Source organism: Phycisphaeraceae bacterium (genome assembly GCA_020639155.1).
In the GTDB taxonomy this organism is placed as follows: domain Bacteria; phylum Planctomycetota; class Phycisphaerae; order Phycisphaerales; family UBA1924; genus JACKHF01.
Genome location: JACKHF010000001.1, coordinates 922,744 through 1,038,086, shown reverse-complemented (window position 1 = coordinate 1,038,086; position 115,343 = coordinate 922,744). Strand labels below are relative to the sequence as shown.

The 115,343-nt window shown below is 56.1% G+C and carries 98 protein-coding genes (2 of these 98 only partly in view); 44 read left to right on the top strand and 54 right to left on the bottom strand.

Annotation, left to right across the window (positions count from 1 at the left end; translation table 11 throughout):
- From H6815_04475 to H6815_04450, 6 genes are all read left to right on the top strand, one after another.
- Positions 1–240: the 3' end of a hypothetical protein gene (locus H6815_04475; protein MCB9859688.1), read on the top strand. It extends 534 nt beyond the left edge of the window; the window shows 240 of its 774 coding nt (coding positions 535–774); the start codon falls outside the window, past its left edge; its stop codon occupies positions 238–240.
- A gap of 202 nt (positions 241–442) precedes the next feature.
- On the top strand, positions 443–2,185 hold the full coding sequence (locus tag H6815_04470) for a hypothetical protein (protein ID MCB9859687.1): 1,743 nt from the start codon (positions 443–445) through the stop codon (positions 2,183–2,185).
- Positions 2,186–2,216: 31 nt separating this feature from the next.
- Positions 2,217–3,773: a M23 family metallopeptidase gene (locus tag H6815_04465; GenBank protein ID MCB9859686.1), complete on the top strand. Its 1,557-nt coding sequence runs from the start codon at positions 2,217–2,219 to the stop codon at positions 3,771–3,773.
- 163 nt (positions 3,774–3,936) lie between these two features.
- The gene (locus H6815_04460) at positions 3,937–6,729 is read left to right on the top strand and encodes a hypothetical protein (GenBank protein ID MCB9859685.1); all 2,793 of its coding nucleotides are present in this window, start codon (positions 3,937–3,939) and stop codon (positions 6,727–6,729) included.
- A 373-nt stretch (positions 6,730–7,102) separates the two neighbouring features.
- Positions 7,103–9,946 (top strand): hypothetical protein, encoded by a 2,844-nt coding sequence (locus H6815_04455; protein MCB9859684.1) that lies wholly within the window; start codon positions 7,103–7,105, stop codon positions 9,944–9,946.
- Between the two features lie 122 nt (positions 9,947–10,068).
- Positions 10,069–10,524 (top strand): hypothetical protein, encoded by a 456-nt coding sequence (locus H6815_04450; protein MCB9859683.1) that lies wholly within the window; start codon positions 10,069–10,071, stop codon positions 10,522–10,524.
- Here H6815_04450 and H6815_04445 read toward each other — a convergent pair.
- Positions 10,505–10,975, bottom strand: coding sequence for a DinB family protein (locus H6815_04445; protein ID MCB9859682.1), 471 nt, complete (start codon positions 10,973–10,975; stop codon positions 10,505–10,507). The two genes, H6815_04450 and H6815_04445, sit on opposite strands and share 20 nt — an antisense overlap.
- 85 nt (positions 10,976–11,060) lie before the next feature.
- Here H6815_04445 and tadA point away from each other — a divergent pair, with 85 nt between their 5' ends.
- The 5 genes from tadA to H6815_04420 all read left to right on the top strand — a co-directional run bounded on the left by tadA (position 11,061) and on the right by H6815_04420 (position 15,747).
- Complete coding sequence (gene tadA, locus H6815_04440) at positions 11,061–12,749, top strand: Flp pilus assembly complex ATPase component TadA (protein MCB9859681.1); 1,689 nt, start codon at positions 11,061–11,063, stop codon at positions 12,747–12,749.
- Positions 12,750–12,979: 230 nt separating this feature from the next.
- Complete coding sequence (locus H6815_04435; protein ID MCB9859680.1) at positions 12,980–13,273, top strand: hypothetical protein; 294 nt, start codon at positions 12,980–12,982, stop codon at positions 13,271–13,273.
- A 105-nt stretch (positions 13,274–13,378) separates the two neighbouring features.
- Positions 13,379–13,867 carry a DUF3592 domain-containing protein gene (locus tag H6815_04430; GenBank protein MCB9859679.1) on the top strand — a complete coding sequence of 163 codons (489 nt, stop codon included), beginning with the start codon at positions 13,379–13,381 and terminating at the stop codon, positions 13,865–13,867.
- 32 nt (positions 13,868–13,899) lie between these two features.
- On the top strand, positions 13,900–15,297 hold the full coding sequence (locus H6815_04425; GenBank protein ID MCB9859678.1) for a serine/threonine-protein phosphatase: 1,398 nt from the start codon (positions 13,900–13,902) through the stop codon (positions 15,295–15,297).
- 78 nt (positions 15,298–15,375) lie between these two features.
- On the top strand, positions 15,376–15,747 hold the full coding sequence (locus H6815_04420) for a hypothetical protein (protein ID MCB9859677.1): 372 nt from the start codon (positions 15,376–15,378) through the stop codon (positions 15,745–15,747).
- A gap of 8 nt (positions 15,748–15,755) precedes the next feature.
- Here the strand turns inward: H6815_04420 and H6815_04415 are convergent, their stop codons facing one another.
- From H6815_04415 to H6815_04405, 3 genes are all read right to left on the bottom strand, one after another.
- On the bottom strand, positions 15,756–16,394 hold the full coding sequence (locus tag H6815_04415) for a transcriptional regulator (protein MCB9859676.1): 639 nt from the start codon (positions 16,392–16,394) through the stop codon (positions 15,756–15,758).
- Between the two features lie 40 nt (positions 16,395–16,434).
- Positions 16,435–17,292 (bottom strand): DUF4394 domain-containing protein, encoded by an 858-nt coding sequence (locus tag H6815_04410; GenBank protein MCB9859675.1) that lies wholly within the window; start codon positions 17,290–17,292, stop codon positions 16,435–16,437.
- A 351-nt stretch (positions 17,293–17,643) separates the two neighbouring features.
- Entirely contained in the window at positions 17,644–18,378 is a 735-nt protein-coding gene (locus tag H6815_04405) for a hypothetical protein (GenBank protein ID MCB9859674.1), read from the bottom strand.
- 231 nt (positions 18,379–18,609) lie between these two features.
- On the opposite strand from H6815_04405, the gene H6815_04400 reads away from it, so the two are divergent.
- Complete coding sequence (locus H6815_04400) at positions 18,610–19,782, top strand: pentapeptide repeat-containing protein (protein ID MCB9859673.1); 1,173 nt, start codon at positions 18,610–18,612, stop codon at positions 19,780–19,782.
- Between the two features lie 75 nt (positions 19,783–19,857).
- Here the strand turns inward: H6815_04400 and H6815_04395 are convergent, their stop codons facing one another.
- A complete protein-coding gene (locus H6815_04395) occupies positions 19,858–20,487 on the bottom strand; it encodes a GNAT family N-acetyltransferase (GenBank protein MCB9859672.1) in 630 nt (209 codons plus the stop codon).
- Positions 20,488–20,628: 141 nt separating this feature from the next.
- The gene (locus tag H6815_04390) at positions 20,629–21,723 is read right to left on the bottom strand and encodes a hypothetical protein (protein MCB9859671.1); all 1,095 of its coding nucleotides are present in this window, start codon (positions 21,721–21,723) and stop codon (positions 20,629–20,631) included.
- 142 nt (positions 21,724–21,865) lie between these two features.
- Between H6815_04390 and H6815_04385 the strand changes: the two genes are divergently transcribed.
- Positions 21,866–22,696 carry a hypothetical protein gene (locus H6815_04385; GenBank protein MCB9859670.1) on the top strand — a complete coding sequence of 277 codons (831 nt, stop codon included), beginning with the start codon at positions 21,866–21,868 and terminating at the stop codon, positions 22,694–22,696.
- A gap of 54 nt (positions 22,697–22,750) precedes the next feature.
- On the opposite strand, the gene H6815_04380 is transcribed toward H6815_04385, so the two are convergent.
- From H6815_04380 to H6815_04370, 3 genes are all read right to left on the bottom strand, one after another.
- Positions 22,751–23,143 carry a hypothetical protein gene (locus H6815_04380; protein ID MCB9859669.1) on the bottom strand — a complete coding sequence of 131 codons (393 nt, stop codon included), beginning with the start codon at positions 23,141–23,143 and terminating at the stop codon, positions 22,751–22,753.
- Positions 23,144–23,201: 58 nt separating this feature from the next.
- Positions 23,202–23,564, bottom strand: a complete 363-nt coding sequence (locus H6815_04375; protein ID MCB9859668.1) for a DUF2089 family protein — start codon at positions 23,562–23,564, stop codon at positions 23,202–23,204.
- Between the two features lie 759 nt (positions 23,565–24,323).
- Positions 24,324–27,701 (bottom strand): hypothetical protein, encoded by a 3,378-nt coding sequence (locus H6815_04370; protein MCB9859667.1) that lies wholly within the window; start codon positions 27,699–27,701, stop codon positions 24,324–24,326.
- Between the two features lie 201 nt (positions 27,702–27,902).
- On the opposite strand from H6815_04370, the gene H6815_04365 reads away from it, so the two are divergent.
- Both H6815_04365 and H6815_04360 read left to right on the top strand, forming a co-directional pair.
- Positions 27,903–28,478, top strand: a complete 576-nt coding sequence (locus H6815_04365) for a sigma-70 family RNA polymerase sigma factor (protein MCB9859666.1) — start codon at positions 27,903–27,905, stop codon at positions 28,476–28,478.
- A 25-nt stretch (positions 28,479–28,503) separates the two neighbouring features.
- Positions 28,504–31,038, top strand: a complete 2,535-nt coding sequence (locus H6815_04360; protein ID MCB9859665.1) for a serine/threonine protein kinase — start codon at positions 28,504–28,506, stop codon at positions 31,036–31,038.
- A gap of 160 nt (positions 31,039–31,198) precedes the next feature.
- Here H6815_04360 and H6815_04355 read toward each other — a convergent pair whose 3' ends face one another.
- Together H6815_04355 and H6815_04350 are read right to left on the bottom strand one after the other, a co-directional pair.
- Positions 31,199–31,666: an Hsp20/alpha crystallin family protein gene (locus H6815_04355; GenBank protein MCB9859664.1), complete on the bottom strand. Its 468-nt coding sequence runs from the start codon at positions 31,664–31,666 to the stop codon at positions 31,199–31,201.
- A gap of 237 nt (positions 31,667–31,903) precedes the next feature.
- Positions 31,904–32,461: a DUF1572 family protein gene (locus H6815_04350; GenBank protein MCB9859663.1), complete on the bottom strand. Its 558-nt coding sequence runs from the start codon at positions 32,459–32,461 to the stop codon at positions 31,904–31,906.
- Between the two features lie 74 nt (positions 32,462–32,535).
- Between H6815_04350 and H6815_04345 the strand changes: the two genes are divergently transcribed.
- Positions 32,536–33,921 carry a hypothetical protein gene (locus H6815_04345; GenBank protein ID MCB9859662.1) on the top strand — a complete coding sequence of 462 codons (1,386 nt, stop codon included), beginning with the start codon at positions 32,536–32,538 and terminating at the stop codon, positions 33,919–33,921.
- Positions 33,922–33,936: 15 nt separating this feature from the next.
- Here H6815_04345 and H6815_04340 read toward each other — a convergent pair whose 3' ends face one another.
- A complete protein-coding gene (locus H6815_04340) occupies positions 33,937–35,838 on the bottom strand; it encodes a hypothetical protein (protein ID MCB9859661.1) in 1,902 nt (633 codons plus the stop codon).
- 569 nt (positions 35,839–36,407) lie between these two features.
- On the opposite strand from H6815_04340, the gene H6815_04335 reads away from it, so the two are divergent.
- A complete protein-coding gene (locus H6815_04335; GenBank protein ID MCB9859660.1) occupies positions 36,408–37,667 on the top strand; it encodes a hypothetical protein in 1,260 nt (419 codons plus the stop codon).
- 81 nt (positions 37,668–37,748) lie between these two features.
- Positions 37,749–38,789 carry a hypothetical protein gene (locus H6815_04330; GenBank protein ID MCB9859659.1) on the top strand — a complete coding sequence of 347 codons (1,041 nt, stop codon included), beginning with the start codon at positions 37,749–37,751 and terminating at the stop codon, positions 38,787–38,789.
- A gap of 5 nt (positions 38,790–38,794) precedes the next feature.
- Here H6815_04330 and dprA read toward each other — a convergent pair whose 3' ends face one another.
- The gene (dprA, locus tag H6815_04325; GenBank protein ID MCB9859658.1) at positions 38,795–39,955 is read right to left on the bottom strand and encodes a DNA-protecting protein DprA; all 1,161 of its coding nucleotides are present in this window, start codon (positions 39,953–39,955) and stop codon (positions 38,795–38,797) included.
- A gap of 83 nt (positions 39,956–40,038) precedes the next feature.
- On the opposite strand from dprA, the gene H6815_04320 reads away from it, so the two are divergent.
- On the top strand, positions 40,039–41,541 hold the full coding sequence (locus H6815_04320; GenBank protein MCB9859657.1) for a SpoIID/LytB domain-containing protein: 1,503 nt from the start codon (positions 40,039–40,041) through the stop codon (positions 41,539–41,541).
- Between the two features lies 1 nt (position 41,542).
- Here the strand turns inward: H6815_04320 and H6815_04315 are convergent, their stop codons facing one another.
- Positions 41,543–42,262, bottom strand: a complete 720-nt coding sequence (locus tag H6815_04315) for an MBL fold metallo-hydrolase (GenBank protein ID MCB9859656.1) — start codon at positions 42,260–42,262, stop codon at positions 41,543–41,545.
- 72 nt (positions 42,263–42,334) lie between these two features.
- Here H6815_04315 and H6815_04310 point away from each other — a divergent pair, with 72 nt between their 5' ends.
- A complete protein-coding gene (locus H6815_04310; protein ID MCB9859655.1) occupies positions 42,335–43,246 on the top strand; it encodes a hypothetical protein in 912 nt (303 codons plus the stop codon).
- Between the two features lie 93 nt (positions 43,247–43,339).
- Positions 43,340–44,482, top strand: a complete 1,143-nt coding sequence (locus H6815_04305; GenBank protein MCB9859654.1) for an LOG family protein — start codon at positions 43,340–43,342, stop codon at positions 44,480–44,482.
- 2 nt (positions 44,483–44,484) lie between these two features.
- Here H6815_04305 and H6815_04300 read toward each other — a convergent pair whose 3' ends face one another.
- Positions 44,485–46,962, bottom strand: a complete 2,478-nt coding sequence (locus H6815_04300) for a hypothetical protein (protein ID MCB9859653.1) — start codon at positions 46,960–46,962, stop codon at positions 44,485–44,487.
- 174 nt (positions 46,963–47,136) lie between these two features.
- Here H6815_04300 and H6815_04295 point away from each other — a divergent pair, with 174 nt between their 5' ends.
- From H6815_04295 to H6815_04285, 3 genes are all read left to right on the top strand, one after another.
- Positions 47,137–48,060: a hypothetical protein gene (locus H6815_04295; protein MCB9859652.1), complete on the top strand. Its 924-nt coding sequence runs from the start codon at positions 47,137–47,139 to the stop codon at positions 48,058–48,060.
- Between the two features lie 61 nt (positions 48,061–48,121).
- A complete protein-coding gene (locus H6815_04290; GenBank protein ID MCB9859651.1) occupies positions 48,122–48,400 on the top strand; it encodes a hypothetical protein in 279 nt (92 codons plus the stop codon).
- Between the two features lie 102 nt (positions 48,401–48,502).
- A complete protein-coding gene (locus tag H6815_04285) occupies positions 48,503–49,648 on the top strand; it encodes an NAD(P)-binding domain-containing protein (protein ID MCB9859650.1) in 1,146 nt (381 codons plus the stop codon).
- On the opposite strand, the gene H6815_04280 is transcribed toward H6815_04285, so the two are convergent.
- The 6 genes from H6815_04280 to H6815_04255 all read right to left on the bottom strand — a co-directional run bounded on the left by H6815_04280 (position 49,645) and on the right by H6815_04255 (position 56,605).
- A complete protein-coding gene (locus tag H6815_04280; GenBank protein ID MCB9859649.1) occupies positions 49,645–50,406 on the bottom strand; it encodes a guanylyltransferase in 762 nt (253 codons plus the stop codon). The two genes, H6815_04285 and H6815_04280, sit on opposite strands and share 4 nt — an antisense overlap.
- Positions 50,403–50,843, bottom strand: a complete 441-nt coding sequence (locus H6815_04275; protein ID MCB9859648.1) for a kinase — start codon at positions 50,841–50,843, stop codon at positions 50,403–50,405. Before H6815_04275 ends, H6815_04280 begins: the two co-directional genes overlap by 4 nt.
- A 35-nt stretch (positions 50,844–50,878) precedes the next feature.
- The gene (locus H6815_04270; protein MCB9859647.1) at positions 50,879–51,466 is read right to left on the bottom strand and encodes a hypothetical protein; all 588 of its coding nucleotides are present in this window, start codon (positions 51,464–51,466) and stop codon (positions 50,879–50,881) included.
- A gap of 29 nt (positions 51,467–51,495) precedes the next feature.
- On the bottom strand, positions 51,496–52,644 hold the full coding sequence (gene dnaX, locus H6815_04265) for a DNA polymerase III subunit gamma/tau (GenBank protein MCB9859646.1): 1,149 nt from the start codon (positions 52,642–52,644) through the stop codon (positions 51,496–51,498).
- A 122-nt stretch (positions 52,645–52,766) separates the two neighbouring features.
- Positions 52,767–55,439 carry a hypothetical protein gene (locus H6815_04260; GenBank protein MCB9859645.1) on the bottom strand — a complete coding sequence of 891 codons (2,673 nt, stop codon included), beginning with the start codon at positions 55,437–55,439 and terminating at the stop codon, positions 52,767–52,769.
- A 260-nt stretch (positions 55,440–55,699) separates the two neighbouring features.
- A complete protein-coding gene (locus H6815_04255; protein MCB9859644.1) occupies positions 55,700–56,605 on the bottom strand; it encodes a hypothetical protein in 906 nt (301 codons plus the stop codon).
- A gap of 433 nt (positions 56,606–57,038) precedes the next feature.
- On the opposite strand from H6815_04255, the gene H6815_04250 reads away from it, so the two are divergent.
- Complete coding sequence (locus H6815_04250) at positions 57,039–57,956, top strand: metallophosphoesterase (protein ID MCB9859643.1); 918 nt, start codon at positions 57,039–57,041, stop codon at positions 57,954–57,956.
- On the opposite strand, the gene H6815_04245 is transcribed toward H6815_04250, so the two are convergent.
- From H6815_04245 to secG, 6 genes are all read right to left on the bottom strand, one after another.
- A complete protein-coding gene (locus H6815_04245) occupies positions 57,957–58,955 on the bottom strand; it encodes a UDP-3-O-acyl-N-acetylglucosamine deacetylase (protein MCB9859642.1) in 999 nt (332 codons plus the stop codon).
- A 31-nt stretch (positions 58,956–58,986) separates the two neighbouring features.
- Positions 58,987–60,039, bottom strand: coding sequence for a UDP-3-O-(3-hydroxymyristoyl)glucosamine N-acyltransferase (locus H6815_04240; GenBank protein MCB9859641.1), 1,053 nt, complete (start codon positions 60,037–60,039; stop codon positions 58,987–58,989).
- The gene (locus tag H6815_04235; GenBank protein MCB9859640.1) at positions 60,017–60,682 is read right to left on the bottom strand and encodes an OmpH family outer membrane protein; all 666 of its coding nucleotides are present in this window, start codon (positions 60,680–60,682) and stop codon (positions 60,017–60,019) included. The genes H6815_04240 and H6815_04235 overlap by 23 nt, the downstream gene beginning before the upstream one ends.
- Positions 60,683–60,858: 176 nt before the next feature.
- On the bottom strand, positions 60,859–62,085 hold the full coding sequence (locus H6815_04230; protein ID MCB9859639.1) for a hypothetical protein: 1,227 nt from the start codon (positions 62,083–62,085) through the stop codon (positions 60,859–60,861).
- A 632-nt stretch (positions 62,086–62,717) separates the two neighbouring features.
- The gene (locus tag H6815_04225; GenBank protein MCB9859638.1) at positions 62,718–63,623 is read right to left on the bottom strand and encodes a YicC family protein; all 906 of its coding nucleotides are present in this window, start codon (positions 63,621–63,623) and stop codon (positions 62,718–62,720) included.
- Complete coding sequence (gene secG / locus H6815_04220) at positions 63,620–64,297, bottom strand: preprotein translocase subunit SecG (protein ID MCB9859637.1); 678 nt, start codon at positions 64,295–64,297, stop codon at positions 63,620–63,622. Before secG ends, H6815_04225 begins: the two co-directional genes overlap by 4 nt.
- 630 nt (positions 64,298–64,927) lie before the next feature.
- Between secG and H6815_04215 the strand changes: the two genes are divergently transcribed.
- From H6815_04215 to H6815_04205, 3 genes are read left to right on the top strand one after another with little or no spacing between them, the layout of a single operon-like run.
- On the top strand, positions 64,928–66,370 hold the full coding sequence (locus H6815_04215) for a hypothetical protein (GenBank protein ID MCB9859636.1): 1,443 nt from the start codon (positions 64,928–64,930) through the stop codon (positions 66,368–66,370).
- Positions 66,371–66,412: 42 nt separating this feature from the next.
- Entirely contained in the window at positions 66,413–67,480 is a 1,068-nt protein-coding gene (locus tag H6815_04210; GenBank protein ID MCB9859635.1) for a hypothetical protein, read from the top strand.
- A complete protein-coding gene (locus tag H6815_04205) occupies positions 67,464–68,474 on the top strand; it encodes a hypothetical protein (protein ID MCB9859634.1) in 1,011 nt (336 codons plus the stop codon). The genes H6815_04210 and H6815_04205 overlap by 17 nt, the downstream gene beginning before the upstream one ends.
- An 82-nt stretch (positions 68,475–68,556) precedes the next feature.
- Here H6815_04205 and H6815_04200 read toward each other — a convergent pair whose 3' ends face one another.
- Both H6815_04200 and H6815_04195 read right to left on the bottom strand, forming a co-directional pair.
- The gene (locus tag H6815_04200; GenBank protein ID MCB9859633.1) at positions 68,557–71,421 is read right to left on the bottom strand and encodes a zinc-dependent metalloprotease; all 2,865 of its coding nucleotides are present in this window, start codon (positions 71,419–71,421) and stop codon (positions 68,557–68,559) included.
- Positions 71,422–71,774: 353 nt separating this feature from the next.
- Positions 71,775–72,395, bottom strand: coding sequence for a hypothetical protein (locus tag H6815_04195; protein MCB9859632.1), 621 nt, complete (start codon positions 72,393–72,395; stop codon positions 71,775–71,777).
- A 209-nt stretch (positions 72,396–72,604) separates the two neighbouring features.
- Here H6815_04195 and H6815_04190 point away from each other — a divergent pair, with 209 nt between their 5' ends.
- From H6815_04190 to H6815_04180, 3 genes are read left to right on the top strand one after another with little or no spacing between them, the layout of a single operon-like run.
- Complete coding sequence (locus H6815_04190) at positions 72,605–73,216, top strand: hypothetical protein (GenBank protein ID MCB9859631.1); 612 nt, start codon at positions 72,605–72,607, stop codon at positions 73,214–73,216.
- A gap of 3 nt (positions 73,217–73,219) precedes the next feature.
- The gene (locus H6815_04185) at positions 73,220–73,837 is read left to right on the top strand and encodes a hypothetical protein (protein MCB9859630.1); all 618 of its coding nucleotides are present in this window, start codon (positions 73,220–73,222) and stop codon (positions 73,835–73,837) included.
- A gap of 3 nt (positions 73,838–73,840) precedes the next feature.
- The gene (locus H6815_04180) at positions 73,841–74,458 is read left to right on the top strand and encodes a hypothetical protein (GenBank protein ID MCB9859629.1); all 618 of its coding nucleotides are present in this window, start codon (positions 73,841–73,843) and stop codon (positions 74,456–74,458) included.
- A 5-nt stretch (positions 74,459–74,463) separates the two neighbouring features.
- Here H6815_04180 and H6815_04175 read toward each other — a convergent pair whose 3' ends face one another.
- The 5 genes from H6815_04175 to H6815_04155 form a co-directional block, all read right to left on the bottom strand.
- Positions 74,464–75,486: an HD domain-containing protein gene (locus H6815_04175; protein ID MCB9859628.1), complete on the bottom strand. Its 1,023-nt coding sequence runs from the start codon at positions 75,484–75,486 to the stop codon at positions 74,464–74,466.
- 226 nt (positions 75,487–75,712) lie between these two features.
- Positions 75,713–76,783, bottom strand: coding sequence for an extracellular solute-binding protein (locus H6815_04170; GenBank protein ID MCB9859627.1), 1,071 nt, complete (start codon positions 76,781–76,783; stop codon positions 75,713–75,715).
- A 7-nt stretch (positions 76,784–76,790) separates the two neighbouring features.
- On the bottom strand, positions 76,791–78,101 hold the full coding sequence (locus H6815_04165) for a serine hydroxymethyltransferase (GenBank protein ID MCB9859626.1): 1,311 nt from the start codon (positions 78,099–78,101) through the stop codon (positions 76,791–76,793).
- Positions 78,102–78,178: 77 nt separating this feature from the next.
- Positions 78,179–79,189 (bottom strand): hypothetical protein, encoded by a 1,011-nt coding sequence (locus H6815_04160; protein MCB9859625.1) that lies wholly within the window; start codon positions 79,187–79,189, stop codon positions 78,179–78,181.
- A gap of 7 nt (positions 79,190–79,196) precedes the next feature.
- The gene (locus H6815_04155; GenBank protein ID MCB9859624.1) at positions 79,197–79,616 is read right to left on the bottom strand and encodes a VOC family protein; all 420 of its coding nucleotides are present in this window, start codon (positions 79,614–79,616) and stop codon (positions 79,197–79,199) included.
- A 553-nt stretch (positions 79,617–80,169) separates the two neighbouring features.
- Here H6815_04155 and H6815_04150 point away from each other — a divergent pair.
- A complete protein-coding gene (locus H6815_04150) occupies positions 80,170–80,733 on the top strand; it encodes a hypothetical protein (GenBank protein MCB9859623.1) in 564 nt (187 codons plus the stop codon).
- A gap of 2 nt (positions 80,734–80,735) precedes the next feature.
- On the opposite strand, the gene bshB1 is transcribed toward H6815_04150, so the two are convergent.
- From bshB1 to H6815_04120, 6 genes are all read right to left on the bottom strand, one after another.
- Positions 80,736–81,443: a bacillithiol biosynthesis deacetylase BshB1 gene (bshB1, locus tag H6815_04145; protein MCB9859622.1), complete on the bottom strand. Its 708-nt coding sequence runs from the start codon at positions 81,441–81,443 to the stop codon at positions 80,736–80,738.
- 174 nt (positions 81,444–81,617) lie between these two features.
- Positions 81,618–83,228, bottom strand: coding sequence for a DUF839 domain-containing protein (locus tag H6815_04140; protein MCB9859621.1), 1,611 nt, complete (start codon positions 83,226–83,228; stop codon positions 81,618–81,620).
- A 324-nt stretch (positions 83,229–83,552) separates the two neighbouring features.
- Entirely contained in the window at positions 83,553–85,028 is a 1,476-nt protein-coding gene (locus H6815_04135; GenBank protein ID MCB9859620.1) for a choice-of-anchor B family protein, read from the bottom strand.
- Between the two features lie 320 nt (positions 85,029–85,348).
- A complete protein-coding gene (locus tag H6815_04130; GenBank protein ID MCB9859619.1) occupies positions 85,349–85,678 on the bottom strand; it encodes a TfoX/Sxy family protein in 330 nt (109 codons plus the stop codon).
- A 6-nt stretch (positions 85,679–85,684) separates the two neighbouring features.
- The gene (locus H6815_04125; GenBank protein MCB9859618.1) at positions 85,685–86,449 is read right to left on the bottom strand and encodes a hypothetical protein; all 765 of its coding nucleotides are present in this window, start codon (positions 86,447–86,449) and stop codon (positions 85,685–85,687) included.
- An 80-nt stretch (positions 86,450–86,529) separates the two neighbouring features.
- Positions 86,530–87,030 (bottom strand): DinB family protein, encoded by a 501-nt coding sequence (locus H6815_04120; protein ID MCB9859617.1) that lies wholly within the window; start codon positions 87,028–87,030, stop codon positions 86,530–86,532.
- 179 nt (positions 87,031–87,209) lie between these two features.
- Between H6815_04120 and radA the strand changes: the two genes are divergently transcribed.
- From radA to H6815_04100, 4 genes are all read left to right on the top strand, one after another.
- Positions 87,210–88,691, top strand: a complete 1,482-nt coding sequence (radA, locus tag H6815_04115) for a DNA repair protein RadA (protein MCB9859616.1) — start codon at positions 87,210–87,212, stop codon at positions 88,689–88,691.
- A gap of 12 nt (positions 88,692–88,703) precedes the next feature.
- On the top strand, positions 88,704–89,249 hold the full coding sequence (locus H6815_04110) for a hypothetical protein (GenBank protein ID MCB9859615.1): 546 nt from the start codon (positions 88,704–88,706) through the stop codon (positions 89,247–89,249).
- A gap of 213 nt (positions 89,250–89,462) precedes the next feature.
- Positions 89,463–89,918, top strand: a complete 456-nt coding sequence (nrfH, locus tag H6815_04105) for a cytochrome c nitrite reductase small subunit (GenBank protein MCB9859614.1) — start codon at positions 89,463–89,465, stop codon at positions 89,916–89,918.
- Between the two features lie 43 nt (positions 89,919–89,961).
- The gene (locus tag H6815_04100; protein MCB9859613.1) at positions 89,962–91,632 is read left to right on the top strand and encodes an ammonia-forming cytochrome c nitrite reductase subunit c552; all 1,671 of its coding nucleotides are present in this window, start codon (positions 89,962–89,964) and stop codon (positions 91,630–91,632) included.
- Between the two features lie 101 nt (positions 91,633–91,733).
- Here the strand turns inward: H6815_04100 and H6815_04095 are convergent, their stop codons facing one another.
- From H6815_04095 to H6815_04070, 6 genes are all read right to left on the bottom strand, one after another.
- The gene (locus H6815_04095; protein MCB9859612.1) at positions 91,734–92,150 is read right to left on the bottom strand and encodes a response regulator; all 417 of its coding nucleotides are present in this window, start codon (positions 92,148–92,150) and stop codon (positions 91,734–91,736) included.
- 163 nt (positions 92,151–92,313) lie between these two features.
- Positions 92,314–93,456, bottom strand: coding sequence for a lysophospholipid acyltransferase family protein (locus H6815_04090; protein ID MCB9859611.1), 1,143 nt, complete (start codon positions 93,454–93,456; stop codon positions 92,314–92,316).
- A 112-nt stretch (positions 93,457–93,568) separates the two neighbouring features.
- Positions 93,569–95,920, bottom strand: coding sequence for a hypothetical protein (locus H6815_04085; GenBank protein ID MCB9859610.1), 2,352 nt, complete (start codon positions 95,918–95,920; stop codon positions 93,569–93,571).
- Between the two features lie 230 nt (positions 95,921–96,150).
- Positions 96,151–97,113, bottom strand: a complete 963-nt coding sequence (locus tag H6815_04080; protein ID MCB9859609.1) for a mechanosensitive ion channel family protein — start codon at positions 97,111–97,113, stop codon at positions 96,151–96,153.
- 64 nt (positions 97,114–97,177) lie between these two features.
- Complete coding sequence (locus tag H6815_04075) at positions 97,178–97,843, bottom strand: hypothetical protein (protein ID MCB9859608.1); 666 nt, start codon at positions 97,841–97,843, stop codon at positions 97,178–97,180.
- 264 nt (positions 97,844–98,107) lie between these two features.
- Positions 98,108–99,163 (bottom strand): NAD-dependent epimerase/dehydratase family protein, encoded by a 1,056-nt coding sequence (locus H6815_04070; GenBank protein ID MCB9859607.1) that lies wholly within the window; start codon positions 99,161–99,163, stop codon positions 98,108–98,110.
- A 401-nt stretch (positions 99,164–99,564) separates the two neighbouring features.
- On the opposite strand from H6815_04070, the gene H6815_04065 reads away from it, so the two are divergent.
- The gene (locus H6815_04065; GenBank protein MCB9859606.1) at positions 99,565–100,206 is read left to right on the top strand and encodes a carboxymuconolactone decarboxylase family protein; all 642 of its coding nucleotides are present in this window, start codon (positions 99,565–99,567) and stop codon (positions 100,204–100,206) included.
- Between the two features lie 62 nt (positions 100,207–100,268).
- On the opposite strand, the gene H6815_04060 is transcribed toward H6815_04065, so the two are convergent.
- From H6815_04060 to H6815_04045, 4 genes are read right to left on the bottom strand one after another with little or no spacing between them, the layout of a single operon-like run.
- Positions 100,269–101,237 (bottom strand): aminotransferase class IV, encoded by a 969-nt coding sequence (locus H6815_04060; protein ID MCB9859605.1) that lies wholly within the window; start codon positions 101,235–101,237, stop codon positions 100,269–100,271.
- Positions 101,238–101,276: 39 nt separating this feature from the next.
- Positions 101,277–102,233, bottom strand: a complete 957-nt coding sequence (locus H6815_04055; protein MCB9859604.1) for a hypothetical protein — start codon at positions 102,231–102,233, stop codon at positions 101,277–101,279.
- Positions 102,234–102,289: 56 nt separating this feature from the next.
- Positions 102,290–103,381, bottom strand: a complete 1,092-nt coding sequence (locus H6815_04050) for a hypothetical protein (GenBank protein ID MCB9859603.1) — start codon at positions 103,379–103,381, stop codon at positions 102,290–102,292.
- On the bottom strand, positions 103,378–104,346 hold the full coding sequence (locus tag H6815_04045) for a TIGR00159 family protein (protein MCB9859602.1): 969 nt from the start codon (positions 104,344–104,346) through the stop codon (positions 103,378–103,380). Before H6815_04045 ends, H6815_04050 begins: the two co-directional genes overlap by 4 nt.
- Before the next feature lie 148 nt (positions 104,347–104,494).
- Here H6815_04045 and H6815_04040 point away from each other — a divergent pair, with 148 nt between their 5' ends.
- Positions 104,495–105,757: an A/G-specific adenine glycosylase gene (locus tag H6815_04040; protein ID MCB9859601.1), complete on the top strand. Its 1,263-nt coding sequence runs from the start codon at positions 104,495–104,497 to the stop codon at positions 105,755–105,757.
- Here H6815_04040 and H6815_04035 read toward each other — a convergent pair.
- The 4 genes from H6815_04035 to H6815_04020 all read right to left on the bottom strand — a co-directional run bounded on the left by H6815_04035 (position 105,749) and on the right by H6815_04020 (position 108,197).
- Positions 105,749–106,375 carry a hypothetical protein gene (locus H6815_04035; protein ID MCB9859600.1) on the bottom strand — a complete coding sequence of 209 codons (627 nt, stop codon included), beginning with the start codon at positions 106,373–106,375 and terminating at the stop codon, positions 105,749–105,751. The two genes, H6815_04040 and H6815_04035, sit on opposite strands and share 9 nt — an antisense overlap.
- A gap of 128 nt (positions 106,376–106,503) precedes the next feature.
- Positions 106,504–107,040, bottom strand: coding sequence for an NADH-quinone oxidoreductase subunit NuoE (nuoE, locus tag H6815_04030; protein ID MCB9859599.1), 537 nt, complete (start codon positions 107,038–107,040; stop codon positions 106,504–106,506).
- A 38-nt stretch (positions 107,041–107,078) separates the two neighbouring features.
- The gene (locus H6815_04025) at positions 107,079–107,822 is read right to left on the bottom strand and encodes a lamin tail domain-containing protein (GenBank protein MCB9859598.1); all 744 of its coding nucleotides are present in this window, start codon (positions 107,820–107,822) and stop codon (positions 107,079–107,081) included.
- Positions 107,823–107,849: 27 nt separating this feature from the next.
- On the bottom strand, positions 107,850–108,197 hold the full coding sequence (locus H6815_04020; GenBank protein MCB9859597.1) for a hypothetical protein: 348 nt from the start codon (positions 108,195–108,197) through the stop codon (positions 107,850–107,852).
- Between the two features lie 568 nt (positions 108,198–108,765).
- On the opposite strand from H6815_04020, the gene H6815_04015 reads away from it, so the two are divergent.
- The 6 genes from H6815_04015 to H6815_03990 form a co-directional block, all read left to right on the top strand.
- The gene (locus tag H6815_04015) at positions 108,766–109,713 is read left to right on the top strand and encodes a hypothetical protein (GenBank protein MCB9859596.1); all 948 of its coding nucleotides are present in this window, start codon (positions 108,766–108,768) and stop codon (positions 109,711–109,713) included.
- A gap of 218 nt (positions 109,714–109,931) precedes the next feature.
- Positions 109,932–112,361, top strand: a complete 2,430-nt coding sequence (locus H6815_04010; GenBank protein ID MCB9859595.1) for a hypothetical protein — start codon at positions 109,932–109,934, stop codon at positions 112,359–112,361.
- Between the two features lie 254 nt (positions 112,362–112,615).
- Positions 112,616–113,194: a hypothetical protein gene (locus H6815_04005; GenBank protein MCB9859594.1), complete on the top strand. Its 579-nt coding sequence runs from the start codon at positions 112,616–112,618 to the stop codon at positions 113,192–113,194.
- Positions 113,195–113,371: 177 nt separating this feature from the next.
- Positions 113,372–114,082, top strand: coding sequence for a type II secretion system protein (locus H6815_04000; GenBank protein ID MCB9859593.1), 711 nt, complete (start codon positions 113,372–113,374; stop codon positions 114,080–114,082).
- Positions 114,083–114,110: 28 nt separating this feature from the next.
- A complete protein-coding gene (locus H6815_03995) occupies positions 114,111–114,842 on the top strand; it encodes a hypothetical protein (protein ID MCB9859592.1) in 732 nt (243 codons plus the stop codon).
- 27 nt (positions 114,843–114,869) lie between these two features.
- Positions 114,870–115,343: the 5' end (the start) of a VCBS repeat-containing protein gene (locus H6815_03990; GenBank protein ID MCB9859591.1), read on the top strand. The gene runs 1,839 nt beyond the window's last position; only the first 474 of its 2,313 coding nucleotides appear in the window; the start codon lies at positions 114,870–114,872; the stop codon falls past the right edge of the window.

Below are 115,343 nucleotides of genomic sequence, written 5' to 3'. Positions count from 1 at the left end.
CTCCGTGTTGCGGATGTTGCTGGCCCGCTCTCAAGTGGATACTTCGATAACGTTTCACTGGAGTTAACACTGTGCTATCCGGATTGCGATATGGACGGCGAGCTCAGCATCTTCGATTACATCTGCTATGGCAATGCCTACGCGTTGGAATATCAGTATGCTGATTGCGACGGCAACGGCGTATTCACAGTCTTTGATTACATCTGTTTTGGTACCGCATACGCAACCGGGTGTCTGTGACGGTGCTTTGCGTTAGTGCACTCCAGCGAAAAGCCATAAAGAGCATCGAGAAATACACACACTTTCTTTTTACATAGTTAACAGAATCAGCACTAAAGCTACATATCTCGCGTTCAGGTATTCCGTCTTGACAAGGAATGCTGTTTTCGTGTAGTCTCGTTGCTCCAGTTCCATGGTTTTTCGATGTAAAGAGGAGAGCGGCATGACACATATCGGACGCTGGGCAGCTATTCTGGTATTGAGTGGATGGTGCGGGTACGCGACAGCACAGGTTGAGTTTCGGACTGTAACACTCGGCGGAACACTCGCTCCGGGGCTTGGTGGTCTCCTGCATGCGAACTTTGCACAGCCCGCGCTGAATGCAGGCGGGTATGTCGGTTTTTCTGGCGGTGTGAGTGCCAACCCAGACGAATGTCTATGGACCGAAGGTGCTGGAACATATGAACTGCTGGCGCGTGAAGAAGGAGTTGCTCCAGGCACTGGTGGCGCCATGTTCAGCACGTTCTATCTTTCAACACCGGTGTTAAACGATGCTGGCCAAACGGCGTTCCTTCACTCACTCTCTGGCACAGGGGTGACGAGTGCGAACAACTCAACCATCTGGATGCATACGCCCGGTGGGGAACCGGAAGTTGTTGTGCGCGAGGGTGATACAGCACCAGGCACGGGTGGGGATCTCTTTGGTGATTTGAGTTTCCCGAGACTGAACAGCAGCGGAAGTGTGTCTTTCTATGGGCTGCTGACGGGCTCTAGTACGAACGCGAGTGTGTGGTCAAACGCGTCGGGTTCAATGACTCTGCTTGCGCGGAGTGGGAGCGTGATGACTGCGCCAGGTACGGGTGGTGCGACATTTTTTTCACTGACTGAAGCGTCGGTATCGCTCAACGATACAGGAACGACAGTCTTCCATGCCGAACTCGATGGTACAGGGGTCAATGGAGTCAATGACGAAGCAATCTTTTCAAATGCTTCCGGCTCGCTCGATCTGGTTGTTCGTGGAGAGTCGGTTGCGCCGGGCACCGGCGGCGCGATGTTTTTCAACTTTGTAACGTCAGTCGGGCTGGCGCTGAACAACGATAACGACATCGCGTTTCGATGCGGGCTCACCGGCACTGGCGTGACGTCCTCAAACAACTCGGGTATCTGGTCTACCGCGCCTGGCTCACTCTCGCTTGTTGTCAGGGAGGGTGATGTTGCACCGGGCACAGGAGGGGCAACGTTTTCAGGTTTTGGCGTGGTAAAACTCAATGGCACAGGCAATGTAATGTTTACAGGCTTTCTCACGGGTTCGGGCGTGACGAGCGCCAACGATGCGGGTGTGTGGATCGAAACATCTTCGGGCATCGAACTGGTTGTTCGTGAGGGCGATGCTGCGCCAGATGCTGGCGGCGCTACATTTGGCAATGGCTCGGGGTCTTTCTCATTTGATCCGGTGTGGAATGCCGTCGGTCAGGTTGCATTTTTATACCCGGTAACCGGTTCCGGCGTATCAAGCAGCAATGACATGGGCCTGTGGATGACAGACGAGGACGGAGAGATAGTGAAAGTCGTCCGCGAGGGCGATGTGCTTGATGTGAACAGCGACCCTGTTCTCGTGCAGACAGAGACCATTTGGGGCATTCGTTTCTTCTCGGGGTCTGGTGGGCAGGACGGTAGAATTCGCGCTATCAATGACGACGGTGATATCGCCTACCAAACATCATTTGCACCCGGTGATCCAACACTGGTTGATGGAGGTGTCTTCGTTGCAAATGTCCCGCCCCCGGTTGTGAGTGTGTGCTATGCTGACTGCGATGGAAACGGCACGCTGACAATCTTCGACTACATCTGTTTCGGAACAGCTTACGCGGCAGGAAGCGCGTACGCTGATTGCGACGGTAACGGCGTATTCACAATCTTTGATTACATCTGTTTCGGCACCGCATATGCAGCCGGGTGTCCGTAAGTACGTATGACAAACAAAGGGAGAGTGGAAGATGGTAGTGGGAGCATGTGTATCGCTTGCACTGATCGGGACAAGCTTTGTTGCAACGCCGGATGATGTGCGCTGGACAGGACCAATCGGCGGCCCCGTCTATGGGGTTGATACGCACGATAACTGCGTGCCTTCCGAGCTTCGCGACCAACTCGAGACGATGCTTGCAGAATATCACACCGCGCATCCTGCGATCGACGTTCCGGCACTCTACCGGTTCTTCCCGCAGGCGGGCGAAATCTATGGCGACCTCTCAATCACGAACTATGTTGATCTTGACGCTTCTGGGGGAATCCTGGACTATGAGTGCGGCGCGATTTCATACAACGGGCACGCTGGCCATGACGTGATCATCCGATCATGGAGCGAGCAGGACATCGGCGTGCCAATCTTTGCTGTTGCACCCGGGACTGTGCTGTTTGCAAACGATGGCGAGTTTGACAAGAACACCACGTGCAACGGGAACGGTAACTACGTTATTATTGATCACGGGGATGGACGCGAAGGCTGGTACTTCCACATGCAAAATGGATCTGTCGCGGTCTCTCCCGGGCAGATGGTTGTCGAGGGTCAGCAGATCGGCAATACAGCGTCGAGCGGGTGCTCAACATACCCGCACCTGCACTTTGAATCACATCAGGCGGGTATCGCATTTGAGCCGAATGTTGGCTCATGCAACCCAGGTACGAGCGCATGGGTGAACCAGCTTCCGTATCAAACTGAGGCGGGCGTGCTCGACTTCGGTGTGACAGCAACAAATCTCGGCACGGTTGCGTTTCCGCCGGAGCCGTCGCCGCGTGAAGGACAGATTGCACTCTCAACACAGAGCGTGTACTTCTGGGTAATGCTCAACTATCTGCCAGCGCAGTCAACATGGCGCGTGCGTTGGATTGATCCAAACGGTGGTGTGCAGCGTGACAGCGGCACGGTTGCTTTCGGTAATCCGGACCCGTACCCGTTTGCATGGTACTACTGGTGGAACGATCCGATCTTCCAGACACAGTTGCCTGGCGACTGGCGCATCGTGCTCGATATCAACGGGCAGAATGTGATCGATGCGCCCGTGCAAGCAGTGACAACAATCAACCCCGCCTTGAACCGTCCGCCGGAACCAATCAGTGTCTCGTTTGATCCGGCTGTGCCCGAATCGGGCCACGCGATCTACGCGCGCGTGCAAACATCAAACTGGAAGGACGATCTTGACTGGGATGTTGTCCGCTATCACTACGTGTGGAAGGTGAATGGAAGCACGGTGCGCGATGTCATCACCGCCGGCCGGGCAGACGCGATCGCTGCGAACACGTGGAGTGCGGGCGACACGGTCGAGGTGTGCGTAACCCCGAGCGATGGCGCGGCTGCTGGTGGCACCGTGTGTATCTCGTCCGGCGCCTGCTATCCGGACTGTGACGGGTCGGGCAGCCTAAACATCTTTGACTACATCTGCTTCGGCAACGCGTACAGCACAAATGATCCGTATGCCGACTGTGACGGGTCGGGCAGCCTGAACATCTTTGATTACATCTGCTTCGGTAACGCGTACGCCGTTGGATGCCCGTAACTCCTTTGATCGTTGCTTGGATTGAAGATCGCAGTGTGCAATCAAAGTTGGTTACACTGCTTTGGAACTGCAACCTGGCTTTGGTTCGGCGAGAATATATCACGACACGCGGCTCTTGGGCGCGTCTGTGGACGCGCAGGTATGCTGAGAAGGGGAGATGTGAATGGGTAGCTTCCATCGAAATACGGCCAATGGAATAGGTTGCGCTGTAGCAGGGTCTCTGCTCATTGCCACGGTTCCTGCACTTGCACAGAAAGATCTTCGTCCGGTAGAAATATCGATTGCAACCAATCCATCGGATCAATGGACTATCAATGAGATTGCTTGGAACCAAGCGCGCGACGCGTCCGCAGTGCGTTTCTCTCTTGCAGAAACTGGTGTGCTTGATCACGATCTGCAACTGACGCTGTTCCGGAGAAATGTCCTTTCTTCGAACGCGCAGATTGTCATGGGAACAGACCACGGCGACATGCCGATGGACTTCGACACAAACCGTATCGTTCGCTTCAGTGGCCCGATAGAGACGTACCCCGGCTCGTGGGCATCGCTGCTGGCGATAGAAAATGAAGCCATGCTCACCGTCGACCGAGGCCCGGGACACGAGTTGATTCGCGAGCATGTTGTCATAGGAAGCGGCTCATCGTGGGCACACCAGCTCTTCAACCGCGAGCCCGCGAATCCTGCTGGCGAGTTTGATTGCCAGGTTGTGCCGCTTGCTGCAGAGCATGAGACTGTTCGTGAGATAACTATTGGATCGAATCAGACGGATGCACGTGATCCCCGACCGCAGCAGATAATCCATGGTGCCTTGCGTTTTACACAAGCGGTCGATGCCGACAACGAGTTGTTGGAGATTTTCGAGGGCGATGTGCAACTGTGTACCGCGTATATTGTCGCGCTGTACAGCGAAGTGGGTGACTACTTTCTGCGTGATATGCAGCTCTACCTTGATCTGGTGTATATCCGAATCTGGATTGATCCGGATCCGTACGGCGGCGGTTATTCATTTCCACTCAACTTCCCAAACCCGTTTCTCTATGACCGGGTGCAGATGCTCTCTGGCGTCCCCGATGGCGGTGGGGGAGCCGCATCTGTGTCCGGTCGATACTCGTATGTGTATGGCGTGCTGGGGAGCTTTCTGGGAAAGAACAATACACCAAACATTTATGCACAGGATCCTTTTACCTGCGCGCACGAGATCGGCCACAACATGGGCACGCTTCACACGCACGATTACAATCTGGATCGTTGTAACTCCCCGACGATGGTCGCACGCAGGGGAACAATTATGAGCTATTGCACCCAGGCATACTCTGGCACGCTTGCAAACGGGGATTTATGGTTTCATGTTGTGCCGCGCCAGAAAATGAGAGATGCGATTCCAGCGTTTCAGTTTTCCAGCGACTGCAACGGCAACGGTCTCGACGATCTGCTCGATATCAAGGCTGGCACCAGCCTCGACGCGAATCTCAACGACATCCCGGATGAGTGCGAGGACTGCAACGGCAATGGCACCATCGACGAGTTTGATATCGCGCTCGGCACAAGCATGGATGTCAACATGAACATGATTCCAGACGAATGCGAACCCGATTGCAACGGCAATGGGCTTCCCGACGACTTTGATATCGCGATGGGTACAAGCCTTGATGAGTACGGCAATGGCATTCCGGATGAGTGCGAGGTTGACTGCAACGCAAACTCGACTAGTGACTATACCGAGATCCAGCAGGACATGTCACTCGATCTCAATCGAAATGCGGTGCTCGACGCGTGCGAGGATTGCAATCTGAATGGTGTTCCAGACATCATCGACCTGCAGCACTCACGCAACTTCTGGGCAGTCAATCCCGGCGATGGACGGGTGCAGGAGTACTTTGCTGCCACCGGCGTGCTCATGCGCATGTCTGATGACAACGTGCTGGCAAGCCCTGAGGATCTAGTGATTACCGATGATGGTCGCATTCTGGTTGCAAGCGCCGGAGATAATCGCATCGTTGAGTTCGATGCAGAAGCGAATGTTGTGGGTGATCTTGTGCCATCCGGGCTTGGCGGGCTTGCGTATCCATGTGGCATGATTGTGACGGATGACCGTCTGATCGTTGCCAGCCGCGACAACAACGCTGTGATGCACTACAACGTCCACTCGGGCGCATTTCTGGGCGAGCTTGTTGTGCAGGGATCGAATGGTCTGAATCAACCCTACGGTGTTACGATTGCTCCAAACAACGCGCTGCTGGTCACGAGTGTGCCAGACAGAGTGCTGGAGTTCGATGCGACTACAGGGCAGTTCCGTCGTGTTTTGGTCGAACCACCGAACCATGGAAATCTGGGTAATCCGGCGGATATGCTGGTGATTGATGATCAGCGCCTTCTGGTCGTGAACAATATCCTGCCGCTGACCGAGGGGTCGGTCCTGGAGTTTGATGTGCAGACCGGCGAATACGTGCGGGTCTTTAACAGAGGAAACTTTGGTGGCAGGTTCCGTCGGCCCAGGTATTTGGCATTGCGATCAGATGGCGATGTGTATGCACCGTCCACGCTCTTATTAGACAACCATCAACTGCTACCTCATGTGATTCACTTTGATGGTGAGAGTGGTTATCCCCAAAGAGGGTATGTGGCAGGTCATGACGCGCTCATCTATAACCCGACCGGCATCGAGTTCTATCCCGATCTTGCTGGTGTCGACTGCAACGATAATCAGCGCCTGGATGAGTGTGACATTGCACAAGGGTACAGCGCGGATGTAAACTCCAATGGCGTGCCCGACGAGTGCGAAACATTCTGCATCGCGGACTGTGATCACAGTGGGATGCTCAACATCTTTGATTACATCTGCTTCGGCAATGCATACGCATCGGGCGATCCAACTGCCGATTGCGATGGCAATGGGATGCTCAATGTGTTTGACTACATCTGCTTCGGCAACGCATACGCGGCAGGCTGTCCGTAGCTTGTAGACTGGCATGTAGATTTGTCGTCTGTACGGGTTTTGCGGCAATGCGGTGTCGGTAGGAATACGCCCGGTTGCGCTTCTCCGGGCAAACAACCCCCATGATCTGACGGGTTAGTGATCATTTACATGCCTGCCGAACACGCGGTTTCAGATTTCTGAGGGCGACGAAAGGGAAAACCCTCTCGTTTTTACGCGGTCTGTATAGCCATCGATATTGGTCGATGGCTAAAGTCTGCACGCTTGCGCTATCCCTGATACCAGTGATTTTTTCAGACACCAGAGCTGGATTTCGCATGGATCTCGCAGGTACAACGTGCGTGCGGCATTGACGCCGCACGTGGATGAAGAGAAGGTAAAAAGGAGAATCGATATGTTATCGAATCGTATCCGCACGACGGGCGCGATGATCGCGCTCGTTGCGGGCTTGGCGTGTGCCCCCACGGCGATTGGTCAGACCGCACCGATCGCAAGCCATGACGTGGCATTCCACGTCAACTCGGGGCCCATTTTCCTGCCGGGGAACATCACAGACGGCGACACAGCCCAGCTTGCATGGACACAGGAGATTTCTGTGCCGACCGCTTCGTGGCTTCGCCTGAAGTTTGACGAGGCTGTCTTTGGAGATGGCGCATACATGATCATCACGTCCATGAAGGACGGGTATCGCCACATCCTCAACGCGAACACCATTCGCGACTGGGAAAACACCAGCGCGTATATGAACGGTGACACGGTCATCGTCGAGGTGTTCGTTGTTCCGGGTACTGCAGCCAGCAGCATCCGCATGTCTGAGGTCACAGCGGGCGACTTTGTCGATCCGACAGTTGAGACAATCTGCGGCACAACAGACGACCGCACCCCATTGAACGATGGTCGTTGCGCACGTCTGATGCCGATCGGTTGCACAGCATGGCTGATCTCTGCCAACGGCAACGCAAACGAGTTCCTGACAGCTGGCCACTGTTTCCCGCCGACCTCCGGTGCAGTTGTTCAGTTCAACGTGCCGCTGTCAACATCCGGTGGCTCAACAGTCAGCCCACCACCCGAGTTCCAGTTCCCTGTGCAGTCAACCTCGGTGCAGTTCACGCAGACCGGTGATGACGCAGCCCGCTTCTTCACCAGCGCAAACTCAAACACAGGTCTTGCGCCGCGTATCGCAATGAACGGTCGTTCCTATCTGATCGCCAACGCACCCGCAGCGTCAAACCAGACGATGCGCGTTACCGGCTACGGTACTGGCGGCTCGGCTGGCAACACATGGAGCCAGTTCGGCAAGACACACACCGGTCCATACACCGCAAAGTCGGGCACACAGCTTCGCTACCGCGTTGATACAACCGGTGGTAACTCAGGCTCGCCTGTGACGATGTTCCTCGGCTCGCCGCTCTCGCTGGAATACGGCGTCGGCATCCACACCAACGCTGGTTGCGACACCTCAAGCTCCAGCTACAACAACGGCACAGACATCGCGTTCTCAACATTGCAGGGCTGGCTCTCAAGCCCAGCTGGCACACCGATCGCGTATCAGTCTCAGTCCTGCCGCGCAACGCTGTACAACTCAAACAACGGCGGCGCACAGAACGGTGCTGTCTACTTTGATGCGGTTGTTGGCGATGAAGACATCCGCGTCAACTCGATGATGATGAATCTGTCGACGACAACCTCACAGTACACATTCAATGTGTTCATCACCCCGGGTGGATTCGCTGGCAAGGAAAGCAACGCTGCAGCATGGACGCAGATCGCGTCCGGTGGTGGTGTTGTAAACGATGAGAACACAGCAACACCCGCAACACTGTTCGATACGTTTGTGCTTCATGCGAACACAACCTACGGCATGGCGATCGTGCTGAATGGTGCAGAGCACGAGTACACAGACGGTAACGGCACAAACCAGTCCTACTCGTCCACGGGCCTGACACTGAACCTCGGCTCCGCGTCGAACACACCGTTCGGCACCACGATCCAGGACCGCGTGTGGAACGGCACGATCTGCTTCCAGCAGACCGGTACAGCCACGTGCGCAGAGGTCGTCAACTCAACAACCACGGGTATGACCCTCATCGATATGGACAACATTGGGCTCGGCTCGACCAACGCTGCCGAACTCAACGGTGCTGGCACACCATTCAATGGCAGAATCTCTTCGGTCAGTGCGCCGGACAAGCCCGGCGTTGCTGCTGGTATTTATGATACCAACATATCGTTCGGTCGTGGTCTTGCACGTGTGAACGGCACGATGAACATCATCAGCAACAACGGCACCGCTGCGTTCGATGCAACAACGTTCGATATCAGACTCAATGGCCAGGCAACAGAGTTTGGTGTGCGCATCGGCGACTTCACAGGGAGTGTTCGTGTGATCTTCGTTGATGGCAACACACCCGTTGCCACAATTGAAGGCCCAGGCGCGGGCTCATCCCCGACGCTCTTCCGCACGACATGTCCGTTCAATCGTATCCTTGTTGATACAACACTCGCTGGCGGTAACTTTGTTATCACAGAACTCGTGGTGCCGAACAACTGCACCGTGAGCGAGATTGGCAGCATGACGGTTGCAGCATCCGAGATCGACATGGACTCCCTGCCACTCGGCTCGGTCACCATCGCAGCTCTCAACAATGCTGGCGCACCCAATGACGCGATCATCTCCAGCATCTCCATGCCGACCAAGTCGACAGCCGCTGCTGGTGTGTATGACACCAATACATCCTTCGGTCGTGCGCTTGCCCGTGTCAGCGGCGTGCGCAACATCATCTCGAACAACGGCACAGCAGCGTTTGATGCAGTGACATATGACATCACCTTCAACCGCAACGTGACCCAGTTCGGCGCTGAGATCGGCGACTTTAACGGCAACCTGCGCGTCACACTCCGCGACGCCGCAGACAATGTTGTTGGTATTGCCGACTCGACCAGCAACACCAACTCGGGCGCAATCTTCTTCAGATCCTCATGTCCGTTCCGCAGCGCGGAAGTTGACGTAGCAAGCGCGGCTGGCAACTTCGTCATGACCGAGATCTGGACAGAAGCAGCACCAGCAAACTGCTATGCTGACTGCGACCAGAATGGCACGCTCAACATCTTCGACTACATCTGCTTCGGCAACGCATACGCCGCAGGTCAGGCATACGCCGACTGCGACGGCAGCGGCTCGCTGAATATCTTCGATTACATCTGCTTCGGCAACAAGTACGCCGCTGGCTGCCCGTAATCTCTTGATTCTGCTCGCACAAACGTGCGACATGTCAATACAAAGACGCCCCGTTCACACTATGTGGACGGGGCGTTTTCGTTGCGAGAGATTGCCACAGTCTTGCCAGCGAATAATGTGGCATGACCCGTAGCATACAGCAGACAGAATCGGAGGCAACTGGTTCGCACTCGAGGGCTTCTCCCAAGGAAACACTGCTAGCGATTGTGACGTTGGGTCTTGTGTGTGTTTACGCACCTGCCGAGACATGGGTGTCAAGGGGGGCACTTACCAGCCCCGGATATATTGTCGATGTCATTGCCTTTGTGCTGCTTGGGTTCGGCGGTGTGTGGCTGCTGCGGCACAGCCACAGTACCGGGCCAATCTCAGCCGCGTGGGGATATTGTGCCGCCCTTGGATGGCGATCATACTTCCTGCGTGTGCATGCCCGGGTGAACGATCTTCCGATCTATGACAATGAGAACATGCAAATAGAACGCCTCGTTGGGCTCGCAATGGTCGTTGCGTTTGTCATGCTCGGATGGTGCATGGTTATCTCAGTGCTCCATACACGAGCGTTCAGGATGTCTCAGCAGTAAGTCGTTTCAGCAGCGCGATCTGTCCAGCGTGATAGGTGTTGTGCTGGATCGACCCAAGAAAATGCTCAAATGCAGAAGTGTCGTTCTCATAGAGCGGCTCGTGCAGTCGCGACCTATCAAATGACCGAACGAGACCAACCAGTTTCGCGTGACTCTGTTGCAGATTGTTCACCATGGTGTGCCAGTCTTCCGGGGACAGCGCATAACATGCTTGGAAGAATATGTCTTCATCGACCTGTCCTGCCTTGCCCTCCGCACGATCAATCACGAGAGTATTTGTGATATGGAGATGGAGAACGAGTTCTGCAATGTTGTGCGCATCGTTCGCAGGTCTCTTTCCAGCGGTTTCCGCGTCAATGCTCCGAAGCAGTTCCATCACGCCGGGTCCATGCCAGGCGCCGCCGATAAACGATCGATCCAGATGGTCCGCGATGTGGTCGAGCTGGATCATGTTCTGCTCCTGCTTGCTGGGCTGTTGTGCCTGGTTCTGAGTCGCTGCTTCCACGGACTTGGCGTGTTTCGACTACAATAGTTGCATGGGATTAGGCACGCTGCTTGTTGAAAAAGGACTTGTCTCGCTCGACCAACTCGACGCGGCCCGGCTGAGCCAGGTCAGTACCGGCGAGCGTCTCGACCACATCCTTATCCGTGATGGCATCATCGGCAAGGCCGAGATCATCAACGCCGTTGCCGAGCAGTTCCATATGCCCGTTGTCGATCTGTCCACGGTGACCGCAGACCCTGATCTGATTCGAAAAATCCCAGCCAAGATTGTTCATCAGCGACACTGCGCTCCCATCGCGATGAGTGAGTCGGGCATCATCACTATCGCAACCAGCGATCCGTTCGAGATGTCCCAACTCGATGAGTTGCGACTGATCACCGGGCATGCGATCGAGCTTGTGCTTGCGCCCGATGACGACCTGCAACTGTTTATCCGTGAAAACTACGGCGTTGGTTCGGACACACTCGACGCCCTCGCCGCGGAACGCGGGCTTGACATTACTACTTCTACAGAAGCCGATACCGACGAACTAGAGCAGGCGCAGGAAGCATCGGTTGTTCGTCTTGTCAACGACATTCTCGGCGGCGCGTTCGACGCGCGCGCAACAGACGTACACATCGAACCCTACGAGCACGAGCTCACCGTGCGTTATCGCGTTGATGGCGTGTTGCAGCTTGCAAACGTGCCAGCCACGATCTCGCAGTTCAGATCAGCCATTATCTCGCGACTGAAGATCATGGCGAACCTGAACATCGCGGAGAAGCGCAAGCCGCAGGATGGACGCATCACGTTCCGACGTCGAACCGCAGCGCACGGCTTGCAGGAGTTTGACCTGCGTATGTCCGTGATTCCCATGCTCTACGGCGAGGGCGTGGTGCTGCGTATCCTCAACAAGACAGCGGTGCTGATGCGACTGACAGATCTCGGCATGCCGGAAACCATGCTCGAACGATGGAACGAGTTGATCACAAAGCCGCACGGCATTGTCCTCGTCACTGGACCAACCGGCTCTGGTAAGTCGACAACGCTGTACGCATCCCTGAACCAGATCGTGTCCAACGAGGTCAAGGTGATCACAGTCGAGGATCCGGTCGAGTACCACGTCAACGGCGTGAACCAGATCCAGGTAAATACGAAGGTTGGTCTGGACTTTGCAGCCGGTCTTCGTTCCATTCTGCGTCACGATCCGGATGTTGTGATGATCGGCGAAATTCGCGATCTTGAGACCGCAGTGACCGCGGTGCAGGCGTCGCTCACCGGCCACATGGTGTTCTCGACGTTGCACACCAACGATGCGGCTGGCGCGATGACACGACTCCTCGATATGGGTGTCGAGCCGTTCCTTGTGACGTCATCGGTTGAGGGCGTGCTCGCCCAGCGTCTGGTCCGCCGAGTGTGCGAATCCTGCGGCGAATGGCACGAGGTCGAGCGATTCGAGGTGCCCGCGAACATCAAGGTGAAAAAGCACGAAAAGTTCCGCGAGGGTCCGGGATGTCGCGATTGTAACAACACCGGATATCGAGGACGTATTGGTGTGTATGAGTTGATGCGGATGTCCGACGATATCCGTGACATGGTCATGCATCGCACATCGACACCGCAGATTGTGGCAAAGGCGCACGCTGCAGGCGATCTCGCACTGCTGATCGAGGATGGCATGGAGAAAGCGCGTGCCGGCAAAACCACAATCGCGGAGGTCATGCGCGCACTCAAGGCATAATACATACGGAGGGCATGCAGCCATGCAGCGAAACGTGATAACACATATGCTCGCTCTGTGTGCTGGCGCTGGCATCGCCACTGGCGTCTGCCTCTACCTCAAGCCATCTCTTCCATTTGAACGCATCACGGGATCTGACGGAAGTAACTTCTGGAAGACTGCAAACTTCTCGTACTGGAAAGTTCCGGCGGGCGAATATGTTGTTTTTTTTGGATGAAGTGAAAGGGGAGTTGACACAGATCTGCGTCTTTGATCCAAAGCACAACACATCGCTTTCCATCAGATGTAAAGAAACGTGGTCGATCGTGCGTACCGAGTATGTCCCGGGGTCAACAGACAAGATCCACCCAGCGATGTTCAGCCCCGTACTAACGATCATTGATTCCGATGCCGACCTGATTGCAAACGTGCGCGCTCCATTCGATAATAATCATGCCACCTCGAGGGAGTGGTTTGATCCAGAGAGCATAGTGTGGTCAACCACAGCACCAAAGTCCATCCAACAACAGCAAGAAAACCCATAGATCGCGCATCGCTTGCGCGTCACACGTTGCACAGCTGTTGTGTGTGATACGGTCGCTGTCGACTTTGGCACACACGCGCATCGCAGATCGCCGATGCACCATGCGATGAACGCCGCCACACGGAACACGCTTCTCGCCATCGCAGGACTCTGTCCCGCTCTCGGGTTTGGTACGAGCTATATCGCGCAGCGCTCGCACGAATGGGTCGAGACAGAAGGCGTGATCTATGGTGTCATGCAATACGGCCTTTCGGACAAAAAACGCAACAGGCTCGAGTACCTGTACATGTATGAGCACGATGGAGTGACGCGCACAAGCAAGCGATGGAACCCGCTGACAAACGAGGCTGGCGGATGGCCCGGCATGGTCAAGCGATACAACGAGGGCGACACAGTGACTGTCTACATGGATCGGAACGATCCGACCTACACAGTGCTTGAGACGGGCATCGCGCAGGCGGAGTTCTTTTGCACCGCCATCGGCCTGTTTCTTGCGGTTGGGGTGATCTCTGAGGAAATCTATCAGCGCCGCCAGAACAAACGCAGCGTTGAGCACTGCAACGCAACTGAAAATGCGTTCGATATTGCGGCCTGAACGGTGTGCATCTTGCTGAACTACCCTTGCACGTGGCAACAAACGAACCAAAGCCATCCGACGAAGGAAATACCCCGGCGCGGGTGCTGACGCTTGCTGCGTACGTCACGTGGGTTGCAACATGCGCACCCGTGGTGTGGACGTTGATTGCGCATCGAGATCGCATCAACTGGGTCTGGTTTGTCGTGTGGCTGGTTGCGTGGCTCGGCTTTGGCACCTTGGTAAGCACGTACCAGGCTCGAACACGAGTGCGGGTGCCCACTGTAAGCGCGATCGTCTACCTCGCACTCGAATCTGTTTGCGCTCTGGTCGTGCTGATCGCGTGCATGCGCACATCCCACGTTGATTCGGGCATGTCGATCGCTATGAACGCAGCCCTCTTTGTGATTGTTGCGGGATCGTTGCACGGCGTGCTGACGATGCGGCAGGCAGTGGTGTGGTCTATTGTCCAGACGATGGCGATGGTTGTCGCGATGTTCCTGTATGACCTCCGCGATCTTGGTGTGATTTCGGGTGGTATCTTCTTCGGATTTCAGTTGTTCGCGATGATGCTCGGATACATGACCTATCGAGAGCAGCAGGGGCGTCGGATACTCGCGCAAACAATGAAAGAGCTGGAAGAAGCACAGGACGCGCTGCGCACCGAGATCAATGAAGCAGCGGATTACGTGAAGTCCATCCTGCCATCCCCCCTGCACGATGCACACCGGGGATTGCTTATTGACTATGCGTTCCAGGCATCGTCGCAGCTTGGCGGCGACCTGCTCGGGTATCATTTTGTTGACGACGAGCATCTCGCGGTGTATTTGCTTGATGTGCAGGGACATGGTGTTGGTGCGTCGCTGTTGTCTGTCTCTGCACACAACGCGATCGAGCGGAATCTACTCCCCAACTGCGACATGCGCGACCCTGTGTCTGTGCTCACGTCGCTCAATCGCGCATTTCCAGCACGATCCGGCGGAAAGTTCTTCTCGATCGTGTACGCAGTCATCAACACGCAGACAGGTGAGGTGCGGTACGCGAGCGCAGGGCATCCGCCAGCGCTGCTGTACGCTGAAAAAGAAACATCGCCGCTCCAACTCGATTCCACAGGCACACTCATTGGTATCGACAGACGGGCACGATTCACCGAGCGCGTCTGCACCATCGTGCCTGGTGGCAGACTGATCCTGTTCTCTGACGGCGCGTACGAGGTTCGCCTCGCAAACTACCAGATGCTCTCAATCGACGGTCTTGTGCATGTCATTACGGACGAGTGCAGGCTTGAAACGTCCACAAAGCACTACGACGAGCAGCGCACTGCACGGTCGCAGTCACACATTCCGTTGCCGCAGCGCGTCATGCAGCGCATCCAGACGCTCGCGGAGGATGGCCATCTGCTCGATGATTTCTCGCTGGTGCAGATTGCGCGGGCTCATACAGGCGAATAGACAGCATCCATTCTTTCAAAGGAATGTAGAATAAACGAACAGGAACTCCTGAAACACATCGGTGAGCAGTGTGAGACATTGATCCAGTCGCTCGGTGTTGCGTGCGCTGACGATCCGTTCGCGCCTCCGCAAACTGGGGAACCAGCAGCACATGAAGAAACAGCCGATCGAGTCCACGCAGTTGCAACTGTACTCCGTGCAGCGCAGCAGGTTATCCGCGCGGATTGCGAGGCTTTCAGTCTATGGTCGCACGGGCACGGCCCAATCCTCAATGACAGGGCACGCACGCTCAGCATAATGAAGAGCTATCCGCAAGAGAACATAAGACAACCACGTCCCGTGCTGCAGAAACTCGGTTCGCTCGTCGGCATGACAGGGTGTTGCTTTGTGTTCGTCTGCTTCGTCACTGGGCTGGTGGTACTCATTCGCGAGATCCTTCTTGCCCTATGACACTCCATCTAATCTCTGCCCTTCCGCCCCAGCACCTTCGCCAGCGCTGTCACTGCAAACCGTAACCCGCGTCCTCTCGGTCCGGTGATTCCTGAGCGCAGCTTCTCCAGCGTCTCGAAGAATCGAAGCATCTCGTCGAGCCGTTCGTTGTGCGTCGCGATTGTCGCATCATTGCTCGTGCTCGACCTCTGCTTCGTGCCTGTCATGTCGCGAATCTCGTACAGCATCGCGAGCACCGGCTCCACCTCGCGCTGCACGCGCTGATGGATGATCGCATGGAACATCGTCCACACGTCGGATTCGGCGATGTAGTACTCGCGTCGATCGCCCGGCTTGTCGATGCGCGAGATCACACCCCAGTCAAGCAATGCTCGTAACGTCATTGACGCGTTCCCGCGCGAGATCTGCAATCGATCCATCACATCGTCTGTACACATCGCCTGCGCGGTAATGTACAAAAGCGCGTGCACCTCGCCCATCGTTCGTGAAATGCCCCACGCGCTGCCCATGCGGCCCCATGCCTGTACAAACTGGTCCTGTGCCTGTGTGACATCGATCATGTCTCTCGAAGAAGAAGACAACGCCGAGACGCGATCAGGAGTGTCGCGCATCGGCGTGTGGCGTTGTTTCAATGTTCGACGGGCCATGCACACACATCGTAGGTGCGCACATGTATCCGTGTGCGTATCAGCGGGTTCGGTTGCGCCGTGCGAGCACGAGCGTGCCCACACCGATCAGCGCGATCGAGCCCGGTGCAGGAATGACCGCCATCGACGTGATCACCATGCCGCCGCCGATCTCGCCAAGATCTGTTGCAGCGCCGGTTGTCAGATCGATTGTCATCAGATGCGATGCAGCGGACGTTGCACCGAGACCAACAAGGTATGCAATGCCCGATGCGCCGGAGATATCAAACCCACCGGTGGTCGTGATATTGACTCCAAGTGGTCCAACCGTGCCCAGCGTACCTGCGCTGTTTGCTTGTGTGACAAGAGTGTCAAGTCCGGTATCGATCCCGTACAACTGGGTCGAGGTCGCTCCACCAAACGAGTTGGTGTATGCAGAATCAACCACGTTTGGATCAACGCCGAAGTTCGGATCACCAGCGCCGTAGAACAACGACGTTGCCATAGTGCTTGTGCCGTCGTTCGGATTCAGCACCAGGTTCTGGTTCACGTCCGACACAACACGGAGGCGATCGATGGTCGGGTTGAAATCAAACCCGAACGCCGAGCCATTCAAGCCCGGTGAGAAACCGCCCGCACCCACCAGCGACGCAGCGCCGGTCGATGTATTCAACGTGTACAGATTGTTGAATGACCCCAGCGCAAACAGTTCGCCCGTTGACGGACGGAAGTCGATTCCACGAACTGTCTCGTTCGACTGCAACCCGGAGATCGCAAGCCCGGAGAGAATCGCGGTTGGTGCCGACGAGTTCCACGTGACCAGTGTCTGCGTGTTCGTCACACCGTACATCAACTCCTGAGCGCTAGCGTTCCCCGCTGCGATTAGGAGTACTCCAAAGACCATGCCCTGCTTCTTCATCTCTTTCCTTCCCCTCTGGCGTGCATGAAACAACAGCACATGCCTCTCATGGCATCTGGCAACGTCAGTCTCTTAAAGGGCTTAGCCTTACAGCGCGCGTGCAACCATCGCTGGGATGTGGCAGCGCTCCGCTCTCCGGCTTTCAGTATGCATCAGAACCGGAATCCCGGCCACAAATCCGGGCAAAAAAGCCCAATAGAAAGCGGGTTTTATCCAATGTAAACAAGATATCAAACTCTTTTTTCTACTTTATAGAAGCTGAAACAAAGGGCAGCAAGTTAGATATTTGTACGTACCGCCGCGCTGCATTGCGTTTTCTATGGACTCTCGAATGCCGGAGTCAGCGCGATATCAGGCAGCACCCACGACACGTCCGCGCCAGTAGAGCAACATACACAGCCCGATGATGTATAGGCCGAGACTGCCCGCGATCGAGCCGATCAGCTCACGCTGGTACGACAACAACGGCGTTACAGGCGCAGCTGGTGCTGCAGGCGGCACTGTGCTCAGGTTCGGTTGAAGTCGAAACTCTCTTTGGTATAGAAGCTGTAAGAGCGAGTCGGTATTGTTTGTTGTATCACCGCGATACAACGGCATGTTGTCGAGTTCCGCGACATTGGGATCGGCTGGGTCTGGCGTACTTGGAAGATACAACGAGGGAGAGCGTGGATCGAGGAGTGGAAGTAAAGACGCATATGGATTCGCGGTAGCAGGGATTGGTGTAACCGGCGCAGCTGCAGCCTTTGCCTGAAGATCAAGCATTCGGATGTACCCGATGCCCGGCCCCGCGATCGCACACACAATCAGTGTCCACCCGACAACGATCATCCATGCACTGCCGCGCATGCGCACAACACCGCGGGGTGTCACCACACCGCAACGCAGGAAACTCCCGCCGCACTCGGGGCACACCCCAGCGCTGACATCCGAAAGCTCATATCCGCACCCACCGCACGTCGGGGCCCGCTTGATCGATACCGGTGCAAAGAGGCATCGCACAATGAGCGCAGCACCAGCAAGCACAAGGAACAGTGCGCCGGTGATGCCGACGGTCCATGTGGTTGTGTCGCAGAGTGTGAGGTGCATGAGTGCTCCCATCCGGCCTGACGATCCACACAAACTGTCGCCAGCATGGCATTGTATTCATACCGAGCGCACGACACGCCCGCGCCGTGCCAGCAGCACAACCAAGTCAATGACATAGACCAGCGAGGGTTCCCCGATTCTCGTCGCCGTGCCGCGTGCGGAGTAAACGACAGTTGCTTACGCTTTGTATGTTAAACTCAACATATCCTCAATCCATCATATACTGCGCATGTGAGCAAGCCGCCAATACCGCCAAAGAGGCCTGAAGACCATCCAAATGATGAAGGATTTGTTTGGCCGCCTATATTCCCCAGCTACCCCAAAGACAGCCCTGCAAGATCAAATAAAGAAAGCACAGTTGCGTTCAATCACGAAGCAGCAGTTCAGGCTTTTGGTAACGAGTTTATAAAGAACAAGGTTTCTAGCGCTAAGTTCAAAGGCGATGTCTGGATGCTTGCGATGCTGAAGCGGTGTGATGAGTCGGCAAGAAAAACAGATCCACATGGAAAGGATCCACAACGATTTGTGTGGTGGAATGAAAAAGTTGTTGCCAAGGCCAAGAAAGAAAAAATCGTAATTCACCTCGAAGGTCTAGGAGGGAATAACGCGCATTTTTCTCATATTTCATTAAATGGCGCATTATTAACCGGATCAGAGTTAGGAAGATCTGATCTACGAAACAGCAGCATTGCAAGTGCTGATTTAAGATCTGTAGTATTACTTAATGCAGATTTGACAGGAGCTGATTTAAGTCACACTTTTTTACAAAATGTAAATCTGGATTCTGCAAATATTCATGGCACAAGTTTCATCGATTCAGTTGGGCTGTTCGGAAAAGACAGAGCCACAGATAATGGAAATATTAATTTTGCAAACGCTCAGAATGCAATATATTGCAAAGATGGTGACTTTGCTTCGTGGGAAACTCTGCGAATCATTACTGGACTGAGGCTTGTTGGTGCTTCATATCTCTCTGTCGTTGCTATAATTACTTATATCACGCTTGCACGTCAGTACAACGACTTGGTCGCAGCTGCCAGCAACTCCGCCCTCAGGCTGGGTGAGCCGGATAGCGGGATCGCGACTTTGTGGTGCTCAATGCTTTCTAATGTACCCAAGCTGCCGATTCCATGGCACTTCGGATTACAGTTAATAGCTGCGTTCCTCGTTGCAGTATCTGCAACAATTTACGCAAAGTATTGTCCATCAGAAGTCAAAGAAGCCACTGAGGTTCGGTGGACTCGCACGATGGGGCAGCCCTTGTGGGAGTACAGAGCAGCTGCATGGTCAAACCGAAAAGCAAGACACATTTGCTTCTTGTTCTTTGTTGGTGGTGCTAGTTACACACTTGTTTATATAACTCTTCGCGCCATAACCGTGTTGTGGTATGTGTTCGCTGGATAAACTTAAGATGAAGAGAAGTGCGGGAGAAGCTCGCATTGCGCAAAGCAGGTAGTTTGTTCTGTATTGCTTTAGTGTTTATTTTTCGCTTCTTGTCTGCCATTCATCGGCGAGCAACGCAAATCCCAGTGAATTCCGCCATCCAGCGCCGTCGATCCACCGATGCGCTCGTTTGGTTGACTCAAGACGCATCCCGAGCTTGGTCAACACGCGTACTGAAGCTGCGTTGTCCGCTGCACACCATGCCTCGATTCTTCGGAATCCCCAGCCACCCTTGTCCTGCGGCAGGAATCCCCACGTAAGGTGCGCGCGCATTGCTTCGGTGCAAAGCCCCTGGCCATGACGGTCGCCACGGATCCAGTAGCCGAACTCTGCCTGCGCGCTGTCACCACATATAGCATGCCATCCAGTTCCGCCGACGAACTCGCCCGAGACGCGATCAGAAATGACAAGAAAGTACTCAGTGCATAGCGGGTCTACTGCATTGCGCCGGAACCGTTCCAGGTTGTACACACACTGCTGAACTGTTGTGTTGTCTGATTTGGCCCACTCCAGCCATGGAAGCAGCGCATCGCGTTTCGCCTGCACAGCTTCAAACATCGCGGGTGCCAAAGCAGGATCGCAGTACCTGCACACAAGACGCTCCGATGTCCATCCGCTCGGAAGCACATCCGGACGCGTCCAGGGTACAGGTTTCTCTGCATTCATTACCTAGTTCCACAAGAGTTTGCGAAGAGCCAGACCACAAATCAACTGTACTATTGTAGTTCAATCTGGCATGTTCGGATTCGATTCGTCACCGGCATCAGGTAACAGACTCCACAAAGCCAGCGTGATTGCAACATCTGTTTATGCTGCGCGCACCACACGTCCGCGCCATGCGAGCAGCACAACCAGACCAATGACATAGACCAGCGCTGTTCCCCCAAGCGAGCCCAGCCACACCCACTGGTACGATGGCGGCTTTACAGGAGCGATGCCACCAGCGGGAACGCCGCCGCCATATGACGTGCTGCTCTGGTCAACTTGGAGTGCTGGAAACTCGGAGATCGGTGTATTTGATGACCAGCTCGACAGCATCAGGCTGCCATACACGTTGTTTGGATCTTTTCGCGAGCCTTCAAGCACATGCGTGATATCTATTGCAGCTCGCTGCACACGCTCATGCTGTGTGTCGAGCAGAGCCAGCTCCAGCAAACGCGTCGTTGTATCCGTGTCGATATCAAGATCGGTTGCGATTTCTTTCTCGTCAGCATCGAAGAGCGTCGCTTTCCATTCGGTCACATCAACGACGAGCCGGCCTTTCAGTTCTTGGTCGTGTGACACAGATATTGTTATTTCGCCACTTGCAGCAAGACCCCACTCGTCCATCTCGATTGATGAGTCGTATCTCCCTCGAAAACTTGCAAGCGGGTTTTCTGCTTTTTCCTTCTTGCTTTTTCTGTTGTTCCATCCAATCGAATCAGAGAGCGTCCTTTCATATTCAGTTGACGGTTTGAGTACGCAGCTATGCGATGTGAATGTGGTTCCGCCAGTTGCCTGTTGATTCCACATTGCCTGGTACGCTTTCATCTGCGATCGATTCTGAAGCGTGCCAATGAACGCACTCCCCGGCGCAACCATAGAAAGCACAACCAATGTCCACCCGATCATTACCATCCATGCGCTGCCGCGCATGCGCACTGCGCCTTTCGGTGTGACCACGCCACAGCGCAGCAAGTTTCCGCCGCACTCGGGGCACACGCCCGCGCCGAGATCCACTAGCTCGTGACCGCAGCCGCCACACGTTGGCGCGCGTTTGATCGACATCGGTGCGAACAGACAGCGCAGTATGAGTGATACGCCCACAACCATCAGCAGCATCATGCCTGTGATTGTGACAGCCCACACCCACCATGCGCCGTTGGTATTCACGCCACCGCCAAAGGGATTGAAGTTCCACATGCGTTATACCTCGGCACCATCATACCGGAACAATCACGATCAATGGTGGTAAATGTAGAACTTGTAGTGCGTAATTTACTCAGATACTTACACCCGCAAGCGTCGTATCGTACTCAAGCTGTGTCTTTCCTACTATATTTTTATGTCTCTGCACAGATTACTGTTCCTTGCGGTGATTGCGCTTGTCGCCACACTGATGTGCGCTGCAACAGTTATCCTCGGCCCAGTTCTGGCAGCGTATGTAGAAGGGCATACGCCGCCTCGGTTTGTGCCGCCCTATGTCAGTCAACAATCAACGATCGCAACAGTAGAACTCCCCCCGCCCGAACCGTTGCTCAAGTTGCCCGGATGGGCTTCGGGCTTTTCTTTCTCTGAGTTCTTCTATGACTCACCGTACACGATATCGTTTGATGATTACGGCGTATTTGCGCCAAGGGACTGGACATACTACGCGATCGGTTTTCGGCGCTCTCGTGCTCAAGTTCCGATGACAGAAGAGCATGCGCAGCACCATTTCACCAACGACATTCTTTACTTACTCATCGAGGAATCTGGCTGGCCCATCCGGTATGCTGCACGGGTACAACCAGCAAACTTTATCTCGATCGGGCAGTTGGAAAGAAGCGTACTGTATTTTCCACAGAGCTGGAAGCAAGGCATTTGCATCCAGGACCATCTGAACTTTTTGCCGAAAAGCAAACGACAATCTCGCGAACACATTATTGTTATTCCGACACAGTTTTCTACTGGACGGCTTGCAATCAACTGGCTGATCTGGTTCGCTGCTGTGACGATTGTCCTCGTTGTCCCATTCAGACTCCGTCGCGTGATACGCAAACGCAAGGGACGTTGTGTCCTCTGCAAGTACGATATGCGTGGGCTCGATCGCTGCCCGGAATGTGGCGCAGTTCCGACCTCTGCTGCAAAGCTCATTCTCTTTCCAAGGCCCCGAAGACCGTCCGCAGATGCCTGAAACAAAGTACCCCGGTATTGCACTACCGGGGTGAAAGCCAGTTATTCTGGTTCCTTACGCACCAACAGCGCCGCTGCGACGGATCGCTTCAGCATCCATGCGACGCTGCTCCGCGATCGTGTACTGCTTTCGGATGACAAAGATCAGCGGTCCGCACACTCCTGAGAATACAAGGCCAATTATCAGGAGCGGATAATACACATGCCATGGCTGGCCCATACCTATGGCGATGAAGCCCACGAGAAGTGAAAGCACGCCGAGCACAACGAACATGAGCATGCCGCCGAGGACATACCTTCTCCCAATGCCGCGCGGCACGCAAACGCCAGCCGCTGCGCCCAGCAGTCCGCACGCAGAACCGCCGATCCCACCTCCAAGTCCGCCGACGAGTCCGGCTTGCTGATTCGTCCACCATGCTGCTGTTTCAGCGAGTGTGATAAGTGTCATTGTGTGTTCCTTTCAGTTGCGCAGTGTTCCTGCGCGATATATGTGATGAATGTGTGAGTTACCCTGCACTCTGTGCGCGCAGCTGCGCACCCAGGTCGATAATGCGCCGAGCGCTCGATGTGCTCAGCTCGCCCCTTTGCACGAGCCCCGCGACCAGTTCCGCGAGCGGATCGGGCTGCTTCCCGTCGAGCGCGTCGCGCACGCGGGTGATGAGCTGATCGAGACGCGTGCGGATCGTCGGGTAACTGACCGAGTACGACTTTGCAAGGTCCTTGAGTGACCCGGAGCAGAGCACGAACTGGATGATGAAGTCCAGATCCTCCATGCTCAGCCGGGCCAGCGGATGGGCTGCGAGCTGGGCAGGGCTGAGCGCCCCTGATGATCCTGCTCCGCCGAGGGCTGTGGCGTGCCCGTTGGACATATCCAAAGCTGACCTCCTTCTGATGTGTGCGATACGAAAGATTGAACAATAGTGAATTCACATTGAACATTATCGATATTATTTGAGAAAAATCAAGAATGATTTTGATAAATTGAAAAATATGTACTAAACGGAAGCTCGCAACGATACACATGTCCAATAACAACAAATGAAAAACCGCCGGTCTCGGGTCCAGCGGCATCGTTGCGTTGCCTTAACTCAGTAACTGCCTATGTCCACTTTGGCCCAAACGCCCGAGCATTAAGTCTGCCGGGAGGGTGCAGATCAACCGACTCTGGTGTTTTTTCCCGTGGAGGCATTAGGCGACCGATGATTCGGCCCATACTGCACCTCCTTTCTTTGTGCCACGTAACTCCTTTATTGATAAAGCAGTGACTGGTTTTCAAATACCTACCGCACATTCTATGCGGTGCAAATACTCTTTGCTGATGGCGTGGGAGGCGCTAATAAGACCCCGACACACTGCAAGCGAAACTGACATCGTTCCTCGGCCAATAAGAGCTCATCATGTCCAGAGACCGCAGACACTCCCATCGGCGCGATGAGCACAGAGGCTGCCTGTGGGTGTTTTACGCGATCTTCGATGTCTTCATGGAGATCGTGTATCTGCTGTTCTGGTGGTGGTAAGCTCAAATCGCACGCAATCAGGAAACAACAGAGCCCGGATGGCAGTCCCCGGGCTCTGTATTCATGACGTTGGCTACATCAGCTGTGTCGCGTGGCTGTTTTCTGGTGGCCTCACGGACAGCCCGCAGCAAACTTGTTGCCGAAGCAGATGTAATCGAAGATATTCAATGAGCCATTTGAATCGCAGTTTGCATACGGATCACCTGACGAGTACGCGTTGCCAAAGCAGATGTAGTCGAAGATGTTGAGTGTGCCACTTCCATCGCAGTCCGCGTAGCACGCGACAACAGAGACCTTTTCGCCAGTGTACACAACGTGGACAGGACCTGTCGGGCTAATCTGCTCAAGGTTGAGTGTGTCAAATGTTCCCGAGATGCCACCTGCGCCCGAAGTGATCACGTCGTACCGCTCGTTGCCAGCGGGTGTGTATCCATTCTCAAACGAGAACGTGAGTGTGCCATCAACAGCCTTGGAAGAACTGCCCGTGAGCCGGTCGAAGTTTCCACTGGCGGGTGTATCGTTGGCATGCACAATGTAGTTGGTTGTTGGTGCGAAGGTGAGTGACCCAGAGATGCACTGGATCTCGCCCGACCCCGTTGAGGTCTGCCCCGGCGTGATGGTGCCACGTGCAACCCACTTGTGATACACGCGACCGATGCCAGCGAGAGTCTGGTTTGCACCAAGAACACCAGTGACGTTGGCAGGATCAACAGATTCAAGATACGCTGAATCGTTGATTGCCAGATTGTTCACACTGTTCAGACGAACAGTACCTGTGCCGTCGATAGTGCCCATGTCGGCTGTGACGCGGATACGTGTGAAGTTCCCGGGTGCGCCAACAGTATTGACAGCGAGTTCTCCGTTGTTTGTCATTCCTGTCGTTGATACCAGGGAGTTGTTGGTGACCTGCACACCGGAGTTTGGCGTGATGTTTACGCCGTTGAGATTCACCGCACCGTTGGTACCGAAATATTGGCCAGCAATGTTCGAGAGCGTACCGCCGTTGATCGTGCAGCTTTGGAACCCGCCACCGGGTGTTGCAGTGTTCGCGCTAGTCATCAGACCGTTGTTTGTGATGGTGCAATCGCGGATATACCAGAAGCCACCGTTGCTTGATGTGATTGTGGCGTTGTTGGTCTTTGGCTGTTCTATAAGGAACATACCTTTGCTTGCCGGTCCGGATGCATTCGGCGTGTTGTCTGCGTTGATTGTGCCATTGTTCACCAGATTTGTGTACACGCGACCGTACCCGCGAAGTTGCTGATTCGCGCCCAGTGTCATCTGGTTTGCGGCGTTGGTGTAATAGAGATACGCGCTGTCATTATCGCCGTTTCCACTCTGTACACCCTGCAGACGGATTGTTCCCGTGCCGCTCATAGTGATGCTTGCATCTCCCGCGTTCAGGCCAGTGAAGTTGCCAGCTGCGGTTGGTGCGCTAATAAACCAGTCACCATTGTTGACAAGATCTGTGCCAATGTTCACGGTCGAGTTGTTTGCAATCTCGTGCCTGCCATTGACAGTCAGGTTGTTCAGCGTGGATGTGCCAGTGTATCGGAAGAGACCCGTGCCGGATGTGGTAAAGCCGCCGCCGGTCATCGTGACGTCGGCCATGTGTACTGGGCTCGCTGAATCTGTCGAGATGATCTGAGCAGATGGATTACCGGTGACAGTGGTGTTGCGGAACTGGAGGAATCCGCCATTGCTTGCGGTCATCGTACCGTTGTTCGTCTTGGGCTGGTCAATCATGAAGATGCCCTTGCCTGAGACATCTGCGATCACCTCGCCATTGTTCACGAGGTTGGTATAGACACGGCCGTATCCGAGCAGATCCTGATTCGGCCCGAGCGTCATCTGGTTTGTATTTGTGGAGTAGGTGAGATACGCACTGTCGTTGTCGCCGTTGCCGCTTGCCACGCCTTGCAGGCGGATGGAGCCTGTGCCGCTGATAGTGACGTTCGGCGCTGCCGCACTCAAACGTGTGAAGTTACCAGCAGCGGTGGGGGCGCTAATGAACCAGTTTCCGTTGTTCACTAGATTGGTAGCGAGATTCACAAGCGTGTTGTTTGTGATAGAGTGCGTGCCGTTGACCGTCAGATTACTGAGCGTGTCTGTGCCGAAGTACTGAAACTCTCCTGTGCCGGAGGTTGTAAATCCGCCACCCGTCATTGTTGCGTTGACCATCTGCACAGGACTGCTGGCATCTGTGGAGATAATCTGCGCTGTCGGATTACCTGTCACAGTGATGCCACTGAACTGCAAAGTACCGCCGTTGCTCGCGGTCATCGTTCCGTTGTTCGTCTTGGGCTGATCGATCATGTACATTGTTTTGCCAGCAACATCTGCGTTGACCGTTCCGTTGTTGACAAGGTTCGAGTAGACACGGCCATAGCCCCTGATGGAATGGCTTGCGCCATTGGTCAACACATTGCTCGCGCTCCCGGTATATGTCAGATACCCGCTGTCGTTGTTGCCAGTACCGGTTCCCTGCAGACGGATGGTCCCGGTTCCGCTGACGATAGCGTTGGCAGCACTTGTTGCAATGCGCGTGAAGTTGCCAGCTGCGCTGGGATCGCTGACGGTCCACAGCCCGTTGTTGACAACACCGTTTGCCCCAATGTTGACCAGCGAGTTGTTGACGACGTTGTTGAGGTTCGTGAGTGTGACACCATCAAGCAGATCGGTGCCGAGATACTGCACACTCCCGTTGGTGCCCGCGCCGTCAATCGTGCCGCCGGAGACAGTTGCATTGAGAAACTGGACGTGGCTGTCATCGGATGATGCACTCACACCGCCAGACGATTGCGTAAGTGCGATGCCATTGACCTGCAGCACGCCGCCGTTGCTTGCGGTCATCAAGCCGTTGTTCGTCTTCGGCTGCTCGATCATAAACAGCGTTGTGCCTGCGCCAGTGTCCGCATTGACCGTACCGTTATTGATCAATGCCGTGTAGACGCGACCCGAACCAGCAATGGTGTGGGTGCTTGCGTTCGTTAGTGTATTCGTCGCGGCACCTGAATAGTACAGATACGCTGCATCGCTGTTCCCGTTGGTGGGGTGTGCCAGTCGGAGCACTCCAGTACCCATGAGATCGACATTCGCAGCGCCTGCCTCAAAGCCTGTAATGTTGCCTGGAGCGCCAGGACCTGAGATCTGGATTAGACCGTTATTTGTTGTTGTCCCGTTGGCAACGAGCTTTGCGTTGTTGAAGACGCTCAGAACAGCGCTCGGATTGGTGATCTGCAGTGATCCATAGCTACCGCTTCCGTTCTGGAGCGTGGTTGTGTATGTACCGGCAAGTCCCAGTGTCGCAGGTGTTGTGGCACCGGGTACGCCAGCGGTCCAGCGGGCGGTGTCGAGCCAACTCCCATCTATTGCGCTACCCCATGCAGTTTGTGCATGCGATGTGCCTGCGCACGCCGAGACTGCTAGCCCAACGGCGCCGATCAGCAGGGCTGGATGTGCTTTCTTCTTTGATTGGTATTGCGGCATATGACCACGTCTCCCGTTCTTTCTTCTCAGTGCCGACTCCCGGATTCGACATTGAACCACCATGTGGAATGGGCAATGCAGAGGTGTTCTCCCTAAACTAGTGGCACGCCAATGACGATCTGACACAATCGATTCGTCCGGTGTTCATTGGCGGACAAACACTCAAGAGTCACAGGGGCAATAACCTGCATGGCTAGTGACATGACTACGCACATTACACTGCTTCACCGGTTGTCAGCCGGGAGCGATCAGTTGGCGTGGCGCGATTTTTGTGCTCGGTATGAGTTGCTGATCCGTGCAGTCGCGAAGAAACATGGACTGTTTGGACCGGACGCAGACGACGTGTTACAGGACGTACTGATGGCGTTGACCAAAGCGATGCCGGGATTCGAGTATGATCCCACCAAAGGTCGATTCCGCGGCTATCTGCGCACAATCACTCTCCACGCGATTTATGCAAAACTCCGTCAGAGATCAGACCCGACAACGCTAGTAGGTTCCGGAGCGTCGAGTATTCAGGATATCGATACCGATGCTGACGAGATCTGGGAGATGGAATGGCGGCAATACCACATGCGTCAGGCCATGCTCATCGTGCAAGCAGAGTTCGCAGAACGCGATCTGCGTGCCTTTGAGGCCTACGTGCAGAAGGGCAGAACTCCGCAGGAAGTCTCTACCGAGTTTGGTGTCAGCATCGACAGCGTGTATCAGATTAAGACGCGCGTGCTCCGTCGGTTGAGTGCTGTTATTGCTGCTCAGGTTGAGGATGAGGGATAGCAAGCCGTTCGGGGAGAACACCACGATGGGCGATACAAAGTCCGCAAGCTGGTTTGAGTCCGACGACGCGCTTGTTGCAGAGCTCAGACGAACAGTCGATCGCATACCCAGCACTGTGTCCATCTCAGGCTACGACGAGTTCAAAGAGATTGCGCGCGGCGGGCAGGGCGTTGTCTATTCTGCAATCCAGCGGTCTACGCGTCGGCGCGTCGCTGTCAAGGTCATGCTTGATGGCGCGCTCGCTTCAGGAGCTTCGCGCAGAAGATTCGAACGGGAGATCGAACTTGTTGCTGCACTGAAGCATCCCGCAATCGTTGGCGTGTACGACTCGGGCATGACATCAGATGGCCAGTTGTATCTTGTCATGGAGTATGTCGAGGGCCAGACGCTCGATCAGGCGCTCATGCACGCTGTGCCTGATGATGGGAACTCCTCGCCAGCCGCTGTTGCCGACGCGGTACGGATCGTTGCGGATATCGCAGAAGCTGTGCAGTACGCGCATCAGCGCGGTGTGATCCATCGAGATCTCAAACCAAACAACATCCTTGTTGATGCCGAAGGAGGGGCACACATCCTCGACTTCGGGCTTGCCAAAGCTACTGATACAAACATTGCTGAGTCCATCGTTGCAAGACCGACGCTCTCGGTCACAGGCCAGTTCATGGGCTCGCTCCCATGGTCAAGTCCGGAACAGGCCGTGGGTGATCCCGACGCTATCGATAGTCGCACGGATATCTACTCACTTGGCGTGATGCTGTATCAACTGCTGACCGGAAGGTTCCCGTACGATGTGTCAGGTGGTTTAAAGACAACACTCGACCACATTGCATCGTCGGCACCTGTGCCGCCTCGATCGCTCAGAGCCGAGATTAGCGAAGACCTTGCTACCGTGTTGACGCGATCGTTGGCAAAGGAGCGCGAGCGCCGGTACCAGTCCGCAGGCGACCTTGCTGCAGATCTTCGCGCGTATCTTGCTGGCGAGCCGATCGCAGCACGCCGCGACAGCGCGTGGTACACACTGAGCCGAACAGTTCGGAGATATCAGATTGCCGCTTTTGCAGGCGCAGTAGTGGTGCTTGTGTCCACAGGAGCGCTGGTGGTTTCGCTCCGGGCGCTCGATGAAGCAACGGCGCAGCGAAAGAACGCGGAGTTCCAGACAACGGAAGCAACAAAGCAGGCGCAGCGCGCCGGCGCGTTCTCGAAGTTTGTTACCAACATACTCACCGCTGCCAACCCCGGGCTCGACAGCAAAGATCTGAAAGTTATTGACGTGCTCGATGATGCGTCGGAGACAGCCGACCAGACACTTGCGAATCAACCCGAAGCTCGCATGAGCGTGCGCAGCCTGCTCTCAACAGCCTATCGAAATCTTGGAGAGTACGACAAGTCGCTCCACGAAGCAGACCTTGGTATGGACATTCTCAAGGATCTTGGCCCAGCGCCGACCGAGGAAACACTCCGGCTCAAGACCGCCAGAGCAGCGGTGCTCATGGATTTGAACGACATTGATGAAGCGCTTCCGCTGGCGACGCGGACAAGCGAGGAATCAAACACGCTATTCGGTCCTGACAACGAGGTGTCGATCGAAGCCGATGCAACACTCAGCGCTGTCTATGACGTGCTGGAAGACTTTGACAAAGCAGAGTCCACGAAGCGCGATGTGTTTGCGCGCAGCGAGCGCGTTTTCGGCCAAGACAGTCGCGAAGCGCTCACAGCAGCGGGGAATCTTGGGCACACGCTCTACGCTGCCGGAAAGGTTGATGAGGCAATCACACTTATTGAGGATGTGGTAGAACGATCGGAACGTGCGTTCGGTAAGTATGACATCACCACCATGGCGCCAATGTCAACGCTCTCAAATGCCTATGACGACAAAGGCTACTACGACAAGGGCGCTGCGATGAAGAAGGATCTGTGGGAGCGCTTCGCCAAAGCCTATGGGGATGACAACGCAACCACGCTGATCCTTGCGTCGAACTATGCCAACTCGCTGTACACACTCGACAGGTATGAGGAAGGACTCCCGATCGCGCTGAATGCACTCGATGGCATCGGTCGCACACTCGGTGAGGATCATCCCAACTACATCCGTGCGACAACAATGGTCACATCGTTCTATAAGGGGCTTGGCAGACTGGAAGACGCACTCGCGATGGAAACAAAGACGATCAATACCGCTGTACGCACGCTCGGTGCTTCGAGCACACTTGTCGGCTATCTCCGCAACAATGTTTCCACGACATATCGCAAACTCGGACAGTATGACAGAGCGGAAGAGGAGTTGCGCGTCGCGATCGCCGAATGTGCGCCGTCGTTCCCTCCACAGCATTCCATGCACGAAACGTTCCAGTACAACCTTGCGGTGACTATCAAGGACCATGGCAAGAAAGACGAAGCGATCGGGCTGCTCCGTTCCGCAGCCGACGGTTTTTTGGAAAAACTTGGGCCCGATTCTGACTGGACCATCGATGCTTTCAAGGAACTCATCGAGTTACTTGAGTCCGAGGGAAAAAGCGACGAGGCAGCGTCATGGAAAGCCGAGCTGCCGCCATCCGGATAAATGAAGCAGATAATTCAACGACATAAACACGCTACAACACGGCTCTGGTTGTCGCTTTCAATCAAGCAATGCAGGCAGCTTCAGTACTTATGAACACACCCGGAGACCGCAGTCCCCGGGCGTGCTTCTGCGATGCTCGTCTCGATTGTGATGTGCCGTATTACGACTTGATCGCAATGCGCTTGGGCTGAGCCGACGATGCCAGCGGCACTGTCACGCGCAGCACACCATTGACCAGCGTTGCTTCTGCGCCCTCCTCGTTGATCGGTGCGCCGAGATTGATCGAGCGCTCGAACTGCGCGTGCGTACGCTCGATGCGGATCGGTGTTGCGTTCTCGTTCGTCTTGGTTTCTGCGCTGCGCTCGCCTCGGATGGTGAGTGTGCCATCGTCTGCGGTCACCTCAATGTCGTCGATGGTGTAGCCGGGCACCTCAAACTCCGCGATGATCGCGTTTTCCTCGCGCCAGATGCTCATCGCGGGAGCGCGCTCGGTCGCTGCGCTCTCTGAGCCGATGAGCGTGCTCGACTGCCCGAGCATGGTCGCAGCTGCATCGAGCAGTCTGCTGATGTCGGTGGTGTATCGTGTGCTTGCTGTGTCAAACGGTGATGTGCGGAAACGTGTGAGCATGTGATTCCTCCTTCTGTGTGTACTTTCTGTGTGCCTCATGCGCACGCAGACACTTCTGTTGCGCGGCGTGTCATACACGTCGCGCCAACCGCGTGCGGGTTCGTACACAGATTTGCAAAGCTCGTGCCAGTTTCCAGCAGCGAAAGGGACACGCGTTTGCCACGAGATAACGCGACCGGGACGCGCAGCAGCTGATTTTTCTGCGATGCCGGGTGTCAGACTGGCAGGAAAAGAACGCTACTTCATCAACTGATCGTTGAATGTTTGCGATCCGCCGGGCGGTATTGTCAGCCAGTTCCAGCCTGCCGATCCGTGGAGCAGGCGCGCAAGCAGATGGATCTGCCCGACGTGGTACCCGATGTGTTCCATGCTCCGGCATAACGCAGCATGTACCGTGTGCGGCACGGATCTGATCGTGACGATGCGCGACAGATCATCGGGTGAGAGCGAGCCAATAGACGCGAGCGTGATCGCCCACGCGTCATCCCACTTCTGCATGAGAAGCTCGCGATCGTGCGGAGGTTCTGCGAACTCGGTGTCGCGGTTGCGATCGGGCTTCTCGCCGTCGCTGGTCAGAAAATCTGTCCAGCGCGATCGCAGGTTTCCCGAGATATGCTGGATGATGATGGCGATCGAGTTCATGCCGTCCGTGGGTCTGGCAAAGAGATGCTCGTCTGTAATCTGCTCTATGGCGTGCTCGGCCGAGGCCTTCTGGCGCTCGAACAACTGTACAAACATCGCTATGGAGTTGGCTGGAAGAGGCTGGGTATATCGGAGGTTTGGTGCTTTGCCCATATGTGTGTTCCAGTCGTGGCAGGTCAGTACAGAATAGTGTAGGTTGATCAGTTTTCAATCCGAAGAATAACAGCATGAGGTACTTTGCACTTCTCGTTGGTTTGATCAGCGCAATCGCACCTGTGCTTGCACAGGATCTCCCACCGGGCGTCGGGCGTGCTCAGCTCTCTGGAGCATCTGGGGATACTGCTACACCTCCCGGGTTTCTTGTTGTAACAACAATGGAAATGCAAGGCAGTAGGGGGCATCTCATTGCACAAGTGTGGAGTGTGCATACGGCACCATCGCTTGCGATCGTCGAGCGCCTGCATATCACAGATGTAGGCGCAATGCCAGAGTTGCTGACACGATCATTGCCCGGCATGCCGAGGCGCGATCTGCTGATGATGCAGCTGCTTGGCAGCAAGGATGCTCCGGGTTCTTCTGATGTGATCTACACAGTCAACTACCAGACATGGAATGTGTCAACCGTGCTTGCTCGTCGGCGTGTCAAGCCTGTTCTGTCGCAGAACAATGAGATCTACATCTACATAAATGGCACGTATAACTACGAGGATGTTCGTGTCATCGATGAAAACAACATTGTCAGAGCTCCTGAAGGTGTGTTTGAGCCTGTAAAGCAGCTCAGAGACAATCGGCATGTCATCCGTCACACGCAGGGCAAGAAAATCTGGTACGTTGTGCATGATGAGAACACAGGTGTCGTCCGCAGTGTTGCATCATTCCCATTTGATGTTGCTGACAAAACGATTGATCTTGTATTTTCGGATGACATGTCGTGTTACGCAATGACGAACCTGCAAGAACTTGAGATCATAAAACCGTACGACGACTGGCCGTCATTCCATTCAGAGCTTGCATTTGCAACGATCCCCCTGCATCTGTTCCAAACGGAAACCGGCGCGCACGGGAAGGTTGATGCGGGCTTTGTCTACATGAACTACAGCGGCAGGTATTTCACGCCAGCAGAAATTGTGATGGAGGTACGCAACGACGGCACCATGCTGTATGAATCGACCGACAAGCTGGCTCCGGGAGTGCCCGGCGGATTCGGCAAAACCGATGCTTGGGAGTATGATCTGGCGACGGACACGTCGACACGAAAGCCGGAGCTTACTGGCCCGCGCAGCCTGGTGCCTTTGCGACGACAGACTGACCAAGGCAATGCGATGCAACCGGTTGGTGCGAACACATTGTCAAAGAGTGCGGACGGATTCGACCCATATACAGCAGCATTCGATTTTCTCGCAAAGCACGAGATCCAGTTTGCTGTCTCATCCATGGATAATGTGCCTGTGTGCTTTTCGGATGACCGCACGCAGTTTCTCGTTCAGTTGGACGGCTCACATGACAAGCGTGGTTTCTACTTTGGAGACAGAGAAAAGAACACGCTTGCGTTTGTACCAACCCCAGACAACATCACAGCGTGGCATGCTGTGCGGATCATCCCACTCAGATAAGGTGCACTGGCTGCTCTACAGCCCCAGCGCCTGGCGGAGTTCCGGCGAGAGTGCCAGCGCGATAGCAAATGCTGCAGCTGCAACCGAGAAGAACGCAACGAGGAACGCGACCATCGCGGTGAACTGCGCCCGGCGGACGAGCTTGGCGAGCGCGTACTCGCGCTTGTCCTGACGCTTTGCGATCGCTTCCATCGCGGACTGGAGCTTCTCGTTCGAGCCGCGCACGCCGGTGAACGCGGTGTGCAGATCGGTCATCGCATTGGCAACGTGCGAGTGCGTTGTTGCGCTCGATGTGACCGACTGCTCAAGCTCGCGAAGCACGCCCGTCTGCTTTGCCATCGTCTCGGTCTGACGAGCTGTCAGCACGTCGGCCTTGGTGTTGCCCGAGGCGATGGTCTGCTCCATGGTGCGCACAGCGCGAGACATCTCCTCCTGTGCATCGTGCAGCAGGGGCACCGTGCCAAGCATCGCTGGCATTCGCTCAACAATGGAGAGAAGTTTCTCAGAGCTTGCCTGCTGCTGATCGAGCTGCTCGCCAACGCGACGCAACGCACCAAGGATCTCTGTCGCTGTGATCTGAAGCTCGCGCAGTTGCTTCGGATCGATGCCCGCGCCGGTGTTTGTCTTGCGTGCAAGATCGGCAAGGCTGCCCACACCTGCCAGCGAAGCGACGGACCCGACGAAGGATGACTCGTCGTCGTTCTCCTCGATCAATGTCGGGCGTGCGGGCTTAACGGGAGTCTCAGCCTTTTCATCCGAGTCGTCGCGCACAGTGACGCTCGATTCCATGGGATCATGCCTTCCGGGCACAGGGCGTGCAGGTCTGGCCGATGCGTCCTTGGCATCATCATCCGACATGCCGGACTTACTCTGGAATGTGATGTGCGGGTTGTGGATGCGAGGATACCGGGGTGTTGCAGGTTCGCGAACACCACCTTCGGATGAGTAGGCTTCAGAAGCGTTATTCTGATCAGTCTTCGTCGTATCCGTTGTTGGTTTGTTACGATCAGAAAACGGAACAAATCCGATTGAGCCTGCATACCTCGGCTCATCACTGGACGTGGTGTTTGTGCTTGAGTCCTTCGTAGTGTTCTTGCGATCCACAACGCTTCGAAGTTCTTCCAGATGCTTATCGATGTTCTTCTGCACTGTACTGACGATTGGCATCTCGTCTGATGCGGGCGCTGGTTCCCTTAGCGGTTCATTGACCGGTGTATTGGGATCTGATTGCGTTGCTTCAACAGTCGATACCTTCACAGCTTGCTTTGGCTTCGCAGGCGCAACATTCGGTGAAGGCCCAAAGTACAAGCCCTGTGAAGAAGCAGTTGCAGGCTTCGATTCAGGAGGAGTATGGGAAGCATTGTCCTGCTTCGCAATAACCGTTAGAGAGGGTGTCGAGGCAGCCTCGCTCGTATTTTTCTCGGCGTGCGAAGAAGCTGATGGTGCTACCGACTTCTCCTCAATGCGATCGGGTGGCTCATGTGTACGCGATGACTTGAACTCAAACGGTTTCTTCAGCGTGATTTCAGCGCGCTTCGTGTGATTCTCAGTCGCAGTTGATGATTCACGATGGCCATGATCATCAGTTGGCGCATCCATCAGCGCAACCGCGGATGTCGGCTCGACAAGCTTTGAGGCAACCGCTGCGCCAGCCTTGTGTGCAAGTTCAGATGCTGCAAGTGCGTATCCGGGCTCGCCATGCATCGCTGGATCGACGACATCAGCCTCTACGGTTGACAGTGCCGCTGAGGTGCTGTTGCGCGAGACATCATCAAGCAGTGCCTTGAACAGTGGGCTTGCGGTTCTGGTGGTGGCGGGTGAGGCGGTCCGCATCATCGGCTGCTGGCTGTACCGAGGCTTTGACGGCATGGGCACCGCGCGAGAGAACAGCCGGGTCAGACGTGTCAGCAATCGCATTCGAACCGTTCCCTCTTCTCCACCGGATAGCGGGCTCCTCTGATCGAGGGCGAACCACCTACCGGAAAACTCTCCCCCGCCTCACGGTGTGCAGTGCCGAGCGTGTCTGCTCACCATGCAGCTCGTTTGGGGCTCAGATTGTACCCGATTTTGGCGTGTTCAGAGCCAGTTCACGCCTGAAAAACCGCGATACCAACCCAAACCCATAGACTATCTCCCAAGTTCTTGTTTGTGAGCGCAGAACTCGATTTTCCATGCAAGTTTTTGGGTTTCTTTGGGGATGTTCAGACTCCCGGACGTGCGTTCTGGGCAGCCACTGCTCCACCGTTCAAATGAACGAGTTGGTGCGTCCCTGGCCATATCAGGAGGTTTTCTCTGAGATCACGGCATTGCTGCTTCTGCCCGGCACTGGTCCATCTGTGACATCTGGAGCGATTCTGAGGGCAGCAATGGGAGCAGCAGCCTCATTCCGTTCCCCCCGAATACTTGTGGTCGAGTGCCTCAGCGGGCTGGTCGATACGTTCGGCGACTGCGCCGATTGTGTGCAGCCCTGAAAGTGAGGCTGACGTATGCAGACTGGTGTTGGATGCGGATACGGGCGTGCCGCGAGCGTGCTGATGATTCTGTGCGCGTGTGGCAGTGTGGCATCTGCACAAGCGCAGTTTGTTGCGTGCGGCCCCGCGCCAGCAGGCCCCTCAGGTTCGACCAAGCCCATCATCAAGGTTGTTGACAATACTGGCGCGGTCATGGGAGTGCTTGGTAACGGTCCGTTCATCTGGACACAACAGAACGGATTCCAGTTCCTCCCTGTGCTCAACAGCGGATATGGGATTGTGACCGGCACCAGCAGCGATGGTACTGTGACCTATGGCATGAACTGGAATATTGGTGGCTCAGCATATCCGGTTATCTGGTACACAAGAACACAACCGCCGACAGGTGTTCCCGGCTTTCCATCCGGCTGGACGTGTTATGGTACATTCGGCAATGAAGCGGGCACGTTCGTCAACGGGTTGCTGCGCCAGAACTCCTCGCCGAATCCGTACAACACGATCTTTTGGGAAGCCACTGCAGGCACATCGTTTGTTTCCGAATATCCAGTCGGTATGGTGCAGGCGTACGTAGCCGACTTCAATGCACCGGGCACAATGGGAGTGGGCAACTCGTTCGGATCAAATGGACAGCAGGCCGTGCGGTGGACTGCATCGGGCGGGTTCGAGCCGCTCGGCGATGCGCCCGGCGGCACCTTCAACTCGGCACTTATTTCTCTTGATGCCAACGGATGGCGCGCCGCTGGCACAGCAACACCGGAATCAAACAAACCGACCGCGGCCGTGTGGGATCCAAAGGATGGCTGGACTGTCGTGGGATTACTCAATCCAGCCGATTCCGGATCGGATCTCCGCATCGATGATTCGGGGATGGTGGGTGTGGGCCAATCAGGATACGGATCAAACCCGCTTCCGAACGCGATCATGTGGACGGTGCGTGATGGTCTGCTCTCATTCCAGGAGGTGCTGGAACAGGAGTATGGTCTTGATCTTGGTGGCTGGCATCTCACCGGCGCGCAGGCGATCAGCGCAAGCGGTCAATATGTCGCAGGCGAAGGGCGAAACCCGCAGGGCGAGATCCAGTTGTGGTTTGCGTATATCCCCGACTTCTGTTATGCCGACTGCGACTGGAACGGCACGCTGAATATTTTCGATTACATCTGCTTCGGGAACCACTTTACCCAACAGGACATGTACGCCAACTGCAATAGCGACATGCAGATCAATATCTTTGATTACATCTGCTTTGGCAACGCCTACGCGGCTGGCTGCCCGTAAAACAAGCCGAAAAACAGAGCCCACGCGAACGTGTTATACTGATAGCACGTTCGCGGTTTGTTTTCTGGAAAGGAGCATTCGATGTTGCGCGTATCCGGCTTTGTAGTGAGTTGTGCTGTTGCAGTTGGTTGTGCAGGCTTTGCGCCAGTTGGTGCGCAGGCGCAGGAGCTCCCTGGCAGCGTGCTTGAAAAATCAAAGGAGCTTGCCGAAACACCCATGGCAAAGATGGTTGGACGCTGGCGTGGTGAGGGATGGGCGATGGACAGGTCCGGCCAGAAGCAAACCACGGTTGCGCGTGAGCGTGCGCACTGGAACATGGCTGGGACAACGATCATTGTCGAAGGGCTTGGCGTCGCGGGCGAGGGGGATGATCTGGTCGTTGGGCACAACGCGTTCGGTCTGATCGAGATGCAGAGCGGAAAACCGGTGTTCTACGCGCGACGTGTTGGTGAAGAGTTCGAGAAGTTTGAGATACAGATCGACAAGGAGACAGGAAACGTGCAGTGGTGGCGCGGTGAGAACGTCCGCTTCACAGTTACACTCACCGACATGACGTGGAAAGAGATCGGCGAGTACTCGACAGATGGTGGGAAGTCGTGGGTGCAGTTCATGGGCATGGAGCTGCACAAGGTACCGGGCGAAGCCGAACTGAAGGCGCAGAAAGTCGGCAGCGATGCTGACATCAATGCGGATGCAGGCGCAATGCAACTCTACCGCAAAGCGCAGTCGCTGATGAAAGATGGCAAGCGGGAGGATGGATACAAGGTCGCGCAGCAGGCGATGAAGAAGTTTGCAGATGAAAAGAATAATCTCGCGTGGATGCTGCTGGAATCAATCGAAGTCAATGGGAAACGTGTTGATGTCCACTTCAACATGAGTGAGAAGGAACGCACAATGGCTGACGGCATTGTCAAGCCGTTGAGTTTCCGCATCTGGGATGAAGCAACTGGCGATCTGACGGAGATCATTGATTTCGAGTATGGCGTGTTCGAGGGCAAACCGGTCACGGCTGCGCTCGGGCAAACCATCCGTGGAAGTCATCTAAATCTTGGCACGATGCCCGTCGATGCGTCGTACGAGGACATCCGCGCCAAGCTGATGGAAATAGTGAAGAATCGTTAGAGGTGCTATTTTCGTTCAAATCGCGCTCCGTTGCGTGCGATGTGTCCCGTCAGTTCCATCATGGTGAGTGCTGCGCCAACTTCGTGTGCCGTGATATTCGTGCGCTCGACGAGTTGATCCGCTGAGAGGGGCTCTTCGAGTGCTTCAAAGATCGTTTTATGGATTGGATCGGACGGTGCAGCAACGGTCTTTCCTCTGGTGTCTTCGTGCTGGACAAGCGTGGCATCATGCGCACCACGAATGAGCGTGTGCGCGCTCCCCTGAAGTTTTTCAAGGATGTGCGCGGGTTCTGTGACGGCTGCTGCGCCGCCGGACACGATAAGGTTGTTTGTCCCTTCGCTGACCGACGAATCGACCCTGCCCGGAAGCGCGAAGACCTCGCGATGGTGCTCCTCTGCTGCCAGACGTGCGGTGATGAGCGCGCCGGATCGCTTGCCGGCTTCGACGACCAGCGTGCCAAGAGACAATGCGGAGATGATGCGATTGCGTGGCGGGAAGTTCTTCGGTTCGGGGGCGGTATTCATCGGAAGTGCAGAGATGATCGCGCCGTGACCGCTGGCAATCTCATCGAAGAGTTGCTTGTTTTCCGGCGGATAGCAGTGGGAGAGCCCGCAGCCGAGCACAGCGATGGTTCGCCCGCTGGAGGTGAGCGATGCGCGATGGGCGCTGGTGTCGATCCCGCGTGCGCCGCCCGAGACGATCGTCAGCCCGGATCTGCTGAGCATCGTTGCGAATCGCGCAGCCTGCTCTATTCCATAGTGCGTGCATGCGCGAGCACCAACAATAGCAACTGAGACCGAGTCCTCCGGCGTGATGGATCCACGGACATACAGGATGGTCGGGGGGTCGTGGATGGTTGCAAGCAGCGCCGGATAGGCAGGATCACCGATCGGGATGAGTGTGACATTGTGCTTGTTCGCGAGCGCGAGTTCATGCTCGACCCTGGTGTGCGATGTCTCAAACGAGCGTTTGATCCCGGCTGCTTTTTTCTCGCCGATTCCGTGGACGCGCGCAAGAGCGCTTGCCGATGCGCCCATCACAGCATCGGGTGATCCGAAGGTGCTCAGCATCCGCGCGGTCAGCACGGGGCCGAGCCCGTCGGCCAGCGTCAGCGCGAGCAGCTGATGCAGATCATGCGATTGTGCTGTGGCGGGGGAATCCGTCATGAGCATATTCTAACAAAGACCTGACAGTTTGCAAGCTGCTGGGTCAGAGGGGTATCGATCTGTTGAGAGAGGTAGCATTCGGCATGGATGACGTGCGCACGCACAACGAGAATGAAGATCAGCTCCAGGCCAGCCTGTTTGATGGTGGTGTTTCTGCGCCAGAATCGCACATTGAGACAGAGACATCTGCTGCACAGAGCACCATGTCACGGCATCGATCACGTCGTCACAAGAGGGAGCACAATCAGAAGGAAGTCTCCACGCGCACAGCAGCCATCGGTGCGATCGGGATTCTTGCGCTTGGTCTGCTCGTGCCATCGTGCGTTGGGCCATTCCTCACCGGTGGTTCCACCGGAAGCACGACGCTTGCGTCCGGTTCGCTCATGAAGAACCTGCGTGAATCCGTGCGGGCTGAGCCGATGCTGAATGTGCGCATCGCGCGCAACGAGCAAAGGATCGAACTCAAGGGCGCAAACCGGATACTGGTGAGATCAAGCGACGGTGATGTCAACGGTGAGCTGCTGTTTTCTCCCGTGGTTGCCCAGCGGAACGGCAACGGTATTACACTGCGCGATGCGCAGGGCAAGGTGGTCAACTACATCTCGGCGCTGGTCAGCAATGCGGACCCGCGCGTGCCACACGCCAAGCTCACGATCGATATCGGCGATGCGTCGTATCCAGGATCGGTGCTGCTCTCGCCGAACAGCTCGAGTGCTGCTGCTGGTCTTGACGCGATCAACGAGGTCGCGATGGAGCGGTACCTCGTTGGCGTGCTCGCAAAGGAATTGCCGACGTCGTGGGACGAGGAAACGTTGATGGCGCAGGCGATCGCAGCACGGTCGTACGCGCTGCACGAATCGCTCCGAAGACTGGAGCGCGGCGGCTCGGTCGATCTGGAATCTACGGATCTCGATCAGGTGTACGGCGGTGCTGTCGAGATTGCATCGGCCCAGCGCGCTGTCGAGCGAACGCGCGGTATGGTGCTGGTTGACGATGGCGAACTCGTGCGCGCGTACTACTCCAGCACGTGCGGCGGCAGGCCTGCAGCAGCTGCAGATGTCTGGCCAGCCACTGGATCAATGGCTTTCAACAGTCTGCCCGCACTGCAGGGGTCAGATCGCGAGAGCGCATGCGAGGACTCAAAGTTCTATCGCTGGACAATCAAACGCACCCGAAAAGACGTGGAAACACGTCTGCGCGCGTGGGGCAGGCGCAACAAGCACGCGATGATGGACATGGAATCGCTCTCCAGCATCAAGGTGTATCGACGAAGTATCAGTAAGCGCCCCGGGTGGTACGAGATAAAAGACAGCAAGGGGAAAACGTACAAACTACGAGCCGAGGATCTGCGCGTCGCTCTGAACGAGACGGCAAACATCGGTCGGCCTGGCACAAACGATCTCGTGCGATCAGGTGACTTCGAGGTGTTCATCGAGGGGCAGAGTATCACCATCAACGGTCGCGGCTGGGGGCACGGCGTTGGCATGTGCCAGTTCTGTGCGCAGGGCTTTGCAGAGAAGGGCTGGTCGCACGAGAAGATGCTTGAGACGTTCTACCCCGGCGCGCAAATCGGCAAGGTGTACTAGATCAAAACATTTGCCGCGCGTCGTTGAACAGCACGTTGTCTCTGCCGGGGATAATCACGTCCGCGATCTCGACCGCTTCGGCGAAGCTCTCCTTCGCCTGCTCAAGATCGTGGCACGGCGAGATGACCGCACCCTTTGCAAGATGCTCTGTCGTTGCGATCGCGTCACCCGTGATCAGCAGCGTCCTGCGCGACTGCGGGATCAGGAGTCCCGCAAGCCCGGGTGATACACCGGGGAGTGGAAACAGGTCCGCACGCGAGTCCTGATCCTCGATCAGTCGATCGGGCGCGGGTTCGAACCGCTGGAGCACCGCGATGTCCTGCTGCAGCGCGTGCATGATGCCGGACTCGTCATCTTCGTCCGCGCTCCCGGGGCCGGAAGCATCGATCAGTTCACGCAGCTTTGTTGCAAGATGCAATCCGATCTGCTCGCGCTCGTCGTTATGGATCCACCACGTCGCGTGGTCGAAGAGTCTGATCCCGCGTGCGGTGTCCGGAGAGAATCGCGTCAGGAAGACGTGTGTGATCTGGTCGGCTTCGATGCCTGCACGCTCGGGCAGCAGCGCAGCGACCGCAGGCGCGGGAAGCCCGGGATCAACAAGGATTGCGCGACCCTTCGTACGCACAAGTGTTATAGTGGCGTGGCCCGTGCGATCGCCCGCGGGCTCCTTGCGCAATGGATGTGATGCCAAAGCGCCGATGCTGATCACGCGAACGTCCATGCAAGTCCTCCCAATGCTGTCCGGTTGTGTAGCGTAGACCAGACCGCCCGTGCTGCACAGATACACTTTCGCATGATTCGCAGCGTCGTTCTGGTTCTTCTCTCGTGCGTGGTGATGCTGGGATGCTCCCGGCGGCCCCCGGTGCCACCGTCCTCCTCAGCACCCAGAGTAGTGGTGCTCTCACCAGCGCTTGCGATCACGATGCACGATCTCGGCATGGCGCATCTCATCGTGGGCAGGCACGCGTGGGACACCGTGACCGATCCGAGCGTCCCCATCTGCGGCGACCAGTCCGGGCTCGATTACGAGACACTCCTGCGCGTGAACCCGACGCACGTGCTGACGCAGTGGGGGACGCGCGAGCTACCCGCGAGACTCAGCGAGTATGCCCAATCGCGTGATTGGCAACTCAAAGATTTTCGCCTGCTCGAACTCCGCGAGATCAGTCAGTGCGCAGACGACCTTGTTGCGCTCTTTGGGAGTGAGATTGATACTGCACAATGCCGGTTCGATCCGTCGCGATCCATCAGCACACAGATCAACGAACGCTTTGCGCGCATCGAGAGCATTGAGTCCACAGACACAACGCTGCTGCTGGCGTCGATCGAGCCCATTGCAGCATTTGGTCCGGGGTCGTGGCACGCGCAGCTGCTCGAATCGCTCGGTGGCAGATCCGCGATTATTGATGGCAGCGCGTATATCACGCTCGATCTTGAGGATGTCATCCGCCGCTTGCCGCAACAGATCGTGTTGTTTGCGCCCAGATCATCAGACGCGCCACAGGTTGAGCGGTCGATCGAGGACACGCTGGCGATGCTCGGCGCGATGGCAGACCACGACTCAATCCCCGCGATCGCAAGCCGTCGCGTCGCGATCATCGACCATCCGCACGCGCTCACACCCTCGACCGCGATGGTGGATGTCGCCGACGAACTGCGGGCGCTGCTCATCGAGTGGGATGCTGCTCACACGGGCTTGAAGTGACTGTTTTCTGCGATATATGGGTGAAACACGCCGATGGGATGTGTACGCTGGCGTGCGCGCACACATCCACAACAGATTCACACGAAGTACCACATGAACAACGACACCAATCCAAACGAACAGTCCGGCGATCCCATCTCAGGCCCGACCACAGAGCGCGGGTTCGAGAGCTTTGTGTCAGAGCCCGAGCGCGCGCCATCACGCAAGCGATCACGCCGCGAGTCCGAGTTCTCTGATGAGATCAACGATCTGCTCGAGCGCGTCGGCGCAGATACGCAATCGTACGAGGCGAGCCTGGTTCGCGATCTTATTGATTCAGCAATTAAGCTCATCCCCGACGGCAGACACTCGGGCGAGCTCAAGCTCGTCTCCGCAGCGGTCAAGGAGATGCGATACGCCTACCGCGTGTTTGCGCGATACCCGGAGCCGAAGAAGATCACGATCTTCGGCTCGGCGCGCACGCCCGAGGACCATCCGGATTACATTGCAGCGGTCGAGTTCTCGAAGATGATGGCCGACCACGGCTGGATGGTCATCACCGGCGCTGGCGGCGGCATCATGCAGGCTGGTCACGTCGGCCCGGGGCGCGAACAATCGTTCGGTGTGGCGATCCGTTTGCCGTTCGAGACCACCGCCAACCACGTCATCACCGGCGACGACAAGCTCATCCACTTCAGGTATTTCTTCACGCGCAAGCTCATGTTCTTGTCGCAGTCGCAGGCGATCTCGCTCTTCCCCGGCGGGTTCGGCACGATGGACGAGGCCTACGAGGCGCTCACACTCATCCAGACCGGCAAAGCGCCCATCATGCCCGTTGTGCTGCTCGAGGGCGCGGGCAACACCTACTGGGAGAAGTTCGACACGTGGGTGCGCACAGCGCTCCTCGATGGCGGATTCATCAGCAAAGAGGACTTGCATCTCTACCACATCTCGCACTCGGCGCAGGACGCGTGCGACCACATCCAGCGGTTCTACCGCAACTACCACTCATCGCGATACGTCGGCGATCAGCTCGTCATCCGCATCAAGCACAAGCTGTCGCAGCAGGACATCAGCGCGCTGGCCGATGAGTTTGGTGTGCTGATCGAGGAAGGCACCATCACCCAGCAGGACGCGCTCCCGCAGGAGCAGGTGCATCTGGATCTGCCACGATTGGTTTTCACACACACAAAGCACAAGTTCGGCCTGCTCCGTGCGATGATTGATCGGATCAACAGCTTCGATGTGATGGGTTGAGGCTATCTCACGCGAGTTACGCGGACATGAAAGAAAAGATCTGAGTTTCTTCGGTACAACTCATCAATAAATGCGTGAACACGCGGATCGTCAATCTTGTGTTTCTCGAAGAGTCTGAGTGCTGATATCACGATGATGCCACTGACATCGGGCGCAAGCGTCGCTTCGATGATCGGCTCGATAAACTCCGCTGCTGCTTCTGTATCAAGCATTGTCGCTGCTTGTATCGCAGCGATCCGCATCGACGAGCACTCGTGCGACAGCCCCTTTCTGATAACCGAGATCATTTCAGGTGAGCGGTTGTCTATATTGCCAACGCGTTTGAGCGCGAGCGTTGCAACGCGCTGCGGTCCGAACTCGATCGCCTCGCTGAGTCTTGCCAGCTTGCGAGGATCGTCAGTGTGGATGCAGTTGATTGCTGCAACATAGAGGATCAGATCTGATTCGAACTCATACCGTAAATGAGATTTGCTGCCCGGTTCTTCGTACGATGGTGCCGACGACAGCAGCGCATCAGCGAACTGGTTCATGAGTTCGGGTGGAAGCTCGGGCCCTTCCAGATCAGGGAACAGGCCGATGCCCAATGAATCATGCGGGAACACAGCGACCAGTGCCCAGCGTTCGTTCTTTAGTGCATCGAGCACCATCGGCCAGTATGAAGGTGTGTGCTTCAGGTATGTTGCAAGCACCTGCTCGGGAAAGCTTGGACTGAGAGAAAACGTCGTGCAGGTTTCTCCACGAGCAGATGCCTGTTGGCATCGTTCCCACTCGATTGTCATATCAAGGAGCAGTCTGACGGTATCTTCGCTCGGTGCATGGACCTGCTTCAGTGTCTCAAAGATCCTTGTCAGTCTCACGCTGGGTGAGTCGAACGCGGGGCGGTCGTTCACATTGTCCGGATGTGCAGCACGCTTTGCATGGTCTTCCTTTGCTGTCTGCCACAACGCGCGAGCATCGGCGATGAACTGCTCTTGGTCCGGCACTGCTGCAGCATGAGGGAAGTACACAAAGTATTCCCGGCGATCTGCGCCCGTCAGATTCGCTGGGTCGATACCTCGATATTTGTCCCGCATGTGCGCGAGCACTGTGTCGTGATTGATTCGCTTGTGGTACATCTCCTTGAGCAGCGATGAGTTCATTGGTATCGAGCCATCGAACATGAGTGGCAGAACAACTTCGCGCAACGGTGGATTTGCCAACAGCAGGGACTTGTTCTGCATTGCGATGAGCGCAAGGTCTCTGAGCGCGGGGTCGCGGTGCATCTGAAGAAGCGCATCAACAATCTCAGGGTCAGGGTTGGGCACGGCTGGCGGATTCGGCTGATCAAAGTACATCTGGCCAAGCACGCTGGCGCACTTTGTCGCATACTCGGAGTCGTTTGAGCGCATGCCCTCAAAGAGCACAGGAACTGCGTCACGACCGCGCAGACGAAGTGTGTCGGAGATGTAATAGTCATTAATACTGCTTGATTTGAGAGGGCATCTTCTGATCAACATCGGCAGCAGTTCGAGCGAGACAGAGTCTGCTGGAAGGCCACGCACCATCTCGGCCGTGCTGTCCGGACATTCGTCGAGCAACTGCTCAATGAGCGTTACAAGGTCGGCGTGGTTCTCGCTGGGCCACAGCAGGCACCAAAGCAGAAAGACGCGATTGTCGCAGGGCAGCGCCTTGTTGGCAGTGCGTTCGCGCAGCATCGTGTCTACTTCGATGTTGTACATCCCGTTTCTTGCATACGCAGCGAGCGCAACCCGACGTTGTGTATCACTTCCTTCTGAGACGAGTCGAACAATATCTGATTGGTATTGCGCAAACAGCCCTGGAAACAGCTGCTTTGCGCGATCTGAAAACTCGGGAAATGACCAGTCAAAGTAGTCTGTGCCGGGATAGATTCCATCATCGATCAACTCAACGAACAGTGGCACAAAGTCCTCAGGTGGCAGGTTTTGAATACATCCGCGCCAGATGTCGAACTTTGCATTGTCTGTTGTGTTCTCGATAGCCCACCGCGCGAACCCGACATGATCGATGTCCCATTGCTGTGCAACAGCGAAGGCAACATCAAGTGTTGTCGAAAACGAGTCTGTGCTGCACACTGCTTCTTTGATCTGCGGCAGTATGTCTGGCCCGAACGAGGTCAGCACACGTGCGATCAGATCAACGTCGCTGGTCTGTGAGATTCTTAAATCATCTTCGAGAAACGCGAGGAGTGAGCTTGTACACGATGCCCCTACCTGCTCGAGCGCGTCCGCGAGATGGATCTTCACATCCAGTCGATCCGTCTCCTTCCAGGTCTTTAGGAGTTTGGGTACACAATCATCGCAATCAGCCACGATGTCCTGTACGGCTTGGGCTTGCACATCGCGATCAAACGCAAAAAGATTTGCATACGCATCGCTCTGTCCACAGGCGCGGTGTGTCAATAGCGCGATCACGCTCCAGATCAACAATCCCAGCCAGAAGCGTCGATATGTTGATGTCATGTGGAAAACCTTGTGTTGGTGGCTTGCTTTGCATCGTACCTGAAAATGTCCGGGCTTGGGACGTCTGGAATCCCCATGCCATGCGAAAAAATCAGGAACTGACAGCCGTTGATTGTGTCTTTCTAGGGCCAGAGGGTTGATCCGGGCCGAGTCGCTGCGAGCATTTCTGTACTGATGTCCAATCCCGCCACCCAGCCGCCGCTCCAGCGGACCGCGCGAGCACCCGCTCCGGGTGCGGTGGTGGTGTCTGAAGCGGATGCGGACACGTTTCCGATTCGCAAAAGGCACGTTGTCGGCGTCTCGGTCACCGCGTGCCTGCTCATGATCGTTGGGCTCGGGTTTGCCCTCCGCTGGCTTAGCCTTCAGCCGCCGGACTGGTGGCGAAGTGTTGATCCGACAAAGCCAGCCACGATTGACGCTGCCAACCGTCTCCAGAACGCACTGATCACCGAAGCCCATCGTGTGGATCGCCCGATCGACGAGGAAGCAGATATTGTCCAACAGGGTGGATACCAGACGCAGCCGTGGCGGATCGCACTCAATGCAGAACTCGCCAACGCGTGGCTGAGCGTTGAACTGCCCAAATGGCTGGATTCAGAAGCCCATGTTACACTCCCGACTGATGTCAGCGAGATCCAGGCCGAGTTTCGTGGCGGTGTGATCATGCTCGGCGTGAGTCGCGCCAGCGGCCGGAACAAAAAGTTCTACTGGCTCACCCTCCGCCCAGAGCTTGACGAGAATGGCTCGCTATGGATGCGTGCAGAACGCACAGTTGCTGGCCAGCTTCCTGTGCCAAGAAGTATGGTGATCGATGCAGCATTCCGTGCTGCCGAAGCCAACGGCGAGAACCTCAACTCTCCCGCAGCATCGGCAGAGCTTGATCTTGACACCGATATCGACTCGCCCATCACAGTCATCGCGTCAATCCTCGCGGGCAAGCGTCCCATGCTCCACAACGCGGTGGTGCGCCTTGAGGACGGGCGCATGATCAGGCTCCAGAACATCCGCGCAAACAACGGCAAGCTGGAGATCACGTGCATCACTGAGCGCGCATCGAATCGAGTTGCGTCCGAAGAGATCAATATCGACACGCCGTAAGTTGGGGCCGAGCATTCGAAGAATCTGACCACATCTGCGCGCAGTATCATCTGAGTACCTGATGATCTACGTCGCAACTCTCATGCTGTTGTTCGGTCTTGCAGTCGTTGCAGGCAATATCTACGCATTGTGTGTGAATCGGCAACGCCAGCAATCGATATCGTACATCCCATTTCTTGGCTTGTTGCTCGTTGTGCTTGGTGTGGTGATTGGTGCTCCATCCGGACTGCCGCGATGGGCTGTTGTTGTGGTACTGGTTGGGTTATTCTTTGATCCGGGCACAAACCTGTTGTTCCCCTTCGCACTCAGATGTATTGTCGATCGAATCAGACGCAGTTGAGAGAAGCGTCTGTGAACATGCACCGTTATCCAAAGCCGAGAGAATACTATCCCTGGGCCTGCTTTGTCTGACTTCTACAATGCGGCAAACCGCGGAGGATCAATGACGAATGACACAGGCCGCAAGCACGCGCAGGAAATCTCAACAGATGTTGCGATTGTCGGCGCTGGACCGATCGGCATCGAACTCGCAGCTGCGCTGAAGCAACACAGTGTTCCGCACGAGGTCTTTGAAGCGGGCCAGATCGGTGCAACCATGCAATGGTGGGCGCCCGACACACGGTTCTTCTCGGGGCCCGAGCGCATCGCAGTTGCTGGTGTTCCGCTGGTCACACCGGACCAGTCAAAGGCAACGCGCGAGCAGTACCTGTCCTATCTGCGCAGTGTGGTCTCGCAGCACGATCTTCATATCCGCACATATGAGCGTGTTGTCGCGATCGAGCGGCACGATACCACGCACACGCACCGGTTCACACTGCGCACCATCCACTCGTCGCACGGCGTTGGCGGCCCTGCTGAGTTGCTGCACGATGAGGACGCGGTGCATCTGCCACCAAAGACAACGTGCCACGCAAACCACATCGTGCTGGCGATCGGTGATATGCACCTGCCGCACATGTGCAATATCCCAGGCGAGGATCTCCCGCACGTCTCGCATTTTCTCGATGATCCGCATGTCTACTTTGGCAAGCGCGTGCTGATCGTTGGCGGTAAGAACTCCGCGGTCGAAGCAGCTATTCGCCTGTGGCGATGCGGCGCGAAAGTCACGATGAGCTATCGCGGCGCAGCACTCGATGAAAAACGTATCAAGTACTGGTTGTATCCCGAGATCCAGTGGCTGTTTGACAAGCAGCAGATTGCCTGGCATCCCAGCACTGTTCCAGTGCGCATCGACGAACGCATCGTGACACTCGCTGGTGCGCAGACACACAGCACAGAGATTTCGGTGGATGCCGACTTTGTGCTGCTGCTGACGGGGTACAGGCAGAATCCGCATCTGTTCGAGATCGCGGGTGTTGCGCTCGAGGGCGAGGGCAGAGCGCCGTCGCACGATCACACGACGATGCAGACGAACGTGCCGGGGATATACGTCGCAGGCACCGCCAGCGCGGGCACGCAGCTGCGCGGCGTGACATCGTTCATCGAGACAAGCCACGTCCACGTCGATCGCATTGTGGAGCACATTACCGGCGCACACGACCATCACGCGCCAGATGCGCACCACTTCGATGCGCTGCCGGAGAGCTAGTCTGTTGTGAGCAGCGGAGGTATGAACATGCTGAGTTCATCGCCAAACGGAAGCTCGGGTATTTGCATCACACGCCTGCGCAGGGCAGTTGTTTCTTTGCCGGTCTGTGGGTTCTGTCCCTTCTTTTCGTAGTGCTCCCACATCAGTCCCACGCCACGTTTCTGCCACACGGGCAGGTCGTTGAAGTTGGTCCCGCGCTGGAACAACAGCTCATTCTTCTCTGCCACGCTCATACCCATCAGGTGTGATGTTGCACTGCGAACCGACGATCCATCATTGCGGAGCTTCCAGTAGCAATGCGCGTTGAGCGCGTTCCTGTGCGCGTCCTCAGTCCGCCAGCGGAAGTAATCAACCACATCTTTCGTGCAGGGAAGCTGGCATATTCTGCAGTCGAACACACCAACCGAGCTCATACGCATCGAGAATACTGCGCTCGCTTCGCCCGCCAGCACAGAGTTCAGCTTGCGCAGCTTCCGGTTGTATTTAGCATCCTCAGGGTGGAACAGGAGTGATATCTCGTCGCTCTGCGTGTACCCAAAGACAATGCGAAACCCGCACTCCATCAGGTGCTCGGTGGTTGCGGTCATCGCATCGCGAAAACGCACATCAAACGGTGCTTCAAGCTCCAGCGTTTCCTTGGTCAGCTTTGTGAAGCCGCGCCCGTCGAGGCGCGCAACGATGTGGATACCAGGGAGCACGCAATGGTCGTGTGCTGTTTCAAAGAGGCGCATGCGTGTATCAAGATCGTCGAACTTCATCGCTGCCACTCCTCAACACTGAACCCATTTTCCACCATCTTTACATAAAACAGCGTATCGAATCCCTCGTCATATGACGGGAGTTCAAGCTTTGCGTGCGTCGCGAGCACGCCGCGCTGGTCGATTCGATCCTGCTCGTGCCGGGTGTTATTGCGGGCAAGACACTCGCCAATCTGCGACTGGAAGTAGTATCCAGCTACGGGCACACTGGATGCTTTGATGAGCGGGATGTACCGCAGCCTGTCCTCTTTCGTTGGGTTTGTGTTGTCGATGACGAACGGCTGTTGGATATCAAGGCATGTCTCGATCAGCTTCTTCTCGCGATGGCGCGTCCGAAGCATGTCCAGATTCACGCGAATATGTGTTCGAGCGAACCTATCGTGAAAGAACGTCGACTTCCCGCTTGCCTGGATCCCGATGAAGATGACTGCGTGCATGGTTTCCATAGCTGTCGTCTCCATCGTGTTCCCGCTTACTCGCTCGTGTCGTCGTCGTTCTCTTGTTCTTCGGGGATTGGCCCCTGCTCTGAAAACAGTTCCATTGCTCGCTTGATCGCGGGATGGTCGAGCAGTTCCTCGTCCGAAATTTCCTTCGGTTTCTCGGGTTGTTGCTCTTCGATTGTTTGCACTTCGTCGGCGATCGCTTCAAGTGTCAGTTTTCGCGCACTGCCGGTGACCGTGCGCATGATCTGTGCAAGCTCATCGATCGCGTGCTCGGCGTACTCGATCGCGCGCTCGGGAAGTCCGATCTTCGCTGTTTCGTCGTCCATCGACAGCAGACGCGCGCCCGAGAAGAACGCGGACAGTTTCACGCGGTCTGCCATCTCGGCGACCACCATCTCCCAGACCTCGTCCATCGAGGACTCGTTGCACGCTATCCGGTTCTGGTTTGCGATCGCTGCATCGTCCGTCGCGGGCACGGTGCCATCGACGAGGTCATCGCTGATGGGCTTGCGCCGGTTGCCTCGAACGCTTGCACCTGCCGAGGCTTGCGCTGTAACATTCTTCAGATGTTCTGCGAGCGCCTGCGCGCTGGACGGGCTGCTGTGTTGCGGCGACACATCGGAAGACTTCGCTTCGACGGCCGCCGTTACGCTTTTCCCGCGGGGGCGCTCCGTGACATCGGTCTGACGTTCACTTCAGCGCGACCCAGCGCAACCGCTGTTGCGTCGGCAAAGTGCTCGGTCATCGCGAGCCGCACAACACACGCATCAAACAGCGCTCGCGGGCAGCTGCTCGACTTGATCGCGCGCTGCATCGACTCTGTCAAAGCGATCATGTGCGTGAGCCCGGCCACACTGAAGTTGGCAGCAAGCTTCGCCTCGTCCTCGCGTGCGCTATCGGAGATCTCGACCAGCTTCGTGTTGTCGCCGCAAGCGCGGATGACCATCAGATCGCGCACGCGCTCGAGGATCGAGTCGAGCACCTGCTCAAAGCTCGTCCCGCGCGAGAGCATGTCGTTGGCGCGTTCCAGTGCGCCAGCTGCGCTGCCCTCGGCGCACGCCTGAAGCACACCCGTTACCAGTTCCCGTTCCGGCAAGCCGAGCAACTCGTCGAGCATCTGCTGTGTGAGATTCGTCTGCCCCGCAGCCATCACGCGATCGAGCAGGCTCAGCGCGTCACGCATCGACCCGTTGCCGAGCTTTGCAACCGAGTGAACAAGCTCCGGCTCAGCGGTTTTTCCTTCCTGCTCGATCACATTCATCAGGTGGTCGGCAATACTCGCGATCGGGATGTTGCGGAAATCAAATCTTTGGCACCGCGACTGGATAGTCGGCGGCACCTTCTGCGGTTCGGTTGTGCAAAGGATGAACACAACGTGCGCTGGCGGTTCCTCCATGGTCTTCAGCAGCGCGTTGAACGCCTGCGTCGTGAGCATGTGGACCTCGTCGATGATGTAGATCTTCTTGCCACCGCGAAGGGGTGTGTAGATGGAGTTTGCGATCAGATCGCGGGCTTCCTCGACCTTGTTGTTCGATGCGCCGTCGATCTCGATCACGTCGGTGTCAGTGCCACCCATGATCGCAGCGTTGACCTCGTCAGACCCGCCAGCGAGCGCCTTGGCGAAGATGCGAGCGAGCGATGTCTTGCCCACGCCCCGCGTCCCGCAGAAGAGGTAGGCGTGTGCCACGCGGTCCTGATCGATCGCCGCCTGAAGCGTGCGCGCGATCGGCTCCTGGCCGACAAGCTCGGCAAAGTCCCTCGATCGGTATCTGCGTGCAAGAACGGTGTATGCCATGACACCGGAGAATAGGGCACCTGAGGGGCATACGAAACCTGCCAACTGAAAGAGAAACCCGCCCGAAGACATTGTGTCTCCGGGCGGGCAGGTTTCATACATATCACATACTGCGTTATGCTTCAGTCCATGATAACGCCAGCAGCTTCGGCAGCGGCCCGTGATTCATACACCTCGATGCGAAGCTCGCCATCAGTCGGTGCCCACAGATTGTTGTGGTTGGTGGTGTATTCGATCACACCGTCACCGTCGTGATCGAGCCATCCAAGTCCGATCCTGCCTGTCTGCGGCTCGATAAAGACGAGCCTGCCGTTCAGGTGAACGTCTGAAATCGCGTGTCCCCAGATCGGGATGCGCTCGGTCACATAATCAAGTTGCGACCAGCTCCAGTATGTACGCTCGCCGATCAGCCAGACACACGTGAATGTCGCTTTGTACCCGTTATTCTCGAGCTCCTGCTCCATGTCGTCGGCAAAGTCATCGCAGTCGTACGTGTCTTTTTTGTACTCACGATCCTTGATGGGTGGCTGCGTCCCGCCGCCGCCAGCGGTGTTGACATCGTCCTGCAGATTTGCGAGCGTGTTGGGCAGGTTGTTTGGATCCATCTGCTCGCCACTCTTCGGGTTCTTGCCTTTCTTCTTGTTGTTGACCGGCCCGTTCACCTTCACATTGCCAGCAACCCAGCCGTCCTGCAGTTCACAGTCAAAGAATGTCAGTGTCTGGAAGACGTTCAGATTGTTGTACTGGGTGTAGCACCTGAAGAGATCGTTCACAACACTTGAGCCAGCAGGGGTGGATGCGTTCTCGGCAAGATAAAGGTCACTCGCGATGACCGTACCCTGTCCCGTTGTAAGGAATCGCTCAGCAACAACATTCGCACCGATCGTCGTCAGCGCTCCGATCTGTGCATTACCCCAGAAAAACGAGTTCTGACCGATCTGCACGCCATCCTGCACGATGGAAGATTGACCGATGATAGTGTTCGGACGAATCTGCACACCATTTCCAATCTGGCAGTCGCTGTCGACGATTGCACCAGGGTGAAGTGTGGTACCTTGTCCGAGATGAGAGTTCGCGCCGAGCACTGCATCCTGCTGAACCTGTGCGCCCTGTTGCAGCGAAGCAAACGGGCCAATGACTGCATTCGGACCGACAAATGTATTCGGCCCAATGTTCGCGCCACGAGCGATGTGCGCGCTCGGATCAACAATTGCGCTCGGGTCGATCAGTGGTGGCGGGTCCGGCAGACGCGGGGCAATGAAGTCCCAGTCAAAGTGCAGTTGCAGTGGGGCAGATGCAGGAGTTTGTCCCGTCATGAACATGATGCGCGGCCCCGTGTTTGTTTGAGGCCCGAAGTAAATCGGCGATGGAGTTACAATGCTCGGCTGCTCCCATTGTCCCCCGCCCTGCAGGTTGACAACCGGTCCGGGCATCGCAGCCTCACCCGTGCCCTGTACCTGCGTGAAGACAAAGAATGGCTGGATAGGAAGCTGGAAGTCAAAGCCGCCATTTGTCGGTGCGTCGCGATGGAACACCATCGTCCCCGGCTCAAGTGGGATATCTGGATTAAGCGCTACATGTACGTCCCACTGTGTCGGCTGACCGTTGACGTTCACCTGGATGGGCTGACATGATACAAGATTAAGCTCAACGAGTTCGATCTCAACCGGTGTGGCTGAATCAACATCGGGAAGACTCAACTCGTGATTCCTGCGAATGATTGTGTCAGTATTGCCCAGCTCAAATGCGCCGGATGTGCCGATTGGATCACCAACGAAACACAATGGTGGCAAGACGGGGATGGGTTCAGATCCAGGACCAAAGAAGTCCGGCGGAATCGGTGGAAGCTGGATCTGTGCGCCAGCCGTGTGCTGAAGATTTACACCCTGTGGGAAGGTGATCGGACCAGCGCATCCCGCTGCATATGCATTCCCGAAGCAGATGTAATCGAAAATGTTGAATGAACCACTGCCATCGCAATCGGCATAGGCATCTTGTGCGGCGTACGCGTTTCCGAAGCAGATGTAATCAAAGATATTTAATGACCCACTCCGATCGCAGTCAGGGTAGCAATAGAGTGAGTTGAGCGGTTTTACCGTAATTGCAAGCTCGGGCGACGCCTCGGTCGGTGATGCCCATTGTCCGCGATAGGTTGCTGCAACGTCGGGCGAGTTGTCAACAAACACCAGAGAGAAGACGTCGCCATTCTGCAGTGCCTGCACCATCTCGGGGATGAGTTGCATTGCTTCGCTGGCGCCGTTGGGACCACCGCTCTGGTCGTATGTGTCAACATGCCCATTTGCGACTTGTGTGAAGTTGTACTGGCAGATAGGGGATCCGCCATTGCCCACCGGAATCTGCGCGCCCGGATTGAAAAACGGAACTGTGAGAGGTGAGTTTGGAGTTTTGATGTCCGTTGTACCATCCGACGAGAAGTAGATATGCATGCCGCCATCTGCGGTGAACGCCGCGTTGGACTGGGTCAGATTGAGTGTGACACTGTCAACATACCAGTTATTAACTCCATAAAGATCGTTTGCGTAGTACCACAGGTTGGATGCAGCATCAAAGCGAAGCACACCATATCCATAGAAGTTGCCGTTATTCGTTCCTTCGATATTGAAGAACTGATCGCCTCCGATTCCCTGTCTTGGTCCGTTGAGTTGCAGCGTGTATGTTGCCGAGCCCGCATGGGGGTCAACAACCACTGTTCCGTCAAGCTGTTGTGCGTATGACGGTGCACAGAATGCCAAGCCGCACGTGAATACGAGCGTTATTGCAGATATCTGTTTCATTACGTTTCTCCCGGTTCTGTTCTCGCCTGATAGCGTGCCGCACCGGTTCGCACGTGAGGGTGCACGAACCACGGCACGCCCTGTACGATAAAATCTAACCGATTTCCAGAACTGGGGTGTAAAGAAACAAAGAAATGTAAATGTAACGAGGATGGCGCAGCAGAAAAACGAGGATTCCAAGCATCCCACAGGAACTGATCAATGTTTCCTCAGGCCTCAACGCGAGGGGGAGCAACGAAGTTATCGCACGTTGTAACCGCTCAGCCGACCATTTTCCCGATCAATGCGCCAAGCACAGCAAACACAACCACAACACCGGCACCGATGCCGAGCACGGTTGTCATGCCCAAATCGGTCGCCCACCCGAAGAGATCGGGGAAGCTGCCGAGGGTGGAAGCCATGGCTGCGCCCATCGCACCGACCATCAACATGATCATGCCGAGCGCTGCGCCGCCTGCCAGCCCGGACCACATGGGCTCGACCTTCTCGCCAGCAACCATCATCATTGGAGCGGTGTCTGTGTCGGTGTCTGTGCCGGTGGATTCGAACAACGCAGATGTCGCAACGGCAGCACCAGCTGCAGGTGCAGCAACATCTTCAAATCCGCCGAAGCTGCCACCGAGTTGTGAGTCATCGACCTCGCGTGTCAGATCCAGCATTCCCGAGCCGGATGAACCAGCATCAAGGGATGTAAAACCAAGCGCTGCGGTGTCTGTAATCTGCGTCTGCTCAGCAGCATCCGCGCCGTCATCAATGTCATCAATTTCAAACACACTGATGCCGGACTGATCAGATGGGTTCTCCATACCGAACCCGGAGCCCGAATCACTCGCGAGCGATACAGAACCGGATGCTTCCATCGCATCGTCAACAAGCGAGATACCCTCACTCGAATCAGCAAGTGGGATCTGACTGCCCGATGCGCCATTGTTCGACACACCGTTGAGCATGCCTGAGCCATCGAGTGAGATGCCAGACTCATCAAGACCAAGACCGAGATCTGGTTCATCACCAGCAAAGACGTTGACCTGATCGACCTTGAACATGATCTTGTCGCGGTCCTTGTATGTCGTGAGTTGTCCCGACTCGCCGAGTTTGAGCACTTCATCCTCGGACATGTTCAGCCGGGCTGCGGTCTCCTCGACTGTGTAGAAAATCTTCGCCATGACACACTCCGCGAGTGAAATCTGCCGGGATCAACCGGCAATCACATCTTGAGACGTTACAGCAGCGCGATTGACCGGAACATCCATCTCCGGTTTGACTGTTGCGCGCCGCATTCGGTTCCACACTGACTGTGTTGTGCGGCCTGCGCCTGCAACAGAGCCAGACATTGTCGTTCGATTCACCAGAGGTGACAACACCACAATCAACCATTCACACACCAACCGGGTCTGCCCGGCATCGCATGCCGATAACGCGACCCTGTGAGCAGCAGCTACTGTATGCCCTGCTCGTGATCTATCCTATCACCTGTGCCGTCATATTGCAGCCGAATTGCATCAACATCTGCAGAAACGATGATTCTGCCGATTGTTGTGAACCCGGTTCAACAACCCATCCACGATGACACCGGTGACAAACCGAGGAGATCCATGCGTGCGAGATGTCGTAAGCACCCGCAAGCCCATCCCCCCAGCGCCATCGGGCATATACGGGCTCGCGCACCCCGCGGTTGCACCGAACCTGCACGGTCTGACCATCCTGCATGTTGCGGATCTCCACGTCAGACGCTGGAATGTCCGCAGTTCTGGCTGGAAACGCATCGAGAAAGCGTGCGCATTCCCCGTTGATCTTGTTGTGGTAACGGGTGATCTGATGGATCATCCAAGGGACGAGCATCGAGCAGCCCATCTCCTGTCTCGACTCACTGAAATGTTCAATGTTCGTTTGGGCACCTTCGGCATCTTCGGAAATCATGACACATCCCGTGGACGAGAGGTCCTTCGTCGAGTGCCGGGCATCCGCTGGTTGGGGTGTGACGAGCCGGGGGGATGTGCTGTAGGTATCTCAGTTCAGGCCGGGATCATTGAGCCTGGTCAGGACGCCACACCCGATCTCATTTTGGGCGGCGATCACTATCCAGCCGATGTGCTGGCAGTAAAACTGGCTGTTGACAGACTCGAATCGAAGCTTAACTCGGCGCAAGCCAGCATCTCGATACCCACAGCGCATCAGAGACCGATGCGGGTGCTGCTCGCCCATTACCCGACACGTGTGTTTGCAGCCTCCTCACTCGGGTTTGATCTTGTCCTCGCGGGTCACACGCACGGCGGGCAGATCAGACCATTGCCCGGCATGGTTGCGCACGCGTCGTGCGATATTCCAAACCAGTACGCGACCGGCATCATCAGAGTCAGCGAAACACTCTGCGCGATCACGCGCGGGATCGGAGAGGGGCATCTGCCAGTTCGCTTCCTCTGCCCCAGGCAGCTCCCGATCTACTCACTCTCGCAGGGCTGGATGCGTGCACAGTCATCCCACACGCACACGATCGAGCAGATCGGGTACTGGTAGTCATTTGCGTTGTTCGGCTACAGCAATCGCCATCGCGTGATTGGCAGCATGTCCGGTCCTTGAAGCTGCGATGTGCCCGAGGATCGGAGCACCTGCCAGCGCGAGATCACCGATCAGGTCGAGCAGCTTGTGTAGTGCGCATTCCTGCGGGTGCCGGTATGTGGTATCGATCGGACCATCGCCATCGATCACCAGCATGTCCCGAGTAGTGAGATGCTTGAAGAACCCGGCGCGCTGCATCTGGTCGGCTTCAGCTTTCAGGCAGAATGTACGCGCGGGTGCAACCAGCGACGCATATCCGTCCCGTCCCGTCGCAACGACTGCCGTATCAGACTCGATCGAGTCCGCATCATCGTTAACCCACGAACACACACCATTGCGGATAGGCGACGACGCACCATAATCGAGCGAATAGGTCAAGCTGTACGTATTGCTCGGCTGAACTTCGATGCGTGTGTCGTTGCGCTCGATAACGACCGGTTCGCGAACGACAATCGGCTGGATCTCATCATCAAGTGTTTGGGTGCCCGACTGATGGATCAGTGCTGCAAATGCCAGCGAAGACCCGTCCAGAATCGGCACCTCGGGGCCATCAACTTCGATCAACGCGTCCGTGATGCCCATGCCGACAAGCGCACTGAGAATATGCTCCACAGTGCCAACTGTTGCAATAGGTTGCTCGGCTGAGTCGTGCCCGGACACGCGCAGATCAAGGCTCGTGCAGCGTGGAGGCATCTCGCGAAATGCCGGATGGATCGGAGTCCTTGATATCACGTCGGGGCCTGCAACGCACCACGGTGCTGCGCCTGTGTCAGTGCGTCGGAAGACGAACCGATACCCTGTGCAACTCCGCACGAACATCGCACCATCCCCGCAGGTCGCTTCGATTGCCGGGTTGGTGAATGGAGAAAGACGCAGTGTTGCAGGAGCGCCTGTAAAGAGACCAACGCCCGAAACTTCAACAGCGTGCTTCAGCGTTGTGCGGGAAGGCGAGTGCATGCTTGGTGATGATAGCGGTCGGCCGAATATCTCAGCTCTCGTCCGGCTGACTTCGCTCTTCCAGCAGGCGTTTGAGTGCGGTGATGTTCTCTGTTACAAACCCCAGCGCGACATTCCTGCGGTGGTGCGCCTTTGCGGGATACGCCGGGGCACCAACCCACGTTTCGCCCGCGGGGATATCCGTGATGACGCCAGCTCTTCCGGAAATGGATACGCCATCGCCGATGGTCACATTGTCCTTGATTGATGCACCGCCACCGATTGTGACGTTGCTACCGATTCTGACAGATCCAGCTATCCCCGTTTGCCCGCAAATGATACACCCCTTGCCAATGACCACGTTGTGAGCGATCTGCACAAGGTTGTCGATCTTCGTGCCATCGCCGATGATAGTGGATCCGAACTTTGCACGATCAATGCATGTTCCCGCGCCGATATCGACATAGCTTCCGATGACAACGTTCCCAATGTGCGGAACCTTGACAAGCGCGCCGCGAGCCTTGTCAAAGTGGTAGCCAAATCCATCGGAGCCGACAACAACATGTGCCTGAATGTCACAGTGATCTCCGATGGTACAGCCGGATTCGACAACGACGCCCGGGTGCAACATGGTGTGCGCACCGATATAGACATCCGCACCAATCACGCACCGGGCACCGATGGATGCACTCGAATCAACTGTTGCGCTCGGATGTACACAGGCATCCGGAGCGATGCCTGACGCGACAGCCCTGCTCTCGTGTGCTGTCAGCACCTGGATCACCGCAAGATCCGCATCAGGAACGATCAGAACAGGCTTTGCACACGCGTGCCCGTTGAGCGCGCCATCGCTCACAATGAACGCGCTCGCTTGTGAGATCGCACACTGATCTGCAAACTTCGACGAGCGCAGGAACGACACGTCGCCGGATTGTGCATCCACAAGCCCGGCAATACCCGTGATCACGACATCCTCGGGGCCGTCGAGTGTTGCGTGCAACAACTCGGCCAGCCTCGCGGTTGTCATGGGAAATCGACTCTTCGTTGATTCGCTGGTCAACGTGTGGATCTCCAGCGTGCGATCAGTTGCCAGCGTGGAAAGCATTGTTCATCGCTGTGATGACGCGCTGGGTGATATCAACCGAGTTCTTCGCATAGATGATCTGGCGTGATGTGATCGCGAGGAATGTCTCAGCGGCAGTTCGCGTTCCCCAGCGATCCTCATTATCGAGCTCGTAGTATGTGCGATCATCAAGCATAATAATGTCGTATCCCTCGGCGGCTGCAATCTTCTCGATCTCGACACAAGCCTTCGCATACATCCTTCGGTACATCGCGCCTCGATCTCGGGACTTCAGGCTCTTGAGCACTGTGTCAAGGCTCTGCAGCTTGCCACCGTACTCTGCAATGCGTCGCTGTGTCTCGATCCATTCAACCGACCACGGTGTCTGGAGTTTCACTTCTTCCTCGGCAGCGCGATACGCATCTGCAGCCTTTGCCTGCTCTGTGACCCAGCGCTCCAGTTTCGCGTCGAGTGCTTTTTCGCTTGCCTCTGCCTCATCAAGTGACTCAAACAGGACACTGATATTGACAAGGGCGACCGATGTCGGCGGGGCAAATGTTCTGCGCGATGCGTTCGACTCGCGCGTCATGAACCACATGCCCGCAGCCAGTGCAACAGCGAGCCAAGGAAGGGCGATCCGCATGGATCGGCGCGGTGTGTCAATCGATGATGACGTGGATTTCATTCGTGTAAGCCTCCACATAAGGGTGCGATTCGCACCATCGGGGTTGTTCTGCGTGTGTGATGGGAAACAGTCTGTCCCGCCAGCGTGCCAAGCGTATGCACCGCAGGCGTGACCGCATCATTGATGCGCTGCAACCGACGTTTGGGCTGAAAAACAATGATTTTATAGAAACTGGTTCAGCGGGATGTGGAGAGCCCGAGCTGCTTTTCAAGATTTGCTTTGCGCTCCAACTGGCGGTTGAGATCACGTTCAAGCCTTCGTTTCTGAGCCTCTGTTTCGGCCTGCTGAGCCTTTGTCTGTTTCTGATCGCCGAGAGCGGTATTGCACAACTCGATTTTCCTCTCAAGAAGCTGGATCGATTTGTCAACTGCTCTGTATTCAGCCTCTCTCGCCTGTCGCTGATCGCGGTATCTGCTCCCATCAATAGCACCGCTCTCACCTCCAGCCATCAGACCTAGATTGATCTGGGCCACGTCGTTTGCCGTATCCGCATCCGCAAGTCGCTGGGTCGTGGGCTGACTGACTGGATTCGAGTTGAGCGGATCAAGATCGGGCGCATATTCCTGCGGCACAACGGGCTCAGTCTGTTCGGCGCTGGTGAGTCTTGCAAGCCGCAATGCCCATCCGAGTTCAAAGATTGGATCTAGTATTTCTGTAGCCTGATTCAGATCTGTGTAAGACCCGAGTGTCAGGCTTGTTTCTATCGACTTGCCATCGCGAATCACTTCAACATCGCATGATTCGCCGGGCAGGTGCGAGCAGATAACAGCCTGCACATCTTCGCGCGTTGTCACAGCAACGTTTGCTAACTTGACAAACGTATCGCCAGCACGAAGCACGCGCTCGGAATCAAACCCGCCAATCGTTCTTGAAACAGCAGGGCGCCCATTCACTGGCATGAACTGGATTCCCATGGCAGCACGCGGCGAGATCCTGAACTCGTGTTTGAGCAGCACATGCGCACGATTGCGGGACTCCACGTTTCCCCGAACCTCGCGCAGATGTTCAATGAGCATGGCGCGTGCAACGGCACACTGGCGCCGCTGCTCCTCGGTGCCAAAGGGGCGAAGTATGCTCGACAGTTCTGTCTGCGCATCGTCGCGGATAATCCACTTTGGATTTCCCAACTCCCTGCACAAGTGCGCAATGAGTTCGTTGGTGACAGCTTGTTCCGCATGGTCTGCATCCGGATCGCCCGGGCGCTTCCCGTCGCTGCTCGCATTCTGCTGGAACTGATTGTTCGTTTGGGCTGTGCTGCGGTGCGATACATCCCGATCGGTTGCATTGACCTGCGCGATGGCTGTTGACGTCCAAAGCCCCGCACACATTACAAGCACAACCGTGCTGGTTGCTCTGCTGAGACCGACAGCTCGAAGAGAGGATGTGATGGGCGAGGCGGACATGACTGACAGGATTCTACACGATACCGCATCGGCACGAGACACTGATACCCGGCAGGATACACGTTCGGCATCCGTAGCACGGCTTGATGAGATGGTAACGAGTGAGACCGGGGTCTTGTTCCCGAAAGAAGGATCCGAAGCAGCGCCGCAAATGCGTGTCAGCACAGGGCTTTGCAGCCAGAGGTGCAATCTTGCAAAAAGGCCGGGATCGCTGATTCAGCGACCGCGAGGCCTGGCTGGGTACACCAAACCTGCGGGCACGCCATGGGCCCACAACTTTGACATAGATCACACGACGCAGGAGGCAACCCACCGCGTGATCCCCAGTCGTGGCGCGGTTTCCCGCGCTACTGGTCCCTCTCTCTCTTCCTGCCGCCAGTGTACCCGAGGTTCGCTTCGGCGCGAAGACCCATTCTGTCTACAGCCCGCGTTTTTGCAAGTTTCTGGTTTGTCAGAGGTTACACGGACGCAAAGGTCCAAAAAGAACGTGTGTTGCCACGCACGGATGTGTTTTCCACATGATGTGAAAAACAGCGCGCTCAATCAGTTTCGTGTGTTTCCACGTGCAGGATTTGGAGACGCAGATCAATGACGGAAACTGCTGGGTTCGTGTACTTCCTTCCCACGCCACGCTACTCGATGTTCTGCACCATCTCCTTGATGCGATCGATCGCGCCCTTGATCTCGACAACCGCGTGGGCGAGCGCAGCATCGGGCGACTTTGACCCAATCGTGTTCGCTTCGCGAAGCATCTCCTGGCTGAGGAAGTCGAGCGTTCTGCCCACCGGCTTTGCGCCGTTGTCTTTCAGGAGGGTTTCGAAATGGTCAAGATGCGTTGACAGGCGCGATATCTCCTCGTTGATGTCAACACGCTCTGCATAGCTTGCGACCTCTCGCACGATGTCAGCGGGTTCAGCGCCCTTCACGCCAGCACGTTCCAGCAGCTTCTCGATGCGTGCCATCAGGCGCGTTTCAAACTCAAGTGTCGCGTTGGGGGCGCTGGCTTTGATGGTTTCAAGATTTGTGCGGACCACGTTGATCTGGGACAGCAGTTCGTTCGCCATTGCACTGCCCTCGCGGGCGCGCATCTCGATCATTGCATCAATCGCCTTCTCAAGGGCCTGCTTCGAAGCATCGCGCAGCGCGTCGGGTATGACACCCTCGGCGTCCGGTGGCACAAGTACGCCCGGCAAACGAAGCATCCCGCTCATGTCCATCGATGTTTGCCCCATCGTGTTGTCGGGATACTGCCTCATCACAGTGTGCAAATGATCGATGTATCGCTTCAGCGCGGCTTCATTGACCATGTGCGCAGCATCCGCTGCAAGTGCGCTGCACATTGCTCGCACAGTCAGCGTGCCACGACTGATACGTGCGCGGATTACCTGCTCAAGCTCGGGTTCTGCGCTTGCAAGGTCCTCGGGCAATCTCAGGTTAATCTTCAAAAACTTGGAGTTGACCGAGCGAATCTCGATCGTGACGTGCGCGCCCTCGTTGTCCACGCTGGCTGCGCCGAACCCGGTCATCGACTGGATCATAAGCGCAGGTCTCCGCCACCAGTTGACCCGCCAGCGGGCGGCTCGGTCGGGGTATTTGACGGAGGAACTGCAGGATCAGGCTGCGGCTGTGTTGGAGGGAGAGTTGCCGGAAGTGTCGTGGGGTCTGTCGCTGGATCTGTCGTTGGTGTGTTGGGGTCGTTGGTTGGTGCTTCGGGATTCCCTGTAGGTGTTGATGTTGGCTGCTCGCCCTGCTGCTCCGTAGGCTGCTGTTCAGGTGGTTGTTCCGCTGGGTTGCCAGCGTTCTCGCTAGGTGTGTTTGGATCAGTGGATCCGGTGGTATCTTCTGTTGTAGGTGGTTGTCCAAGATCGAGATCAAGCGGTGCGCTGTTCTCAGGATTTGTTGGGTCTTGCGCTGTCTGCTGCGTTTGCGGCGTGTCATCCGCCATACCGATATTCAGCACGCCTGCGAATGTCAGGAACAACGCAAACATGATGACAGTGGCCCATGTGAGCGCATCGCCGGTTTTTGCACCAAACGCGGTCTGCCCGGATCCGCCGCCGCCGCCGAACGCACCTGAAAGACCGCCCCCGGACGGGCGCTGGATGAGCACCGTCATAATGAGCAGCAGGCAGATGGCTACCAGCAGGGCGATAAGCCCGCCAACCATCCAGGTTGGGAAAACAGCCAGACTCAGCGCAGTACATTGCGTCACGATAGACATGGAATCAACATCTCCCAGAGCCACGTGCGGCTCGGCTTTGCGGTCAGGATGACACGGTGGAACGCAAAGTTTAGGCTTTGGGGGTTGGAAGTTCGCGATTTCAACGCGGGATCCGCTTCAGGTTAACCTGAATGAAAAGCCGTATCGCGCTGCCTGCCGGTTCCTTGTGCAGGAAACACACAAAGAGCGGATAGATTGTCGGATAAAGTGGAAGATCTGTTTGTGCCTTCCACTGTTTTTTCACACCCCCATTACTGTGGCTTTGTCGTTGCTTCACCATGTCTGAAAGAGCCCAAAAACCCTCTAGTGTGGTCGATTTCAACGAAGTTATTGCCATTTTTCCACATTGTGAACAAATGTCTTTATATTTTTTCCACAACTTATTCACTTGATGACAAAACTCCGTGGAATCGTTCTGTCCCAGCTGTCTTTGCCTCTTGTTGTCATTCTTGGGGCCTATTGAGAAGTGGATGGAATACCGGGATCGGGCGAATCGCTCACTTCGGGTATGATGGTATCTGCACTGTACGACCGAGAACAAAGTGGTTTGTGTTTCGACCGGCTTGCCCGTTGCGCAAGCCGATGCATGAAGAATACTGCCAGTCAATGAAGGGGTGCTCAATGGGCACGTGGAAACATCTCTGGTGGGTTCGTGTGTGTGCAGGAGTTATTGCATGCTGTGGGGGAGCCTCGCCCGTTGCTGCTCAGGTCAGTCATGCATCGGCGTGGGCCGTGTGGTACCAGCACCTGCAGAACATACCGAATGTGAAGGAGGGCTCGAATCAGCCTGAAGTTCAACCTTCCCAACCCGAGCAGCCAATCCCTACCAGCCCCGTTCCTGACAACCCAACCGATGCTCAGCCTGAACAGCAATCCCCTAGCGCACAACTCGAAGTAACTATAGCGCCAAAGCCTGCGCTGCCTGATGGCTACCCCGATCTTGAGGGTGTGTACGAGCGCATGCTCAAGGCTGCTGAAACACATCCCGAGATATGCAGATACGTCGATCTGACAGAGCGTCTGGGCACCCCTGCAACACACGAGGGGCGTCATCTCTTTGCTGTGAAGATTTCTGACAACCCATCCGTGAGCGAGAACGAGCCAGCTGTCCTGATCGTTGCGAACCATCACGCGCGCGAGCTTCCCGCTGTGATGAGCGCGCTCGAAGCGATCGATCAGCTTACAAGCTTTTACAACGCTGATCCTTCGATTACAAACATTGTCAACAATCATGAGATATGGATTGCGCCGATGTGGAATCCGGATGGGTATCACTACGCATGCACAGAGGATCGGATGTGGCGAAAGAATCGGCGCGACAACGGCGACGGCACATTCGGCGTTGATTTGAATCGCAACTATCCGTTCGGCTGGGGTGAGGCGTGCGCAGGTTCGAATCGCGCCAAGTCCGAGACGTATGTTGGTCCAAGCGCAGCAAGCGAACCCGAAACGCAAACCATGCTCGCGTTCGCAGAAGCTGAGTGCTTTGCAAAGGTTGCGGACCTGCACGCGTTCGCTGGTGAGGTGCGGTTCGGGTATGGATGCTGGGCGTTCCCGTTGAAGGATTTTTATCAGCGGGAGGCGATCAGGCTGAGCGAGAACTCCGGCATGGAGGGACGCCATCGCACGTCGTGTTGTCTCGCAGGAAACATCCATTACCACATGAGCCACAACGGGTCGTACGCGGCACTCTGGGAAATTGGACGATCGTTCAATCCACCATTTCCTGAAGCGGTTGGGAATGCCAAGAGCGTGTTTCCCGGACTGCTGACGATGCTGCATCGTCCGATCTCAATCTCAGGCCGCGTGTACGACGCGGTGACACTCAACCCGATCAACGCGACGATTGCATTGCCGAATGCTGGATACGAGCATGGCGAGACAGCCCGTTCCGGTGGGCAGTACGGCAGATATCACATGGTGCTCCCGCCTGGCGAGCACGTGCTCGACTTTGCTGCTGAAGGGTACGAATCCGCGTCTATCGCGATCAGCGTCACCGAGACCAGTTCTCAGATCTACGACATGGTGCTGTTGCCGGTCACGCAGAGCGCTGGGCAACAGTGAAAAACCAGGCGACTGGTTATCCGAATATCATGTTGAATACTGATGCAAGCCTCTATTGATACGACGACGTGGTTCAATCATGCCAACGAAATGCCAAGGCATGGCTTTAGGCGGGCGAAGGCAGTGACATTCCGAGCTGAGCCGGCGTGGCACGGGATTTTTATTCCTACCTGGCCACAAAGCGATTTCGGAAACGTAGACAACAACGAAGCAACCGGTTCGGTGCTTGTGCCATGGCTGATGCTGGGACTTCATCCATCGGTGGGCGGTTACATTGTGGTGTCGCAGGATGGGATTCGGGGGCAACAGGATGACAAGCTCGTTGTGCTGCAGGTCGATGAAGCGTATCAAGGCATCGCGCGCCAGTTGCACAGGCGTGCGCATCGCAACGCAATCCGCGATGGCACGCTCCTTCTGGTTGATGCGTTCAGGCGGGATCAGGAATGTGACGTACGAAATACCCGACTCGTGTTCTGGTTGTTTGTGTTCTTCGGTGCTCTATGGTGCGTGCTTGGAGCAACAGCATTTACACCATACATTGTTCTGGTACTTGGGTGGTACCCGGCACTGCTTATCCTCACAGTGTTTGCAAAGGCGCGTTCGGTCGGAAGTAGTGATGCGCTGCCCGTGTTATACACATCAGATGGCATCGCACTTTCGAGCGGCGAGACATTCCTCTGGAGCGCGGTGAGATTGTCAGTGGACAATGCAAGGCTTCCGAGAGTTTGTGATGGGAGGCGCGATCGAATTCACGGCACCATGCGGTCGTTTATTGTGCCCATCGCACTGGAGCACCACGGACTTCGCAAACGCCGGACGACTCAGTGGCAGGCAACGCGTATGTGGGTGTTGTGTGGACTCGGAATCTTTGTTGGCGTGCCCAGCGTGCTCGCTGCAGCGTATCTGATTTCGATGAATCCGAGGTTCCAGCACATGCCGTGGCATATTGTCGCGCGCGCACTATTCGTATTTGTGTGCTTTATGCTGGGGCTTGGAACATTGATCCAGGTTTCGGTATGGAGCGAGCGCTGGACGCGTGATGTTTTGCGATGGCAGCGCATGCACGCATCGCGACTTGATCGATCATCGAATGATGAGAAAGCGGTGTGATGTGATTCAGGGTGTGCCAACCGGATGGTTTGAGGCAGGCGAAGACGATCGATCCCAGCTATGGGAACGGCCGATCGTTCGGCTTCCATCTGTCCCCACATGGCGAGGACTGCGAATAACAAGCTGGCATGCAAGGCTTGGTGACGAATCGCGTGAGCTTCGAATACCGTGGTTGATGCTTGCGGTGCGTACAGACATAACAAGTTATCTGGTGCTGTCGAACGAAGGAGTGGTGGCGGTGTGCGATGGCGCGGTCATCGTATGTGAGCTTGAGAAATCGCGATATCGTCATTTGAGCCTGAAACTCCATGCCAGAGCACACATCAACGCTATGCGCAACGGGACATTGAATCTTCTAGATCACCCGGTTGTGCAGCGGCCTCCGCACGGTGGTTTAATTGTGATATCCACAATGGTAGGGTTAGTGGTTGCTGGACTCTGCATCGCTAACCATACATGGTGGAGAGCACTGCTGGTACTCGTTACGTTTAGTGTATTTGGTGCAGCGCTGGAGTTTCTCGATGTGAAAGTTACTCGGCGCAAGCTGCAACAGCCACCCTCACCGTCTCGATACACTTCAAATGGTCTCGTTACACCTGATGGGCGCGTGCTGCCATGGAAGGGGCCGAAAGTTCGGAATCAGGGTCAGTCGAGAGCCGGGTTGATCCCGGTGCTGCAGGATGCGGTTGATACGGCAGCAACAGCAAAGCGGAAACAACACGACAAAGCATTTCTCTATCTGATATCTCTGAGCTTCTCAATCTGCGCCGGTATTCTGTATGGCGCGCTATATGGCTTGGAGTTGCGATATCCGAGTGAGTATGTTGCGCCCCCAGAGCTTACCGACGAGTTGATGCCGATAGCGCTTGGAGGCAGTGTTCTGACTTCTTCTCTGTTCACCGCATACTTCCATCATCAACGGTGGTCTCGAAACTTCAGGCGCTGGTGGCGCAGACGGCGCAGTGCAAAGCAGGCTGAAGCAGTTCGTCGGTGAGAAGACAACCGATCGCGCACGAAAAAGCCCAGGGATCACATCCCCGGGCTTTGGTGCTACACATCAGATGCGTGTGTCTGCGTTACTTCGCTTCGCCTTCGGGCGATGTCGCGGGCACGTAGGGCACCGGCACCTCGATGATCTTCACCTCAACAGGCTGGGCCTGTTGCTGAGGCTGATCACCAAAGAAGAAGTACGGGAGACTGCCGCCGCCGGACTGGTTGTAGACGTACTCGGCGTTCTTGACCTGCTCAATGCGGGTCTTTGTCTCGTGCAGGTGAGCGCTGGTGTACGAATCGAGATTCTTGCCGTGCTTGTCGAGCATTGCTGCCACGCGATCGTGGATGTTGGACAGTTCGACCATCGCAAGATTGGAGACGGGCTTGCCAGCAGAGCCGGGCATGCCGTTCGGGCCCGTGAGATCAATCAGACGATCGGTCAGCTCGCGCTGCAGGTTGCGGCGGAGCGATGAGATCATCGGATTGCGATCGGAGACCTTTGACCGTGGTGACTGGTCAAGTTCTGACCAGACCTCGCCACTGACAGTTGAGAACAACTCGGGAACAGTCAGCGCGTCCTGATCGCTCGGCGTGAAGAACTCATTGTCGTACACGCGACGGATCGTGGTTGGGTTCATAAGCTGTGTCAGTGTAGACGCCTGAACGGCTGCAACACGATCGTGGATCGGCCACGCAGAGTCCTGCAACGCGCTGTTGTCGTCCCACCACTTCTCAACGGTCATGTGCTGGAGCAGATCCGGTGTGATCGCATACGCGTCATCGCGGAATGTGTGCTCCATGACAAACTTGAGTGCTGCGCGCTGGATGTCGGGATCGACAACAGTGATCGGTGTGCGACCGCCATTGTCACCCTTCTTGTCGCGATTCACGAATGCACCGCCAACCCAGCTTGCCATCAGGCTCGACGCGCGTGCCTGCATGTTCAGCGTGATCTGATAGCCGCGACGTGCGCGTGTCCACGGCTCGCCATCCTTCACAAAGTCAGACAGCAGCTTCTCACGCATGAGTTCGGCGTGCTTGATCTGCGATCTGGCAAAGTCGAGCGGATCTGCTGTGAAGTCGTATCGACGAGCAAGCGGATCCGGACCGGATGTATCCTCGTCGGTTGCGAACTGCAGCTCAGGCTCATTCGAGCGCTTGAGCAGTTCTTCGAGCGATTTCTCATCCGATGTGTAGCCGTATTCGATTGCCCACATGTCGTACGGGCCGATGTCGATCATGGCATAATCGCCCTGGATCGCGGTGTCATCAACATTGAAGTTTGTCGGCAGATAGTCCATGACAGATGCTGCCATCGCCTTCTTGCCCTTGACAGCATCGGAGTTGATCTCATCGAGCGAGTAGAGCGCCGATGCCTTGAAGTTGTGGCGCAGACCGAGTGTGTGTCCGACTTCGTGTGCGATAAGATCGGCGAGCAGTGGGCCGAGGAAGTCTTCCGGCATGCCGTCGATCTTCTCGACTTCGCCTTCCTTGTCATCGTTGATCAGTCCGAGCTCTTCGGTCATGCGAGCGATCGACATATCAAAGGCTTTGCCAACTGCTGCCTGGCAGAACCCTGATGGTGTTGAACCACGATCAAGCACGCCGCCGTTGAGCTTTGCCGAAAGCTCCGTGTCAATAGCTGTTGCAATTGCGTGACCGCCATAAGGTAACACGCCACGACGCGCACGCTCCGCAAGCATCAGCTCCTGCTGATCTGTCGAAGCCATACGGTAACGCGGATCCCACTGTGGGTTCTTGTCGAGCCACGTTAATGTCTCGGGCGAGAACCCTTCCATCATGATCTTCGGCATGATGTCTGAGAACTCAAACTCCCATGCGCGCACCCAGCCGTCAGAGACGACCACGTCAGCATCAAGAATCTCACCGGTGTATGGGTTGGCGCGCGACGGACCAATCGCAAGACCGGTCTCGTTCGTTACCCAGCGCACAAAGTTGTACCGACGATCTTCCGGATCGATGTCCATGTACGCGCCGGTCAGCTTGTCCTGCTGGCGAACCTCGATCGCGTTGAGGATACCCACATTCTCGAATGCCTTGTTCCAGTACTCAAGACCCTCGCGCACAAACCGGCGATAGCGCACCGGCACTGTGTGGTCGATGTAGTACACGATGGGTTCCTTCGGTGGCGACATCTTCAGGTTCTTGTCGCGCTTCTCAAGATTCCAGCGGTTGATGTAGCGCACGTGCAGCTTCTGTGAGTCGAGCTCGCCAAGGTCGCGATAGTCTGTTGTGAAGAACCCCACGCGCGAGTCAGCAACGCGCGGCTTGTATCCCGGTGTGCCCTTGAGCAGGCTCAGCGAGTAATGGAATGTCTTGAAGAGTCCGCCCTGCACGGGGAGCGTGACAGCAATCTCGGTGTTCTCCGGGAAGCTCTTTGCCTTGGAGACCGTTGCAAGACGCGAGTTCGCGCCGCCAGCAGAGCCGCCGAAGAATGTTGTGATGCGACCAACGAGCAACTCATCAAGGTCGATCACCGGCTGCCCGTTCGGACCCATGCACTCGATCGGCACATCGAGAATGACGCGATCGGTGTAGATCAGATCGACCGCGTCCTGGCTCTCGGTGTCGCCACTGGTGCGCGTTGCAAAGTTCGGCTGAATCAGTGCGAGACGCTTGTCAAAGCGTTTCCACTGCACAACAAAGTCGGCGCCCTGCAGTCCGGCAAACTCCTCGCCCGCCGCGACAGTCATCGCAAAGAAGTGTTTCTGGCCGGACCATCCGCGCGGGAGTTCTGCCAGCATCTGCCCGTCCTTTTCGCGCACCCACACGGTGTAGAACGAGTTGTCGTCGCGCGTCGAGATCACCTTCTCGAAGTCCTTCGCGACATCCTTAAAGTCGGGGAAATCCTTCTTCGGCTGAGCGAGCGCGGGCACAGCGAGCCCGGCAAGCGCGATCAGCGAAACCATCCGGTGTGTGTACTTCATATCTTCATGGTCTCCTGCACGAAAAGTCGAACGGCCACATCCTACAGCCTCTTCAATGTCGGGGAAAAAAGCCCGAACATCTCCCAATCCAGGTCCCTCGTTGGCCGGGGATGTGCTCAGCCCGAGGGGATGCGCTTGAGTGATCCGGTCCACACGATGGGCCGGTATTGCACATACTGCTTCGGTTCGATGGGTGTTCCATCACCAGTCTCAGTCTACCACAGAATGTAGGCGCATGGGTGATTCGCCGTTTACCGCTGATCACGCAGGATCTGAAGGATCGGGTGCGATGGCTAGGCCGGGCAGATTCAGCCGATTTCAAGGGCTGTTCGCATGCTGCCAGCGTAGATCTATCAACTGATTGCAGGCTCCCTGCGCCTTCGAAGACTCCATGAGCAGGTGCAGAATGAGATCAAAGCAACTGGGGACGGTGAAGGAACAACGTGGATTGTCGAGCTCAGTTCAATCGGAGTCAGAGGTGCGCTTGCAAAGCCAAGGTTGTACCCCGATCCAAGATACGCAGCCATCTGCGATGTCAGCGTGTGCAATAAAACATCGCGTTCAGTAAAATCTGACGTTGTCCATGTACACGTGAGTATGTGTATCGGATTGTCGGTCAATGCATGGTAAAACAGGGGGAATGGTGATGGCGTGTTCCACTGGATTGCGTTGACAGCCAAAGACGAACCCGACGTACTCTGGGAAGCGCCCCAGCTCTCGTCCTGCATCATCCCGTAATCGACAAAGGTAAACGCTCCGTCGCTGGCAGTGAGATCGAAGTAGCTCAGGGCGAGCGCATACCCCGCGCTGCGCTCGACGTGCAATCGAAGAGTAACAACTGGTTCAGATGGAGTAACAGCACCACCACTTCCATACTTGATATCTGCAACATATGTTCCAGTGCCGATCGGCTGTGCAGCAACAGTTGAAATGCAAAGAGCAGTTGGAAAGAGTGCTATGAGTACATTGCGCATGGTCCAGCTTTTGCTTGCAGCTGAACAGAGATCGAGAGAGCAGTTGCTGCATTGCATTATGGAAGAAGATGTGTGTCGAGCAAATGCCATGCGAGTTTGGGTTCCGCGCAGGTTCATGGCTCTTCCTCCCGTTTTTTTTTCTGGCACAATCGCCATACCAGTGTATAGTAATCAATGGACACCCACGTTGCATTGCGGAGGAATAGAGAATGAAGTTAGGTGTTCTACCTAGTGCGGTCGCAGTGCTTCTATCGCAGTCTGCGCTTGCTGATCTGCAATCTCCGGAGATGGGCGGATTCACAGTCGAAGTGATCGGCGGGGACGTCTCAGCACACAATCCTGAAGTCACTGTGCGCATCTCAGCATATTTTCCGCCCAACTACTTTGCTCTCTTTTACACTGACTTTGATCTTCTCAGTTCGGATCCCAATGCGGTATTCTCGAATATCGTATTGCCTGAGCCGATTGGGCCACCCAATCTGTGCAACATATTCGAGCCAGGCACGCCCACGAGCGGAGGCGTGATTGGTGCGAGTCTTTTTCAAATTAATGTGGGTTGCACAGCGAATCCAATGAATCCGATCCCTATCTGGGAAGCGACGTGGTCCACGACAGATTTTACCGCGCGCGATGTTCAACTGATAACCGCAAATACAACATACTTTGCTGTGTATACAACTGTTGGCACAATCAGTGGTCCCGACCTTATCCCACTTGGTCTGTTCCAGCACGGTTCGGCTGTGATCCATGTTGTTCCAGCGCCGGGCGCGTGCGTGCTGGCGCTTGGCAGTGTCGTGTGTGTATCGCGCAGGAGACGATGATCGGTGCGCAATACGAGGCTGACAACATGGTGCGCAGTTACACTGCTCGTCTCGCACACGGTGCTTGCTGATCTGCAGTCTCCGGAGATGGGTGGTTGGCAGATTGAGGTAATCGGGGGAAATGTTTCAGTACAAAACCCCGAAGTGACGGTCCGCATCTCGGCACACTTTCCAAGCAACTTCTTTGCTTTCGGGTACGCGAATTTCGACCTTGTTAGTTTGGATCCGGATGGGATTTTCTCGAATATTGAACTCCCATCACCCCTTGCGTCAGGAGTATGCAATCAATTTGTGCCTGGTATGCCTGTTGGCGGGGGAGTCATTGGTGCCAGTGTTTTTCAAATCAACGCCCTTGGTTGTACAGCGAACTGGATGAATCCGATTCCAATTTGGGAAGCAACATGGTCTACGACAGACTTTACAGCCCGCGATATTGTGCTTTCAACTGGTAATACACCGTGGTTTATCGTCTATGACAATGTAGGGACACTCAGTGGTCCTGATCTTGTCACGCTTGGTCTGTTCCAGCACGGTTCGGCTGTGATCCATGTTGTTCCAGCGCCGGGTCTAAGTCTGTGTGCGATTGGTGGTATTGTGTGTGCATCGCGCAGGAGACGATGACCAGTGCGCAGAACGAGGCTGACAACATATTGCGCAGTTGCATTGCTCGCATCGCAGTCAGCGTTTGCAGATCTGCAATCTCCGGAGATGGGCGGATTCACAGTCGAAGTGATCGGCGGGGACGTCTCAGCACACAATCCTGAAGTCACTGTGCGCATCTCGGCGTACTTTCCAACCAACTACTTTGCGTTTGGATGGTCGCAATATGGGTTGAGCAGTTCAGATCCCGATGGAGTACTTTCAAACATCGAGTTGCCCTCTCCAATGGGGCCGCCCGGGATATGTAGTTCGTTCTGGCCCGGCACACTTGCCAACGGGGGCTTTACAGGTGCATCTACGTTTCAGATAAATATTGGCTGCACTGCAAACCCAATGAATGCGATCCCAATCTGGCAGGCAACGTGGTCGACAAATGATTTCACCTCGCGCGATGTTGTGCTTTCCACTACTGATACGCCGTGGTTTATCGTCTACGATAATGTTGGCACTATTGGCGGCCCTGATCTTGTCACGCTTGGTCTGTTCCAGCACGGATCGGCTGTGATCCACGTTGTTCCAGCGCCGGGCGCAAGTCTGTGTGCGATTGGTGGCTTTGTTCTCGTGTCGCGCAGGAGACGATGAGCTCTCTACGCGGCCCGCTTTTTCAAATGACGCTCAACCAGCTTCAGTTCGGTTTCGCTTGGCTGCATGCGCGTGCGGATCTCGTCAAACTCGCGCTCACACGCGATGAATGCTTCGACGATCTTCGGATCGAACTGCTTGCCCGATTCAGCATAGATCATGTCGCGCGTCTGCTCGTGCGAGCACGCGGGTTTGTACACACGCTTTGATGTGAGCGCGTCGTAGAAATCGGCGAGCGCAATGATCCGCGCGGGCAGCGCAATCTCGTCAGCTTTCAGTTGCATGGGATACCCATCGCCGTCCCAGCGCTCGTGGTGCTGGAGCGCGATCTGGACGGACATATCGATCAGCGGGTCGGGCCCCATCTTCTGTCGCACCGCGATGAGTGTGTCTGCGCCGATGTTGGTGTGCAGTTGCATCTGCTCGCGCTCTTCCTGCGTGAGTTTGCCAGGCTTAAGCAACACAGAATCCGGCACGCCGACCTTGCCAATGTCGTGCAATGAGGATGCGAGCTTGAGCTGCTCGATCCACGTTGTTGTGATCTCGGTGTTGTCCTTGCTCAGGTGTTGTGCGATGAGCTCGACATATGCGCTGATACGTTCGAGGTGGGCTCCGGTATCTGAATCGCGATAGTCGGCGAGCTTCGCAAGCCCGAGAATCAGTGCGTGTCTGGACGCGAGCGCTTCACCAACACGCTGCTTTACCTGCTTCTCAAGGATGCGCCCGATCTGGCTCACACTCGCATGGTGCATGCGGGCAATAACAGAAAGCCCGATCGACATCACAGCGAGAAGCACGAAGCCAGCAATCTGAATAGTTCGTTCGATGGAACTCGTGAGCGGCTGCCACGCGATGTGCGTGTGCGCAGTCATGAAACTCGACACCTGCTTGCCGAGAAAATAGAAGAGTGACCCGGAGAACGCGATGATCAGTATCACCTGCAACGCAAGCACAGCAACAATGAATGACTGTCTCGACTGGGCGAGACTCTCAATCACGCGCTTCGATCGCTTGCGGGGCACAGACATACACTTCGTGCATCGGCAGAACGCGCCGTGGTATGCAAACAACACATTGTATTGCAGAGCAAACAAGTGTCTGCGCCATCGGCGTTTATCGCACAGGAGGTGCGCTCGATACAGACGGATACGCACATACGCTGTATGCGGCGATTGTATCGATTGTGCAGGTTCTTCGGGCAGCTTACAGGACCACCGTGCTGGATTAAATACAGGTTCGTGTTGATGGTGGATTTCAGTTCAGCACGCGATCAACGATCTGCATTGCATCGGATTCCGCTGCGGAGATCTCGTTGGGATGGATAAACCATGGTGTGTCAACACGCGATTGCGGATGTGCTGTAAAGAGTTCTTCTGCGAGTGATGCACGGATGGGCACGTTACGCGAGGTCGACTCCATCAGCATCCGCTCGACATCCTCTGAAAGCAGGAAGTTGAGAAGACGGTCTGCTTCATCGGAGTGGGCATCATTGCGGACCTTGGCGACGGTGTTTGCAAGTAACAGCGCGCCGTGCGACGGTGGATCAATCGTGTCGTCGATGGTCTCGTAGATCACACCGACAGGCCAGTCCTGTGTCTGTGCGTTCCAGATATCGTCGGTGTCTGTCAGGCAGAAGTCGATCTCGCCGAGTGCAACTGCGCGGACGGCGCTGGAGTTCCCGTCATAGAGTCGCAATCCGTTCTCGTGCATTGCCGTGAGCCATGATTCGAAGGCTTCGTTGCCCCAGGTGCTGCAGAGCGCTGCCATGTGTGCGCGGGTTGTACCGAACTCCGGCTTTGCCATGCCGACACGTCCTTTGTATTCCGGGTCAGCAAGCTCTGCGAGTGTGGTTGGCAGACTGCTTTCATCAAGGGCTTCGGTGTTGTACGCGATGACGCGTGCTCGCAAGCCAAAGCCGATCCACATGTGGTTCTCGCCAATGCACGATTCGGGCCACGCTGTTCCAGTTGTTGCATCGTCAATGATGGATTGGTCGATCGGCTCGAACACACCTTCGCTGGCAAGCTGCACTGTCCACATTGGCTCCGACGACCACCACACATCTGCGCGCGGCCTGTTCTTCTCGTTGCGAAGGCGGGTCGCAAGTCCGGTCGTCTTTGTTGCCTCGGTGTCGGACGCGAGCTGGACATTGATGCCGGTCTTTTCCTCGAACGCCTGCACGATCGGGCGCAGGATCGGTTCGTCCACACTGGAGTAGAGGACAACCGTTTGTGTTTGTGCGCCCGATTGCTTCTTTGAGCACGAGACATGCACGCATGCGCATGCAATAAGAACAAGAAACAGAGCGGCTTTGTGTGTGTTCATGTTTGTATCAATGCAACGGGAACTCTGCACAGAGCGAGCGAACCTCCTCGCGGACCTTTGCTGTTTCTGTCTCAAGCGCGCTCTCGCCAGAAAGTCCGGCAGACAGCACGCGATCGATCCACGCTGCAATCTGCTGCATCTGCGGTTCCTTGAACCCACGTGTAGTTGTCGCAGGCGATCCGAGGCGCAGGCCGCTGGTCTGCTTTGGCGGACGCGGATCGCTCGGCACGCCGTTCTTGTTCGTGATCATGCCCGCGCGTTCGAGCCAGATTTCTGCGTCAGCACCGGTCAGATCTGCACTCTTTCCTCGGAGATCGACCAGCATGAGGTGGTTGTCCGTTCCGCCGGACGTGATGCGGAACCCATGGCTGATGAGTGCATTTGCAAGCGTCTGCGCGTTCGTGATGACCTGCTTCTGGTATGCTTTGAACTCGGGCTTGAGCGCTTCGCCGAACGCGATTGCCTTTGCTGCGATGATGTGCATGAGCGGCCCGCCCTGCATGCCAGGGAAGACAGCCCGGTTGATTTTTTTTGCTATCTCCTCGTCGTTTGTCAGAATCAGTCCACCTCGCGGTCCGCGGAGTGTCTTGTGCGTTGTTGTTGTGACGACGTGGCAGTGGGGGAATGGTGAGGGGTGCTCACCCGCGGCAACCAGGCCCGCGATGTGCGCGATGTCAGCATGCAGGATTGCGCCACACTCGTCGGCGATCGCGCGGAACTTTGCAAAGTCGATCACACGCGGATACGCCGAGTACCCGCACATCAGCAGCTTCGGCTTGTGTTCCATGCACACAGCGCGAACCGCGTCGTAATCGATGCGCTCAAACTCGGGATGGTTCGGGTCGCTGTGGAGCGGATAGTGGACGGGGTTGAACCACTTGCCGGACATGTTCACCTTCAGGCCGTGCGAGAGATGTCCGCCATCGGAAAGCACGAGGCTTGCAAACGTGTCGCCAGGCGAGAGCAGCGCGAGAAACAATGAGCCGTTGGCCTGCGCGCCGGAGTGCGGCTGGACATTGGCAAACTCGCATCCGAACAACTGCCTGGCACGATCGATGCACACGCGTTCGATCTCGTCGTAGTGCTCACATCCGCCGTAGTACCGTGCGCCCGGGTATCCCTCGCAGTACTTGTTGGTCAGGCACGATCCTGCAGCTGCCTGCACCGCGAGCGATGCGTGGTTCTCCGATGCGATCAGCTCAATGGTTGACTGCTGCCGCTCCGCTTCAATCGCGATGAGATCCGCGATCTGCGCATCGAATGCGCGAAGAAAGCCGGGAACATCAGGTGCTGCAACATGGTCGGTGACACTTGCCATAGGTGCTCCGTGCGGGGTGAGGGGACGGCTGCGCAAGTTGCAGCCGTTGAACCGGATCGTATCACGTGCTGACTCGATTACGAGGGAGCGCTGAAGATGAAGAATACCAGTGCAGGAACCGAAAACGACAGGATTGTGGCACCAGCGAACAGCAGCAGCGTTGGGATGACCACGCGATCAAACCGCAGATAGAACCTCCCGACAGACCACCAGTAGAGCAGCACTGCAGGAACGACGATGATCAGCCCGATTTCGAAGAGTCCGGCACCAAGTTCGCTTTTATCCCACCGATATCTATCGCCCACCATCATGGAGCTGTGGCTGATGCCGAGACGAAACGCCAGCAACAGCTGTGACAGGAGCAGCATCAGTGCCGAGCCGATGACAGTTGCTCGCAGCAGATGGACCAGCCTGATTCGACTGAGCCCGAGCGAATCACTAAACAGAAAGTACATCAGGGGCATTGTCAGCGGTGCAACCACAAATATTGCATAGAGAACAAGCGATGGAAGCCAGACGATAGGGTCGGCGAAATACGTTGTGACTGGAAGCAGATCAAAGAACTCCCCTCGCATTTTTACGTGATAGTGGAACGCGTGTGAAACGGGTTCCTCCCATCCTCCACCTGCCTTTGCAAAGAACGCGGGACTGATCGGGCCGAGGAATGTATAGGGGTTGAGCGCTCGAGCACCCGCTGTTGCCACGATTCCACACATTGCACTGCTAGCAACAAGTGCGAGAACGTGTGCGATAACCAGATAGTGCATCAGCGGCGAAATCCGCACTTCGTGCTCAAGCTTGATTCTGCGCCAGAACCATGTCAACGCGAAGCTATTCAGCAGGGTCCAGATGGATGTAACGAATGTGCGAAGTCCGCCGTTCTCAACGTACCATCTCGGCATCTGACCCAACCGACCCTGCACGATGTCGGCCCAGTCAATATCTAGGCCGCACTCGGAGCAGTTGCCGTGCAATGGACACGCGTTGGTCCATGATGATATCACACCGTGCAGGTCATACCCGCAGCGCGGAGACAGCATGTCTCTCTGCTCTGTCTCGTGCGTGTGCGTTGGTTCGTGTGCCATCATGAAAACGTTACGATGGTTTGATCGGTGTTGAGAACGACCATTCGTGTCCGAATGGGTCCTTCACAATGGAGTATCTGTCACCCCAGAACATATCCGCTGGCGCTAGAACCGTGGTCGCGCCCGCTCTCACTGCCTTTGCATGAGCCGTATCAACATCGCTTACATTCTGATGAAGCCGCATTGGCACCGCTCGGAGCGCGTTCGGGTGTCGTGATACTCCTCCACACATCTCCGGGAAGTCATCGTTGAGAAAAATTACACTGTGTCCGATCTGCATGGACGCGTGCATTAATCGCTTCCCATCTTCTGCTGGCGCTCGGAACAACTCCTTTGCGTCGAACGCTTGGGTATAGAACTCGATCGCAGCTATTGCGCCATCGACAGTCAGATGTGGAATAAGCCCGGTCGATTGAGGCAGGCTGGCCATTGCTGAACTCCTGTGTCTGCTGGATAGATCATAGCGGCATTCCGCAGTATTCACCTGATGAGACATCGCATGTGTATTACAATGGTGCGTTATGGCGGGGAAGTTCCAACAACACAACACATCAGCTGCGGTCTGCCCTCGTTGCAACTACGATCAGTCCGGCGTGATTACGTCGTGGAAGGACGCGTGCCCGTTGCGAGGTCAGTGTTCCGAGTGTGGCCTGGAGCTTGACTGGCAGGCACTGATCACGCGCAGGATCACGCCTATTCCGTGGTGGTCTGTCGAACGCGAAGGGATGAAGTGGCCACTGCGCATCCCGCTGGCGTGGTTCTTTGCGTTGCGTCCGATGCATCTCTGGACCCTGATGCGGATGGAGCATCAGATTCGGCTTACTCGGCTTTGTGTGCTCGTGATCACGACACTTGCATGCCTGCAACTTCCAATGAGTCTGCATCGGGTATGGGCAAGATTCTCACAACCCGCGTTTCGATCGATGTATTCGCCATCGGAACTGAGCACGTTTTCACCAGCCGAGCTCGTGCAAATCGATAAGTTGGATGAACACATCAATAGTCCAAAGGGATATCTTTTAGATATTGTTTGGCCTTGGACTGAAACGCTACATGTGCGAAGCCAAGTATTTTTGCTGGGTTCGATTCATAGGCTCCCATTTGTGGTGCTTGTTCCGGTTGTGTTTCTACTCATCGCACCGGCAGTTCTGTTCATCCTACCGGCTACAAGAAAACGTGCGAAGGTGCGCGCGGGACATGTCGTGCGTGTCTGGGCATGGATTCTTTCGTTGGCCCCTCTTGCCGGACTCGCGTCTGCGATTGGATTTGGTTTGGCGCTCCTTGCAGGTGCCGAGGATGATTGGGAACGTTGGTATTGGGGAGGCTTTGCTGGCACAATCGGGCTCATCCTCCCAATGCTTTTGATGATGATATTCGCTTGGTTTTCTCTCTTTATTGCAAGTGAACGATACTTAAAACTCCAGCGACCACTTGCCGTGAGTGTTGCTCTCAGTGCTGTCGGCTTCTTTGCCAGCATCATGCTATGGAGTTTATGTGCTGCAGAAGAGATACTTGAACTGCTCAATGCATTTGGCTTTGGCGTGTAACCCTACACCAGATTACCCAGACCATTCAGTCCGATCGGTTCTGCCGCGTGAAACGGCTCGCCGTACTCGACACCGATGCGCGATCCCATGAACCGATTGAACGCGCGCACCCATTCCATCACTGCTCTGTTCTTCTCGTTCACAATAAACTGTGAGGCGTAGGCCTCGATGGACTTCATCTTTGCGTCCATCGTTTGCGTTATGTCGACGATCAAACTCGGTTCGCGCACGATGCGCAGATGCGTCGCGTAGTAATGGAACAGCCACTTGGGATAGATCGGGGGTTGATCGTTGTCGCCGGGCATGGAAAGCCCGGTGAGCTTCGCGTCGAACCGCGCATCTTCAACAATGCGCGTGACAGCACGATGATCGGGATGTGCATCCTCAAAGTACGGCACGAGCACAATACTTGCCTGCACCCTGCGCATGATCCCGGCAACCTTGTGCCGGTTTTCGATGGTGTGCTCAACAAACCTGTTCCGCAATCCAAGCTGGATGCGCTCAACAGGATTGCCGGGATGAGACAGCGCCTGGGCTGCTGCGCTCGCTTCCGTTGCGCGTGTTTCAGGATTCCCGAAGGGTGTTGGCTCGCCGTTTGTGATGTCGAGCAGTGTGACCCTGTGCCCCTGCGATGCGAGCAGGGCGACTGTGCCACCCATGCCCAGTTCCTGATCATCGGGATGCGGTCCAACAACAAGGATGTTTGCCATGCGTGACTGTATGTGGCGATGCCGGGACGGGTCTTCTCTGTTGGCTTTGCGAATCGTGAGGACGCTTCCAACGAACAGCGACCCCACGATTGCTCGCGGGGTCGCTGGCAAGGAGCCGCGCACAATGCGCTTGAGAAGTTCAGTCAGGTCACACGCACCCGACCGAGCGAGTCATCAGTTGTTCGGGCAGCCAAGTGCGTACTGGTTGCCAAAGCAGATGTAGTCGAAGATGTTCAGCGTGCCATCGCCTGTGCAATCAGCAAGCGCGTCGTTGTTCGCGTACGCGTTTCCGTATGCGATGTAGTCAAAGATGTTGAGCATGGTGTTCTGATCAAAGTCGCCGTAGCAGAACGCAAACGGGCTCTTCATTGCAACAAGCTGACCACCCTCGACGAGTTCCGGATCAGGATTGCTGGCGTGAACCTGCACGTCAAGCACATACCAGCCGTTACCGAGGATATCGAACATGGGGATGATGCCCGATGCTTCTTCGTTGGTTGTGATGAAGTTCGGTCCCGGCATGCCCGCACCGAGCAGGTTCGGGTCAAAGAACTCGGGCGAGTGTTCCGCGATCTCTGTGAGCGCGTCGCGGTTGAGCGAGTAGTTCCAGATTTTGGCAAGACGATCGCTGCTGCCGGTGTCTTCCTGGATCAGCACGTTGCCGTATGCATCGACGGTGAGATTGTCCATGTCGAAAGGAAGGCCTGTCGCGTCGCCCTCGATGAGTGTGTCAATGGTGCCACCGAGTGTTGGGTCGGTAATGTCATTGAAGGTGAGTTTCCAGAGACGAGTCGGGCGGCCGGAGTTTCCGGTTGATGCCCAGATGAACTCATTGCCATCGAGCGGGTTAAATGCTCCATCCTCCGGTCGTGCGAATCCGGTCACGCCGTTCGCAGTCGATTGTGTCTGCAGGTCGGCACCCGTTGAAGTGAGCACGCTGGTGTATTCGTACAGCGTGAAGGGCGTGCCATTGGGGATGCCGGCAACGGGCTCGTCGGGATAGCCGGTGACCTTGATGCCGTAGAGCTTGCCATTGTTCAGACCAGCTTTGTCAATATCTGTGCCGGTGTTTGTCTTGGTTCCGACATACACAAAGAGCTCACCTGGGAAGGCGTCGTCTGTGCCGATGACCACTGTGGCGTCGCTCTCAGTGGGAGAGGCGATCGAGTTTTCCCAGCTCATGCGACCGAGCCACGCCAGAACGTACGCGTCGCCTGCGTCGGGACCTGTAGCAATGAAACCAACCGCACGACCTTCGGAACCGGTCTCCTCGCCGTTCATGTAGATTCGCTCCTGTGTGCCCATGCCCGTTGCGCTGTTGTAGAACGCGGTGGGGGCTGGGAGATCACCAGAGCAGAATCGTGAGAACGCTGTTGTGCCAGCAACATATGCCCCTGTGTTGACATCGTACTGGTACACGGTGGTGCAGAGATCCTCACCCGAGAGCACCTCGTGTGTTGACGCATCAATTACCCACTTGGAAACGAACGCACCGACTGAGCCGTGCGCCCGCACAACCCCAAGGGTGTCGCCAAGCTCATGGTTCATCAGAAGCGTGTATGTGCCGTTGCCGTTGTCGAACGCTCCGAGGCCGTCAGGAATACCGACCATGCGGTAGTTAGAGCCTGTCGGTGTGTCACCGACAGTCAGAATCGAGACGGTTTCAACGTTGCTGTATGTGCCAGTGATCATGGGGTTGACACTGCTGCTGGGGCCTGTTGTCTGGCCGAATGCCTGGCCTGCGATGGCAAGCATGAGCGCGATACCTGCAATTGACTTCTTCACGTTTCTACTCCTTCCGGGTTCCGTCGACGTGCTGTGCAAACAGAATGCGCAGCGATAGAAAAACCTGAGGAGGCTAGAAACACATCAAGAAAGGTCGTGCAAGCAATGCGCTAAGTGATGCAGATGACGGAGCATGAACAGCATTTCGAGGAAGCAATGCAACGAGCTTGCATAAACTTTGCGCATGGTTTGCAAAGCAAAGACTTGATGTGCAAGACATTAAGACAGTGTTGGTAAAGTGTGAAAATCGAGTGAATACAAAAAACCGCCCCGATTTGTACAATCGGGGCGGCGATTCACAAAGATCTATCGTGAACTTGGGAACTAGTGGAGCGGGCAGCCACCTGCGTAGCTGTTGCCAAAGCAGATGTAGTCGAACACGTTCAGAGATCCGCTTCCATCACAATCGGCGTACGACCCCGAGGCAGCGTAATCGTTGCCAAAGCAGATGTAGTCGAACACATTCAGCGTGCCGTTGCCGTCACAATCGGCATAGCACTCCATGCGAACCATGAACATGCCGCGCTTGATGTCAGAGATGATGATGTTGCCGGACGGGAGATACGGGTACACGCTCCACGCGCCGGAGAAGTCTGGATTGTCGTTCTCCGGGTAGGTATCGAACCAGCCAACGACCGTTGGGCTGAGTGGGTTATCCAGCTTCCAGACACGGATGCCAGAGGTGTAGTTCGCCTGGAACAGGTAGCCGTCACGAACATATTGGTTGTGATCGATCGATGGGAGACCCGAGGTAAAGTCACCCGCGATTGTTGGGTTGTTGATGTCGGAGATATCCACAACGAGTGTGCGGGTCGGGATGCCCTGATACTCCTCGTCGAGTTCGTCGCCAAGGTACAGGTACTGCTTGTCGTCGGAGATCCAGCACTGGTGCGAGTACTCCGGGTCGGTCCAGAATGTCTGACCGATCTGTGTCATATTGGATTTGTCTGTCACGTCGACGATGCGCAAGCCCGTGTTATTCCATCCGTTGCTTGTGCCGCCGCAGGTGAACGCGATCTCCTTGCCCGCGTACGGGCCGGAGTCGTACGACACAACAACAGCGTCATGCACATAGAAACTGTTCCACGAGCCAGCGATGGTTGGGCTTGCTGGATTCGTCGTGACGTCCCACGCGGTCAGGCCGCCGTTGGCAATGTTGCCACCAGTCGTATAGACGTAGCCGGAATCGGTATTTGACACAATGTTGTGCGCAGTATTCATGCCGCCGGTTGTCACGTTCTGCACGAGAGTGACGTTCCCGTTGTCAATGTCCGACAGATCAATAACGTTTAAGCCGTTACCCGTCGAGTCGGCAACACCGTACGCATACGAACCGATGACTTTGATATCGTGCCAGATCGAGCATGTGCTTGCTATGTACTCGATCTGCACCGGATTGAGCGGATCGGTGACCTCAACAAAGCTGAATCCGCACTCGACACCCATGATGGCGTACTCGCGCCCGCTCGGCGAAACATAGCCCCAGCAGTCATTGCCGCGCGTCTGCGTTCCGGGGAACGATGTGAGCGGAATCCAGGAGAGCAGTTCCATGTTCTCAAACTGGAAGTTGCCGCTCTCGGGAGCAGTGCCGCCGGGGATGTACTGCAACGTGCCAGCGGGCACAGCGTCCGTGTCACGATACACGCGCCCTGTGAGTGGTGGCATGTTGACCGGTGCGCCAGCACCGTCGTTGATCTTGCGCACGTCCTCGTCGTGTGCGCCTGCAAACATGGAGATGCCAGCGAGTGTGCCAGCAGTAATGAGCAGCATGCCCGTGCGTGGGCGGATGGTGCGGGCCATGAATCTACCTCCGGTTTTTCAAACGTCATGTGATCATGCCAGCCGATGAGGCCAGCCAGCGCGCGGGATCCAGTGTCCCACAACCTGTAGTCTAATGGAAAAACGCGATTTCACCAACGAGAAACCGCGTGGAAGCGCCATGAAACACGCTCGAACGCTAAGTCTTACAACTTGTCAGACACCACCAAATCCAGCTTTCTTGCACATGATGGTGGTTTATGGGAGCAGGTTGCGAATCAAAGTCAGTTGGCGCAGAGTACAAGAAACCAGATTTCAGAACAGCTGATCGAGCAATGCCTGCTTGCGCGACTGTCCGTAGTTCACTTCTTCGGCAGTGTGCGCACGAACACGACCGCACGGTCGATCCAGTGCTGCAGGTCATCATCGCTCGCGATGCCCTTGGGAAGAACAAAGATCATTGTGGACATCACCTTGCCCGTGTAATCCATCGGCGCGGTGTGGGGCTCCTTCAGCGCTTCCTTTGTCAGGTCCTTTCCAAGCCTGAGCATGAGCTTGTCCTCGACCGCGCCGCAGCACATGTTGCCGTTGACCATGAAGGCGATCCCGCCGAACATCTTTGTTTCGGTAATACCACGTTTGCGCGCAAGTGCGCTGCGTATGCGGCTGTTGAGTTCGTCGGATGGGGGCATGAGAAGTTATTGCTCCAGAAGAGCGATCACATCATGCAGATCGCTGATCATATTTGCGCGCACTTTATCAAACTGTGAACGATCAGATGGGCCATACCCGATTTGCTTCGCTGCCGCATGCTTCTCCCACTTGATCTTCGCATCACCATCAAAGAGGTCCGTTTGATCGATCGCGAGAACCTCAGCAAGAACGAGGTTTCTCTCAGATTTGCTCCATTGATCGGCAGAACTCATGACCAATGTGTTACCTATATCGAGCACGGCTATTGCAACATAGGCTTCAATCATTGACTTACCGCCAACGTGCTGACTGAGACGAACAATCGAAGCTGTACACTCTGATGCTCTTTGTGTATCGCTTGCTTCCATCGCAAGTGAAGCGCTCAACTTGAGTAGCCATGTCAAACGGCGCAGATCGCCAAGGTGGGGCAGGTCTGTGTCCAGCCCATCGCTGTAGTCAATACCCCAGTCGCACGTTGTCAGCTTGGTTGTTTCCACGATACTGACGATGGCAGCCTGCACTTCTTCGCTTTGCAGCAGTTGCAGCATCTCTGGTGAAAGCTCGCCTCGTTCTTTGTCCAGCAGATCGATCATCTCCTGGCTGAGCGAGGCGTGCAACGATCGATATTGATCCACAGCATTTGCTGTGGACGTGCTGCGTTGTGGTGGCGGACCCAAAACGTGTGGTGTTGTACTCTTCTTCTCACATCCAATCAGGCATAGAACGCACGCACTCAGCGTGAGAGCAAGGTATCGAGAGAGCACGCTCATTTGTCTTCCTCGTCTGTAAGCACAAGAGAAGAAAGCCCAGGGATTGCAATCCCTGGGCTTGGAACAGTCACTGCGTTATCTCACATCATGAGCGGCTTGCGACCGGCAGCGCGGCGAGCATCCGCAACCTGCCCGTAGTGCATGAACGGATGCAGCGCGTTGATGTTCAGGCACTTGCCGACTGTGCCGAACCATTCCTTGTACTCGTCGGGGCACGCAGCGGACGGCTTTTCAAGATCGGCTTCGGTGATGCCCTCAAGATACTGCATCGTCAACGCGTGCACTTCGTCAGACTTCTTCATGATCTCGTCGAACGACGGGTACTTGCTTGCGTCAGTTGTTGGTTCCGATCCACCTTCGAACAGATCCTTCCAGTCGGCGAGCGGGTTGTCCTTGCCCAGCATCATGCCCTGGATCATGCTGCCCTCGGAGTATGCGAGATGCCCGAGCACCCACAACGGATGGTTGCCGCCGTTCTTCGTCGGTTGGGTCATCGCGCTGTCCTTCATGTCGGTGATGAGATCAACCGCGAACTTGCGGCACATGGCGGTGTTGTTCTTCAGGATGTCGACTGCGTTCATGCTGGTACCTTTCGTTTCTGTCGGGTGTAATGCTGCCCTGCTCAAGTAAGGGGGATCGTTGGATGACATCTGTCGATCATCCGTCACACAAACATATCCAAACAAAACCAGAAAAACAATCAGCTTTGTGGTACACTCTGACGGCTGGCTACCCCGGATTTCGACCACGGAGACACCGCATGGCAAAGGACCGAACCATCTACGTCTGCTCGGGTTGTGGCGTGACAGCATCGGGTTGGGTCGGCAAATGCTCAGCCTGCGGCGCGTGGGACACCATGGTCGAGAAGACCGAGCGCAAACAAACAGCAGCCAAAGCCCGGCCGCTCGTCGAGATGGGCAGCGCGGTGAAGCCTCGCGCCTTGCAACCAGCCGAGCACGATGGAGTATCCGGAAACATTGGTGGATGGTCGTTGCACGATACGGATACCGCGCCCGAGCCGATCTCCATGACCGATGCGCTGCAGAGTGCACCAACGCACACGCGCATCTCAACAACCATCAACGAACTCGATCGCGTGCTGGGCGATGGCATCGTCGCAGGATCAGCAGTGCTCGTGGGAGGACCGCCCGGTATCGGCAAATCAACATTGTTGCTACAGAGCGCGATGGCGCTTGCGCACGCGGGTCACAAAGTGCTGTATGTGTCGAGTGAGGAATCCGCACAGCAGATCGCCTCGCGCGCTGCTCGACTTGCAACGGGACAGTCTCAGGGCAATGACACGCTGCACATTCTCGCCGATACCGACCTTGCACGCATTGCAGATCGCATTATCGAGCAGCAGCCAGCGCTCGTGATTATCGATTCGATCCAGATGATGTACAGACCGGATGTTGACGCGGGCGCGGGGTCGATCACGCAGGTGCGCAGATGCTGTGCCGATCTTGTGCTGCTCGCGAAGCGCACGGGAAGCGCGGTCATCATGGTGGGGCACGTGACGAAGGAGGGCTCGCTCGCTGGTCCGAAGCTGCTGGAGCATCTCGTTGATACGGTGCTGAGTTTCGAGGGTGATCGTGCGCAGGGGTACAGGCTCGTGCGCGCGGTGAAAAACAGATTCGGTCGTACGGGCGAACTCGGTCTCTTCGAGATGACGGGCACGGGCCTGCGCGAGATGGCAGACGGCGCTGCGCCGTGGCTCGCCGATGATCACTGGGCGCAGTCTCGCGCGGGCGCGGTCATCTGCCCGGCGATCACGGGCGCACGATGCGTGCTGGTCGAGATCCAGGCGCTCACCGCGACGGGGTTCCTCGGTGCTGCAAAGCGCAAAGCATCCGGCATCGATTCGTCGCGCCTCGCGATGTTGATCGCGGTGCTTGAATCACACGCGGAAATGCGCCTTGCGGACCGCGATGTGTTCACGTCGAGTGTGGGGGGGCTGCGTGTGACAGAGCCCGCAGCCGATCTTGCGCTGCTGCTTGCGATCGCGGGCGCAGAACGGAAGCAGGCTGTCCCAGCGCGCTGTGTGGTTGTGGGTGAGGTCGGGCTCGGCGGCGAGGTGAGGCCGGTCGCGCAAGTCAACGAGCGACTGCACGAAGCAGCGCGTCTCGGTGCGCAGGTCGCGATCGTGCCAGCGATGTCAAAGCGCTCAGCTATTGAGAAGATCAAGGGGTTGGAACTAGTGCACGTAAAGGACGTGAACGAAGCGATCGATCAACTCGCATGAGTGGATGATGCAATGTCAAAGTGGAAGCACATCGAAGAATATCTGCTTGATCTTGATGGCTCATTCCGGGATGTCATATTCGAGCATCCAACATGGGAGGGTGTCGATGCCCTTGTGATGTCGTTGCTTCCATCATTCCGGGTACATCGCGCGACTGATACGGAGGGTGGTAGCGTTGATACTGCAAATGTATCGATCGCGCATCACGCAAGGCAAACGGGACATGTGCATCTGGTGCTGGACGAAGGCAACGAGTTCGTGTCACATCTTCAGGTCTTTGTGTCGAATGACAGTGACGCTGCACCGTTTGTTGAGATGTCGTTTCATCCGAATGATGTACTTCCATCAAATAATCTGGGAAACACATTTGTTTCGTGGGTTCTAGGGGTGCAGCGGCTGCTCGGCGCGACACGCTGCCGCGTTGGCTATGAAGGGTTCAAAGAAAAGTTGGACCCACACTTAGGGAGGTACGGTGTATTCTTTGATTCAGATGAGTTAGACCGATGTCGCACTCAGTTCCAGCGATCTGGGTTCGCCCCACCAAGTGAACTTCCATAGTTCAAACAATCTCGACACACAAGTCACGGGCCCCGCCTTGGGAATGTCGCTTACATGTTCTTTGTTCGTTGGAGTTGAAAAAGGACATGTATGTCCTCTATTATCCTGACGACGGGCACACCGTCAACGGGAGGGTCTCCGATGCCTGCCGAAACTCCAGCCTCGAAGCCGACGAGTGCAGAGTCCCAGTCTGTGCTAAAGCCACGAAAACGGATGACCCGTATGGGTTTGCTGGCGATCGCGGTGTCAGTTGCGTGTGGTACGTTTGGCGGTGTGGGCGCGTTCACCTTTGGGTACGGCGAGGGCGCGGCCTATCTCAGCAATAACCCAGCTTCGTGTGCGAACTGCCATGTCATGCAGGCGCATTACGACTCATGGCTGAAGTCGAGCCACGAGAATGTCGCCACGTGCAACGACTGCCATCTCCCGCATCATCCGCTGGGCAAATGGATCACCAAGGCCGACAATGGGTTCTTCCACTCGCTCGCGTTTACCACGGGCGACTTCCACGAACCGATCCAGATTAAGCAGCGCAATCGCACCGTGACGCAGCAAGCCTGCCTGCACTGCCACAGTGAGTATGTCAACCACATGCTCCCGGCTGAGCCCGGCGGCGACATGCTGATGTGCATCCACTGTCATTCGGACGTTGGTCATTCTCAGCGATAGCAGGTCATATCCAGCATATAGATACAAGAAAGTGACAAAGACAATGACACGTACACCTCCAACATCAATCGAACCTAAATCGACACAACACCGCCGTGGTGGTGCGATCGTTCTTCTGCTCGTGTTTGTCATGGCGGTGATCGCTACGCTACTGGTTACGTGGGTGCTTGTGACCATGTTCGGGCACAAGCAGGAAGCGCGCAAACCATTTATGCGCGTCGCCGAAGTTGATGAGATCACCACCGATCCGGAGCCATGGGGACGCAACTGGCCCCACCAGTATGACGGGTACAAAGCGACCGCTGGCCCCAAGTTCTTTGGCGGCTCCAGCGCGATGACTGAGAGCAAACTGGAGAAGCAGCCGTGGCTGAAGCGCCTGTATGCAGGGTACGCTTTCAGCATAGATTACCGAAAAGCGCGCGGGCACGCCTACATGCTCTACGACCAGACAGTCACCGAGCGCGTGACCAAGCGAAGTCAGGCCGGCGCGTGCCTGCACTGCCACACGTCGGGCACGGTCATGTACCGCAAAGCAGGTCTTGAAGCAATGGGGTTGCCAGCCGACGACGAAACACTCGCAGCCGATTTCAACATGGCAGCCGTCATTCGCGGGTTCGAGGAGGTCAGCAAAAAGCCGTACGCAGAGGTGTTGGCAATGGTGCAGGCTGCGCCCGATGGCACTCCAAACAACTCGCAGCCAATAGCAGCAAACGGACAGACCGTAACACATCCCGATATCGGCGGCGCGCATCCCGTGAGTTGCATCGATTGCCATGATCCCGCGTCGATGAAGATCCGCGTGACACGACCGGGGTTTGTGCTCGGGGTAGCTGCGCTTGCCGAGAGCGACGAACCCGTCCCGCATCTGCCGTCGATCGAGAAGTGGCGCAAGACCGATCAGGCAGAGCGATACGACCCCAACACACTTGCCAGCCGTCAGGAGATGCGCTCGTTCGTGTGTGGGCAGTGCCACGTTGAGTACTACTGCGCAAACAAAGACGTGCTGACATTCCCTTGGGGCAAGGGTCTCAAAGCCGAGCAACTCGAAGCATTCTGGGATGAGAAGAAGTTCCCGGATGGGTCGTTCTTTTTCGATTACAAGCACGGCGAGACGGGCGCGCCGGTGTACAAGGTGCAACATCCGGAGTTTGAACTGTGGAGTCAGGGAGTGCATGCGCGCAGCGGCGTGTCGTGTGCCGACTGCCACATGCCATACGAGCGAGAGGGCGCAATGAAGCTCTCCAGCCACAACGTGCAAAGCCCGCTTGCGACGGTAAACAACTCGTGCCAGCAGTGCCACAATGTGAGCGAATCCGAACTCATCGCACGAGTGGAGACTATCCAGGTTCGCACAGCGGACCTGATGGAGCGCGCAGCCGCAGCAATGACGGACATGCTAGATGCGATCATGGAAGCAAAGGCCGCTGGTGCAACCGATCTGGAACTCGCGGATATCTACGTGCTCCAGCGCAAAGCGATGTGGCGACTGGATTACATCAGCTCGGAAAACTCTCGCGGATTCCACGCCGATCAGGAAGCAGCGCGTATTCTTGGCGAATCGATCGATTATTCCCGCCAGGCCCAAGCCGCTGCGATCAGGATGCGTGCGCCAGAACCGCCGAGCATCGAGAATCTTCCGGTGACACCGATTGAGGGTGTGACACGCAATGCGATGGCAGATCCGGGATCGAAACAGCCGGAATCAGGAGACTAATGCTAAAAACCTGCAGACAGTCTAGGTATGTCTGGTTTTGCGTTGAGTGAGATATATATGTCTCATGCAGGAACCCGGGCATCTTGCCCTTGGGTGTTCGTTCACCGTCGCGCGTCGAGCAGTTCCTTGACTGTCTCGATCAGCAGCGTCAGCGGCACAGGTTTCTGCAGGTAGCGATCTACGCCAACGCTCTCAGCATACGTCTGATGACGCTTGCCCTCGTTCGCGGTCACCATAATCACGATCGGCGAGTCCTCGTATCCCTTGATCTGCTCAAGGACAAGGAATCCCGAACGCTTCGGCAGCATCATGTCGAGTACAACAAGATCGGGTTTGTCGTCCAGAATCGTGCGCACAGCTGCATTGCCATCACTCACGATGCGGACCTGCGCCCCCTCGGTCGTGAGTGCCAGACGCATGGAATCGGCGATGTCAATGTCGTCATCGACAACAACAATGCGCGCGCCTGTCAGCAGGCCTTCTGTTGCAGATTCGGTTGATGTTGCCTCGTCATTCATCGTTTCGTCCTTTCAGCGCGCATGGTATCACGCCGGGAGTGGAACATGTTTTCACGCATCGTGCCGATCTCGTGTCAGCGCCAGATTTCTCGCGACGGGCAACTGGGGGCAAGCCCGCGCTGAAGCAGCATATTCTACGCACACATGCCGCGTCTGGATGCACTCAAACAGGGTCCGGGATCGGTTCATCAAACCGTGAACGTCCGGATTGTGCCAGCAGCACGGTGTCCCGATCAGATCTGTCCCTGACAGCTTCAATCATCCCGCTCTCCATCCACGGGAGTTCTTCCAGTTTGGCGCGCAGTGAGTCAGGGAACGGCTTCTGCTTTCGCTCGTGCAATGGTCTGCTCCGCCAGATTCGATGCATCCACAGGTACTGCTCAGGTGCTCTTCGCACCATCGTCTCGACTGCTCTGCGGTATCGCGCGCAGATATAGAACACAGGATCTGAGTGGGTCGTCCAGTCTTCCTTACCAAAGCTGTCAATCGCTTCGAACGCGAACCTGTATGTTGTGTTGTGGTCGCGGCGCAGATGATCGGGCCAGTATTCCTCTATTTCCTTGCTGCTCGTGACACGCCGTGCCATGCCGCACAAGATGCGCGCATTGAACTGGAGCGCGAGCAGCGCGATGGACTTGTACGTGCTGGTGAGCCTGCCGAAGAACGGCACGAACACGCCGCGATCACCACCGTTCTGGTCCGCGACGAACCCCACCGGTGCGCCTTTGCGCACAATGTCCGGCATCAGGTCGACCGCGCCGAACTTGTCTATCAGTGTCAGCCCGTGCTTCTCGCGCGATTTTCGCACCCAGCGATCAAGAGGCTCAAGATCAAGCTTTCGATACAGCGCGTGCATGGGGAACCCGAGCATCGCGACGGTTTGGCCGATGACCTCCCAGTTGCCGACGTGCGCGGTGATGAGGATGACAGGCTCACCCTCGATCAGGTCGCGCAGCTCATTCCGCACATTGCCAACATGCACGCGATGCGTCCAGCCGTCCGGCGTGATCAGGCGCTCACCCAGATTGAGCTCAACCCCCAGCCTGAGCAACTGGTCATAGCTTGAGCGTGCGCAATAGTGGATCTCCTCGTCCGTCCAGTGGGGGAACGCTGTGCGCAAGTTCACGGTTGCCCTCCTGAATCCCCGCGAGTTGATCTTTGCGGTTGCGAACGTGCTCCCGATCTTTCCTGCTGTGGGGATGAGGATGTCGCGTGGTGCAACCATCAGGCTGCCGAGCGCCATGCGCATTGCCCAGAACTGCGCGTGGGCTTTGAGTGAGTCATCGTGCTTGGAGAGCTTGGGCATTCCGTGACATTAGGACGTGGATACGAACCGGTATATTGATGATCGACGGGATTGGCACAAGAAAAAGCCCAGGGATTGCAGTCCCTGGGCGTATGAGTGATCTCATCCATGTTTACAGGCAGCAGTACGCGTTGCCGAAGGCGATGTAGTCGAAAACGTTCAGCACGCCGTTGCCGTCAAAGTCAGCGATCGGATCGCCAGCGTTGTAGAAGTTGCCGAAGGCGATGTAGTCAAAGATATTGAGAACACCGTTGGCATCCAGATCGGCTGGATGGCGCGGGCATCCGCGTACAACAAGTTGCACGTCGTCCACTGCTGCTTCGACGAGTGATCCGGCCCCAAGGTCCCGGGCCTGGAAACGGATCATCATCTGATCGGTCGCCGGCAGGAAATCCTCGATGCGGAACGACTTGAACACCCACGCACCAGCGTTTTCGGTCACATCTTCCAGCAGAATCCAGTTCTGTCCCGAGTCGTTGGAGATCCACACTGGCATGGAATCCTGATTCGGGTTCTGTCCCTGATTGTTTGAATACCAGCGCCAGTACTCAATACGAGGCTCATCGTCGAGAATGTTGAACACGTCCGACGCATCCATGACCGGGCTTGTCAGCGTTGTTGTGCCACCATCAACGTCATACGTTCCAGCGCCGCCTCCGGATCGATGATCGGTCACGTAGCAGTTCACACCCGGCGCTGGTGTGTGATCGTCGCCGGGCTGAGCGGAAGTGGGCTGCGGATCATTCCTGTTCCAGATGCCCGCAGTTGCATCATCGCTTGGGATACCAACAACCCAGCCGGTCTCTGTTTCGAGTGTGTCATCAACTACAACTTCCTGTGCGATCACAACCGCTGTGAACGGGTTGGTCTCGCCATCGGGCGGATACACGAACGATGTGCCACCTGTGTTTTCAGCGCTGAAGTAGTATTCGATCGTCTCGTTGCACGCAGCACCGAGTGTTCCAAGATCTGTCAGCCAGTTGCCCTGACCATCATCTGCGAGCGGCTCGTTTGCAAATGTTGGCTGCCCGGCAGTGCGCCAGTGCAGCGACGGCGACCCTGTATTGAGTGTATCAGCCGATTCAAACACACGGATACCAACATTGGTTATTTCGCCGCTTGAAGCGATCGACGGATATTCACCAGCAGACGAAAGGATCAACGGCGCAGCAATGCGCTCGGCAAGTGCGAGCACGCCCTCAAGGTACTCCTCTCCGGTTGGAATAATCTGGTCTGGTGGAAGCACAAACCCCGGGTTACCGCCGATTGGACGAAGCTCAATCGTCCACGATGCAGCGCCCTGTGTGCCGTACACCCAATCCTTTGAGCCACCCGACACCTGATAGAGCAGGATGGAACTCTGCCCGTGTGTGTAGTTCGTGCCGTGGGTTGCGTCCATCGCGGTTTCGATTGTGTCGCCAAGATCATCGAACAGCGATTCATCAGGGCATGGATCAAACGAGTATCCCCATGGATGCAGAATCCATTGTCCGTACGAGTGAGTGTCGATATGTGCCCGGACTTTAGGGGCAAGCGCTGCGATCGCGTTTGCTGTAGCTGTTGACTCGGGTTCAGAGAACGGCGCAGATCCCCAGTATGTTTCGCTGCATGGATCACCACTGCCGCCACCGGGGAGGCTCCACTCATAATCCCAGTTGCGGTTTGGGTCAACGCCAAAGCAGCCGCCACCATTGTCACGCCGGTTCTTGCGCCACAGGCGCTGGTTTGTCCATGTGTACTCGTAGCCGTCGCCGTTAACAATCGGTACAAAGACAAACTCGACCGAGTTCAGTATTGCGGTGATGCGCGGGTCTGTGCCGTATCCCTCAAGCAGATGCTCCATCGTGAACATGACGGACGCTGGGCTGATCCACTCGCGAGCGTGCTGACATCCATTGATGAAGACGATGGGAAGCTGCCCACTCATGCCCGGCGCAGCAACGCGCACCTGTGTGATGTCTCTGCCCTCAAGTGTTTGCCCAACCACACTGACTGCTGTCAGCGCAGGGTATGTTGCAGAGAGATCTGTGATGCGCTGCTCAACTTCTGCAAGCGTCTTATAGTCGTCGTACCAGCTGCCGCCGTCATTTGCGTTCCACACCTTCCGATTGGCCGCCCATTGCCCAAGCCCGAGGCGCTGGGCTTCTTCGTCGATCGATGTCTGCACGTTCTCAGTCATCACCTGATGATTGATGTTCAGCTGTGTGAATGCATCAAACTCTTCAGGCGAGAACATCAGGTCGATATAGTCGGGCCTGGGTTCGCACGTCCAGATATCGCTCGCGATCGTTGTTGCCTGCATCAACTCCTTCTGCGACGTGGGGAACACACGCACCGCGCGGTAGTTGTCGTACCTGCGATATTCCTGTGCGTTCGCAAAGCCAGCAAGTCCGATGAGTCCAGCGATCGCGCACGAGCGAGCCAGACGGGTGTTCCTTCCGAAGCACAGATGTGGGATGCGCATTGCCTCTTCGCTTTCTCTTTAATTGGGTTCCAGGGTGCAAGGTCCAGACACGACAGGGCCGTCCGATTCGCACCAGAGCGGGCAGATGTTGCCTGAGCGAGCGAGTCAAAGCCGGTTCTCACCAGAATACACGAAAACTGTTGGAATCGCACAGACTTCCATGTGGAAAACATACAGTTCAGTTGGTTATGACACCATGAATACTGAGGGTGGGTTCTTCACCTGTTGTTCTAGGCCATGGCCCCATCCAGATGCACGTCGAGTTGCGGGAACGGGATAGAGATATCCGCTTTATCAAGGCCGTACTTCACTGCGCGGGTGACCGCTTCTTTCACGTTCCAGTATTGCTTCGGCTCGCACCACACGCGCACCTGCCAGTCGACACTTGAGCTGCCCAATCCCATCAGGTACACGGTCGGCTTTGGCGATGCGAGCGCGCCATCGATGCGCTCAACCGCCTTCTCCAGTACAGCGCGTGTGGTATCGATATCCGCGCCGTAATCAACGCCGACATCAACATCTGCGCGCCGCACGCCATGGTGGGTCATATTCTCGATGACAGAACCAAATATCTCGCCGTTGGGCACGATGATTCGGCGCTTGTCCACCGTATCGAGTGTTGTTGTGAAAAGCTCGATCTCATCGACAGTGCCGGTCACACCAGCAACGGTCACAAGATCGCCGACCTTATACGGCCTGAACAGCAGCAGCATGACGCCAGCAGCCGCGTTGCCAAGGCTTCCCTGAAGTGCCATGCCGATTGCAAACCCAAGCGCTGCGATGACAGCCGCAAAGCTCGCCGTCTCGACGCCAAGATATCCAAGCACAGAGACGATTCCAAGGATAAGGATCGACCATCGCGCCATATTCGAGATGAAGCGAGCAAGCGTCTGCTCGACCTTGGCCTTGGTCATTGCTTTCAATGAGCCGCGACGCACCCAGCCACCGACGATCCATGCCGCTGCAAAGATCACGATCGCGATCAGCACCTTCGGGCCGTGCATCGATACAACATTGATAACGTCATCGAAAGACAGGGAAAGAACGGAGTCGATGAAACCGCCGTTGCCAGCAGGGACAGGCTCGCCCTGTGGCTGATCAGGTGTGACCATGGGCGCTTCAGTCTGCAACCCCAGCGCGTTTCTTGTCAAGAGGGAAGAACATACCACAATGTGCATGAATCTCTGGTTCATGCGGCATCATTCGCATTGCAAGCAACGCCGCTCGACGCTCGCATCTAACTGACAACACCCGGTACTACTGGCAGTTGCCCGAGTACGCCTCGAAGAAGCACAGGTAATCAAAGACGTCAAAGCTGCCCGAGAAGTTACAGTCTGCGTATGTATCCATCTGAGCAAACCGTTCACCGTAGCAGATAAAGTCAAACACATTCAGCACGTTGTTCAGATCGCAGTCTGCATAGCACACCTCGGTCAGTGTGATGCTGCCACTGGTGAATGTGGCATCGGGGAAATACTCGGGATACTCCGTTCTGCCCTCTGCAACAAAGACAAGTTTTCCGGTATTGTCTACATCAGTTGAGATATCAACGGATGCGTAGTACCACTGCTTGTTCACGACGCGGTAGTACGTGTACTCAGAGCCACTCACGTTGAAGGACGTGGTCCCTGGTGCGAGCATAAGCTCGCCCGATAGAGCATTGGGTGGAAAGATCTCGTGCATGAACACCGGCCCTTTCAGCACCGGGTTGTCGTACACGCCTTCAATCTCGAACGTATATCGCTTCCCAACAGACGGCAGTGCATAGACACTTGTGCGCGATGTGACACCGGGATACTGCACAACCATGCCAGTCAGGTCGATGGTTAATATTGTGTTGTCAACTTGTGCGCATACTGGCAGTGCAGCAGCGAGCGTGCCGAGACCGGTGCGCAGAAGAAATGCGTTTGTTGTCCTCGTCATTTCCCCAATACTCCGCTTCGTGATCTCCACGCCTTTCGGCGTGTTCCCTCAGATGGTGCATCCGCGCTGATCTGCTTTTCAGCGAGCCTGTCGGATGCTCTCCCGTCTACCAATTGAATCAATTCGGCAGTTTGATTCATCCCTCTGTTTGGAGGGATGGGACATATCCTCTCACTTAGCATATCGCAAAGGCCCGGAATCACAAGAAAAACCCGACACAGGCATGCTGTGTCGGGCTTTGTTTGGTGCAATCGAGCTGTCAGTTTACTGCTTTGCGGCAGCAAGTTCCTTCTCGCGAATATGGGCACCCTTCGGTGCTGCGCCGCGTTGGGGCACTTTCCCGTTGTACTTCTTCATGTGGTCGTCGTAGATCCACTTGTACGTCCGCTCCATCCCGTCGCGCAGGCGGATGGATGGCTCCCATCCGAAGTGGTCCTTGATAAGCGTGTTGTCGGAGTTGCGACCGTTCACGCCCTTGGGAGCATCGAGGTTGTACGAGCGGTTGAGCTTGATGCCAGCAATATCCTCGACGATGTCGACGAGCCCGTTGATAGTGACCAACTCGTTTGAGCCGAGATTCAGCGGCTCGGTGCAATCGCCATGGAGGAACATCTGCACGCCCTTGACGCAGTCGTCGATGTACATGAACGAGCGTGTCTGCTTGCCATCGCCCCAGATCTCGATGTTGTGGTTGCCTGAGAGCTTTGCTTCGAGCACTTTTCTGCACATCGCAGCAGGCGCCTTCTCGCGGCCGCCCTCCCACGTGCCGAATGGGCCATAAACGTTGTGAAAGCGTGCGACGCGCGTGACCATGCCGAAGTCCTCGCGGAAGTGGCGGCACATGCGCTCGGAGAACAACTTCTCCCAGCCGTATCCGTCCTCTGGCATTGCGGGATACGCGTCCTCTTCCTTCAGCGCAACGACGTCCTCGTCTGTCTGCTTGTCGGCGTTGTATACGCACGCCGACGACGAGTAGAAGAAGCGTTCGCATCCGATATCGCGTGCAGCCATCAGCATGTGCGTGTTGATCAGCACGGAGAGCATGCACTCTGCCTTGTGCGTCTCGATGAATCCCATGCCGCCCATATCGGCAGCGAGCTGGTAGATATGGTCGGCACGTGCGCAGGCCTTGTAGCAGTTCGCGAGATCGTTCAGATCCGCAATCATGTTCTCAGCTTCGGGATGGACCTGATACCATTCTGAGAATGGCTTGCGGTCAACCGAACGGACCTGATAGCCCTGCTTGAGAAGATCGCCAACGAGATGTCCGCCGATGAATCCACCACCGCCGGCGACGACTGCGAGTTTGCCCTGGCCCATGCCTGTTCCTTCCTGAAAGTCCGGACAATGTGTCCGCGAGTATGTGAGTCCTGATCTTGCGCTCAAACCAACACTGTTTCCACTGGTTCGATCCGGCGAAACATGAGCATACGGTTGCGAATTGCGGGGTCCAATGTTTTCGGACGATACGCCATCGCAATCCATCAACGCCCGATCCATCGGCTCGATTCCACTTCGCCCCAAGCCCAAACAGACCAAAGTCGGTCGGAAATTCAGCGAAACAGATCTGATCTACGCCCTCAGCTCGGACTTGTTCGATTCGAACATGGCGTGAGACGTCACCGATGAAACAGAATCATCATCGCACGGGTTCGGCTGATCCTTAAGCCCATGCCAATACCACGGGACAGATCATCAAAAAACACAAAGAGAGGTTTATCATGCGTTGCAATCCGTCATCACGCGCTGGCACCATTCGCACCGTTGTACTGACAGCAGTTGTTTCAGCAGGAGTTGCGTCTTCAGCAGCTCTCGCGCTTGCTGGTTCATTCTCGCACGATGAGACAACCTCTCGTGGGTTCCCGATGGTGCAGGGCGAGCGCATCAACGTGTTCAAGGTCATGGGCACGTCTCCTGCGCTTCTGCAGTCGTACAAGGACGTCTCGAAGAATCTGAAGGAGCAGGGCTCGCTGTCGCAGGCTGAGATCAATGTCGTTCTGATGACAGCTGCAGTCGAGAACAAGTGCAAGTACTGCACAGCTGCGCACACCGGCGGCGCGCGTCGAAACGGGGTCGAGGACGAGACAATCCGCGCGATCCAGGAGAGTACCGGGATCGCAGACGAGAAACTGCGCGTGCTGCACGACTTTACACTGCGCGTGTACGAGACGCGTGGTCGTGTTTCAGATGATGAGATCCAGACGTTCCTTGATGCTGGGTACACCCACGGGCAGGCGCTCGATGTTGTCGCGTGCCTTGCAGCAAAGGTGATGACAAACTACGCGAACCAGATGGCGGGCACGCCGGTGGACGAGTTCCTGCAGGCAGAGATCGACAAGATGTCCGCAGCGAAGACGTGGTGAGTACCTGAACTTACGAACCATGAAATGAAAGCCCACGGATTGCAATCTGTGGGCTTTGTTAATTACACGAGCGTACTCCGCATCTTCCGTGTCATCTCTCCCACTCGCCCGTCTCCGATCTGCTTCCCTTCCACTCGCACAACGGGCAGCACCGTCCAGCTCGCGTTTGTCAGGAACACCTCGTCCGCGTCGAGCAGTTCATTGATCGTCAGCATCCGCCGATGCACGGGGATGTTCTCGTCGTGCGCAGCTCCGATGACGTTCGATCGTGTGATGCCGGGCAGCACCGGGCTGGGCACAGTTGCGCCGGATGCGATGCGCCCTTCCTTTGCAGTAGCGATGCTCGCAACAAGCTCTTCATCGCCGCGAGCGATGGGTGTGAAAAGCTCGCCATTTTTCACAATGAAGAGATTGCTCACGCATCCGCCCGCAAGGTGGTTCGTCACCTGGAACACAATGGATTCAGCAGCACCTTGCGCGGCTGCCGACTGCAGTTCGGAGAGCCTCCACCAGTAGTTGAGTGTCTTGTGGCTCTCGTGCGCGTTGAGTGGATTGGCGCGTGTCTTTGCGATTGCAACAGTGACACCGTTCTCGAACATCGCGGCTGGATAGTCTGTTGCTGGTTGGCACGCGATCATGAGTGTCGGCGTGTGATGCGCTTGCGCATCTCCAGCTGCAGCGCGCTGCAGCATGTTCAGATCGCCGCCTGTGATCATCAGGCGGACGCGAGACTTGGGCAGATTCGCCTTTGCGACGGTCTGATGCACCGCTTCTGCGAGCGCTTGCGTGTTGAGATCCTTGGAAAGATTGAGTTCTTCCGCGGACTGCGCAAGTCTTGAAAGATGTGCGTTGAGGTTCGGCACGGTGACATGCGCGCCGTTGGGCTGGTCTGTGTTTCCCTCGCACGTTGCAAGGAATGTCTCGAACAACCCAACGCCGTGCTGAAATCCCGCGTCGAACAGTGATATCTGATTGACCGCGTCTGAGTCGTTGGTGTCGACGAAAGTCCCATTGATAAAAACCGTTGCCATGAGCAGACGATAGTCTCGTCTGGGGAAAGATGTGCTGGTTTACAGGTTTTTCAGCGCCTCGACCGCGTCATCGAGTCTGCAGGTCATGTAGACATCAGCATCGCGCAGGTCGTATCCCAGCGCGTGGAGCCTGCGGATGCGTTCCTCGTCGTCGCGCCCCATGACAAACCCATATTCCGTGGCGCCGTGGAGTCGTGCGCATCGCTGGGCGGTTGCGTGGACGATCTTTGCGTGTTTGGCATCGCACGCGAACAACTGGCCTTCTGCCCAGAGCCCGTTTACAGCGCAGTTGAACGCGCCGACAATCGGGCTGGCAACGCCGAGCGATTCCCTGCGCTCCATTTCGGTGTGCTCGATCGTGTCCTCTTCGCGCACCACGCGGAGCATGGACATATCGATCCACCCGTTTCTGTACTGCTGTGTCAACTCGTCGCGGGTGGGAGGGTTCTTGATGTACGGATCGAGTCTTGCAGCGATGAGGTACGCATCGACAGCTTCGACGGGCGCATCACCGATGAGCCCGGTTGGCACACCAGCTGTGTCGATGCTCCAGATCTGCTGGCGCCAGGCGTCAGTCCATCCGCGATCGCGCATGAACGCACGCTGCGCGGGCCAACTGCTGCGGAACCGCTGAATGAGCACATCGGGTGGATCTTCGCGTGTTGACTCAACAAGCTGCGGGATCATGCGCGCATAGAGCTCTGCTGCAAGATCGTTGTCGTGTGGATCGGTCCACGGATATCCGAACGGCACAGCTGTGCCAAGCCCCTCCCACGCGAAGGGCGGATGCCATCCAATGTAGCCCACAAGCTTACCGTCGAGTTCTGCATAGATGCGTGAGCCGGGTGTTTTCAGCGCGGACTGATGGAGCGAACGGGCATTCCGCAAGCTTGAAGGCCAGCAGCGTGAGAGCGTGTTGGTTGCGCGCTGCCAGAGAGCAAACTGCGCCTGCCAGTCGTCCTTACTCACCTCGGTGCGAAATGTGATGGTGCCCATCGCGTTGTCTCGTGTGTGCTGCTGAACGTTGCTGGCAGGCACAAGTCTACGCACGATCACGATGGGGGCGGTTCGCTGGCATTCGGGGCTGCGCCGTTGGGTTCCTCGCCCTCACCGGAAGCTGGCTCGCGCTTCGTGACGCGTAACCGAACTGTTGGTGTATTCGATTCGATGCGCACACCCTCAATCTGCAGGTTGCCAAAGACGATCGTGCCGTCGATTTCTCCCTCACGCAGATCGTCGTACAGCAGCGGGACGTACGCAAACAGCGAGATGCTGCCCGTTCGCTGCTTAAGTTGCGCGATCGCCTCGGGAGATCCAGTCACGCGTACGTCGGTCAGATAGTTCGCGGAAACAAACTCGACCTTGTATTCGTCGAGCGCATCCGCGGGCACGCCGAGCTGGATCGGCACCTGATTGATAGTTTCTGTGGTTGTTTTTTCCCGCACCTTCACGCCGAGATCAACCGCTGGTGGATCTATCCTTGCAAACCCCTGGGCAACATCCGCAGCAATGCTCGTCGGCGCGATCAGCCGAACACCGTTCAGCACTGCATCGCCGATCGTGTTTGGTATGCGCTCGACAGGTACCTGTGCAGTGATCGTCGGCTCGTCGCCGAGCGTCTTTGCGAGCCGTTGTGGGACGTGGATTGTCACGGTGGGGGGTGTGACATTGACAGTTGCCGAAATTCCCGCAGGAAGCTGCACACGCACGGTTGCCTGCACGGGCACAAGCTCCTCTATGTGCATGCTCAGGCTCGGTGGTTGAACAGAATCGAGTGTGACTCCAGCTCGCTCGAACCGCGGCAACTGGCGCAGTACATCGCGCAGAAGCAGATCGTGCGTTCCAACACTCGCCGGCACACCAATCTCTCCTGGCGTCAACTCAATCGGCGCTGTCAATCGGCTGCGCATCATGTCCAGTGCAGCTGTGGAACCCTGCAGAGACAGAGTGACATCGGTGGATGTCTGCCGATTCGGATCAAGCCAGACGATCTTTGTATGATCAGTCGGAGCGACAACACGTATTGTTACATCCCTGCTGACGCGACGCAGGCTTTCAGATTCGGCATAGACCCAGATGAACAGGGTCACAATTGTCACAATGATGATCGTGCGCACGTGCTGGCGCGCTCTGCCATCGCTCATGCCGCCTCCTCGCCCGTGGTTTTCTGTTCCTGCTTTGGCTCTTCCTTCGCGCTGGTTTCCTTCGTGTTTGTTGGCACCGTTGTTGCAACCTCAGCAGCTTCAAGGATGCGTTCTGTCGCTTCTTCAGCAGCGGTTTTGGCCTTGCCATTGGTTGTAGTTGCAAGGCGCAGCTTCAGTTCCGCGCGAAGCTCCTCGTGATCAAGCGGCCGCGACAGCTTGCCCCGCTCTGCGATGCGAATGTTCCCTGTTTCTTCCGAAACAACAACAACGATCGCATCACACTCCTTTGTGAGCCCGACCGCTGCCCGATGACGAGCGCCAAAGCTAGGGTCCGGCATGTCGCCCGGTTCAGCCATGGGAAGCTGCACGCCAGCAGCTGCAACAACCGTTCCACGAATAATCACTGCGAGATCATGCAGTGCGGTGCCCGGATAAAAGATTGTCTGCAGCAGCGGCGCTGACACTTCCGCACCAATCTTTGTTCCTGTATCCGCAAGCGTGCCGAGTCCCGCCTGGCGCTCAATGGCAATAATGCCGCCAAACTTTGCACGCGAGAGCAGCTTGCACGCCTGCTCAATCGCGTCAATTACACGCGATACCTCGGTTGGTGAGGAGCGGAAGAATGATGCTTCTCCCACCCGGATGAGGGCGCGGCGAAGCTCGGGTTGAAACACGACAACAAGACCGAGCGCAACCAGCGCTGCGAGTTTGTCGTACAGATATGCGATGCGCTGCAGGCTCCGCCCGCCGTCGTCACCACCACCGGAAAGAAGTCGTGCAAGAACCAGCAACACAAGGAAGATAACGAGCATGCCCTTCATTGCGCCGGCTGCACGAGTGCCCTGCACAAAGCGCACCAGCGCGTAGACCAGCACCCAGATCACCAGCAGTTCGAGCGCCACCTCCCAGATCGGATATCCCGTGACCCGATTGAGCAGGTTCTGGATGGGCTGGAGCAACTGCATGCGATCCTCTGGAGGCTGGTGTGGTGGTTCCTGATACGTCAGACAATGCAGAAATGTGCGATCGGAGCGTGCGCAGAGAACGCCAGCGATCGGCTGGCGAATCGTGGCTGCAAGCGATTTTTCCGCATTCTCAGTATAGAGTCGGCCGATGACCCGCCCGGCCGTGAAACGTCCTGCAACTTCGCGATCAGCCCCATCCGCGCCAGCAGCCAGTTCCATCGGGCCGGATCGCAGTGGTGCTACCCGATTCGAACAACGCTCGTCGGTCGATTTTCATTCCATCGCAGACCGACTTTCGGCATGGTTTGCGGAAAATGCCCGGGAGTTGCCATGGCGGAAGCTCCCGCTCGGCTCACCCAGAGACCCGTACGCCTGCCTTGTCTCAGAACTCATGCTCCAGCAGACCCAGGTTTCGCGCGTCATTGATCGGTTCAGCGCGTTCATGGCCCGGTTCCCGACCGCTGATGATCTCGCCCGAGCCGCCGAGGCGGACGTGCTGGCGATGTGGTCGGGGCTCGGGTACTACCGCCGGGCACGCCATCTACACAATCTCGCAAAAGCAGTGGTGGATCGATTCGATAGTGTGACACCCACGGACTTTGATGACCTGCGGTCACTCCCCGGCGTGGGCAGATACACAGCGGGTGCTGTGGCATCAATGTCCTCGGGCCAGCGCGTGGGGGCGGTGGATGCCAATGCCATACGTGTGTTCCTGCGACTACTCGGGAGTGACGCGGATCCGAAGCTGGCACAGACACAGCAGATGCTTGCGGACTATGGCGATGATCTTGCGCGCGCAGCAGATCACGCGGGAATTATCAATGAAGCAGTCATGGAACTCGGCGCAACCGTCTGCACGCCGGCGCGCGGGAAGGGCGCAAGCGCGACCAGTCCATCTCCCAACTGTGCAGCGTGTCCGATCTCCGCGCACTGCGCAGCGTTCGAGGAGAACAAGCAGCGGGAGATCCCGTTGGTTGTTGTTACAGCATCTGCGCGCAAGACAAAGCCGAGAACCGAGAAACGCGAGCTCCATATTGCAGCCGCCATCATCATGGACGCAAAGGGGCGCGTATTGATGCGTCAGCGGGCTGCGGGCGCATCGCACACCACATCCATGTGGGCTGGGATGTACGAGCTACCCGCGGTGGAAACGCTCGATACAAAGCCGAGCAAAGCTGCGCTCGCGAAGGAGCTCGGCATCGCGTCGAATCTGCTTGTGCTGCGAGAAACGATCCAGCACGAGACAACGCACCGCGCGGTCACCGCGCGCGTGTATCAATGCGATCACATACCGAGAGACTGGAAACCGAGTTCCGGTTGGCTCAACCCTGTGTGGGTGAACACGAGGAAACTGGAAACGCTTGGATTGTCGTCGCTGCACCGGAAGATGGCGGAGATGGGGCTAGCGTGAACCTAGTGGGTAGCCTCGTACCCACCACGTTGATCGAAATATCACCCAGCACATGGCTGCAAACAGCAATCCTGCAATGAAGTATCGAATCGCGAAGAAAACGGGCGATGCTGGAGCAAAGTCAGGGTCCATCGTCTCTATATCGACACTCTCCATGATCGAGAAAGGCAGCAACCACATCCCCGCGTGCAGCAGGAGCAATCCCCATCGCTTGTCGTTCGGCTGAAGGAGTTGGCGCGACAATACCACAAGTGCAAAGAACTGTGCACCCAGAAACGACGCGTGGAGCAACCACCTTTGAGCAGTACTTGCCTGAAGGTCGAAACCCGCAAGTCTGTAGAGGAGTGTTGCTGCAAACAACGCAAGAAAGACTGCAAGTATCCAGCGGCTCCAGGGCTTGGTTGATGTGCGGCTGCTTGTCGTGCACGCGGCGGACAAACACGCTGCATATATCAGAACGAGTGCGCCAGAGATCATCGTTGCTGCAACGGGTGATGTATTATTCGACCACAGTATCCAGGCGCAGCCTTGCGCAAACAACGACAGCGTAATCGCACCAATCGCAACAGCCGTCAGCGTGCGAGTTTGTTTCAGGTCAGCATGAAGTTGGTTCGGCATAACCATACTCTACCGGGTATGTTACCGCATTTGCTGTAAACTCTCTCAACACCCTCTGCAATCTCTGCGGTTCAACAAAAAAGCACCAGCAAACTACTGGTGCGTTTATGTTATTTGGATAGATTTGCTCAGTGCCCGCTCTGCTTTGCCTTTGCAACGATCTGCGGGATCTGGTCAGCGGTCACGTTCTCGTAGAGTGTCTCATCGACCAGCATTGATGGTGCGCCGCCGCACGCGCCGATGCACTCGATCTCAATGAGTGTGAACATGTCGTCGTCGGTGGTCTCGCCGACCTCGATGCCCAGATGCTCGCGCACCGCGTTGGTGACCTTTTCGTGGTCGCAGATCTCGCACGCGATCGATCGGCACACCGCGATGATGTGCCTGCCACGGGGTTTGAGCCAGAACTCCTCGTAGAAGCTTGCGCAGTCGAGCACCTGCGATGGTGCGACCTTCAGAAAGCTCGCGATCTCTTCCATCGCCTGGAACGGAATCCACGCGTACTCGTGCTGGACCATCCGCAGCGCGGGGAGTAGCGCAGCGAGCGTTGTCTCGTACCGTGGCAGATAGACATTGGTCAGTTCGTCCCTCATTGCGCTGGTGAGGTAGGGCTCTGACCTGCGCTCGATCTGCATCGTGCCCGAGTTCTTCGTGATCCATGCCATCGATGCGTGACTCCAGTTTGTCTGCGTCCCAACTATTTCTACTTCGCGGGTGCGGGCCACTGCCCGGGCGAGCATGGTAGCCCGTCTCTGTCACCATGGGGCACAAGCGGGCTGTCCCTGTGTTTGCGTTCCACGCTCTGCCGACGGACCGGTTTGATGGTCTCAACGAAGCACGATGCCGGGATGGTCAGACTCTCGATGATGCCCTTGTCGTCGTCCTTCTTCTTCCCAGCGTCTTCCCACGCGATGACGTGGATCATGGTGCCACCGGTGTCCTTCAGCACAACGCAATCGCGTGTGTTGTTGAGTCCAACGTAGTTCGATGTGTTCTGCGAGTTGATGACATATGCATCGCCGAGCGCCTCATTCTTTGCCTTCGGTGCGACTGCAGGATCACCCACCGGCCCGTCCCATTTCTGGTGAAGCCCGTTAAAGATGATGGCTCGCTCACCGGGTTCGAGCGTCAGATCCGGAAGCTTGACGATCCACCCCGCGTCCGATTCCTCGAACTGCGCGTTCCAGTCCGAGATCTCGTACCCCTTCAGTGAAATAGGTTTGTCATGCGGGTTCACGATCTCAACGTACTCATCACCTGTTGCGTCTCGCACACCATCACGATTTGCATCGCCCTCCAGCCCCGTCGGCACTGCAAAGAGCACCTCTGTAATGAGTGGATGCGGGAACTCGATGTTGAGCTTTGTGTGTTGTTGTGCGCACACTATCGGCGTAATAAGCATTGTTGCGCACAATAACGCCTTCACCGTATATGTCTGTCTTCTCACCATCCCGTGCTCCCACACGAATCTGTGTTATTGTTCAACCGGCTCCACCGCCAGTGTTTTTTTCTTCTGCTCTTGTTTCAATGCTTCAAGTGCAAGCTTGAACATCTCCGAAGTACCAGCTTTCGACGGGCGGTCGATCAGCCTGAACTTCTCTTCAGCAAGATCCCGTCGAACGATCCGCCCCTTTGCAGCACGGAGCACCACCATGCCCGTATCGGATCGACCCGGCACATCCATCATGTACTGTCGCTCGACAAAGTGTGGGTCGGTGACCTCGAACACTTCTGCGAATGTTGTATTCTGTTCAACTGTTTGTGCGGGTCTGCGTGCGGTAATGCCAGCCCCTTGGCTGATATCTGTGATGCGCAAACGCACTGGCCAAGGGGATCGATTCGTGATGTCAACGCCAGCGGTGTTCGATCTGCACCCTGTGAGCACAACGAAAACCACTATTGCGCACGCTGCCACTCGAATCGAGTGTGTTTTCCTACGTAACGTATTGCCTTGTTGCACAATAGCTCTCCCAATCCAAAGAGTAGAATGGATATACCGACAGAGCGATTTCCCTACACAAGCCAAACAGGTGTGGCATATCCAGCATGCGGGTTCTCTGGAAGTGCGGGAGGAAGACACTGTGACAGTGTGACTCAAACACACACCGCTCCCTGCGAAACGGGAAGTTGTGTGACAGCCAAAATCGAGTTGAAGAACATCACATAGAGGGAACACATCCCACTGGTTATCAGTATCATTCTGCATACGATCCGCAGCCAGTTGGCTGGCATCGCGTGCTGTCTTAACAAAGTCAGTGCGAAAACGCAGTAGAGGGGATGCGGGCTGAACTCGTGTGGTCAGCAGCCCGGCGTGGCCGAGATCGGCCCATCACACACACCACACGTTCCCCACTCGTCGATGGGCGACAGCCTGTCAGCAGGAGTTTTCAATGATTCCAAAGCCGCCGCCACGCGAACCGTCACTTGGGTTTCTCTACATTCCACCCTACCGCGTGCAGGGGATATCAATTGCTGGCGAAGCGACCAGCGTCATGGTGCCGGAACTGGACATCTGCTTTGATGTTGGCGTGTGTCCTCGGGCCATGCTGGCAACAAAGTACATGGCTATCAGCCACGGTCATATGGACCACATCGGGTCGCTCGCGTATTACTGTTCCCAGCGCAGGTTCCAGGGCATGGGCGATGCCACAATTGTCTGCGACCCGCGCATTGCGCCCGCCATCCGCGGCATGATGAATGGGTTTGTGGATCTCGAACGCCAGAAAACACCGTTCGAGTTGATCGAGCTTGAGCCTGACAAGGGTCAACTCGAGATCAAGAACAACATGTTCCTCCAGTCGTTTGCGACCGACCACAACTGCCCGAGCGTTGGATACTCCATCGTTGAGCACAGATCGAAGCTCAAGCCCGAGTATACGGATCTGCCGCAGGAGAAGCTGACCGAACTGAAGCAGCGTGGTATTGACATCACGCGCGTGCTTCAGATTCCGCTGGTGGCATATATCGGTGACACGCTCCCCGGCCCGCACCTGTTGCGAGATGATGTGCGCAAGGCAAAGATCATCATCACTGAGTGCACATTCTTTGAGAAGGAGCACCGCTCGCGCGCAAAGGCCGGACAGCACATGCATGTGGATGACATTGCGGAATGGCTGCGTGTCTGCGAGTGTGAAGCGATGGTCATATCTCATGTCTCGCGCAGGACGCATCTTGGGTTTGCGCGTGACACGCTAGCGAAACTCGTTGGTCAGCAGTTGGTCGAGAAGGTTCATTTCCTGATGGACAGCCGAACAAATCGTGCCCGCTACGAGAAGCAGGTTGAAAAGGCCGAAGCCGAGGAAAGACAGCGGAACAAGATGGCCGCGGGCGCACGTTGATAGCCCCAATAACCTGTAAAGATATGAATAGAACTGTGCTTTGGTTGCACGAACCTGCTGTTTCAATCCTATAAAGAACGCGCTCAGACACCGGGGATGTCACCCGTGTGTCACTTTGCGGGTTTTGGGTTCCGTTGCGTGGTTGGACGTGGTAACCTGTACTGCGGGACAATCCCGCGCAGGTGATACAAAGGGGATCAACACGGAGGCACCACGTCATGGCACGCATCAGACCATTCTCTCGTCCTGCTCAGCACGCCTCGCGCAAGCTGCGCCTCGGAACCAGCCGATCCGAGTGGACGCCAGCACCGATGTTCATGCAGCGATGGCTCTCGCATCCGTACCTTATCGCTGGCGGTGTGATGGCGTTTTCCCTTGCACTGGGTACGTATCCACGCGCAGCCGAGACAACCGCATCAACCTTCGATCCCGAAAGCCTGCTGCTGGACGCACGCCAGACGATCAACGAATCCCGCGCTGTTTCCAGTGCGCAAACGCGGTTTACTGGTGGTCTCGCTGCAGATTCGATGGCTACACCAGCCGAGTGGATCGCGGATGCCGCCGGGCGTGCGGATAATGCGTTTATGGCAGACAAACCAAAGCAGTCAAAGAAGAAGCAGACAGAAGCAGTTGTCAAACCGGACGCTGAAAGTCCGCTGCCCATCAGGCGCATCACGCTCTATCGGTCTGGTGTCGGCGCGTTCGAACGCCGTGGTACAGTGACAGATGACCAGACGGTTAGCCTGAACTTCCGCACGGACCAGATCAACGACATGCTCAAGTCGATGGTGCTGCTGGATCTTGATGGTGGCTCTGTGCAGAGTGTGCGCTATGGATCTCGCGAACCGCTTGAGCGCAGACTTGCTGCGTTTGGTTTGAATATCTCGGATCAGCCGAGCCTGCCCGAGCTCGCGTCACGGTTGCGTGGCTCGAAGGTGCGTATCAGGCTTTCCACGGGTGACACACTGACGGGAACCGTGTTCGGCAGAGAGAATCGCAAGACAATTACCGGTTCCGACGGCAATACGACTGATATGCCAGCGATCAACCTGCTTGTTGGTACGAGCCTGCGGTCGATTGATGTGAACTCGGTTGCTGAGTTTGAGATTCTTGATGCCGAGCTCCAGCGTGAACTCGAGATGGCGCTTGGCGCAATTGCTGAGCAGCGGTCAGAGAACATGAAGACGGTTGATGTTTCATTTACAGGTAACGGTGATCGACAGGTGATCGCCAGTTACATCCACGAGATGCCGGTGTGGAAGACATCATACCGCCTCGTGCTGCCCGAGATCGGTGCAGCGGGCTCCGATGGTTTAATGCAGGGCTGGGCGATTGTTGAGAACACAACAGACGAGGACTGGACCGATGTCAGACTCGCTCTGGTGTCGGGGCGTCCGGTTGGTTTTGAGATGGATTTATACGAGCCGTTGTACCTTGATCGACCGGAGATCGATGTGCCGGTGCTTGCAGGCGTGATGCCCAAGGTTTTTGATGGTGCGGATCTTGATCGTGCTGCTGAGAAGATGGTTGCAAAAAATTCGATGCGGGAGGAGCGGGCGCGTACAGCAGATGCACGTGCTGGCGCGAGTCTTTCAATGCCAGCGGGGTTGCCGGCCGAGTCTTTTTCACGCAGCAACATCGAACAGGATATGCTCGACAAGCTCAGCCATTCAACATCGGCTGCTGCATCAGGACGGACTGATGGCGAGGTCTTCAAGTTCGAGCTTGATACACCGGTGACCATTGAGCGTCAACGATCGGCCATGATTCCGATTATTGCTGAAGAGATCGAAGCGCGTCGCGTCTCGATCTACTCCGCTGGTGACGATCATCCCATGAAAGGTGTTGAGATCATCAACAGTTCCGGGTTGCAGATCATCCCAGGTCCGATCGCGGTCTATGACGGCTCGACGTATGCGGGCGACGCGCAGATCGGTCATGTGCCCGCCGACGACAAGCGACTGCTTGCATTCGCGGTTGATCTCGATGTTGATGCGCGCACCGAGTACAAATCGGCGCGGATGGTGCGCAAGCTGCGCGTTGTCAAGGGCGTTGTCGAGCAGACAGTTGAGAACACTATCACAACAACATACCGGCTCGACAACAAGGACTCGTCACGCGATCGCACAGTGATCATCGAGCACGCAAAGATGCTCGACTGGGAGCTTGTTGATGCAAAGCCGACCGAAACAACAGCGAACGCGTACAGGTTCGAGGTGGATCTCGGCAAATCAAAGTCGGGAACGATCGATGTGAAGCTCGCCCAGACAGTTGCGTCGTCGTACGCCCTGACAAACTTCAACATCGAACAGCTGCAGACGTATGTGCGTGACGGCAAGGCACCAAAGGAAATCGTTGACGCATTCCGTGAAGCAGGTAGACTGCAGAACACGGTGAATCTTGCCCGCCAGCGGCTTACCGAACTGAACTCCGATCGTGAAACAATCGCAACAGATCAATCGCGTATTCGCCAGAATATGAGCTCGATCGATCGCAATACAGAGTTGTACCGCAGGTACATGACAAAGCTCAACGATCAGGAAACACAGATCGAACGCATCGTCAATGACATTGCCAAAGCGCAGCAGGATATTCAGACAGCAGAGAAAGCACTGCGTGATTATCTTGGCTCGTTGAATATCGGGTAAACACAGTTCGAGGAACGATACAGACCCGGGAATGCTGTTCCCGGGTTTTCTATTGCCCGATGCTGTGCGCACACTGCGTGCCGATCCGATGGTCGGTGCTTGTCCGGCATCATTGTCCGTCTAGCGTGTTGCGGTGCTCGTGCATGTTGCACGGGACAGCATGCTGGGAGGGTGTGATGAGCGGACGAAACATGTGTGTACATAGGTGTCAACGGTTGCTGTTGTGTGTGGTGCTTGCGATTGGAACGGTTCAGATGGGCGGGTGTTCCTCGCTCGCAGGAATGCCGAATGATCCGCAGCAACTGACTCAACAGATCGGACAACGACTTGATGAGCTCGATGCAAAGTACGAACAGACCGAGCATGCGATCATCGCGCGCATCGACCTGATGAACCAGACCGACATTCCGGCTGATGATCCATCACGCCTTGCGATGGAGTCCATGCTCGCTGAAACGCAAACGATGCGATCTGCGCTGGAAACAGCCAGAGCAAAGCTCGTGCAGGTTGCACGAGAAACGGAAGCGATCACGTCGGGAACAGGTCTGGTTTTTGACACGTTCAACAGACTCAGCGTGCTGATTCCCGAACCGATCAGATCGCCCGTTGTTCTTGGTGTGGGGCTGATAGCAGCACTCCTGAGGGCGCGCACCATGCGCAGGGGGCTCGAATCGGTCGCAAAGAGTGTTGACAAGGTCATGGAGGCGGATCCGGAGTTTGCTTCCCGATTTGTGAAGCACGCGGACACGGTGCGGACGATTCAGACGCAGACTGCAAGGAAGGTGATCGACCAGACGCTCGCGACAAAGTTTCAGGCACGCCTGCCGATCTGAGTCCGTGTAAGCAGTGGCGAATCCAAGCGAAACACGAAAAAGCCGAAAAACAGGGCCGATCAGGATTTCCTTATGTCATCCTGATCGGCTTTGGTTTATACTGACGATGTTCTATGCCTGATTGGTTGCTGGCTGAGAATGGGACGACCAGCATGCAACACCACCCGGAGGCGACCGATGTATCGTCGAGCAAGCATCGCATCTCGTGCGTTCACACTCATTGAACTGCTGGTCGTGATTTCCATCATTGCGGTGCTGATCAGTCTGACCCTTCCGGCGCTCGGGAAGGCGCGCGAGACCGCGCGCAGACTCAAGTGCATGGTGAACCAGAAGAGCATTGGGACCGCGTTCCAGTATTACATGGATGAGCAGTCAGGCGGTATGCTTCCTTACATTCTTCCACTCCAGACATCGGTCAGGCAACCCAATGGCTCGCAGAACGACGCATCGATGCTGGAGCTGCTTGAGCAGTATCTTGGTGTTCCTGCGCCAAAGAAGGGTGAAGATGGCCTGTACAAGGTGACAGATCCGTACAAGTGCCCGTCCGATGCTGATGGTCATCCAGCAAACGGTGAGCCGAACTCGGTGTGGGCCACATTCGGCACGAGTTATAACTATGTGCCGGGAGAGCTGATGATGTTCTCCGAGATTGTGTTCAATCTGCGCGATCCGCGCAGGCCAGTGACAAAGGCGATCGAGGAAGCGGGCAGATTCCCGTTGCTGCAGGACTATGCGGACTGGCACCCGGGCAACGCGCACGGGCCTGGTAAGTGCGCGTGTTTCTTCGGTGATATGAGCGCGGACTGGAGCATCGAACCAACCAGTGAACAGGCAGAGAAGATTCTCGCCAACATTGCACGCTTTGGTGGTGTGGGATTCGGCGGATAAGTCAAAGAATCAATGAGGGAGGGTGAGAATGAAGAGTCATGTGAACACGTTGCTCTGTGCTGTGGTTTGTGCCTGCGCTGCGAGCGCAACGGCAGACGTTATCTATGAGACACCGGATCCCTTTGGTGGACCATTCGGGCTGGTTGGTTTCGATGTCTTTGCGCAGCAATCCGTTGCGGTTCGTTTTACGTCAACCGGGGACTATTACTTCACCCGCGCGAGCATGTGGATCATGTCAAACGATTTCGGCGGTGTTTCAAACGCACAGGTTCGCGTGACATTGCGCACCGATGATAACAACGGCACCGTGAGCATCCCGAGCGATGTGATCCTTGATGAGATGTTCTTCAACGTTAGTGCGATTGGCTGGGACCCGGTGCTGGAGTCGGTCGATTCGGTGTCGCATCCAGCACTTGTTGCCAACGCAAACTATTGGCTCGTGCTTGAATGCGACGCTACAAACAGCAACCCGGTCTGGAACTGGGCAGGCATCGGAAGCGGATTTACTTCGAACACGAGTGGCAACCAGACAGTGTGGCAGCCGGGTGGCACGGGCGCAGTCGCTGCAACAATCATTGAGGGAGTTCAGATCTGCTATCCAGACTGTGATGGCAGCGGTTCTCTCAGTATCTTCGATTACATCTGCTTTGGCAATGCGTACGCGAGCCAGAATCCGTACGCCGACTGCGATGGTAGTGGCAGCTTCAATATCTTTGATTACATCTGCTTCGGAAATCAATACGGCAGTGGGTGTCCGTAAGTGTGCTGATGAGAAGCGAGGTGTCTCATGTCAAGGTTTCGAGAGATTGGTGCAACGACGTTCTCGGCTCTTTGCTGCTTTCATGCTGCTGGGCAGTGTATCGAGCCTCTCTTTGGCGCAAGACATATTTCAATCCCGTATCAACCCACATCGGTGACTGCGGCTGATGTAGACAATGATGGCAATGCAGATCTGATTGTCGCGTGCGGTCTTGCGAACCGGCTGCTTGTGCTGCAGGGGCAGGGCGATGGCACGGTCTATGAGTCGGGCAGTTATACGCTTGGCTCTGGTTCGACCGGGCAGGGGCCGCAGGTTGTTATTGCGGTTGATATCAATGACGATGGTCTCGCTGATCTGATCACAGCGAACAGATCAAGTGCCGACATCACAGTACTGAAGAATCTCGGGTTTGGTGTCTTTGATTCTCCGCACACGGTTGCGGTTGGTGGTAGCCCGTGGTCGGTCGAAAGTGGCGATGTCAATAACGACGGGCACGTAGAT

Coding starts and splice junctions, on each gene's coding strand:
- H6815_04470 (MCB9859687.1), top strand. CDS start 443: ATGACACATATCGGACGCTGGGCAGCTATTCTGGTATTGAGTGGATGG.
- H6815_04465 (MCB9859686.1), top strand. CDS start 2,217: ATGGTAGTGGGAGCATGTGTATCGCTTGCACTGATCGGGACAAGCTTT.
- H6815_04460 (MCB9859685.1), top strand. CDS start 3,937: ATGGGTAGCTTCCATCGAAATACGGCCAATGGAATAGGTTGCGCTGTA.
- H6815_04455 (MCB9859684.1), top strand. CDS start 7,103: ATGTTATCGAATCGTATCCGCACGACGGGCGCGATGATCGCGCTCGTT.
- H6815_04450 (MCB9859683.1), top strand. CDS start 10,069: ATGACCCGTAGCATACAGCAGACAGAATCGGAGGCAACTGGTTCGCAC.
- H6815_04445 (MCB9859682.1), bottom strand. CDS start 10,975: ATGATCCAGCTCGACCACATCGCGGACCATCTGGATCGATCGTTTATC.
- tadA (MCB9859681.1), top strand. CDS start 11,061: ATGGGATTAGGCACGCTGCTTGTTGAAAAAGGACTTGTCTCGCTCGAC.
- H6815_04430 (MCB9859679.1), top strand. CDS start 13,379: ATGAACGCCGCCACACGGAACACGCTTCTCGCCATCGCAGGACTCTGT.
- H6815_04415 (MCB9859676.1), bottom strand. CDS start 16,394: ATGGCCCGTCGAACATTGAAACAACGCCACACGCCGATGCGCGACACT.
- H6815_04410 (MCB9859675.1), bottom strand. CDS start 17,292: ATGAAGAAGCAGGGCATGGTCTTTGGAGTACTCCTAATCGCAGCGGGG.
- H6815_04405 (MCB9859674.1), bottom strand. CDS start 18,378: ATGCACCTCACACTCTGCGACACAACCACATGGACCGTCGGCATCACC.
- H6815_04395 (MCB9859672.1), bottom strand. CDS start 20,487: ATGAATGCAGAGAAACCTGTACCCTGGACGCGTCCGGATGTGCTTCCG.
- H6815_04390 (MCB9859671.1), bottom strand. CDS start 21,723: ATGTGGAACTTCAATCCCTTTGGCGGTGGCGTGAATACCAACGGCGCA.
- H6815_04385 (MCB9859670.1), top strand. CDS start 21,866: ATGTCTCTGCACAGATTACTGTTCCTTGCGGTGATTGCGCTTGTCGCC.
- H6815_04380 (MCB9859669.1), bottom strand. CDS start 23,143: ATGACACTTATCACACTCGCTGAAACAGCAGCATGGTGGACGAATCAG.
- H6815_04375 (MCB9859668.1), bottom strand. CDS start 23,564: ATGTCCAACGGGCACGCCACAGCCCTCGGCGGAGCAGGATCATCAGGG.
- H6815_04370 (MCB9859667.1), bottom strand. CDS start 27,701: ATGCCGCAATACCAATCAAAGAAGAAAGCACATCCAGCCCTGCTGATC.
- H6815_04365 (MCB9859666.1), top strand. CDS start 27,903: ATGACTACGCACATTACACTGCTTCACCGGTTGTCAGCCGGGAGCGAT.
- H6815_04360 (MCB9859665.1), top strand. CDS start 28,504: ATGGGCGATACAAAGTCCGCAAGCTGGTTTGAGTCCGACGACGCGCTT.
- H6815_04355 (MCB9859664.1), bottom strand. CDS start 31,666: ATGCTCACACGTTTCCGCACATCACCGTTTGACACAGCAAGCACACGA.
- H6815_04350 (MCB9859663.1), bottom strand. CDS start 32,461: ATGGGCAAAGCACCAAACCTCCGATATACCCAGCCTCTTCCAGCCAAC.
- H6815_04345 (MCB9859662.1), top strand. CDS start 32,536: ATGAGGTACTTTGCACTTCTCGTTGGTTTGATCAGCGCAATCGCACCT.
- H6815_04340 (MCB9859661.1), bottom strand. CDS start 35,838: ATGCGATTGCTGACACGTCTGACCCGGCTGTTCTCTCGCGCGGTGCCC.
- H6815_04335 (MCB9859660.1), top strand. CDS start 36,408: ATGCAGACTGGTGTTGGATGCGGATACGGGCGTGCCGCGAGCGTGCTG.
- H6815_04330 (MCB9859659.1), top strand. CDS start 37,749: ATGTTGCGCGTATCCGGCTTTGTAGTGAGTTGTGCTGTTGCAGTTGGT.
- dprA (MCB9859658.1), bottom strand. CDS start 39,955: ATGACGGATTCCCCCGCCACAGCACAATCGCATGATCTGCATCAGCTG.
- H6815_04320 (MCB9859657.1), top strand. CDS start 40,039: ATGGATGACGTGCGCACGCACAACGAGAATGAAGATCAGCTCCAGGCC.
- H6815_04315 (MCB9859656.1), bottom strand. CDS start 42,262: ATGGACGTTCGCGTGATCAGCATCGGCGCTTTGGCATCACATCCATTG.
- H6815_04310 (MCB9859655.1), top strand. CDS start 42,335: ATGATTCGCAGCGTCGTTCTGGTTCTTCTCTCGTGCGTGGTGATGCTG.
- H6815_04305 (MCB9859654.1), top strand. CDS start 43,340: ATGAACAACGACACCAATCCAAACGAACAGTCCGGCGATCCCATCTCA.
- H6815_04300 (MCB9859653.1), bottom strand. CDS start 46,962: ATGACATCAACATATCGACGCTTCTGGCTGGGATTGTTGATCTGGAGC.
- H6815_04295 (MCB9859652.1), top strand. CDS start 47,137: ATGTCCAATCCCGCCACCCAGCCGCCGCTCCAGCGGACCGCGCGAGCA.
- H6815_04290 (MCB9859651.1), top strand. CDS start 48,122: ATGATCTACGTCGCAACTCTCATGCTGTTGTTCGGTCTTGCAGTCGTT.
- H6815_04285 (MCB9859650.1), top strand. CDS start 48,503: ATGACGAATGACACAGGCCGCAAGCACGCGCAGGAAATCTCAACAGAT.
- H6815_04280 (MCB9859649.1), bottom strand. CDS start 50,406: ATGAAGTTCGACGATCTTGATACACGCATGCGCCTCTTTGAAACAGCA.
- H6815_04275 (MCB9859648.1), bottom strand. CDS start 50,843: ATGCACGCAGTCATCTTCATCGGGATCCAGGCAAGCGGGAAGTCGACG.
- dnaX (MCB9859646.1), bottom strand. CDS start 52,644: ATGGCATACACCGTTCTTGCACGCAGATACCGATCGAGGGACTTTGCC.
- H6815_04260 (MCB9859645.1), bottom strand. CDS start 55,439: ATGAAACAGATATCTGCAATAACGCTCGTATTCACGTGCGGCTTGGCA.
- H6815_04255 (MCB9859644.1), bottom strand. CDS start 56,605: ATGGCGAAGATTTTCTACACAGTCGAGGAGACCGCAGCCCGGCTGAAC.
- H6815_04245 (MCB9859642.1), bottom strand. CDS start 58,955: ATGCACTCGCCTTCCCGCACAACGCTGAAGCACGCTGTTGAAGTTTCG.
- H6815_04240 (MCB9859641.1), bottom strand. CDS start 60,039: ATGCTTTCCACGCTGGCAACTGATCGCACGCTGGAGATCCACACGTTG.
- H6815_04235 (MCB9859640.1), bottom strand. CDS start 60,682: ATGAAATCCACGTCATCATCGATTGACACACCGCGCCGATCCATGCGG.
- H6815_04230 (MCB9859639.1), bottom strand. CDS start 62,085: ATGTCCGCCTCGCCCATCACATCCTCTCTTCGAGCTGTCGGTCTCAGC.
- H6815_04225 (MCB9859638.1), bottom strand. CDS start 63,623: ATGATCCAGTCGATGACCGGGTTCGGCGCAGCCAGCGTGGACAACGAG.
- H6815_04215 (MCB9859636.1), top strand. CDS start 64,928: ATGGGCACGTGGAAACATCTCTGGTGGGTTCGTGTGTGTGCAGGAGTT.
- H6815_04210 (MCB9859635.1), top strand. CDS start 66,413: ATGCAAGCCTCTATTGATACGACGACGTGGTTCAATCATGCCAACGAA.
- H6815_04205 (MCB9859634.1), top strand. CDS start 67,464: ATGAGAAAGCGGTGTGATGTGATTCAGGGTGTGCCAACCGGATGGTTT.
- H6815_04200 (MCB9859633.1), bottom strand. CDS start 71,421: ATGAAGTACACACACCGGATGGTTTCGCTGATCGCGCTTGCCGGGCTC.
- H6815_04195 (MCB9859632.1), bottom strand. CDS start 72,395: ATGCGCAATGTACTCATAGCACTCTTTCCAACTGCTCTTTGCATTTCA.
- H6815_04190 (MCB9859631.1), top strand. CDS start 72,605: ATGAAGTTAGGTGTTCTACCTAGTGCGGTCGCAGTGCTTCTATCGCAG.
- H6815_04175 (MCB9859628.1), bottom strand. CDS start 75,486: ATGTCTGTGCCCCGCAAGCGATCGAAGCGCGTGATTGAGAGTCTCGCC.
- H6815_04170 (MCB9859627.1), bottom strand. CDS start 76,783: ATGAACACACACAAAGCCGCTCTGTTTCTTGTTCTTATTGCATGCGCA.
- H6815_04165 (MCB9859626.1), bottom strand. CDS start 78,101: ATGGCAAGTGTCACCGACCATGTTGCAGCACCTGATGTTCCCGGCTTT.
- H6815_04160 (MCB9859625.1), bottom strand. CDS start 79,189: ATGATGGCACACGAACCAACGCACACGCACGAGACAGAGCAGAGAGAC.
- H6815_04155 (MCB9859624.1), bottom strand. CDS start 79,616: ATGGCCAGCCTGCCTCAATCGACCGGGCTTATTCCACATCTGACTGTC.
- bshB1 (MCB9859622.1), bottom strand. CDS start 81,443: ATGGCAAACATCCTTGTTGTTGGACCGCATCCCGATGATCAGGAACTG.
- H6815_04135 (MCB9859620.1), bottom strand. CDS start 85,028: ATGGCCCGCACCATCCGCCCACGCACGGGCATGCTGCTCATTACTGCT.
- H6815_04130 (MCB9859619.1), bottom strand. CDS start 85,678: ATGCCCCCATCCGACGAACTCAACAGCCGCATACGCAGCGCACTTGCG.
- H6815_04125 (MCB9859618.1), bottom strand. CDS start 86,449: ATGAGCGTGCTCTCTCGATACCTTGCTCTCACGCTGAGTGCGTGCGTT.
- H6815_04120 (MCB9859617.1), bottom strand. CDS start 87,030: ATGAACGCAGTCGACATCCTGAAGAACAACACCGCCATGTGCCGCAAG.
- radA (MCB9859616.1), top strand. CDS start 87,210: ATGGCAAAGGACCGAACCATCTACGTCTGCTCGGGTTGTGGCGTGACA.
- H6815_04110 (MCB9859615.1), top strand. CDS start 88,704: ATGTCAAAGTGGAAGCACATCGAAGAATATCTGCTTGATCTTGATGGC.
- nrfH (MCB9859614.1), top strand. CDS start 89,463: ATGACCCGTATGGGTTTGCTGGCGATCGCGGTGTCAGTTGCGTGTGGT.
- H6815_04100 (MCB9859613.1), top strand. CDS start 89,962: ATGACACGTACACCTCCAACATCAATCGAACCTAAATCGACACAACAC.
- H6815_04095 (MCB9859612.1), bottom strand. CDS start 92,150: ATGAATGACGAGGCAACATCAACCGAATCTGCAACAGAAGGCCTGCTG.
- H6815_04090 (MCB9859611.1), bottom strand. CDS start 93,456: ATGCCCAAGCTCTCCAAGCACGATGACTCACTCAAAGCCCACGCGCAG.
- H6815_04085 (MCB9859610.1), bottom strand. CDS start 95,920: ATGCGCATCCCACATCTGTGCTTCGGAAGGAACACCCGTCTGGCTCGC.
- H6815_04080 (MCB9859609.1), bottom strand. CDS start 97,113: ATGAACCAGAGATTCATGCACATTGTGGTATGTTCTTCCCTCTTGACA.
- H6815_04075 (MCB9859608.1), bottom strand. CDS start 97,843: ATGACGAGGACAACAAACGCATTTCTTCTGCGCACCGGTCTCGGCACG.
- H6815_04070 (MCB9859607.1), bottom strand. CDS start 99,163: ATGGGCCAGGGCAAACTCGCAGTCGTCGCCGGCGGTGGTGGATTCATC.
- H6815_04065 (MCB9859606.1), top strand. CDS start 99,565: ATGCGTTGCAATCCGTCATCACGCGCTGGCACCATTCGCACCGTTGTA.
- H6815_04060 (MCB9859605.1), bottom strand. CDS start 101,237: ATGGCAACGGTTTTTATCAATGGGACTTTCGTCGACACCAACGACTCA.
- H6815_04055 (MCB9859604.1), bottom strand. CDS start 102,233: ATGGGCACCATCACATTTCGCACCGAGGTGAGTAAGGACGACTGGCAG.
- H6815_04050 (MCB9859603.1), bottom strand. CDS start 103,381: ATGAGCGATGGCAGAGCGCGCCAGCACGTGCGCACGATCATCATTGTG.
- H6815_04045 (MCB9859602.1), bottom strand. CDS start 104,346: ATGCAGTTGCTCCAGCCCATCCAGAACCTGCTCAATCGGGTCACGGGA.
- H6815_04040 (MCB9859601.1), top strand. CDS start 104,495: ATGACCCGCCCGGCCGTGAAACGTCCTGCAACTTCGCGATCAGCCCCA.
- H6815_04035 (MCB9859600.1), bottom strand. CDS start 106,375: ATGCCGAACCAACTTCATGCTGACCTGAAACAAACTCGCACGCTGACG.
- nuoE (MCB9859599.1), bottom strand. CDS start 107,040: ATGGCATGGATCACGAAGAACTCGGGCACGATGCAGATCGAGCGCAGG.
- H6815_04015 (MCB9859596.1), top strand. CDS start 108,766: ATGATTCCAAAGCCGCCGCCACGCGAACCGTCACTTGGGTTTCTCTAC.
- H6815_04010 (MCB9859595.1), top strand. CDS start 109,932: ATGGCACGCATCAGACCATTCTCTCGTCCTGCTCAGCACGCCTCGCGC.
- H6815_04005 (MCB9859594.1), top strand. CDS start 112,616: ATGGGCGGGTGTTCCTCGCTCGCAGGAATGCCGAATGATCCGCAGCAA.
- H6815_04000 (MCB9859593.1), top strand. CDS start 113,372: ATGTATCGTCGAGCAAGCATCGCATCTCGTGCGTTCACACTCATTGAA.
- H6815_03995 (MCB9859592.1), top strand. CDS start 114,111: ATGAAGAGTCATGTGAACACGTTGCTCTGTGCTGTGGTTTGTGCCTGC.